The sequence below is a fragment of the Dyadobacter diqingensis genome (assembly GCF_024220585.1).
In the GTDB taxonomy this organism is placed as follows: domain Bacteria; phylum Bacteroidota; class Bacteroidia; order Cytophagales; family Spirosomataceae; genus Dyadobacter; species Dyadobacter diqingensis.
Genome location: NZ_JAMXKF010000003.1, coordinates 576,711 through 692,053, shown reverse-complemented (window position 1 = coordinate 692,053; position 115,343 = coordinate 576,711). Strand labels below are relative to the sequence as shown.

The 115,343-nt window shown below is 42.7% G+C and carries 110 protein-coding genes, 1 tRNA gene and 1 riboswitch (2 of these 112 cut by a window edge); of the genes, 73 read left to right on the top strand and 38 right to left on the bottom strand.

Annotated elements, in window-relative coordinates; all coding sequences use genetic code 11:
- The 4 genes from M1L62_RS12185 to M1L62_RS12170 all read right to left on the bottom strand — a co-directional run.
- Positions 1-336 carry the 5' portion of a hypothetical protein gene (locus M1L62_RS12185; RefSeq protein ID WP_254413312.1) on the bottom strand. Its footprint begins 30 nt before the window's first position, so 336 of the gene's 366 nt are visible here — the first part of the coding sequence; the start codon lies at positions 334-336; its stop codon lies beyond the left edge, outside the window.
- Positions 337-603: 267 nt separating this feature from the next.
- Positions 604-975, bottom strand: a complete 372-nt coding sequence (locus M1L62_RS12180) for a hypothetical protein (RefSeq protein ID WP_254413311.1) — start codon at positions 973-975, stop codon at positions 604-606.
- A 263-nt stretch (positions 976-1,238) separates the two neighbouring features.
- Entirely contained in the window at positions 1,239-1,898 is a 660-nt protein-coding gene (locus tag M1L62_RS12175; RefSeq protein ID WP_254413310.1) for a hypothetical protein, read from the bottom strand.
- A 125-nt stretch (positions 1,899-2,023) separates the two neighbouring features.
- Positions 2,024-2,593: a Crp/Fnr family transcriptional regulator gene (locus M1L62_RS12170; RefSeq protein ID WP_254413309.1), complete on the bottom strand. Its 570-nt coding sequence runs from the start codon at positions 2,591-2,593 to the stop codon at positions 2,024-2,026.
- A 1,654-nt stretch (positions 2,594-4,247) separates the two neighbouring features.
- Between M1L62_RS12170 and M1L62_RS12165 the strand changes: the two genes are divergently transcribed.
- From M1L62_RS12165 to M1L62_RS12155, 3 genes are all read left to right on the top strand, one after another.
- Positions 4,248-4,862: a hypothetical protein gene (locus M1L62_RS12165; protein ID WP_254413308.1), complete on the top strand. Its 615-nt coding sequence runs from the start codon at positions 4,248-4,250 to the stop codon at positions 4,860-4,862.
- A gap of 232 nt (positions 4,863-5,094) precedes the next feature.
- Positions 5,095-5,664 carry a hypothetical protein gene (locus tag M1L62_RS12160; RefSeq protein WP_254413307.1) on the top strand — a complete coding sequence of 190 codons (570 nt, stop codon included), beginning with the start codon at positions 5,095-5,097 and terminating at the stop codon, positions 5,662-5,664.
- 54 nt (positions 5,665-5,718) lie between these two features.
- Positions 5,719-5,991 carry a DUF4242 domain-containing protein gene (locus M1L62_RS12155; RefSeq protein ID WP_254413306.1) on the top strand — a complete coding sequence of 91 codons (273 nt, stop codon included), beginning with the start codon at positions 5,719-5,721 and terminating at the stop codon, positions 5,989-5,991.
- A 25-nt stretch (positions 5,992-6,016) separates the two neighbouring features.
- On the opposite strand, the gene M1L62_RS12150 is transcribed toward M1L62_RS12155, so the two are convergent.
- Together M1L62_RS12150 and M1L62_RS12145 are read right to left on the bottom strand one after the other, a co-directional pair.
- On the bottom strand, positions 6,017-6,862 hold the full coding sequence (locus M1L62_RS12150) for a class I SAM-dependent methyltransferase (RefSeq protein WP_254413305.1): 846 nt from the start codon (positions 6,860-6,862) through the stop codon (positions 6,017-6,019).
- Between the two features lie 159 nt (positions 6,863-7,021).
- Complete coding sequence (locus tag M1L62_RS12145) at positions 7,022-7,711, bottom strand: type 1 glutamine amidotransferase domain-containing protein (protein WP_254413304.1); 690 nt, start codon at positions 7,709-7,711, stop codon at positions 7,022-7,024.
- Between the two features lie 254 nt (positions 7,712-7,965).
- On the opposite strand from M1L62_RS12145, the gene M1L62_RS12140 reads away from it, so the two are divergent.
- Positions 7,966-8,529, top strand: coding sequence for a Crp/Fnr family transcriptional regulator (locus M1L62_RS12140; RefSeq protein WP_254413303.1), 564 nt, complete (start codon positions 7,966-7,968; stop codon positions 8,527-8,529).
- A 9-nt stretch (positions 8,530-8,538) separates the two neighbouring features.
- On the opposite strand, the gene M1L62_RS12135 is transcribed toward M1L62_RS12140, so the two are convergent.
- Positions 8,539-8,937, bottom strand: a complete 399-nt coding sequence (locus M1L62_RS12135) for an NUDIX hydrolase (protein ID WP_254413302.1) — start codon at positions 8,935-8,937, stop codon at positions 8,539-8,541.
- A 135-nt stretch (positions 8,938-9,072) separates the two neighbouring features.
- Here M1L62_RS12135 and M1L62_RS12130 point away from each other — a divergent pair, with 135 nt between their 5' ends.
- Positions 9,073-9,480, top strand: coding sequence for a hypothetical protein (locus M1L62_RS12130; protein ID WP_254413301.1), 408 nt, complete (start codon positions 9,073-9,075; stop codon positions 9,478-9,480).
- 77 nt (positions 9,481-9,557) lie between these two features.
- Here the strand turns inward: M1L62_RS12130 and M1L62_RS12125 are convergent, their stop codons facing one another.
- Both M1L62_RS12125 and M1L62_RS12120 read right to left on the bottom strand, forming a co-directional pair.
- Positions 9,558-11,390 carry a hypothetical protein gene (locus tag M1L62_RS12125; protein ID WP_310589969.1) on the bottom strand — a complete coding sequence of 611 codons (1,833 nt, stop codon included), beginning with the start codon at positions 11,388-11,390 and terminating at the stop codon, positions 9,558-9,560.
- Between the two features lie 145 nt (positions 11,391-11,535).
- On the bottom strand, positions 11,536-12,336 hold the full coding sequence (locus M1L62_RS12120; RefSeq protein ID WP_254413300.1) for a 5'-nucleotidase, lipoprotein e(P4) family: 801 nt from the start codon (positions 12,334-12,336) through the stop codon (positions 11,536-11,538).
- Positions 12,337-12,495: 159 nt separating this feature from the next.
- Here M1L62_RS12120 and M1L62_RS12115 point away from each other — a divergent pair, with 159 nt between their 5' ends.
- Genes M1L62_RS12115 through M1L62_RS12105 form a run of 3 tightly spaced genes read left to right on the top strand, consistent with a single transcriptional unit; the run spans position 12,496 to position 14,588 of the window.
- Complete coding sequence (locus tag M1L62_RS12115; protein WP_254413299.1) at positions 12,496-13,239, top strand: dioxygenase family protein; 744 nt, start codon at positions 12,496-12,498, stop codon at positions 13,237-13,239.
- A gap of 57 nt (positions 13,240-13,296) precedes the next feature.
- Positions 13,297-13,872, top strand: coding sequence for a hypothetical protein (locus tag M1L62_RS12110; RefSeq protein ID WP_254413298.1), 576 nt, complete (start codon positions 13,297-13,299; stop codon positions 13,870-13,872).
- A complete protein-coding gene (locus tag M1L62_RS12105; protein WP_254413297.1) occupies positions 13,869-14,588 on the top strand; it encodes a pirin family protein in 720 nt (239 codons plus the stop codon). Before M1L62_RS12110 ends, M1L62_RS12105 begins: the two co-directional genes overlap by 4 nt.
- Before the next feature lie 5 nt (positions 14,589-14,593).
- Here M1L62_RS12105 and M1L62_RS12100 read toward each other — a convergent pair whose 3' ends face one another.
- Complete coding sequence (locus M1L62_RS12100; RefSeq protein WP_254413296.1) at positions 14,594-14,986, bottom strand: protease inhibitor I42 family protein; 393 nt, start codon at positions 14,984-14,986, stop codon at positions 14,594-14,596.
- Between the two features lie 316 nt (positions 14,987-15,302).
- On the opposite strand from M1L62_RS12100, the gene M1L62_RS12095 reads away from it, so the two are divergent.
- Entirely contained in the window at positions 15,303-15,677 is a 375-nt protein-coding gene (locus M1L62_RS12095) for a catalase-related domain-containing protein (RefSeq protein WP_254413295.1), read from the top strand.
- Positions 15,678-15,739: 62 nt separating this feature from the next.
- Here M1L62_RS12095 and M1L62_RS12090 read toward each other — a convergent pair whose 3' ends face one another.
- Positions 15,740-17,419 carry a PQQ-dependent sugar dehydrogenase gene (locus M1L62_RS12090; protein WP_254413294.1) on the bottom strand — a complete coding sequence of 560 codons (1,680 nt, stop codon included), beginning with the start codon at positions 17,417-17,419 and terminating at the stop codon, positions 15,740-15,742.
- Between the two features lie 207 nt (positions 17,420-17,626).
- Between M1L62_RS12090 and M1L62_RS12085 the strand changes: the two genes are divergently transcribed.
- Positions 17,627-19,867 carry a M28 family metallopeptidase gene (locus M1L62_RS12085; RefSeq protein ID WP_254413293.1) on the top strand — a complete coding sequence of 747 codons (2,241 nt, stop codon included), beginning with the start codon at positions 17,627-17,629 and terminating at the stop codon, positions 19,865-19,867.
- A 162-nt stretch (positions 19,868-20,029) separates the two neighbouring features.
- On the opposite strand, the gene M1L62_RS12080 is transcribed toward M1L62_RS12085, so the two are convergent.
- Both M1L62_RS12080 and M1L62_RS12075 read right to left on the bottom strand, forming a co-directional pair.
- Complete coding sequence (locus M1L62_RS12080; RefSeq protein ID WP_254413292.1) at positions 20,030-20,473, bottom strand: hypothetical protein; 444 nt, start codon at positions 20,471-20,473, stop codon at positions 20,030-20,032.
- A gap of 57 nt (positions 20,474-20,530) precedes the next feature.
- Positions 20,531-21,613, bottom strand: coding sequence for a phosphatidylinositol-specific phospholipase C1-like protein (locus M1L62_RS12075; protein ID WP_254413291.1), 1,083 nt, complete (start codon positions 21,611-21,613; stop codon positions 20,531-20,533).
- 215 nt (positions 21,614-21,828) lie between these two features.
- Here M1L62_RS12075 and M1L62_RS12070 point away from each other — a divergent pair, with 215 nt between their 5' ends.
- The gene (locus M1L62_RS12070; RefSeq protein ID WP_254413290.1) at positions 21,829-22,662 is read left to right on the top strand and encodes a GNAT family N-acetyltransferase; all 834 of its coding nucleotides are present in this window, start codon (positions 21,829-21,831) and stop codon (positions 22,660-22,662) included.
- A 65-nt stretch (positions 22,663-22,727) separates the two neighbouring features.
- Here the strand turns inward: M1L62_RS12070 and M1L62_RS12065 are convergent, their stop codons facing one another.
- Complete coding sequence (locus M1L62_RS12065; protein ID WP_254413289.1) at positions 22,728-24,308, bottom strand: carbohydrate-binding domain-containing protein; 1,581 nt, start codon at positions 24,306-24,308, stop codon at positions 22,728-22,730.
- Positions 24,309-24,457: 149 nt separating this feature from the next.
- On the opposite strand from M1L62_RS12065, the gene M1L62_RS12060 reads away from it, so the two are divergent.
- Entirely contained in the window at positions 24,458-25,039 is a 582-nt protein-coding gene (locus tag M1L62_RS12060; RefSeq protein WP_254413288.1) for a 2'-5' RNA ligase family protein, read from the top strand.
- Positions 25,040-25,113: 74 nt separating this feature from the next.
- Positions 25,114-25,503, top strand: a complete 390-nt coding sequence (locus M1L62_RS12055) for a hypothetical protein (RefSeq protein WP_254413287.1) — start codon at positions 25,114-25,116, stop codon at positions 25,501-25,503.
- 9 nt (positions 25,504-25,512) lie between these two features.
- On the opposite strand, the gene M1L62_RS12050 is transcribed toward M1L62_RS12055, so the two are convergent.
- On the bottom strand, positions 25,513-26,361 hold the full coding sequence (locus tag M1L62_RS12050; RefSeq protein WP_254413286.1) for an AraC family transcriptional regulator: 849 nt from the start codon (positions 26,359-26,361) through the stop codon (positions 25,513-25,515).
- A 95-nt stretch (positions 26,362-26,456) separates the two neighbouring features.
- Between M1L62_RS12050 and M1L62_RS12045 the strand changes: the two genes are divergently transcribed.
- Positions 26,457-26,978: a lipocalin-like domain-containing protein gene (locus M1L62_RS12045; protein WP_254413285.1), complete on the top strand. Its 522-nt coding sequence runs from the start codon at positions 26,457-26,459 to the stop codon at positions 26,976-26,978.
- Positions 26,979-27,033: 55 nt separating this feature from the next.
- On the opposite strand, the gene M1L62_RS12040 is transcribed toward M1L62_RS12045, so the two are convergent.
- A complete protein-coding gene (locus tag M1L62_RS12040) occupies positions 27,034-27,261 on the bottom strand; it encodes a hypothetical protein (protein WP_254413284.1) in 228 nt (75 codons plus the stop codon).
- A 132-nt stretch (positions 27,262-27,393) separates the two neighbouring features.
- Here M1L62_RS12040 and M1L62_RS12035 point away from each other — a divergent pair, with 132 nt between their 5' ends.
- The 3 genes from M1L62_RS12035 (at position 27,394) to M1L62_RS12025 (ending at position 29,237) form a co-directional block, all read left to right on the top strand.
- Entirely contained in the window at positions 27,394-27,621 is a 228-nt protein-coding gene (locus M1L62_RS12035; protein ID WP_254413283.1) for a UPF0175 family protein, read from the top strand.
- Positions 27,622-27,673: 52 nt separating this feature from the next.
- Positions 27,674-27,871 (top strand): PIN domain-containing protein, encoded by a 198-nt coding sequence (locus M1L62_RS12030; RefSeq protein WP_310589972.1) that lies wholly within the window; start codon positions 27,674-27,676, stop codon positions 27,869-27,871.
- Between the two features lie 139 nt (positions 27,872-28,010).
- Entirely contained in the window at positions 28,011-29,237 is a 1,227-nt protein-coding gene (locus M1L62_RS12025; protein ID WP_254413281.1) for an RsmB/NOP family class I SAM-dependent RNA methyltransferase, read from the top strand.
- Positions 29,238-29,243: 6 nt separating this feature from the next.
- Here M1L62_RS12025 and M1L62_RS12020 read toward each other — a convergent pair whose 3' ends face one another.
- A complete protein-coding gene (locus M1L62_RS12020) occupies positions 29,244-30,923 on the bottom strand; it encodes a hypothetical protein (RefSeq protein WP_254413280.1) in 1,680 nt (559 codons plus the stop codon).
- A gap of 112 nt (positions 30,924-31,035) precedes the next feature.
- Complete coding sequence (locus tag M1L62_RS12015) at positions 31,036-32,382, bottom strand: D-arabinono-1,4-lactone oxidase (RefSeq protein ID WP_254413279.1); 1,347 nt, start codon at positions 32,380-32,382, stop codon at positions 31,036-31,038.
- A 207-nt stretch (positions 32,383-32,589) separates the two neighbouring features.
- Between M1L62_RS12015 and M1L62_RS12010 the strand changes: the two genes are divergently transcribed.
- From M1L62_RS12010 to M1L62_RS11965, 10 genes are all read left to right on the top strand, one after another.
- Positions 32,590-33,753, top strand: a complete 1,164-nt coding sequence (locus tag M1L62_RS12010; RefSeq protein WP_254413278.1) for an acetyltransferase domain-containing protein — start codon at positions 32,590-32,592, stop codon at positions 33,751-33,753.
- A gap of 143 nt (positions 33,754-33,896) precedes the next feature.
- A complete protein-coding gene (locus tag M1L62_RS12005; protein WP_254413277.1) occupies positions 33,897-35,018 on the top strand; it encodes an AI-2E family transporter in 1,122 nt (373 codons plus the stop codon).
- A gap of 138 nt (positions 35,019-35,156) precedes the next feature.
- Positions 35,157-37,097, top strand: a complete 1,941-nt coding sequence (locus tag M1L62_RS12000; RefSeq protein WP_254413276.1) for a TonB-dependent receptor plug domain-containing protein — start codon at positions 35,157-35,159, stop codon at positions 37,095-37,097.
- Positions 37,098-37,251: 154 nt separating this feature from the next.
- A complete protein-coding gene (locus M1L62_RS11995; RefSeq protein ID WP_254413275.1) occupies positions 37,252-38,004 on the top strand; it encodes an alpha/beta fold hydrolase in 753 nt (250 codons plus the stop codon).
- A 130-nt stretch (positions 38,005-38,134) separates the two neighbouring features.
- Entirely contained in the window at positions 38,135-38,887 is a 753-nt protein-coding gene (locus M1L62_RS11990; RefSeq protein WP_254413274.1) for a hypothetical protein, read from the top strand.
- 68 nt (positions 38,888-38,955) lie between these two features.
- Positions 38,956-39,489 carry an RNA polymerase sigma factor gene (locus M1L62_RS11985; RefSeq protein WP_256527675.1) on the top strand — a complete coding sequence of 178 codons (534 nt, stop codon included), beginning with the start codon at positions 38,956-38,958 and terminating at the stop codon, positions 39,487-39,489.
- Positions 39,490-39,495: 6 nt separating this feature from the next.
- Positions 39,496-41,091, top strand: coding sequence for a hypothetical protein (locus tag M1L62_RS11980; protein ID WP_254413273.1), 1,596 nt, complete (start codon positions 39,496-39,498; stop codon positions 41,089-41,091).
- Between the two features lie 162 nt (positions 41,092-41,253).
- On the top strand, positions 41,254-43,680 hold the full coding sequence (locus tag M1L62_RS11975; protein ID WP_254413272.1) for a TonB-dependent receptor: 2,427 nt from the start codon (positions 41,254-41,256) through the stop codon (positions 43,678-43,680).
- 115 nt (positions 43,681-43,795) lie between these two features.
- Positions 43,796-44,941: a PepSY-associated TM helix domain-containing protein gene (locus tag M1L62_RS11970; RefSeq protein ID WP_254413271.1), complete on the top strand. Its 1,146-nt coding sequence runs from the start codon at positions 43,796-43,798 to the stop codon at positions 44,939-44,941.
- A 138-nt stretch (positions 44,942-45,079) separates the two neighbouring features.
- Entirely contained in the window at positions 45,080-45,523 is a 444-nt protein-coding gene (locus M1L62_RS11965) for a GNAT family N-acetyltransferase (RefSeq protein WP_254413270.1), read from the top strand.
- A 52-nt stretch (positions 45,524-45,575) separates the two neighbouring features.
- On the opposite strand, the gene M1L62_RS11960 is transcribed toward M1L62_RS11965, so the two are convergent.
- Both M1L62_RS11960 and M1L62_RS11955 read right to left on the bottom strand, forming a co-directional pair.
- Positions 45,576-46,883, bottom strand: a complete 1,308-nt coding sequence (locus tag M1L62_RS11960) for an ABC1 kinase family protein (protein ID WP_254413269.1) — start codon at positions 46,881-46,883, stop codon at positions 45,576-45,578.
- Positions 46,884-46,886: 3 nt separating this feature from the next.
- Positions 46,887-47,540 carry a TetR family transcriptional regulator C-terminal domain-containing protein gene (locus M1L62_RS11955; protein ID WP_254413268.1) on the bottom strand — a complete coding sequence of 218 codons (654 nt, stop codon included), beginning with the start codon at positions 47,538-47,540 and terminating at the stop codon, positions 46,887-46,889.
- A 185-nt stretch (positions 47,541-47,725) separates the two neighbouring features.
- Between M1L62_RS11955 and M1L62_RS11950 the strand changes: the two genes are divergently transcribed.
- The gene (locus M1L62_RS11950; protein ID WP_254413267.1) at positions 47,726-48,484 is read left to right on the top strand and encodes a CPBP family intramembrane glutamic endopeptidase; all 759 of its coding nucleotides are present in this window, start codon (positions 47,726-47,728) and stop codon (positions 48,482-48,484) included.
- A 1-nt stretch (position 48,485) separates the two neighbouring features.
- On the opposite strand, the gene M1L62_RS11945 is transcribed toward M1L62_RS11950, so the two are convergent.
- Together M1L62_RS11945 and M1L62_RS11940 are read right to left on the bottom strand one after the other, a co-directional pair.
- On the bottom strand, positions 48,486-49,487 hold the full coding sequence (locus M1L62_RS11945; RefSeq protein ID WP_254413266.1) for an NAD(P)H-quinone oxidoreductase: 1,002 nt from the start codon (positions 49,485-49,487) through the stop codon (positions 48,486-48,488).
- A 105-nt stretch (positions 49,488-49,592) separates the two neighbouring features.
- A complete protein-coding gene (locus M1L62_RS11940; RefSeq protein WP_254413265.1) occupies positions 49,593-49,961 on the bottom strand; it encodes a YccF domain-containing protein in 369 nt (122 codons plus the stop codon).
- Between the two features lie 88 nt (positions 49,962-50,049).
- Here M1L62_RS11940 and M1L62_RS11935 point away from each other — a divergent pair, with 88 nt between their 5' ends.
- A complete protein-coding gene (locus tag M1L62_RS11935) occupies positions 50,050-51,939 on the top strand; it encodes a hypothetical protein (RefSeq protein ID WP_254413264.1) in 1,890 nt (629 codons plus the stop codon).
- A 31-nt stretch (positions 51,940-51,970) separates the two neighbouring features.
- Here the strand turns inward: M1L62_RS11935 and M1L62_RS11930 are convergent, their stop codons facing one another.
- The 3 genes from M1L62_RS11930 to M1L62_RS11920 form a co-directional block, all read right to left on the bottom strand.
- The gene (locus M1L62_RS11930) at positions 51,971-53,689 is read right to left on the bottom strand and encodes a GMC oxidoreductase (protein WP_254413263.1); all 1,719 of its coding nucleotides are present in this window, start codon (positions 53,687-53,689) and stop codon (positions 51,971-51,973) included.
- 6 nt (positions 53,690-53,695) lie between these two features.
- Positions 53,696-54,451 (bottom strand): 6-phosphogluconolactonase, encoded by a 756-nt coding sequence (locus tag M1L62_RS11925; protein WP_254413262.1) that lies wholly within the window; start codon positions 54,449-54,451, stop codon positions 53,696-53,698.
- A gap of 80 nt (positions 54,452-54,531) precedes the next feature.
- Positions 54,532-55,137, bottom strand: a complete 606-nt coding sequence (locus tag M1L62_RS11920) for a pseudouridine synthase (RefSeq protein WP_254413261.1) — start codon at positions 55,135-55,137, stop codon at positions 54,532-54,534.
- Between the two features lie 254 nt (positions 55,138-55,391).
- Here M1L62_RS11920 and M1L62_RS11915 point away from each other — a divergent pair, with 254 nt between their 5' ends.
- The 5 genes from M1L62_RS11915 (at position 55,392) to M1L62_RS11895 (ending at position 62,179) form a co-directional block, all read left to right on the top strand.
- Entirely contained in the window at positions 55,392-56,735 is a 1,344-nt protein-coding gene (locus M1L62_RS11915; RefSeq protein WP_254413260.1) for a deoxyguanosinetriphosphate triphosphohydrolase, read from the top strand.
- 122 nt (positions 56,736-56,857) lie between these two features.
- Entirely contained in the window at positions 56,858-57,982 is a 1,125-nt protein-coding gene (locus M1L62_RS11910) for an FIST signal transduction protein (protein ID WP_254413259.1), read from the top strand.
- A 13-nt stretch (positions 57,983-57,995) separates the two neighbouring features.
- A complete protein-coding gene (locus M1L62_RS11905) occupies positions 57,996-59,675 on the top strand; it encodes a PAS domain-containing sensor histidine kinase (RefSeq protein WP_254413258.1) in 1,680 nt (559 codons plus the stop codon).
- A gap of 62 nt (positions 59,676-59,737) precedes the next feature.
- On the top strand, positions 59,738-60,169 hold the full coding sequence (locus M1L62_RS11900) for a response regulator (RefSeq protein WP_254413257.1): 432 nt from the start codon (positions 59,738-59,740) through the stop codon (positions 60,167-60,169).
- Between the two features lie 30 nt (positions 60,170-60,199).
- Complete coding sequence (locus M1L62_RS11895) at positions 60,200-62,179, top strand: response regulator (RefSeq protein WP_254413256.1); 1,980 nt, start codon at positions 60,200-60,202, stop codon at positions 62,177-62,179.
- A gap of 40 nt (positions 62,180-62,219) precedes the next feature.
- Here the strand turns inward: M1L62_RS11895 and M1L62_RS11890 are convergent, their stop codons facing one another.
- Positions 62,220-62,618 (bottom strand): nuclear transport factor 2 family protein, encoded by a 399-nt coding sequence (locus tag M1L62_RS11890; RefSeq protein ID WP_254413255.1) that lies wholly within the window; start codon positions 62,616-62,618, stop codon positions 62,220-62,222.
- Positions 62,619-62,868: 250 nt separating this feature from the next.
- Here M1L62_RS11890 and M1L62_RS11885 point away from each other — a divergent pair, with 250 nt between their 5' ends.
- The 5 genes from M1L62_RS11885 to M1L62_RS11865 all read left to right on the top strand — a co-directional run bounded on the left by M1L62_RS11885 (position 62,869) and on the right by M1L62_RS11865 (position 67,558).
- The gene (locus tag M1L62_RS11885) at positions 62,869-63,879 is read left to right on the top strand and encodes an AraC family transcriptional regulator (protein ID WP_254413254.1); all 1,011 of its coding nucleotides are present in this window, start codon (positions 62,869-62,871) and stop codon (positions 63,877-63,879) included.
- A gap of 78 nt (positions 63,880-63,957) precedes the next feature.
- On the top strand, positions 63,958-64,182 hold the full coding sequence (locus tag M1L62_RS11880; protein ID WP_254413253.1) for a CDGSH iron-sulfur domain-containing protein: 225 nt from the start codon (positions 63,958-63,960) through the stop codon (positions 64,180-64,182).
- Between the two features lie 204 nt (positions 64,183-64,386).
- Entirely contained in the window at positions 64,387-65,280 is an 894-nt protein-coding gene (locus M1L62_RS11875) for an alpha/beta hydrolase (RefSeq protein WP_254413252.1), read from the top strand.
- 252 nt (positions 65,281-65,532) lie between these two features.
- On the top strand, positions 65,533-66,792 hold the full coding sequence (locus M1L62_RS11870; protein ID WP_254413251.1) for a putative DNA modification/repair radical SAM protein: 1,260 nt from the start codon (positions 65,533-65,535) through the stop codon (positions 66,790-66,792).
- Positions 66,761-67,558 carry a TIGR03915 family putative DNA repair protein gene (locus M1L62_RS11865; protein ID WP_254413250.1) on the top strand — a complete coding sequence of 266 codons (798 nt, stop codon included), beginning with the start codon at positions 66,761-66,763 and terminating at the stop codon, positions 67,556-67,558. The genes M1L62_RS11870 and M1L62_RS11865 overlap by 32 nt, the downstream gene beginning before the upstream one ends.
- 295 nt (positions 67,559-67,853) lie before the next feature.
- Here M1L62_RS11865 and pdeM read toward each other — a convergent pair whose 3' ends face one another.
- The 4 genes from pdeM to M1L62_RS11845 all read right to left on the bottom strand — a co-directional run bounded on the left by pdeM (position 67,854) and on the right by M1L62_RS11845 (position 73,862).
- A complete protein-coding gene (pdeM, locus tag M1L62_RS11860) occupies positions 67,854-68,495 on the bottom strand; it encodes a ligase-associated DNA damage response endonuclease PdeM (RefSeq protein WP_254413249.1) in 642 nt (213 codons plus the stop codon).
- Entirely contained in the window at positions 68,485-70,947 is a 2,463-nt protein-coding gene (locus M1L62_RS11855) for a ligase-associated DNA damage response DEXH box helicase (RefSeq protein ID WP_254413248.1), read from the bottom strand. The genes pdeM and M1L62_RS11855 overlap by 11 nt, the downstream gene beginning before the upstream one ends.
- Positions 70,948-71,135: 188 nt before the next feature.
- Positions 71,136-72,734 (bottom strand): ATP-dependent DNA ligase, encoded by a 1,599-nt coding sequence (locus M1L62_RS11850; protein WP_254413247.1) that lies wholly within the window; start codon positions 72,732-72,734, stop codon positions 71,136-71,138.
- 30 nt (positions 72,735-72,764) lie between these two features.
- Positions 72,765-73,862, bottom strand: a complete 1,098-nt coding sequence (locus tag M1L62_RS11845) for a ligase-associated DNA damage response exonuclease (RefSeq protein WP_254413246.1) — start codon at positions 73,860-73,862, stop codon at positions 72,765-72,767.
- 137 nt (positions 73,863-73,999) lie between these two features.
- Here M1L62_RS11845 and M1L62_RS11840 point away from each other — a divergent pair, with 137 nt between their 5' ends.
- Entirely contained in the window at positions 74,000-74,395 is a 396-nt protein-coding gene (locus M1L62_RS11840; protein WP_254413245.1) for a DUF5618 family protein, read from the top strand.
- On the opposite strand, the gene M1L62_RS11835 is transcribed toward M1L62_RS11840, so the two are convergent.
- A complete protein-coding gene (locus M1L62_RS11835; RefSeq protein WP_254413244.1) occupies positions 74,392-75,252 on the bottom strand; it encodes an AraC family transcriptional regulator in 861 nt (286 codons plus the stop codon). The genes M1L62_RS11840 and M1L62_RS11835 overlap by 4 nt on opposite strands.
- Before the next feature lie 92 nt (positions 75,253-75,344).
- Here M1L62_RS11835 and M1L62_RS11830 point away from each other — a divergent pair, with 92 nt between their 5' ends.
- From M1L62_RS11830 to M1L62_RS11700, 27 genes are all read left to right on the top strand, one after another.
- Positions 75,345-75,740, top strand: coding sequence for a DoxX family membrane protein (locus tag M1L62_RS11830; RefSeq protein WP_254413243.1), 396 nt, complete (start codon positions 75,345-75,347; stop codon positions 75,738-75,740).
- Positions 75,741-75,940: 200 nt separating this feature from the next.
- A complete protein-coding gene (locus M1L62_RS11825) occupies positions 75,941-76,870 on the top strand; it encodes a polysaccharide deacetylase family protein (protein ID WP_254413242.1) in 930 nt (309 codons plus the stop codon).
- Between the two features lie 77 nt (positions 76,871-76,947).
- On the top strand, positions 76,948-78,885 hold the full coding sequence (locus tag M1L62_RS11820) for a magnesium chelatase subunit D family protein (RefSeq protein WP_254413241.1): 1,938 nt from the start codon (positions 76,948-76,950) through the stop codon (positions 78,883-78,885).
- 110 nt (positions 78,886-78,995) lie between these two features.
- A complete protein-coding gene (locus M1L62_RS11815; RefSeq protein ID WP_254413240.1) occupies positions 78,996-80,474 on the top strand; it encodes a cobyric acid synthase in 1,479 nt (492 codons plus the stop codon).
- 8 nt (positions 80,475-80,482) lie between these two features.
- Positions 80,483-81,502 carry a pyridoxal phosphate-dependent aminotransferase gene (locus M1L62_RS11810; protein ID WP_254413239.1) on the top strand — a complete coding sequence of 340 codons (1,020 nt, stop codon included), beginning with the start codon at positions 80,483-80,485 and terminating at the stop codon, positions 81,500-81,502.
- Positions 81,484-82,416 (top strand): adenosylcobinamide-phosphate synthase CbiB, encoded by a 933-nt coding sequence (gene cbiB, locus M1L62_RS11805; protein WP_254413238.1) that lies wholly within the window; start codon positions 81,484-81,486, stop codon positions 82,414-82,416. Before M1L62_RS11810 ends, cbiB begins: the two co-directional genes overlap by 19 nt.
- A gap of 594 nt (positions 82,417-83,010) precedes the next feature.
- Entirely contained in the window at positions 83,011-83,541 is a 531-nt protein-coding gene (locus tag M1L62_RS11800; protein WP_254413237.1) for an AAA family ATPase, read from the top strand.
- Positions 83,542-83,608: 67 nt separating this feature from the next.
- Positions 83,609-83,896, top strand: a riboswitch (cobalamin riboswitch).
- A gap of 31 nt (positions 83,897-83,927) precedes the next feature.
- Entirely contained in the window at positions 83,928-85,169 is a 1,242-nt protein-coding gene (locus M1L62_RS11795) for an ABC transporter substrate-binding protein (RefSeq protein ID WP_254413236.1), read from the top strand.
- A gap of 73 nt (positions 85,170-85,242) precedes the next feature.
- The gene (locus M1L62_RS11790; RefSeq protein WP_254413235.1) at positions 85,243-86,307 is read left to right on the top strand and encodes an iron chelate uptake ABC transporter family permease subunit; all 1,065 of its coding nucleotides are present in this window, start codon (positions 85,243-85,245) and stop codon (positions 86,305-86,307) included.
- Entirely contained in the window at positions 86,304-87,335 is a 1,032-nt protein-coding gene (locus M1L62_RS11785) for an ABC transporter ATP-binding protein (RefSeq protein ID WP_254413234.1), read from the top strand. Before M1L62_RS11790 ends, M1L62_RS11785 begins: the two co-directional genes overlap by 4 nt.
- A gap of 11 nt (positions 87,336-87,346) precedes the next feature.
- A complete protein-coding gene (locus M1L62_RS11780; RefSeq protein ID WP_254413233.1) occupies positions 87,347-87,931 on the top strand; it encodes a cob(I)yrinic acid a,c-diamide adenosyltransferase in 585 nt (194 codons plus the stop codon).
- On the top strand, positions 87,928-88,443 hold the full coding sequence (locus tag M1L62_RS11775; RefSeq protein ID WP_254413232.1) for a bifunctional adenosylcobinamide kinase/adenosylcobinamide-phosphate guanylyltransferase: 516 nt from the start codon (positions 87,928-87,930) through the stop codon (positions 88,441-88,443). Before M1L62_RS11780 ends, M1L62_RS11775 begins: the two co-directional genes overlap by 4 nt.
- A 103-nt stretch (positions 88,444-88,546) precedes the next feature.
- Positions 88,547-89,554, top strand: coding sequence for a nicotinate-nucleotide--dimethylbenzimidazole phosphoribosyltransferase (cobT, locus tag M1L62_RS11770; RefSeq protein ID WP_254413231.1), 1,008 nt, complete (start codon positions 88,547-88,549; stop codon positions 89,552-89,554).
- A 132-nt stretch (positions 89,555-89,686) separates the two neighbouring features.
- Entirely contained in the window at positions 89,687-90,094 is a 408-nt protein-coding gene (locus M1L62_RS11765) for a hypothetical protein (RefSeq protein WP_254413230.1), read from the top strand.
- Between the two features lie 49 nt (positions 90,095-90,143).
- A complete protein-coding gene (locus tag M1L62_RS11760; RefSeq protein ID WP_254413229.1) occupies positions 90,144-90,542 on the top strand; it encodes a nuclear transport factor 2 family protein in 399 nt (132 codons plus the stop codon).
- 136 nt (positions 90,543-90,678) lie between these two features.
- Entirely contained in the window at positions 90,679-91,269 is a 591-nt protein-coding gene (locus M1L62_RS11755) for a GNAT family N-acetyltransferase (protein ID WP_254413228.1), read from the top strand.
- A gap of 85 nt (positions 91,270-91,354) precedes the next feature.
- Positions 91,355-92,248 carry a carbon-nitrogen hydrolase family protein gene (locus M1L62_RS11750; RefSeq protein WP_254413227.1) on the top strand — a complete coding sequence of 298 codons (894 nt, stop codon included), beginning with the start codon at positions 91,355-91,357 and terminating at the stop codon, positions 92,246-92,248.
- A 32-nt stretch (positions 92,249-92,280) separates the two neighbouring features.
- Complete coding sequence (locus M1L62_RS11745) at positions 92,281-93,072, top strand: adenosylcobinamide-GDP ribazoletransferase (RefSeq protein WP_254413226.1); 792 nt, start codon at positions 92,281-92,283, stop codon at positions 93,070-93,072.
- Positions 93,057-93,599 carry an alpha-ribazole phosphatase gene (gene cobC, locus M1L62_RS11740; protein ID WP_254413225.1) on the top strand — a complete coding sequence of 181 codons (543 nt, stop codon included), beginning with the start codon at positions 93,057-93,059 and terminating at the stop codon, positions 93,597-93,599. The genes M1L62_RS11745 and cobC overlap by 16 nt, the downstream gene beginning before the upstream one ends.
- An 85-nt stretch (positions 93,600-93,684) precedes the next feature.
- The gene (locus M1L62_RS11735) at positions 93,685-94,053 is read left to right on the top strand and encodes a hypothetical protein (RefSeq protein WP_254413224.1); all 369 of its coding nucleotides are present in this window, start codon (positions 93,685-93,687) and stop codon (positions 94,051-94,053) included.
- Between the two features lie 509 nt (positions 94,054-94,562).
- Positions 94,563-95,987, top strand: coding sequence for a T9SS type A sorting domain-containing protein (locus M1L62_RS11730; protein ID WP_254413223.1), 1,425 nt, complete (start codon positions 94,563-94,565; stop codon positions 95,985-95,987).
- Between the two features lie 302 nt (positions 95,988-96,289).
- The gene (locus M1L62_RS11725) at positions 96,290-97,555 is read left to right on the top strand and encodes a tyrosine-type recombinase/integrase (RefSeq protein ID WP_254413222.1); all 1,266 of its coding nucleotides are present in this window, start codon (positions 96,290-96,292) and stop codon (positions 97,553-97,555) included.
- 101 nt (positions 97,556-97,656) lie between these two features.
- Positions 97,657-98,589 carry a hypothetical protein gene (locus M1L62_RS11720; RefSeq protein WP_254413221.1) on the top strand — a complete coding sequence of 311 codons (933 nt, stop codon included), beginning with the start codon at positions 97,657-97,659 and terminating at the stop codon, positions 98,587-98,589.
- A 107-nt stretch (positions 98,590-98,696) separates the two neighbouring features.
- Positions 98,697-99,023, top strand: a complete 327-nt coding sequence (locus tag M1L62_RS11715) for a helix-turn-helix domain-containing protein (protein WP_254413220.1) — start codon at positions 98,697-98,699, stop codon at positions 99,021-99,023.
- 17 nt (positions 99,024-99,040) lie between these two features.
- Positions 99,041-100,474: a hypothetical protein gene (locus M1L62_RS11710; RefSeq protein ID WP_254413219.1), complete on the top strand. Its 1,434-nt coding sequence runs from the start codon at positions 99,041-99,043 to the stop codon at positions 100,472-100,474.
- A gap of 239 nt (positions 100,475-100,713) precedes the next feature.
- Positions 100,714-101,337, top strand: a complete 624-nt coding sequence (locus M1L62_RS11705; RefSeq protein WP_254413218.1) for a hypothetical protein — start codon at positions 100,714-100,716, stop codon at positions 101,335-101,337.
- 5 nt (positions 101,338-101,342) lie between these two features.
- Entirely contained in the window at positions 101,343-101,696 is a 354-nt protein-coding gene (locus M1L62_RS11700) for a tetratricopeptide repeat protein (protein WP_254413217.1), read from the top strand.
- Positions 101,697-102,010: 314 nt separating this feature from the next.
- On the opposite strand, the gene M1L62_RS11695 is transcribed toward M1L62_RS11700, so the two are convergent.
- Together M1L62_RS11695 and M1L62_RS11690 are read right to left on the bottom strand one after the other, a co-directional pair.
- On the bottom strand, positions 102,011-102,931 hold the full coding sequence (locus tag M1L62_RS11695) for a hypothetical protein (protein ID WP_254413216.1): 921 nt from the start codon (positions 102,929-102,931) through the stop codon (positions 102,011-102,013).
- A complete protein-coding gene (locus M1L62_RS11690; RefSeq protein WP_254413215.1) occupies positions 102,921-104,525 on the bottom strand; it encodes a type I restriction-modification system subunit M in 1,605 nt (534 codons plus the stop codon). Before M1L62_RS11690 ends, M1L62_RS11695 begins: the two co-directional genes overlap by 11 nt.
- A gap of 165 nt (positions 104,526-104,690) precedes the next feature.
- On the opposite strand from M1L62_RS11690, the gene M1L62_RS11685 reads away from it, so the two are divergent.
- Positions 104,691-106,166, top strand: coding sequence for a caspase family protein (locus tag M1L62_RS11685; protein ID WP_254413214.1), 1,476 nt, complete (start codon positions 104,691-104,693; stop codon positions 106,164-106,166).
- Between the two features lie 377 nt (positions 106,167-106,543).
- Here M1L62_RS11685 and M1L62_RS11680 read toward each other — a convergent pair whose 3' ends face one another.
- Positions 106,544-107,170, bottom strand: a complete 627-nt coding sequence (locus M1L62_RS11680) for an HNH endonuclease (protein WP_254413213.1) — start codon at positions 107,168-107,170, stop codon at positions 106,544-106,546.
- Positions 107,171-107,724: 554 nt separating this feature from the next.
- On the opposite strand from M1L62_RS11680, the gene M1L62_RS11675 reads away from it, so the two are divergent.
- Positions 107,725-108,186, top strand: a complete 462-nt coding sequence (locus tag M1L62_RS11675) for a DUF3805 domain-containing protein (protein WP_254413212.1) — start codon at positions 107,725-107,727, stop codon at positions 108,184-108,186.
- 205 nt (positions 108,187-108,391) lie between these two features.
- On the opposite strand, the gene M1L62_RS11670 is transcribed toward M1L62_RS11675, so the two are convergent.
- The 4 genes from M1L62_RS11670 to M1L62_RS11655 all read right to left on the bottom strand — a co-directional run bounded on the left by M1L62_RS11670 (position 108,392) and on the right by M1L62_RS11655 (position 110,616).
- Positions 108,392-108,465 (bottom strand) — tRNA-Asn (locus tag M1L62_RS11670).
- A gap of 85 nt (positions 108,466-108,550) precedes the next feature.
- On the bottom strand, positions 108,551-108,832 hold the full coding sequence (locus M1L62_RS11665; protein ID WP_254413211.1) for a hypothetical protein: 282 nt from the start codon (positions 108,830-108,832) through the stop codon (positions 108,551-108,553).
- Between the two features lie 42 nt (positions 108,833-108,874).
- A complete protein-coding gene (gene rsmG / locus M1L62_RS11660; RefSeq protein WP_254413210.1) occupies positions 108,875-109,495 on the bottom strand; it encodes a 16S rRNA (guanine(527)-N(7))-methyltransferase RsmG in 621 nt (206 codons plus the stop codon).
- Entirely contained in the window at positions 109,486-110,616 is a 1,131-nt protein-coding gene (locus tag M1L62_RS11655) for a glycosyltransferase (RefSeq protein WP_254413209.1), read from the bottom strand. The genes rsmG and M1L62_RS11655 overlap by 10 nt, the downstream gene beginning before the upstream one ends.
- A gap of 116 nt (positions 110,617-110,732) precedes the next feature.
- Here M1L62_RS11655 and tgt point away from each other — a divergent pair, with 116 nt between their 5' ends.
- From tgt to M1L62_RS11635, 4 genes are all read left to right on the top strand, one after another.
- Positions 110,733-111,866 carry a tRNA guanosine(34) transglycosylase Tgt gene (tgt, locus tag M1L62_RS11650; RefSeq protein WP_254413208.1) on the top strand — a complete coding sequence of 378 codons (1,134 nt, stop codon included), beginning with the start codon at positions 110,733-110,735 and terminating at the stop codon, positions 111,864-111,866.
- Between the two features lie 225 nt (positions 111,867-112,091).
- Positions 112,092-113,546, top strand: coding sequence for an OmpA family protein (locus M1L62_RS11645; protein WP_254413207.1), 1,455 nt, complete (start codon positions 112,092-112,094; stop codon positions 113,544-113,546).
- A 23-nt stretch (positions 113,547-113,569) separates the two neighbouring features.
- Entirely contained in the window at positions 113,570-114,769 is a 1,200-nt protein-coding gene (glf, locus tag M1L62_RS11640; protein ID WP_254413206.1) for a UDP-galactopyranose mutase, read from the top strand.
- A gap of 43 nt (positions 114,770-114,812) precedes the next feature.
- On the top strand, positions 114,813-115,343 hold the 5' portion of the coding sequence (locus tag M1L62_RS11635) for a polysaccharide biosynthesis/export family protein (protein ID WP_254413205.1). The gene runs 228 nt beyond the window's last position; 531 of the gene's 759 nt are visible here — the first part of the coding sequence; its start codon is at positions 114,813-114,815; its stop codon lies beyond the right edge, outside the window.

The window sequence follows — 115,343 nt, the reverse complement described above, 5'->3', positions numbered from 1 at the left end:
ATTCCCATCAACCCACCAAGCCAACCCCAGCACAATCACCTGCAAAACAACAAACAAAACCATGATATTATCTTCCGGTGGCGGGCCGAATAGGTTGTAGGCGTTGGTCAGAACGAAAAAGCCGGTCATGATCCACAATCCCCACGTACCTTGTGCGGTGATGGCTTTCGTGCTTTTTGCATAAATATAAACGCCGCCGAAAAAGATAATGCTTTCCAGCAATATGGTGATCATCTTATAATTCCATAAACCCATCCCGACTTTGAAATCACCAAAAGGTGTCAGAGGCAAATCCGGGATTTGGACTATAACGTCCAGAAACCAGTGGCTCAACACGGCTGTCAAAGGGAATTTTACGAAACGTTCCTACGGAACGAAAACCACATCGATCTCTCCCGGCTTCTACCAACGAAATGTCCCGATGGGACAATGACATTGGAATATTCAGGCGTTTTGTTTCAATAGGAACATTTCGTTGGTAGGAAATCGGTGTAAATTTCCGGGTGTCCGTTCCTTCGGAACGGCTCGTGTTTGCTTCCGTCAGGCGTGATCTGGGGATTAGATTGAACAATTGAATTCAATTAATCTAAACCAACTCAACCCTCAATCACCCCCAACCCTATTCCCATCAACCCACCAAGCCAACCCCAGCACAATCACCTGCAAAACCACAAACGACACAAACAACATCATGATGTTATCTTCCGGTGGCGGGCCGAATAGGTTGTAGGCGTTGGCCAGAAGGAAAAAGCCAGTCATGGTCCACAATCCCCAGGTACCTTGCGCGTTGATGGCTTTCGTGCTTTCTGCATAAATATAAACGCCGCCGAAAAAGATAATACTTTCCAGCAATACGGTGATCATCTTATAATTCCATAAACCCATCCCGACTTTGAAATCACCAAAAGGTGTCAGAGGCAAATCCGGGATGTGGACTATAACGTCCCGAAACCAGTGGCTCAACACGGCTGTCAAAGGGAATTTTACGAAACGTTCCTACGGAACGAAAACCACATCGATCTCTCCCGGCTTCTACCAACGAAATGTCCCGATGGGACATAGACATTGGAATATTCAGGCGTTTTGTTCCAATAGGAACATTTCGTTGGTAGGAAATCGGGGTAAATTTCCGGGTGTCCGTTGCTTCGGAACGGCTCGTGTTTGCTTCCGTCAGGCGTGATCTGGGGATTAGATTGAACAATTGAATTGAATTCAATTAATCTAAACCAACTCAACCCTCAATCAACCCCAACCCTATTCCCATCAACCCACCAAGCCAACCCCAACACAATCACCTGCAAAACAACAAACGAAACAAACAAAACCATGATATTATCTTCCGGTGGTGGGCCGAATAGGTTGTAAGCGTTGGCCAGAACGAAAAATCCGGTCATGATCCACGATCCCCAGGTACCTTGGGCGGTGATGGCTTTGGTGCTTTTTGCATAAATATAAACGCCGCCAAAGAAGATAATACTTTCCAGCAATACGGTAATCAGCTTATAATTCCATAAACCCATCCCTACTTTGAAATCACCAAAAGGCGTCAGAGGCAAATCCGGGATATGGACAACAACGTCCAGAAACCAGTGGCTCAACACCGCGAGACCGACAATAAAAGCGCTTTTGAGATCTTTTTTGAAAAACCAGTAGCCGCCTCCCACGATAAGTCCCCACACAAATCCCATAAAAAGGCTGTGCGTATAGGGATATTGTACAAATTCGAAAGGCGTCACTTCGGTAAAACCGGGGTGTATTTTCACGGTTTCAATATTGAACAGCAATAAAAACGGCCACAGGATATCCACAAATTCCACGGCTACAAAAAGCATGGTAAGCGAAACTTTGGGTGCTATTTTCTTCGCGGCAAGGGCGAGACCATAATGTCCTAAAAACATGATTTCTGACTTGGTTTGGTACGTGACAAAAGTACCGGTCGGCCAGACCAAGCTACTTGACAAAAATCAAGAAAATGGATTTCGCAGGGAAATAAGAAATTTTTGAGAAGTTTCTTTTTACGGGATCACTGCAACTGCTTTCTCCGGATACGGCTGATGGTTTCGGGCGTCATACCGAGCATGGAAGCAATGTATTGCAACGGCACCTGATTGAATAATTCGCGGTTTTTCTCAAAGAAAAACTGGTAACGCTCCTCGGCTGTCATGGAGATAAATGAAAAAATACGGTCTTCCATCATTGTGAAACAATGCGCCAGAAACAACTTTTCCGTCTCCGGCCATTTCGAAATAATTTCTCCAAGCCGGTTGTATTCCGCGCGTTCGATCACAAATATTTCCAGGTTCGTGAGTGCCTGCATATTCCAGCGCGACGGCGTTTGAAACAGCAAACTGGATAGATCTGCCACGAAATAACCTTTGGTGGATATCCACTGCGTTACTTCTTTACCATCAACATCGGCATAAACCCGCAACATCCCCGACTGGATAAAACACATCTGATTACATTGTTTACCCGCTTTCAGGAAATAATCACCTTTATTCAAAGTTTTCCTTCTGAACAGCGCTGACACTTTTACGAGGTCGGTCTGGTCGAAGGTGAAATAGGAATGGAGGTATTGTTCGAGGTCGGTCATGTTTTGGCGGTCGGCTTTCGGCTATCAGCTGTCAGATTTATGCAAGGAACAAAATTTTGGGCGATTACGGAAAGTTGATGAAGGCTCCCCGTCCCAGACTTTGTCTGGAGACTACGCCAAACAACATGAACCGAGTTCACCTGATCACGAAACGTTCCTACGGAACGAAAGCCACGTAGAGCCATTCCATTTTCTACCCACGAAATGTCCCAAAGGGACAATCACATTAGGATATTCAGGCATTTCTGTTCCGATAGGAACATTTCGTGGGTAGGAAGTAAGTTTTATTCCTGGGGGCCCGTTCCTTCGGAACGGTTCGTGTTTGCTGTTGCTGAATATAATCTGGAACCAGGTACTCAATCTCTGTTAGGCGTAGTCTGGAAACTACGCCAACAACCCAACAAAAGACCACGCTCAACAAAAGTCACGAAACGTTCCTACAAAACGAAAACCACGTAGAGCCACTCCATCTTCTACCCACGAAATGTCCCAAAGGGACAATCACATTAGGATATTCAGGCATTTCTGTTCCGATAGGAACATTTCGTGGGTAGAAAGTAAGTTTTATTCCTGGGGGCCCGTTCCTTCGGAACGGTTCGTGTTTGCTGTTGCTGAATATAATCTGGAACCAGGTACTCAATCTCTGTTAGGCGTAGTCTGGAAACTACGCCAACAACCCAACAAAAGACCACGCTCAACAAAAGTCACGAAACGTTCCTACAAAACGAAAACCACGTAGAGCCACTCCATCTTCTACCCACGAAATGTCCCAAAGGGACAATCACATTAGGATATTCAGGCATTTCTGTTCCGATAGGAACATTTCGTGGGTAGGAAGTAAGTTTTATTCCTGGGGGCCCGTTCCTTCGGAACGGTTCGTGTTTGCTGTTGCTGAATATAATCTGGAACCAGGTACTCAATCTCTGTTAGGCGTAGTCTGGAAACTACGCCAACAACCCAACAAAAGACCACGCTCAACAAAAGTCACGAAACGTTCCTACAAAACGAAAACCACGTAGAGCCACTCCATCTTCTACCCACGAAATGTCCCAAAGGGACAATCACATTAGGATATTCAGGCATTTCTGTTCCGATAGGAACATTTCGTGGGTAGAAAGTAAGTTTTATTCCTGGGGGCCCGTTCCTTCGGAACGGTTCGTGTTTGCTGTTGCTGAATGTAATCTGGAACCAGGTTTAATAATGAAAACTCAATCTCGGTTAGGTGTGGTCTCCAGACTACGTCTATGTGTCACACGGTCTCTGACCGCTGGACAGGAATAACTTCTTTTACAATAATTTCGGTCAGAAACCGATAACGTCCGGACGTAGCCTGGAGACTACGCCCAACAACCCAACAAAAGACTACGCTCAACAAAAGTCACGAAACGTTCCTACGGAACGAAAGCCACTTAAAGCCATTCCATCTTCTACCAACGAAATATCCCAAAGGGACAATCACATTGGAATACTCGGGCATTTTTGTTCCGATAGGAACATTTCGTGGGTAGGGATCTTACCATTGAAACAAAAATGATAGGATGACAAAAATTATTTACGCTCATTGTACTCGAAAGGATTATCAGATTAGGGGCAACGCAACAAACCAGCTCGTTTAAACGAATAACTTACTACAAACCAACCCATCGTGGCGTCCATGAAAAAATATATTCCGGTGTTATTCTTACTTGTTTTGGGATCTTTACCTGCCTCGTCACAGGACCGTTATGACCCGCGAAAAGCGCTAACGAGCGAAGAGTTGTTTTTCAAACAAAACGGAAACCAAAAAAGCCTGGCAAATGCCGGGCAGAAATACCTGGCTTTGGATTATTCTCCGCTCATGGGCGGATTCCGGCGTTATCGATTCTTCGAGGGCGACAAAATAAAGTTTAGGATCAGGAATGAAAAAATCCGGTTTAACGAAACCATAGCCAGCATTACCGACTCCTCCTTCACCATCGGCGTCACCAACGAAGCCGCCGGCAGAATGGATTATCAGGAAATTCTGTTTCGAAATATTAGACTTATCAAAGTTTCCAGACGGATCCCGTTTGTCACAGAAGCAGCCATTTACTTTCCTATGGCCGGTTTGATCTACATCGGCGCCGATTTTGTCAACAAGGGCGTGGACGACAAGCGGTTTACCAGCGACGCATCTGCGTTGATTGTCGGCGGAGCACTAATGGCCGCGGGTTTGGTCTGTTACAAATTATCGTTTTCAACAATCAAAATAAATGACCGGAATAAGTTAAAAGTTTTGGAAACTTATTGATATAAAGATTAATTATTACCACTTCCCTGCTCGTTGAACAGCACTTTCTACTCTAAATTCGGTTACAGAACGAATAAAATATTAACAATAAGACACAAACAATCAACCAGTTACCGGATAATAAAATTATTCCCACCGCTTCCTTTTTTAGCTTACCTTTAATAAGCACAAGGGGTTTGTACCGGTTTTTCTGCTGAAAAACTGTCTGTTTTAACCACTTATCTTTACAGGTATGGCACATTATGCGTTACCCCGGTTTGATCTGTCGAGAGAAAATGATGAGGAGATTGTCAGAAGCTTTTTGGTCTCTCTTGAATATTTCTTCAAAAATTTCGTCGAAACACCTTTTAATTTTGCCGATTGGGTGGGTCAGAAAAACATCGGTAATTTAACGAGCGATATGTTTCAATCAGCCTGGGAGGAAACCAGGACATCGCTGCGCACAACTTTAAATCTTTACGACGATAGCCAAAACGACGGCACGTTGTATCGTAAACTGGAAAGCATCGGGTTTACGCGGGCTAGTTTGCAGGCAAAAGCGAACCTGCTTAATACTTTTTCAATAAAGCTCGGGGATTTCATCACTGAATTTTTTCCCTTCGAAGTCCCGAACACGCGTGTATTCTCGATACTCTATTCTCCGGAAAATGTCAATTACAGCGCCTCTATGGCGTTTATCAATATCTTAAAAGATTTGCTGGATTATCTGAATGCCTTACTGGGAAGCCTGGCCAAGATATTTGATGTAATTGATATCATCAAAGAATTTAAGGAACTGATCGAGGGTTCTATTGAAGTCTGAGCTCTGTAATAATCTTATTTGTCCTATTATTTTCACCTTAACTATCATTCAGTCATGCCAAAATATGTCATTGAACGGGAAATTCCGGATGCCGGAAAACTCGGTCGCGAACAATTAAAAGGTATTTCGCAAACGTCCTGTGATGTGTTAAAACTCATGGGACCCGAAATCCAGTGGGTACAGAGTTATGTGACCGGCGACAAGATTTATTGCGTGTACATTGCTCCAAACAAGGAAATGATCCTCGAACATGCCAAACAAGGCGGATTTCCCGCAAATTCGGTCAGCGAGGTTTCAGCCGTTATCGATCCGACGACGGCCGAGTAAGTCGCGCACGACGCGTGCGGCGCCATTATTTCTCCGCATAAATGACCAGAGCGTTGGAATCAATAACGACGTTCCCGTCGGGATACTTTTGTGCCAGCAAATCATAAACTTCTGTTTTGATTTTTCTTTTCATCGCGTCGTCTGCCTTGCTTAACGCAGCAACAAAAGGAGCAGCCACCTCGGTCATCATGTTCCAATATACGTCAGCAGTTCGGGCGTTCATTTTTCCGGTTATTTCTTTCTCCGTAATATTTTTCAATCCCACTTCCGCAAATAAATCACCGATAAGACCTGGTTTTGCACAGCGAAACATACTGGGCGCCGAAGGAGGAGGAGGAGGCAGATCCATGTTTCTGTTAATCGTCCCCATAATGGCCGTCACCCAGAAATTCTTTTCCGGGCCGTTCCAGACTGAGGTAGCAATCCGGCCGCCTGGTTTCAGAACCCGGGCCATTTCTTTTGCCGCTAAAAGCATATCAGGAAAAAACATAAAACCGAAACGGCAGCTTATCGCATCAAACGTATGATCGTCAAAGGGCAAGGCGCAAACATCAGACACCTTGGTTTCCAGATTATCAAGCCCAAGCTTTTTTGCATTTTCACTGGTTATGGCCAGCATATCCTCCGAGATATCCGTCGCTACTACCCTCCCACCTTTGACCATCGCTGCAATGGTTAAAGCAGGTTCGCCTGTTCCGGATGCAATATCCAGTACATCATCGTTAATTCCCGGATTTATCAGCCTGACAATTTCATCACCCATCGGTTTCAGAAAATCCATCATCAGGTCATCCCATTTCTTCCAGCCCGGCGAAAACCGGTTCCATGATTCCTTTTGCTGATCGCGAATTTTTTCGAGTTCCTGGTCCATGATCGTGTTGATGTGGTTGTACCCTGAAATTACTAAAATTGCACCACAACACAGTTACAAATACTGACAACCAACCAGTTACAAATAACACTTTTTATTCAACGGCAAAAATCCAGAACCTGCGTCCTGGATTTTTATCGGAACCAATCTAAGCATTGCTTACTTTTTCAAAGCAGCTATAATCCGCTCCGCCACAAGCTCTGCGGAAGCAGGATTCTGTCCCGTGATTAACACACCGTCACTTACCGCAAATGGCTGCCAGTCGGCGCCTTTCTGATAGTCCGCACCGTTTTCTTTCAGCATATCTTCAAGCATAAACGGAACTTCCTTCGTTGACTGCCCCGCGATCTCCTCTGTGTTGGTAAACCCGGCCACTTTTTTACCTTTTACCAACGGCTCTCCGGTTTTAGCCTTGACATTTTTCAATGCCGCCGGTGCGTGACATACCAATGCAACCGGTTTATTTGCATTGTAAAAATACTCGATAATCTCAATGGATTTGGCATGTTGAGGAAGATCCCACATCGGTCCATGGCCGCCTGGATAATAGACCGCATCGAACTCTTTAGGGTTTACATCTTTAAGCGGAACTGTATGGTTCAGCCTCTCCTGTGCAACCGCATCGGCAAAAAACCGTGTCACCGAAGCCGTAGTAAAATCAGGTCTTGTACTTTTAGGGTCAATCGGTGCCTTGCCACCCTTGGGCGATGCAATGGTGAGCTCAAACCCCTGTTCCGTGAGCAGAAAATAGGGAGCGGCAAACTCTTCGATCCATATCCCGGTTTTGGTATGGGTTAACGGTACTTCATCAAAAGACGTAACTACGATCAGGACTTTTTTCGTTTTCATATGGTTTATTGTTTGTTTATTTACATTTGTGCTGCCATGCGCCAGACCGTTGATGGCAAGTAATAGAATCAATAACAGGGAAAAGAATGATGTGATTTTCATGATGTTTTTTTATGCAAAGTTGGGCATAACGGCCTACTGAGTACAAGGAAACAGATCACTGTTTTTCTGTGACAAACATCACACATCCGCTATGATCTTTTACGAAAAAAGAATCATTCCCAGCAACACATCCAATTGATATTCAAAACAGTATGAGCGTACAGTTAAGAAAACATTTCGAAGAAATAATCACACTGACGGACGAGGAATTTGATTATGTTTTGTCGCATTTTGAACCGAAAAAATTCCGGAAACACCAGTACGTCGTGCAGGAGGGTTATGACGTGGACCATGAATATTTTGTGCTGAAAGGCTTGCTGAAATCTACGTATCCAAAAGAAGATGGTAAAGATCATATCCTCCAGTTCTCGATGGAAAACTGGTGGGTAACCGACTACCAGGCGTTTTACAACCGGCAGAAAGCCACCCTCAACATCGATTGTATCGAAGATGTTACCGCACTTATGCTCACGGCCTCCAATAAAAACAAGTTATGCTCGGAGATGCACAAAATGGAACATTTTTTCAGGATCAAAACCAACGGCGGATATGTGGCTTTACAGCAGCGAATTTTATCGTTTTTGCAATACGATGCCAAAGCGCGTTATCAGCAATTGATCGGGAAATATCCCCAGCTTTATCAGCGTTTGCCCAAAACTTTGCTGGCTTCTTATCTTGGCGTTTCAAGAGAGACTTTGAGCCGTTTTACCGCCTGATTTCAATGCTCAATCCAGCAGCGCTTTTTCTTTAAGATAATCAAAAATGATCTTATCCACATCAGAGATTTTGTCCTGATCAGCATAGTTGAGCCACTTGATTTCCTCGATTTCCGACGTTGCCTCCAGGATACCGCTGTAATCGGCGGTGTAACAGGTCATTTTTACGACAATTCCGGGAGCATGTCCATGCGCCTGCGCTTCAAAAATGCCTACGAATTTTAGTGAGTCTCCTTTTAAATCCACGTTAAGCTCTTCTTTGATCTCGCGGGTTATTGCCTCTGCATCCGTTTCGCCCGCTTCCCGTTTTCCTCCCGGAATATAAAATTTATCTTTCCCATAACTTCGGGTCGAGAGAATTGATTTGTCCTTTATCTCAATCCAGGCAAGTTTGTCGATCACTAACATTTTATCAATATTTTCGGTAAGTTCATGGCCTTATTCCATTTACAAAAAATCAATAAAACCCGCGGCTCTACTCATCTGTTGAAGACAAAATCAGTTTGAAGTAGCCGGGTTTACATTTTAATAAACCTCCTACATATGGCAAAATTAAAGGTTACACTGGAACCGGAGTGGAATAAAAGAACAAAGAAAATTGACATTTTTACCAACGGACAGGAAATAGGTTCGGTTTACAATGGAGAAACCCGGGAATTCGATGTCGCAGCAGGCACTTATAAAGTGCAGGCAAAAACAGGCTGGCGCGGCAGTAAGGAGTACAAACTGACACTTGCCGACAATGAAACAAAAGCACTAAACGTTGCCTTGTTCAAGTATGGCAATTCCATTCTAACTATATTTTTATTGATTCTGGTTGTCCATTTTATCGCTTTGGGGTTATCTAATATCAAATTTATTGTCCTGTTTACCATTCCATTTGCCCTTATTCTGGCGTACTATCTGACTTTCGGGAAAGATGATTATCTGACGATCAAGGAGAAAGAATAAAACCAGTCTTCGATATGCCGGAAAATAAAATAAATCCTGCCCTATTTTAGTCAAAAGACATTATCGGGCAGGATCATTTATATAATTTCAGGCTGATAACCTCTCAAATCCATCTCAATCTTTTTCAGCTGACCAATCATTTCTTCACGGTACGCTTCTGTCTGATTAAGTAGTTTCGGGATCAGTTCTTTGTAATAGTCAATGCCAATGAAAAGCTGATCGCTGAATTTTTGAAGATATTTCTTTTTCTTTTCATTCAATTTCTGGGCATTCAGATCCATGTCTTTTTTGTAATGTTCCACATAGAGATTCAGCTCGTTGATAAACATATTGGGCCTGTTTCCCTTCGCCAGCAAGTTCACTTTTCCATAAATATGCTGCACCATTTCATCCAGCGAACAAACCCTGGAAAACCAGGCAAGATTTGGCCCCGGACAGATAGACACGGCTTTGTTCTCCCTCGACCTGAGCAAATTGTTTTTTAACAAGGTCGATGCGCTCAATCCGTCACAGAGACAAAGTTTTTCCGTGATCAGGTTCAGCTGTGCTTCGAAATCGTCGGGGCGCGGTTGAATTTCCTGCAATTGTTTGATTTTCAGATGCTGATATTGCCGGGATGCCGTACAAATCGGCTCGGTAGTAAACTCTGTGTTCGATACCAGATACTTCTTTTTACAAGGACTTCCGGGTCTTCCGGCAGCAATCCGGTCAAGACGCTGTTTTTCAGCACTGCTTCGTTTGAAATTGTTGAACAAAACCCCCAGTGGCGACGAGTTGCTGACATAATAATCGTCATGTTCAGCTTCTGTCAAATTCTTCAAAGTATCGTCATCCACATTGGTAACTTCCGGGACCAGCAAAAAAGGACTCCCCCATCCGGTGGCATCCACCTCATAATGATCCAGCAAAAAACGATCTTCTTCGGCCGTTCCAATCCCGCCCTGAACCGTAATTTTCAATACAGGCCTGCTGTTTACTGTCAAATTTCTGGCCAACAATGCAGACTGGTAAAGTGCAAAAAGCTCCTCCTGCATTTCCTGTTTCCTGATTTTGAATTCTTCAAGAATAGGTCCCAGCAGATAACCCTCCGTCGCAAAAGCATGCCCGCCGCAGTTTAGCCCCGACTCAATCCTGAACTCGGAAACCCAGATTCCTTTTTTCGCCAGAAACTTCGCTTGGATAAAGGCCGAGCGAAAATCGCTGACTTTCAAAATGATCTTTTTGGGGAGCGCACCATTTTCATCGGGATAGAAATCTTTGAAATTTTCGAGATAGTTATACAATCGGGGGTTCATTCCCGCAGACAATACGAGCGAGGAAGTAAGACTACTTTCGGCAAATCCTCTCAGCGCGGCCGAAGCATCGGAATATTCATCGGGTAACATTTCACCATGCACATCGCGGTTCAGCTTGTCTACTTTCGACATGATATTGACATCAATCGCGCCCTTTTGCATATTGTCACGCAGATATCTTTCAATCCAGCATTTCTCCTCTTCATCGTTTGACGACAACATTTTAAGATAACGCCGCTTTAAAGGCGACCGCTCAGGCAACAATTCGAAATAACGTTTGATCCCGCTGCCGTCGGTAAAAGCTTCCTGCCGCAGCATTTCAAAGTTTTTATTGACAATCCGGTCCATCAGATTCAGATATTCCGTAATCCGACGGCTTCGAAAGTCCGGCTCATTGCTGTAAATGGGGACATATACCTCGCCATTTTCCAGCGTATGCAATTTTCTCATTCGCTCGATCATCTCGTCATCAACGATCGAGGCCACGGAGGAAATGCCGAAATGAGAAACTTTGATCGGTGTATCAACAGAATATCCCAGTCCTAAAACCGGTATATGAAAAGTATGCGTTATATTTTCCTGACCCATAATGCTGCTTAGAGAAGTAAATTTCACAGCCCAAAACTATAACCTCGCGGGAAGAGAAAAATTGACCCAGGTCGTGATCGTTCATGATAAAGATCATCCTAAAAGAAAAAAAGGGATTTGCCCGACACACCGGACAAATCCCCTACACATGGATACCTGTAAAAATTGACCTCTAATAACTTTTTAAAATACTTCGGATCAGCGAATCCTTTTGAACCGGTGTCAGTTTCATGTTGTATTTATAGGCCGCACTTTCCCAGTCGCCATAAACCGGATTGGGCAAAACAATAAAACGCTTTCCAAATTCAGCCGCTGACAAATACGTATTTTTCACTCTTTCATCCTCCGGTTTTTTATCAAACAATGCGCTGAAATCAGCAAGATTATCGCCCATCAGCATGACAATGTTGTGGGTTTCAGCGATCGTCTGCCGTCTCGATTCTTTGGATGAGACCGTTTGCTTTAATATCAAATGGTCATTCGTGGCATCCGGAAAACCGAAACGCACCAGATTAACCAGCGTACCTTTCCGCTCCGCTTCTGCACGGTTGGTCAGATAAAAAATTTTTACTCCTTTGGAAGCTGCGTATTTCAAAAAAGGCAAAGCACCCGGAATGGTATCGGCCTGCGACAGGCCCGTCCACTGTTCCCAGGATTGCTGTTCGTAATCCTTTCCCTGCAACGACTGCCTGACGTCATATGGGCTGTTGTCCAAAACGGTTTCGTCGATATCCGTAACAATCGCAAGCGGTTTCGACTGCGGCGGCTGCAACGCCTGGTCAACTCTGAGATGGGCTATATTAAATGCCTGAAGGCAAAGCGCTTTATATTCCGCAGCACGCTGCTGAAACAGCGCAGCAAACAATTTCCCGTCGGCTGTCAGGCTCAGTGAGCCATTGTTACTGCCTGGTTGGTGCCTGGCAGCGGTACATCCCATAGCCAGTGCGGTGATAATAAGGAAGTATTTTTTCATACGGCAAATTAACAGGTTATGTGTTTAATCCGGCCAGGGCCCTTCATAAATACAGCAATTTACCGCAACATTTATATGCTTTACCTCAAACAATTCATTTTCAGCAACAACACTTTGCGTTCGGGCGTATTGTCTAAAAAACCAGAACTATTAAAACTTATGGAACGTAAAGAATTTTTAAGAAGAGGTTTCTTATCGGCATTGGGCACATCGTTTATTCTGCCGATGGTTGGGGCATGCAGCAGCGACAGCGTTGATCCTGACACCACGGGTACAACCACCGGAACCACAACAGGCACTACGACGGGAACAACCACAGGCACATGTACCACAACGGCTTCGGAAACCGCAGGACCATTTCCCACCAAAACACCAAGTTCGCTGGTGATGGCTGATATCACATCAGGACGTTCGGGAACGAAACTTACTGTTAAAATTACAATCCAGAATAAAAACGCCAGCTGTGCTGCGCTCGCCAATGCGATCGTCGATATCTGGCATTGCGATGCAGACGGAAACTATTCAGAATACGGCGGTACCGGCATGCAGTCGACCAACTACACCAGCGTGCATTTCCTGCGCGGCAGACAAACAACGGATACCAACGGACTCGTGACGTTCACCAGTATTTATCCGGGCTGGTATTCCGGCCGCGCTCCGCATATTCATGCGCATATTTACAACAGTTCAGGCACATCTTTACTTGTTACACAGATTGCTTTTGACCAGTCCATTTGTAATACCGTTTATGCACAAGGTGCTTACAAAAGTCATGGTTTGCAGGATACAACCAATGCCAGCGATAATGTTTTTGGCGACGGCGTGGGAACTGAACTCGCTTCTTTTACAGGCAGCGTGGCTGACGGTTATGTGCTTACGCATACGATTGTAGTTAATGGCTAATTAAATGCGTGCTGTCAGTTTTCTGTTCTGACAGCCGGAAATAAACCGGATTGAGAAATGACGAAGGGACTTATTCAATTATGCTATCGGAAAATCATTGATGCCGATGCGCAAAAGGCATGGGACAAATATGTTTTTGAAGATACCTGGATGGAATTTTTCATGCAGACGCAGAACTACAACCAGGAAGGTAAATACCGTACTTTTCAGGAAATTGCAGACAACGTGCCCGCTGCCGCCAACCTGAATTATCTGGTCAGCACGGCGGCGATCAATTACATTCGCCAGCTGAAAGATATTGTCCCGGATATCGCCAATGTTTACGGCAAATTATGCCTGCCCTTCAACCGTTTCAGGTTTGAAATTATTCATGCCGACCTGAAAGATAAGGATGGTTACAAAATTGCTGTTTACTTTTACAGTGAACCTGTCACCTGGATTGACACATTGGATGGCAAATTGCTTATTGCATACGGCGATCAGCGCGAAAACCTCCAATCCGGTGCCGAAGTGGAAACCGAAATGATCGCACTTCAACCGTACCTGAATATTTCCAGCGTGATTCTTGGTTCGAAAAAATCTGATCAGGAAAAAGATTATCTGTTATCCACAACCGAAAACGACCCGATATGATTACACAAACAGAAGGACAAATATATCTGGCGAGCCAGCGGGGCTTGTCGCAATTATCCATATTCCGTAGTTTCCACACCTTTAATTTCGGGCAATACCAGGATGAAAGCCGTGCACCATTTGGAAATTTACAGATTTTCAATGACGATACGCTCACGGGCGACAAAAGCCTGGGTATGCAGGTAGCGCACAATACGGAGGTTATCATCTTACCGGTTGTTGGTGCTTTGGAATATCGGAACAGCCTCGGTAAAACAGGTATGCTGGAAGCGGGTCAGATCCAGGTTTTTGCGGCTGCGAAAGGTATGGAGTATGAAATTACCAATCCTTACGACACGGAGCTGGTGAATTTTATCCAGATATGGTTAAAAAATGACGAGCCGGTTTTTGAGGCTAACATGCAGGAAAACAATATCGATCTCGAAACAAGAAATCAGCTGTCACCCCTCTTTGCTCCGTATGCCGAAGATTTAACGATTCAACAGGAAGCTTACGCCTATATCGGAAAATATGAAGGACGCGAAGAAGCCGTTTATCAGCTAAAAAATCCTGACAACGGAATTTTTGTTTTTATTATTGAAGGTGCTTTCGAAGTACAAAACAGGCTGATGGAGGCTCGCGACGGGCTGTCCTTACGTAACCTGGAAGAACTCGAATTTGAGGCACTTTCCAACGACGCTATTATTCTGATCATGGAAATCAGTGTCCCGGATTAACATGGCTATGGCTGAATAATCACATTCAGGGATCTGGTTTCTGACGGCGGCCCTTTTTCAAACGAGCGCGCCAGATTAAATTTCAACAGATCCTCGCCCATTGCCTTTGTCGTATGCAGGTTGAATATTTTCATCGTCCCTCCTCCCACTTTTCGTCCGTCCGTTTTTTCAACAGAAGACGAAATCTCCTCCATATGTGACTGGCCTTTGTCCAGTGTCCAGTCATACCCCGTGCCGGATTGCAGCGGAATTTTTACTTTCAGTGAGCCTCCGCTGTGAATTGCCACCGTTGTTTCTGCTTTTTCCAGTATTACCACCCGATGCCTTTTCCTGTCAGCCGCACATTCCCAGCAGATCAGCCCCAGAAACAGCCACAAAATACACCACCGTTTTTTCATCTCTTTGTTACGTTGAAGCAACTGCGACAAGCTGTAATTGCTTGCTGAAGATAACACATAATTCGCTGTAAAACAATAGTAACGGAAGGTCACAATCTGCCCGGGCAACAAGTTTTCAGGATCAGAAAAAATTCATTTGAGATAATTTATACCCCGTTTACCAGAATATGGCAATCGACTTGCTCGTAGGGGGAAGTTAACTTTGTATTGTCTATTAAATGGTATTGTACTCAACGAGGGTAAAGCCAGTCTTTGCTCTCGTTATTATAAGGCCGGAGGCAGACTTATTTATTATCTAACACAACGTTCTTTTGTTATGATGCAAAACCCGGAACGCAGCAGCCACCTTGAGCTGGAAGAAATAAGATATATTCCAAAACATGACAAAGCACCCATTGACAGTCCCGAGGTCCCTTTTCGGCAGACACCGCTGCTTATGAACCTGAATGTCGGAAGTTGGTCGGCCGAAGATGAACCTTTGTCGGGTATTTTTTATAAGGACATGTTATCCCCAGAGGAGAAAGTAACCCTGATTGGCCACATCATCAAAACCATGCAGGCCCTGGACGTCCCGGATAAAGAGGAAGTGATCCGGCAACAGCTCTTTCATTTTTTTGAAATTGACACATTGCTCGGAATGGCCGTAGCGGAAGGACTCAAAGTGAAAATCACATCCGTATTATTTTTGTAAAACCGGTTTCCCCAGACCCGCACTTCCATGATACAAGTGGGGGTCCGGGATACCGGCCCAACTTATTCTTTCACAAGTTTTATCTTTTTGACCATACCGGTTGCAGGATCTTCGATATGGATCGTGTATATCCCTTTGGCTTGTCCTTTCAAACTGAGTTCCAATACCGCCTCTGATTTTACCGGGACTGTCGCAATCAACGTTCCCGAGGCATTGTATACGTAAACTATGTTTCTCGGCTGCAGGCCATCAATCTTAAACCCGTCGGTGGTTGGGTTGGGGAAAACCTTAAACGGATCAACATCACAGGGTGTGTTCACTGATAAAATTTTGCTGTGTTCAAAAGTTTCGTCCTTATCCACCATTTTCAAACGGTAGAACGTATTTTTTTCAAACGGATGCGCGTCGGCAAAGCTGTACATATGATTTGCGCCTGACGCTGGTATCGTTGCAATGGTTTCGAAAGTTCTGGCATTGGTACTACGCTGCAATTCAAAATGAGAGAATCGGGATTCCATAACACTTTTCCATTGCAGGTTTACAACACATTCCTCTGCTTTGGCCTTAAAATATTCCAGTTCAACAGGCAGCGGGTCACCCGGCAATGTAATTTTCCCGATGGTGCCATCGAAAAATGAAACCGTGTAAAGTTCACCATCCTTGTCCTCTCCAAAAGAAACGATCGACGGATAAGACACATCCTGAAAAAAACCGCTTTTTGGCCCCTGCGTATAACCATCCGGTGTGATCATCCCGATTTTGGTAGATATGTAGTCGGCAAAGAAATAACACCCCTTAAAAGAATTGTATTTGGCACCGCGATAAACATATCCGCCAATCGCCGAAGCACTGTTACCACCGTTGTTGGTAAACCCGGGATAAGCCAGCTTCGGCGCCGTAAAACTTGTGGCAATGTCGCAGCTGCAATTTCTGTATACCGCGTTGCCCTCCATGTAATCCCAGCCAAAGTTTTTAGGACTGGTTACGTCGGCAGCTTTCAGCAAATTAATTTCCTCCCAGCCATCCTGTCCGTTATCTCCCACCCAAAAATCGCCGGTTGACCGGTCGAAACTAAACCGCCACGGATTCCGCAAACCTTTTGCCCATATCTTTTGCTGTATATTCTCGGCCGGAAACGGACTATCCACATCGATCCTGATCACCTTTCCAAAAAGTCTGTCCGCATTTTGCGCATTCAGCTCAGGATCGCCCAGTACTCCCCGGCTGCCCGGACCGTTATCTCCCGTCGTAATGTAGAGAAAATTATCTTTTCCAAAAGCCATATCTCCGCCTCTGTGCCCGGCATCGACATCCGTAAACGGAATGGTTAAAATCTTTGTCTCGGTTGAACTGGCAATATCTGAATCCGCATTTCCTATTCTTTGAAAACGGGAAACTTGCGCTTCAAACTTATCTTTCACGATGTAAAGGACATAAAAATATCCATTGACCTGATAATTCGGGTGAAAGGCCACGCTGTAAATGCCGGCCCACTCAATGTTGTTCATCTTTGCGCTTATATCCAGAAAAGCAGGATTGTGAATGGGCACGCCATTTTTCACAACCTTGATTTTCCCGCCTACCTCGGCTACAAACAATCTGGAATCATAGGCGTGGGTGACTTTCAGAGGCCGTGTAAAACCGGACAGATACGATTCTATAACGGGTTTGGGCTGTGCTATGGCAGCTATTTTCACCATGAGCAGTACAAAAACAAGGGCTGGTAAAAGTCTTTTACTCATAAGGAGAGGTTTAGGTTAGTCTCGGTAAAGAAACGCCTTTATTTTAACTAAACAATTACCGGACAATATGTTGTGCAAAAACAAACGCATGCTAAATGTTGAAACAATTTCAGCATTGATATCAATTTCCCGTGTTCAGAAAACTTGTCACCTAATTATCACTATATTAGGAATATCCTTTACCTGAATTTAATTTTCGCTCCGTTTATGAAACACATTTTCAGAAAAACAATCCCCGTTCTTCTTCTCTCCCAGGTTCTGTTAACGCCCGTTTATGCACAGTCTTTACTGGGTTTTGGTGCTGACGCCGCCAAAAAAGAATTGGAACTGGAATCATCATTTGACAAAAAATTGCAGGTAAATAACCTGCGCGACTGGATGAAAAGGATGACTGATTATCCACACCAGCTCGGCTCTGCTTACGGACTTAACAATGCTCTTTTCCTGCGCGACAAACTAACTTCCTGGGGTTTTGAAGCACATCTGGATACCGTGCATGTTTTGTTTCCTACCCCAAAAGTGAGAATACTCGAACTAACCGAACCGACAAAATTCAAAGCGTCGCTGACCGAGCGCGCGGTGAAAGAAGACGCCACGTCCGGCCAGACCAAAGATGTACTACCGCCTTATCACGCCTTTTCAGCGGATGGTGATGTGACAGCAGAACTCGTTTTTGTCAACTATGGTATTCCTGATGATTACGAAGAACTCGCCAAACTAGGCGTTGATGTCAAAGGCAAAATCGTGATTGCGAAGTATGGCAATTCCTGGAGGGGCATTAAACCGAAAGTCGCCTACGAGCACGGGGCGATCGGCTGCATTATTTACTCCGATCCGAAAGAAGACGGATTTTTCCAGGGAGAGGTGTACCCGAAAGGTCCCTTTAAAAATGATGCCGGGGCTCAGAGAGGCTCTGTCGTGGATTTGCCGCTTGCACCGGGAGACCCGCTCACCAACGGTTTTGTGGCTGACAAAGACCATAAACGGTTGACTGTGAAAGAAGCACCAAGCATGATGAAAATTCCTGTTTTGCCTATTTCCTATGGCGATGCGTTGCCGTTGCTAAAAGCGTTGGGAGGCCAGGTTGCTCCACCGTCGTGGCGGGGTGCTTTACCGATAACCTATCACATCGGTCCGGGGCCGGCGAAAGTACATCTGAAACTTGAATTTAATTTTGACATTGTTCCGGCTTACAACGTAATCGCGACTTTGAAAGGGAGTGAATTTCCGGACCAGTGGATTGTGCGTGGTAACCACCATGATGCCTGGGTCTTTGGCGCCAGTGACCCTGTGAGCGGTGCGGTTGCCGAACTGGAAGAAGCCCGGATACTTGGCGAAATGGTAAAAAGCGGATGGAAACCAAAAAGAACGATCGTTTATTGCTGGTGGGACGGCGAAGAACCCGGACTCCTGGGTTCCACCGAATGGGTCGAAAAATATCAGAAGGTACTGTCTGAAAAAACGGTGGTTTATCTGAATACGGACGGTAATGGCCGTGGATTTTTAGGTGTGGGTGGTTCGCATACCCTTGAAAAATTTGTGAATCAGGTGGGAAGAGATGTGATTGATCCTGAAAAAAATATTAGTGTGATCGATCGGCTGCGTTCAAAAATATTGGTTGAGGGAAATCCGACATCCAAACAGGATGCACGGAGCAGGACCGATGTGCGCATTGGCGCCCTGGGCTCAGGATCTGATTATACGCCCTTTATCCAGCATTTGGGTATTGCGTCGATTAACGTAGGTTATGGTGGAGAAGATGCCGGCGGAGACTATCACTCGATTTATGACTCCTACGATAACTATGTTCGTTTCAAAGACGGTGATTTCGCGTATGGAGCGACGTTGGCCAAAACCATGGGCCGCTCGGCATTGCGATTTGCCAATGCGGAGGTGCTGCCTTTCGATTTCAGCAATTTTTCAAACACGGTGCAGACGTATGCCACGGAAATAAAACGTGACCTGGAAGCGGTCAGAGGTAAATCGGATGAACATAACAAACTGGTGACCGAAAATCGTTTTGAACTTACCGCCGATCCGAAAGAGCCATTTACAAAACCTAAACCCGTGGTTTCTGTTCCGTATCTGAACTTCGCACCATTGGAAAACGCGCTTATCGTTCTGGAAAAAAGCGCTGCTGCCTATGCTCAGGCGTCTGCAAAAGCAACAACCATTCCAGCCGACAAGCTGATCCGGCTCAACCAGATTTTATACAAAACCGAACGTTTTCTGATCAGTGATGAAGGTCTGCCCAGACGTCCATGGTATAAACACCAGATTTATGCACCCGGATTTTATACGGGTTATGGTGTAAAAACCTTACCGATGATCCGGGAAGCGATAGAACAAAAAAACTGGCCGGAAGCAGAACTTGGGATACAGCGCGTCAGTGATGTACTCAAAACGTTTACGGCCGAGATCGATAAGGCTACCGCTTTGTTAAAATAGATTGGATTTAAAATCCGTGAGACGGTATAGGCTGCTATTTTTTCACTGATTAACCCGCCAGATACGATCGGTATTTGGCGGGTATTTTTATACCGTAGTTCTAATTTCAGCACGATCAGCGTTACAAACGCCGGACCACACAACACTGATTGCAAATCAGTGCTAGCGTAATTTTCTCAGATTATGTTCCTCATTACGACCGTGGACTGCAATGGTTTTACTGCTTTTTCCATGGCTTAGCTGCAATGATCCGGCATATTCCGCGGAATAATCATTCACCCGTTTAACCAGATTTACATCCAGTTTAATCTTATAATGCGGTTCTGTAAAATAGTCGGTGTAGCCATTCGGTTTCAATACCCTTTTTACGTGGTGAAGTATTATAAACTCGCCTCCACGTTCTACAAATGCTATTTTTTGAGCACTGACCACCAGAATATCCTTATCCTTTGAAAACGCCGTGGTGTCATACGTATAAAAACTGCATCCACCATCAATTTTTATAGGATAGTCGCGAATAAAATCTAGTGTAAGCGGATCTTTACGATCAGCCGGTTTTGCAAATACCGCCAAAAAGACGGTTATGAGTAAAAAGACAAGTTTCACAGCGATCGAAATTTATATCAATACTATCAAGAGCAATTCATTGGCCGGCAATCCGTGTTAACGTCCGGTACCGGAATGCACATTGGCAAAAAGCGGATTCAGTCTGAAATAGGTATTCCCGTCAAAGCGTACAACGTATTCGGACTTGAAATGCGTACTTTTCACGAAATAATCCGTGGTAATAATTTGTGCACCCGAATTGCAGGCTGCCTCAAAACTGCTCCTGTCGTTATTTCTGGCTTGCTGCGTATCTGCGTCGGCACGGGTACGGATGATATATCCTTTTTTCACAAGATCTTTTATTTCAGGTGCTTTGGAATTATTTCTGATCATAAAGGCGGCTTCCGGTGTTCCGGGATCAGCATCCGCGAATAACACGCGCCCTTTCAGTGAGGGATGCCCGGCGATATACAATGCCCTTTTGCTCTCCTTATCGTCCAGCACAAAAATAAATTTCCCTTTGGCCTCTTTCAGCGTCGGCCAGTTGTTTTGGAGCACGGCAGCTTCCAGCGTTTCAAACTTGCCTCTCACCATATCAGGTGTGATCAGATGCTCCTTTCCGAGATATTTCAGAAGGGTTTTGTCAACTTCGTCAAACGTTTTTTCCGTGAATTTTTCAGGAACAGTCAATTCCGGATTTTTCGATGGCTGATCCTTTGCTTCCAATGTAATAAATATCGGATGATGGTCAGGATGCGCCTCAGACCACTTTCTCAAATCCAGAAGATAATCCGTAAATGTTAAATAATGGCTGCGAAAATCGAGATCTACCATATGAAAAATCTTGAATCCCGGTGCTTTCATTTTCCCTTCCGGGTCATAACTTTTCTGATTGGCAGCCCAGTCCAATCCCTTGGGATGTTCATATTTACCTCCCTTTTCATCCGCGTAGATATCAATTTCCAGATTTAACAAACCCATGTTAAGCTGATCAATGATACTGATATGTTCATAGTCGATTTTACTGGCCGAAACCGAATCTTTTTGTTGAAATAACCGGAACAACGCCGGATCGATCGCCTGTTTATAACTGTTGTGCGATCCGATCACCTGGATCTTGTTCATGGGAATAGTGTCCGTTTCATTTTGCTTGATGAACGGGAGGAACAAAAGCAGGGTCAGGCAGGTCAGGATTTTCATCGGATAAAAGTTACAGATTGGGCAGCAAAAGGCTGCGTATATTAAAACAGAATATCTCAGGAAATTTACCCGGTAAAGAAAAACTTTGATTGTTAACCCAGGATCAAGCCAGCATTAATTTTAAAACTTGCTGATGGAAAAGAATATTCAGAGGAAATATTTTGAGCAGGCCCTCAAATATTTTTAAATTACTGGATATCTGAAATATATCTGCCATGGACAATCACGAAAATGATCCGCAGCCTGTTTTTGTACACGTTGAACCGGTGCTTTCCGTCAAAAGTATAACAGAAACCATCGCTTACTGGCATAATGTACTGGGTTTTCCCGGAAAATGGACCTGGGGCGATCCCCCCGATCACGGTGGGGTTTCCTGGCATGATGTGCACATTCAATTTTCCCTCAATCCAAAACTGGCCTCTGTTTCTGAAGGACATTCGATCTGGATCAAGGTGAAAAACATCCGGGCACTTTATGAATTCCACCAGAAAAAAGGCGTCCATATGGCGCTGCCGCTTGAAAATAAACCCTGGGGGATGACGCAGTATACGATCCGTGAAATCAACGGATACTATCTGAGTTTTGCCGACCAGATTTCCGACAGAGAGCCAGTCAGCAATCAGTTGCCGGAAAATATCAGGATTGTTAACCGGAAACCTACCGTAGCAGAATACAGAAGACTTATATACTCAGTGGGATGGTCAACAACCGCCAGCGAGGAAGTCCTGAACGGTCAACTGTCTGGGGTACTTTGGGCAGTCGTGGCCGAAAATACGGATACCGGGGAAGCCGTGGGATGTGTCTTGTTACTCGGAGATGATATCAGCTTTTATTATGTAAAAGATGTGATGGTCCACCCCGACTGGCAGCGACAACGCGTAGGAACTGCGATGATGCGGGCCATATCGAACTGGCTGGATAACCATGCCTCCGAGGGAGCATTGGCCGGACTCTTTACAGGGGAAGGGCTCGCCGGTTTTTATCAGCAAGCCGGTTTTTCCAAGGCCTTTGGTATGAATAAAATCGTCCGGCAACGTGACGACCAATGACCGGCGATTGTGCTGACAGCTATGAACACTTGCGAGTATCCACAGCTGTCCAATCAATACGGCTGTCACCCAGGACCGACGCTGCCACTTACTTTTGTTACCAGACTGCTTGTGGTAAAGGTCGACGACTGCGTTCCGCCGGAATAAGTGCCGCTCGTATACAAGCCATTGAAGCTGGTGCCATTGGTTACGCTTCCGCCCGTGAAAATTTTATAGGTGGTGCTCATTTTCAGCTTCGGACTGGAAAATAACATCGTCGTAAATGTCCTCGGAACCAGAAAAGTTAATGCTTCCGCTCCGTCACTTGACTGAATGCTGATCAGCTGGTTAAGCGTTGCGCCTCCTAAAATTACCGAAGCCTGGGAGCTCACATTTGCTGTCGGTGTGCTGGTTGCGCCTGCAACACCAACCAGAATCCCGCCCGTAATTTTGAACGTATTTCGGTCGCAGTCAAACCCTTCTTCCGGCGCCGACGCCCCTACCGCAATAATCTTTCCGCCGGTTACCGTAATTTTTCCGTTGGAATCAATCGCATCGTTGGAAGTGCTGTATGCATAAATATTCCCTCCGTTGATGTAGATAAAAGTTCCGGCATTCAGGCCGTCATCGGCGGTTTTGGTAGTAATCGTGCCATTGTTGATGGTCATAACACTTTTACTTTCGATCCCCTCTCCCGCCGACGAATTGACCGTGATGGTGCCTCCGTTGATGGTCAGATACGGATCGATGGTTGTATCGGTATCATAGGATGCCGCAATTCCCTTGTCAACGACATTGATATTAAATGTACCGTTGTTGATAACAATGTACCCTTCTTCACACTGAATCCCGTCTCCGGAAGTTGTCATCGTGATGGTTCCGCCATCGGCAATAAACGCATCGTTGGTGTGAATACCGTCGGATTTGGCACTGGTAATCGCAATGTTTCCGCTGATCACCCGAACATATTCATCGCTGCAAATGGCATGTTTGTAATTACCTTTTAAGTTCAGACTGCCATTTCCACTAAAAATCAGCTGCCCTTCACTGAATAATGTGGCTTTCATATCTTCCGTACCGCTTGCTGTATACGTTATACCATCGGCCAGGGTATTGGTTGTATTATCGTTCAAAACGACAAACGCCCTTTTGCCTGATTGCAGGTTAATAGCCGGGCCATCTGCATTTGTGATATTTACCCCGTTCAGCGTCAGTTTGTATTTTTTTTCGCTGTAAATTTTCACAGAACCATTGGTTGTGGTGCCGGAAAGCACGTATTCTACTTCCGACGCAGATGAGGTCACCACCACATCGCCATTGGTTTCAACAATACTCACCCCGCCGGCAGCGAGCGGATTCGTTATCGTCACCGCGTTTCCAAAGGCAATTGTTACTGTTGAAGAAAATGTTGAATTCGCGAGTACATCATCCTCATTCGCGGCGGTACCCGTATTGCCCTCCGCCGTACCTTTGGACACGGTTGTGCTATCGATCACGATCGAAGAACTGGCTTCCCCATTACCGTCGTCACCGATTATTTCATCTTCCTTTTCCTTTGAACAACCCAAGAGTACTGCCAGGAACAAAAGCATAGTCAGACCAACTCCCATACGCCTAATCGAAGGAATTATGAGGTTGAAATTTTCAAATTTAGCTGGGAAATTCATTTTTTAATTATTAGCTGGTGTCAGTGAATAGTAACCTTTTAGCTACCAATACGCACGGCAATACGATTATGCTGCGGCCTGGTTTATTTTTTACGGGAATTGGTTTATATTTCTAATTCCTAACCGGCAAAATCTTAAAATTTAAAATCATGAGCGACACTATTTTTCCTGTCCAACCAGGCCGTATGTGCGAATACCTGTTAATTCTCTCGCCCGATAAGGAGGTGAAAGACGAAACCATGCGAATCAAACGCATTTACAAGGAGAAGTACAATTGCTGGAACGCCGACCGGTCCTATCCTCATTTTACGCTGGCTTATTCATTTTTGAACGAAAACGAACAGGATGAATTTGTGGGCTATCTGGATGAAGTGGCGCGGCTAACGGATCCTTTTCTCGTGGAGCTGCATAAATTCGAAAGGTTCGCCTCTTCCACCATTTACATGGACGTTGTAAACAAAGAACCCATTACCAAAATAGCGGTTCTGGTAAAGGAAAAAGCCGGGCATCTCATGAAAACCTATCAAAAAACGAAGCCGGAATTTATCCAGAACCCTCACCTGACCATTGCCACGCGGATGAGGAAAGATCAGTTTGAACTGGCATGGAGCGAGTGGCAATCCGTTGCGATCCAATATGATTTTGAAGCCATTGATATGACACTTTTGAAAAAACCGGAAGGAGGCCGCAGATATGAGACCGTGAAAATATTTACGTTTTCGGGAAAATGAGACTGCGATAATTTCTGAGGCTTCGCTTACAACCTTTGTGGTCAAATTGCTGTCTACTCATAAAGCGCTCTGCTATGAAAAAAATCTTGTGTTTATCGTTCCTGATACTCATTTTAGCGAACTGCAATTCAAAAAAGCTATCGCCTGAGTCGGATGTCAAAACCTGGTTTGCTCCATGTTCCTCTTTTTCAAAAGACAAAGACGGATATATCTTAGGTGGATGTTGTTACGATGTTACGATCCCTTCTCTGGTGTTAAACAAAAATGAGCCTTTCCACAAAAAAGGAATGATCCGCTCACGTGATAACAAAGGGAATTATACAGAAACAGAAGTTGAAGTAAATGGTCATTTGTCCCCCGATGGGAAAAACTTGTATGTCAGCTTTGTCTACAATAATAACGTTGTTGATCATGAATTTTCTATCGAGGAATCAACAATGGTATGTGATTGTGCGTGTTTTTAAGGTAAATCACTACACTATTTCAGCCTGATTTTTCCTGTATTCGGACGGATTAATGCCCTTGTATTTTTTAAACAACCTGTTCAAATGGCTTTCGTCTGTGAAATTAAGCTCAAACGCAATTTCGTTGATACGCATATCGCTGTTCAAAAGCCGCAATTCGACCAGGCGCAATTTGTAGTTGATGATGTATTGCTGCAACGTTTCACCGGTCTGTTTTTTAAAGTATTTCCCCAGATAACTGGTCGAAATTCCCAAATGACCGCCTATCTTTTCAACCTTTAACTGATCCGGGTTGAAAATATTTTCCTGAATATAATGCAGGATATCAAGCACAGCTTCTCCGGTATTTTCCTTGATATTCTTTGGCAATTTCAGTGCAATATTTCTGGCCACCACCAGAATAATCGTGTTTACAATCATCTCTGTAATCTTCCCGTGATACAGCTGCTGGTTATCCTGCTCCTGCACAATATTCCCGATCAGTGACGCAATCAACGGTTTATCCACTTTGTTTTTCAAAATACAACCCGGCCGGTGACTGGCGTTGTTCAGGATAAAGTCCATGCGCAACACCCAATCTTTATCGCCGTTGGTATCGATGTATGACTGGTTAAAACTGAGAAAAAAGAATTTCGTGAGGCTCGAAATTTCAAAGGAATAAGTATCCAGAGGCGTGATCAGAAACAGATTACCCTTCCTGTAATTGAAATGATGGTTATTGACATACTGCACACCATTCCCGTCAACGATGTAAATCAGCACGAAATAATTGTTGCGGTAAGATTTCTTCGGAAAACTTTCCAGTTCCTTGTATTCGATCTCAAAAGGCTGATATAACAATTGGTTCGCAAGAGACATAATCATACAGAATTAGTGAGTATTTGTACAAATGTATCAATCTCCTGCCTGTATAATTTTGCCTGTCTTATAATCCAATCATAAAATCCGGAATCATGAAAAATCTTTTTCTTTTCCTCTTGCTGTTAACCTTGTCGGCAAAGCTTTACGCACAAGAAAATGAACCCCGAACAATAAAAAATGATGAAGAACTCGTAGGTCTATGGTCATTGGTAGACGTGGAAAATACCCAGGCCGACGGCTCAACATCGCTTCCTTATGGCAATGAACCGGTGGGATTGCTGGTTCTGGATAAAAGTGGGACCTATGCCATACAAATCCTGAAAGCCAGCCGTCCAAAAGTCATGGCGGGCGATAAAAATAAGGCCACGCCGGAAGAAAATGCGGCACTGGTTCAGGGAAATAATTCGCACTTTGGAACCTATACCGTAGACAAAATAAAGCGAACAATTACCTTCCGGGTAACACACGCTTTTTACCCCAACTGGGAGGGGACGGTGCAGGAACGTTTTTATACGTTGGCCAATAATGAATTAAAATACATTGTCACCAACACAACCAACGGAGGCTCCATAACCGCCGCCGTAGTCTGGAAAAAGATTGCGTCGAATCCATAATATAACGGGTGATTACCGACAAACCAGTAATCACCCGTTTCCGTTTTTTTATCTGTTAAAGAATTACCATTATATCCGAATCAAGGTTTTTATCCTTGTGCAGGTATTCCCAGTCAACGATTTTATTTTCCGGGTAAATATTGCTGATATCCTCGGGATCTTTTCCTCCTTCGGTATCAACAAAAGCCTTCAAAACGTCCCTGTAAATCCCTTCATGACGAACACCATTACGGTCCGTAAACCGAACCTGTTTATGATCCGCGGGCATACTTATATTTTCCATAACAATTTTTAATAAATGGTTAGATTTAGGTGTGTTCAAAAAGGATGCCAGAAGTTGTTCCACAACTTTGAGTACAGGGTAACAGACTGACTTTCATTCAAAAATTTTATCAATAATTTGTATATTTACTTTATGGCAACAATCACACTACAAATTCCCGATAGTCTGGATGAATATCAAAATGACACCGTCCGTTTCATCGCTGCGAAGCTTTATGAATCGGGAAAATTGTCATTGGGGCAGGCAGCAACGATGGCGGGGCTTTCTAAGCGTACGTTTGCAGAATTACCGGGAGACTATGGAGTTTTCCTGCATAATTATCCTGTATCCGAGATTTTAAGTGATGCAGAAAGAATATGAAATTGTAATCGCCGACACCAGCTGCTTTTTCTACTATTAAAAATCACTCCTTATTATTGACGATTTTAAGGGGAGAAAAGCTGCTAAGAGACTTAATCTTAAATTCACCGGTACGCTTGGAGTTTTGTTAAAGGCAAAGCAACTGGAAGTGATACCTTCAATCAAGCCTTTGCTGGAAAAAATCCAGCAAACCAACTTTCGATATTCAGAAGCAGTATTTAAGGAAATTCTATTTCTGGCAAACGAGTAAATATTTAAAGCAACCAGAGAATCGATCATCCTGGCAGTTATCTCTGATACTCTCAAAAACTTTCCCGAACTTTGTTTCCTAACACGATTGCAGTGATCTGTGTAAAATCTAATTCCGGACAAACTTGTCTGTTTGAACTTTGAAACTATATAAAGGACTTATTGAGGCTACCGTGCATGCCTTGCAACACATATTTTCGGATAAGCAACAAGCTGACCGCGTCGTTGAACGTTTGTTAAAATCCAATCCAAAATGGGGCGCCCGCGACCGGGCCTTTCTGGCTGAGAATATCTATGAAATTGTGCGCTGGTGGCGACTGATCAAGTTTTCAGCACATATGGAAAAGGTTACACAGCCTGCCAATTTCTGGAAAATTGTTGGCGTCTGGCAGATCATCAAGCCTACACACCTGCATCTGGAAACGGATAATATTCTTCCCGAATGGGCCGAATTTGAAGGAATCAATACTGAAACCGTTTTAAGCCGGTATCAGGAGGCGCTGAAAGTCCGTAAAATTTCTCAGTCCGTGCCTGACTGGATTGATGAAATCGGAGAAAAAGAGCTGGGCGAAAAGTGGGAAAAGGAACTTACAGCTTTAAATAATCAGGCTCCCTTCGTGCTTCGCGTCAATACCCTGAAATCCGATCTCAAAACCGTTATTTCTGTTTTCGGGGAAGATAAGGTTGAAACTGTTGCGGAGGTACCAACCGCTCTGGTTCTGAAAAAAAGACAGAACGTCGCCGGACAGGATAGTTATAAGAAGGGCTTTTATGAGGTTCAGGATGCAGGTTCTCAGCTGATCGCAACCTTTATGGACCTTCATCCGGGCCAGACCGTCATTGATGCCTGTGCAGGTGCGGGTGGAAAAACACTGCAGATAGCGGCCGCGCTGCAAAACAAAGGCCGTGTTATTTCTCTGGATATTGAAAACTTCAAACTGGAAGAACTTCAAAAACGGGCTACGCGTAATGGTGTTAAAATTCTTTCGACAGGACTGATCAAATCGGACAAAACGATCAAAGAGCTCATCGATACCGCAGATCGTCTTTTGCTGGACGTACCCTGTTCCGGGCTTGGCGTTTTACGCAGAAACCCTGACACGAAATGGAAACTCCAGCCAACTTTTCTCAACACGATCCGCAATACCCAATGGAATATTCTGAGCACGTATTCCAAAATGGTCAAAAGAGGCGGTAAAATGGTTTATGCCACCTGCAGCCTGTTGCCGTCAGAATCTGAAAATCAGGTGACACGGTTCGTTATGGAATTTGGCGACCGATGGAGACTGATCGATGAACGCCGTACTTCTGTTGCCGACGAAGGTTATGACGGATTTTACATGGCTTTGTTGGAGCGCATTAAGTAGCTTTCCTTAATTTTCAAGTTTAAAATTCCGGATAACAATCTTGCTGTCCGGAACATTATTGATCGTCCAGCACAAAGCAATATCGTAAAAACCACCAGGGATTTTCGAGGGAAAAGTAGCCGTAAGAGAATGCGGTGCAGATGTGCTTTTGAGTACTTTGTTGATCCATCCACTGTTTGGCGGCCTTAACGCTACCAGCACTGGTTTAAGTGAATTTTCCCGGTTGAACAACGCGAGATAAACATTTCTTCTTGGCACAAGCGATGGTAAATTACCTATTTCAAAATTGATAATCGGATAAATACTGTCTGTAAATCCTGCCGGTTTTGTTAGAATCTGGCTTTTAAAAGTAGCTTTCAACTCCTGCCCCTGATTTCTCAACGCAATGCCCCATCTGGAAACCCAGTCTTTTTTCAGATACTCGGGAAAGTCATAACACGTGTAAAATACTGCTTTCGGATCGGGCACACCGGGATACTGGTGAATGAAAAAATTATGCGCCGGATAATTAAAAGCATCCACTTTCAATTCGTCGTTATGAACAATCACAGCATCCTGATATTTCACATAGGCCAATAGATTCAGTGTTAATGTTCCAAAAAGAAAAACAAAAAACAGCATATACTGAAATCGTTCAGCTTTAAGATTGTTCAACACAAACAGGTAAAACATGATAAAAATGCTCGCCGAATAGATCTGAAACCGGATTGACAAAATGCTTTCAGGGTTATCTCCCGAGCGGCCCATGGCAATCATCAAAACACAGGCCAGCACCTTGAAAAAGCATATTTCAGTAAGACTTATCGAATAAACCCAATTGGTTTTCCTGATCAGATTAAAATATTTGATCGCGGTAAAAGCGCAATAAGTCAATAAGATGATCCCGCCAAGCGCAATGGCCATCACGTAGCCATGTGAGTCGGACAGTACTTTGACGATAGAGCCCGAAAGCGCGACAAAACCGCTGAACACGATACGTACAAACTGGGAGATATGAGGAAACTGAGAAGCAGATGAAAATCGAAAATTGACAAAAAACAGGTAGCAGTAAATCACTGAAAACACGCCAAAAATCCAGCTTTCCCTGACACGCCGCTGGGTTATCAGCCAAAACAAAGCGATGGGAATAACACTTACCCCATCCAGATTCGCAAGCGTTGCAGCCACGGCCAGCGGAATAGCCCAAAGCCAGGTTTTCCTTTTTTCAGGTTGCAAAAAGTAAAGGCAATACAGTGAAAAGGCAATAGACAAAGTCTGCTCAAAAGCAGTAATGCTCCATAGCTGCGTACAATACACGATAGGCGAAAACAGTACGATGGAGACCGGAAGAAACAAAAGCAGGTTCTTGCCGAATGATCTGTAAATTAAGTAGAATGAATGGCCTACAAGAATCAGGTTTATGTAGCCGAAAATGATCATGGTACGGAAATTAATTTTTCCGTACAAAAAATCAATCACGACGCCCGCCAGTCGCGAAAAGAAAATCCGGTGGTCGTTATGCTGCTGGATTAAACTTTTAAAAAGCCCCGAACCATGCCCGTGTATATAATTGATCGTAAAAAGCAGGGCTTCATCATCGTTATAAGGTACATTCATTGCATTCGCCCACACGTACGCGCCAAACGTAAACACGGGAATGAGCAACAAAATAATGTACAGCCAGGAACGGGAAGATAGCGAATCCATAGATAAGCAATTTTAAGTTTTGCCAAAAAAATTGCAACGCCGCTATCAAGATAGCGGCACCATTCACTCTCAATCTTTTTAAGTAGTTTGTTGATCCTAAGCGTACTTTTTACTAACTCTGATAAATGTAAGTATCCAAAAATCCGTTCCGAAGCTTTCCTTTCGGATCAAATTCTTTTGCCAGTTTTTGGAAATCCGGCAGTTTCACGTAAAGAGACTTTAACTTTTCCGGAGTCATTGTAAAGAGTTTCCCCCAATGCGGACGAGCCTGAAACGGCGCAAGTTCTTTTTCAATCACTGGCAATACCTTGCTCACGGCGGGCCAATCCTGTTTCCAGGTAAAATGTATCGCCACACTATCCTGTTTGTAACAAGGGCTCATCCACAAATCGTCAGCGGCAATGGTTCTGATTTCCGAGGTTAATAAATGCGGACCAACCTGATCCGCCAAACGTGCGATGGCCATAATTGCTTCCACGGCGTTTTTTCTTGGAACAAAGTATTCTGATTGTAATTCTTTTCCGCTGCTTGGTGTAAAACCCATTTTAAAATGCGGCATTCTTTCATACCAGGGCCCGGGCACGCCCATTTGCTCGGTACAATTCTCTGCGGATAACTCCGGAATCGGGTGCAGATTTTTCGTAGCCAGTTTTGCACCAAAAAGCGTTGATTCAGGTTTATAATTTTCACCTTTTTCAATTTTCCGCTTCACCCAAACTTCCGCAATATCCCGGCTTTGCCAGTTTGTAAAAAGACTCACACTATATCCTGTCGACTCAATTTCTTCAAAATGATCTTTCAGCTGTGCCATTTGCAAATTTTCATATACAAACTGGTTCATCAGAAATGTCGGCTGAATATCCAGCGTTATCTTCGTCACCACACCAAGCGCACCGAGGTTCACCACAGCTGCCCGGAATTTCTCGCCATCTTTTGCGCTTGTAAGTTGTACAATGTCCCCCGCCCCGGTCACCATTTCAAAACCTGAAACAGCCGTGGCAAGATTTCCACTTTTCTCTCCCGAACCGTGTGTTGCCGTAGCACAGGCTCCCGCAACAGAAATATGCGGCAATGAAGCCAGATTATGAAGTGCGAATCCTTTTTTATCCAGATACGGACTCAGCTGACCATATTTCAACCCTGCGTTAACCGTAACCGCTTTTCCATCCGCATGAATCTCGATACTTTCTTCTGCTTGTGTAACCGAAATAAACTCATCGGTGCTATCCGCTATTTTATTAAAACAGTGACGGGTCCCCAGCACTTTGAATTTATTATGCTTTTTTACAAAATCCTGAACCTGCGCCGTTGGACCAGCCTGAAATAATTTTGTGGTACTATATTCCAGATTCCCCGCCCAGTTTTTTAATTTTTCACCGGTTGCCCAGCCAGTCAGAGGAGAAAACAAAGGTGCAGTCATTAACGCAGATGATAATTTGATAAAGGTCCTTTTCTTCATATTCAACAAAATTGGAGATTAAAAAGCCAGGTGAAAGACCCTCTGAAATATGATTTTATCACAAATTAATTGAATTATCCAAAAAAGCAATTATTAACTTATTTAACGGAGATCAAATTGGGTGAATCCTTCCCTGAGCCGTATTTTTCGTCAACAGTAAACTTTATGATTTTATACTTTTGGTAATAACCAAAATCACTTTCCGGCATGAAACGCATTGATACCATTGATTTTACCCGAGGTCTGGTTATGATTATTATGGCACTGGACCATGTCCGGGACCTGACACACACGACGGCCTTATCCGAAGATCCAACGAATCTGGATACAACAACGGCCGCCCTGTTTCTCACCCGATGGATCACCCATCTTTGCGCGCCGACTTTCGTATTTTTATCTGGGGCATCGGCATTTATCTCGTTACAAAACAATACGAATATTTCAGAGGCCAGGAAATTTCTGGTCACGCGTGGGTTATGGCTGATCGTCCTGGAATTCACGGTGATTACGTTAGGGTTATGGGCCGATATCCATTTCAGGATGATGGTTTTTCAGGTCATAGCAGCCATTGGGCTTGGTTTTATTATCCTTTCGCTTCTTTTGAAAATCTCTCCTAAAACACTCGGCATTATAGGTTTACTGATTGTTTTTGGGCACAATCTGGTACAGGGCGTTAATTTCAACGATGATGTCACGCTTCGGGTCATCTGGTCGTTTTTCTTTCGGCTGGACGTTTTCCCGGTCACTTCAAATTTCACTTTCGCGGTGCTCTACCCGTTTCTTCCCTGGTTCGGGATCATGCTGACGGGATATGCTGCCGGAAAAATATTTATGCAGGAAGAGAGCAGGCGCCGCAAAACGTTGTTTCTAACCGGACTAGGTTTGCTCGTTTTTTTCGTTGTGCTTCGGTTTACCAATTTTTATGGAGATCCATCTCCATGGAAAGTGCAGAAAACGCCGCTGTTTACACTGCTGTCTTTCATAAACATATCTAAATATCCACCATCCCTTTTGTATGCCTCGCTTACTTTGGGCATCAGTTTTCTGGTGATGGCTATGGCGGATGGAGTAAAAAACAAGTTTGTCTCTATTATATCCGTCTATGGAAAAGTGCCGTTATTTTATTATCTCCTGCATTGGTACCTCGTGCATTCGCTGATGTTTGCCTTAATGTTTTATCAGGGATTTACGTGGAAGGACCTTCCTTTTGGTCCTTTCCAGTTTGGGCGGCCTGTTAATGGGTCGGGCGTTGAACTTCCGTATGTATATATGATCTGGGTGTTTGTGGTTATCGTACTTTATCCGCTCTGCAAATGGTATTCGGGTTATAAATCGGCACATCGCGAAAAACAATGGCTGCGATACATCTGAGTTGCCTTTTCCTATATCTTATTCGGGTAATTGCATTGGCTTTGGTCTGGTCTGATTTTAATAACTATTGTTTAACTTACCATTCTTCTGCTCCGGCAGACTATTTATCAAAACCCTGACTTATTGCTTTATCGTAACGTTCTATGAGCCCACTTGCTCCGCAGCCCTTTTACCATAAGCTTTCACATTCTCTGATCGCGCTGGCTCTGATTACGCTTACCATCTATCTCGGACAGGATATTATTGTGCCTTTGGCTATGGCCGGACTACTGGCTGTACTGCTCCGCCCGATCGAGAGCTGGCTGCTCCGTATGGGAATTCCAAAGGTGTTCGCCATAAGCCTGACCGTTACACTGGCCATCCTGCTTGTCGCAGGGCTGACGGTTGTACTGTCTATGCAAATCGCCGACTTTTCGGATGAATTGCCCAAATTGAAAAAGAATATCAACGATTTCTACCGGGAAATACGTCGCTGGATCCGCCGGGAATACAGCGTCAGTTATCGTCAGCAGGATCAATATCTTCAAAAAGCACAGACACAAACACTGGAAAATTTTCAGGGCGGAGATACACTGGGCGTTGTTACCGGCCCGCTTGGGACTTTGGTTTTACTGCCAATATATATCTTTTTACTGCTGTACTATCGCGCAATGCTTTTACATTTTATGGTAGAGGTTTTCACACAGAAACATAAAGCCAAAGTACATGAAGTATTAAGCGAAATTAAGTCCATTATCCAGAGTTACATGGTTGGATTACTGCTGGAAACCACCTGTGTTGCCGTCTTAAACTGCATAGGTTTATTGGTTTTAAATGTGCAGTATGCTATTCTGCTGGGCATTATGGCAGCCATTTTAAATCTTGTTCCGTACATCGGCGGGTTGGTTGCGATCGTGCTGGCTGTACTCGTTACTTTTATCAGTCACCCTGAAATCAATACCATTCTGGGGGTTGTGGGGATATTTCTGGTCGTTCAGTTTATTGATAACAACTTTCTGGTCCCGCTCGTTATTGGTTCAAAAGTTAGGATCAACGCGTTGGTATCCATCATCGGCGTGTTGGTTGGCGGTGCGATAGCCGGCATTTCCGGCATGTTTTTGTCCATCCCGGCAATAGCCATGTTAAAGGTAATTTTTGACCGTGTTGAAGGACTTGAACCTTGGGGAATACTGCTCGGCGACCAAACACCGGTTGAGGAAAGAGGTAGTATTTTCAAATTTGTAAAAAAGAAAAAGAAAGAAATCACCGACGACCCGACGGAATGACAATATTATGTAACCCTATTTAACTAAAAATCCGGGTAGCATCCAACTACCCGGACTACCATATATCTTAAAACCGGAGTAGATGAAGAGTCCGGACTGACAATACTTTTGCAGTGCATTTATCAAAAATCATTGTTCATGAATTTGTCTAAACTTTACATTTCGTTCTTTCTTTTTATTGCTGTGCCTATTGTCAAAGCACAGGAAATATCGCTTGACCCGGTTACGGTCACTTCTTCGCTCATTGAAAAAAGAGCTTCCGAGTCCGGCAGAAATATCGCGGTGATCAAGGGCGATTACTTTCAGAATCTTCCAGTTCACAGCATTGACGACTTGCTGCGTTATGTCCCGGGTGTCGAAATTCAGGCCCGCGGACCGATGGGCTCTCAGAGTGATATCGTTCTTCGCGGCGGAACCTACCAGCAGGTTCTGGTAATCATGGACGGGCTAAGACTCAACGATCCGAATACCGGCCATTTCAGCAGTTATATCCCCATAGCTCCATCGGAAATTGAACGCATTGAAGTATTGAAAGGTGCTTCCTCGGCAATATATGGTTCAGAGGCAGTTGGCGGTGTGATTTATATCGTTTCAAAAACTTTTGCTGCAAAACTCGCATCCGGACAGGATGATGCGGTTAAAAACAAAACGGCTGTTAACGCCTCGGCTTCCGGCGGTGAACATGGATACTTCGGTGCCAATGCCGGTGCCTTCATCCAGAGAAATAAGTTGGCGGCTTCCATTGGCGGTGTGACCAATAATGCAGATGGTGTACGTCAGCGTGGAACCAACGGGTATTTTCACAATAACACCTTATCCCTTTCTGCGAACTATGCGCTTTCACAGGCATGGAATGTTGCGCTCCGTTCTTCGTTTGATCACCGGGATTTTTCAGCTCAGAATTTCTACACGACTTCCAAAGCTGACACTGCCCAGGAAAAGGTTAAAACATTCTGGAACCAGATCAAGATCGGTTATAAAAAGGGCAAGTCTTCGTTTTCTTTTGACGCCGGGTATAAATTCGTACAGGATTATTACCTTTTCAATTCGGCTTCAATCCGTAATAACAGCAAATCGAAACTTTGGCAGGGATTACTTACCTGGCAGCAGATTTTGACCCCAACCACGACTGTGGTAGCCGGACTTAATTTCCAGAACAAAAACATTGTATCCAACGACCGCGGAGATCACTCCATCAACCAGCTTGCCCCGTTTGTTACTTTTTCTCAGAGAATCGGTGAATCATTTACTGTGAGCCCGTCCATCCGTTTCGACTGGCGGGAAAATATCGGAACCGAAGCCGTGCCCCAAGTCAACCTTTCTTACAAAAAAGAGCACTGGCAATTACGGGGAAGCGCCGGAAAAACAATCCGGGATGCAGATTTTACAGAACGTTATAACAACTACAACAAACCGATCGTAAGCAACGGAAGCAGCGTGGGTGATCCTTCACTGAAAGCAGAAAGTTCATTCAGTTATGAGGCCGGGGCAGACTGGTTCCTTACCAATGTGAAAATTTCCGGAACCTTCTTTCAGCGCCGTCAGAATAACCTGATCGATTATACGTCAACTCCCTATGCGCAGATGCCGCGGAAGGATAACCTTTCGCCAACCGGTACTTATGGATTGGCAAAAAATGTTGCCAGCGTTAACACAACGGGTGCCGAACTGGACTTTCAATATTCAAAGTCCCTTACAGACAACCAAAAACTATGGTTAACTACCGGATTAACCTGGCTTAACAGCGAAAGCAGTGAAGCAACGCCCTCTTTTTACATATCCTCACATGCCAAGTTCCTTGGGAATTTCTCAGCCTTATACCAGATTTCCAACCTCTCTTTCAGTGTGAACGGAATATATAAAAACCGCGCAAAACGTGAGGCAACAGCCATTGATGCCACCATTACCAGAGAGTATTTCGTCCTGAATGTGAGAGCAGAATATGCGGTGATCAAAAAAACACTCTCTGTTTTTGCACAGGCTGACAATCTTGGTGACAGAAAATACAGCGATTTGCTCGGTTCAAAAATGCCTGGAAGATGGCTAATGGGCGGTTTGAAATACACTTTCTCAAAATAATATCAATCAGCAGACTAAAACCCGCAGCCGATTTCTCTCCGAGAATATTGCTGCGGGTTTTGCTTTATATCCCGGTTAATATAAATCCATATTGAAAGTCCGTTCGTACATTTAGTAAAATAAACCGGTCCCTCGCGCCGAAATAAATTTTCCTATGTTACGTCTCCTTTTTGTGTTTTCACTACTTTCAGCCTTTATTTCCTACGGGCAATCGGACAGTGATAAGCCTGTCTCCTCAAAATCTGCTGCGATGAATGTTTATTTTATAAGTGGTTTAGGCGCAGATAAACGGGTTTTCAGCAAACTGAAACTGGACGAGCGTTTCAATGTACATTACATCGACTGGATCCCGCCCCGAAAAAAAGAATCGCTTCATGACTATGCTTCCAGGTTAACAGCGCAAATGGATACGACAAAACCTTGCCAGCTCGTTGGGCTTTCGTTCGGAGGGATCATCGCGTCCGAACTTTCCTCCATTATCCGTCCAGAGCAGATCATTCTTATTTCAAGTACGCCAACTAGCATTCCCGTTTCAAAATTCAACCGCGGACTGATCAAATTCCTTTTGCTAAGCCCGTTTGCTGCGCCGGTTCTCAAATCGGCCAATTCATTTACCTACAAATTTTTCGGAGCAGATACCCCTGAGCTCAAAACACTCTTGAAACAAATCCTGCACGACACCGACAGCAAGTTTTTGAAATGGGCACTGATCCAAATGAGTACGTGGAAACACCCCGTCAAAGTTGACCATGTATATCACATCCACGGCGTCGCTGACAAGTTAATTCCGCTCAAAATCGTGAAACCCGATGTTGTCATCGAAGGTGGCGGACATCTGATGGTTTATGCCCAGCATGAAGAAATTTCAAAAATATTGAATGCGCAATTAGCGCGTGCGGTGCGGTAAGAGCATTTCTTATAAAATATCTTAAATTAATATTACTTCCCACCCAACCTCGCTCACACTCTTTGTAGTTTATTTTATTGACAGGAAAAGCTTGTCTTTATTCTCTTCGTAAACTTTACTACAAATTGTCATGAAAGGAAAATTAGCCGTGGGAATTATTTTACTGGCGCTTATGCAGCTGGTAGCCTGTGAAAGAAATGATGTTGATATAGCAGCCGACAAAGTAAAATCTTCAAAACTGAATAGTCTGGAAGCCTCCAAGGTAACAGGGATTAAAAGAAAGGAGCCGGTAATCTTTACACTAACCGGTGATCTGGCTCTTACAAATTATCGGTGGAAGGTGACGCCCATGGAATATATCTTCATTAACAAAGGCAGCGTTAGTACGGCTATCACTTTTGATAAAGCCGGTACCTACATGGTCGTGGCACAGGATAGTATCACCCTTGATTCTGTATTTATCAATGTCGAAGTCGGGACAGATATTTATCAGGACGTACAGGAAAGCCTTACTGCTGATGAGGTGATCAGCGTCACACCCATTACTTATGCCGACTCTGCCTCGCATCTCGACTTCTCGGCTATCACAAAAAATAACTATTCGTGTTCAAATAATTCACTAACTTATTCTTTAGGTAAAAACGGCGACACCTACTTCATCAATTTCCGTGAGGTAAATATTCCGGCCGGCTGTACGGGTGACGCTTCCAAAGCTAAAAATGATATTATCTTTTATTGGCCCGTTAGTGAGAACAAGATTTACAATCTGGAAATAACACTGAACAACGTCACTTACAGCGGAACTTTTGAACGAAAAGGAACAAAATACGAATTCACCTGGCCCCATACGACAGGCGTAATCCTGACAAAAAAGTCACTGTGAAAAACCTGACAAACTGATTAACAAATCGCCGGCAGTTGCTCAACACTGCCGGCGTCTAAAGCATAAGCTTGGATAAATTAGAGGAAATATTAGCCGGTTGTAAACGCAGGGAGCGACAGAGTCAGGAAAAATTGTATCGTCAATTTTATCCTGTCCTGTTTGCGCTGTGCAAAAATTTCTTTGAGGACAAGCACGATATTGTCACCGCCATAAACAATGGCATGATGAAAGTTTTTAAAAATCTGGACCAATTTGACTCCCAAAAAGGCGAGTTTTTTAACTGGATGTACACAACCGTGAGAAACGCCGCGCTTACCATGCTGCGAGACCGCAAAACCCAGTCTTTCGATTATGATGAGATCAAAGAAAATATGTTTTTTGAAGCACGGGAAAATCCTTTTGAAAAACTGGAATACGACGATATTGAAGTTTACCTGAGCCAGTTGCCGTTGGCAACCCGTCGGGTTTGCTGCCTTTTTTATCTGGATGGGTTTTCGGTTAAGGAAATTACGGAGTCACTCGCGATCAGTGAGGGTACTGTAAAATGGCACTTGAGTGAGAGCCGCAACAGATTGAAAATTATTTTCGAAAAGTCATTGTAAAGGACTGTGAGCAAGAAAAACCTGCATATCAAAAAATACCTTAACGAGAAGTTACCTGAACCGGAAGTTCAGGCGGATGACGCGTGGGCACAAATGAACGATATGTTGGGCAACAACAGTCCGGCACCCGATTCGCAGGTTCCGGGTGATAGTCACTTCAGCTCTTTGTTAAAAGGTGGTCTTGGGCTTATAGCAATCCTTGGTATCGTCGGCTCAATCTGGTTTTTTCTTCCCGGAAATAACCAGAAAAACAAAGCAGCTCTAAAGTCAGAAAATCTGTCTCAGGATAAAAACACATCGCAATATCCTATCCGCACGGAACATGGAGAAGATACCAAAAATACCTTGACCAAGCGTGAGACTATCAAAGACAGTTCCGGCTCAATCTTCTCTCCGGATGAAAACAAGAATGGGAAAAAAACTACTGTTTCAATGAATGAGCAGCCGGACAAATTACGACCTGATAAAAATTCAGCTATTATTACAAATCCATCAATACAGCCTAAAAAAGAATATTTTACCTCAAAATCTGTAAAAAAAGGCGCTGATACGCACACGGTTCAATCAGGTCATTCTGGGTCTGAAAGCCATGTATCCTCCTCTACTAAATTTGAAAGACAGCAAAAAGTTGAAAACAATGTAACCAGGAATAACACGACTAGAAACACCCAGCCCAATGTTGTACCCTTGGAAAGAAGTAAGAGCACAGACCAAAATAACAAATCGCAGAACAGAACACCGGGAGACAGAGCAACAGGACTTGACTATAGTGACGCCCATATTCAGAAAAATACTGATAACACAGGTAAACAACCTATTTCAGGATTCATTGAAAATCAGGATGTATCAAAGAAAGTTGCATTTTCAGTTCAAAATCTAACACCCAAGTCTGTTCATTTCAATAATTTAAGCAAAAATCTGGCAAAAATTGTAAAGTATAACTCCGTTACTGCGCAGCAAAAAACGAGCTCTTCCAAGGAGAAGAAGGCATTATTTGAGACCTTGCACGTCGGTTTGGAATGGAATGCCGCCTCTGCGCTGAATAGCACAAAATACATTTTTACCGCAACAGACAGCACAAACAAACCCTATATGTTGCTGATCCCGGGAATTTGGCTAAGTAAGGATCTCACAGAAAACCAATCTTTGACATTGAGTTTTTATGCAAATCAGACCTATTTTGGGGGATTAAAACGCATACAAAGAATTGGTGCCGATTCGGCTACCTTTCACGAAAACATCAATCTGATCAAAGCAGCGGGAATCAATCTTTCACTGCAATACAATTATCATGTTATTTCGAAACTGGGAGTTTCGGCTGGTGTTTCTTACAGTCCGCTACGAAGTGCTCTGGCACAAAGCGACGTGGAAAATTATCTGGGTGAGATTCTACCTGGCCCCAAACTTCTGCTTAAAAAAGACAACATAGCTCAGTACATGAAAACGAATCTTTTCATGGTAAAAACTGGCCTGACCTTCACGCCGGGCCGCTATCAGTTGGGGATCAATCTGCTTATTCCATTCTCGAACCTTTCCGTCACACCTACTTCTTCAATGAAAACAGTAAACGGACAATTCTTCTTCCGTTTCAGAATTAAATAAAACATCCCCCTCAAAAACGGTTAACACTGCCAACCGCCACATATTACTATCTCAAAATATAATTACACTAATACAAGATCCGCTATTTTAATTTGGATTCGTTCCAATGTATCGATAGCTTTGCGGCTTATTAAGACTAATTATATTTAAGTGCATCCCAAAATGAAACGATTTTCTATTATACTATCCTTAACATTGACGGTCTGGTTAGTATCCTACAACGCCTTTTCGCAGTCAAACGGGCGTATTAGAGGTGTTATCAAAACTTCTGACGGCGTTGGTGCCGAGTTTGTCAATATTGGTCTGAAAGGCATCGCAAAGGGCTCAACAGCAAATGCAAAAGGAGAATTTGAAATCAAAAACATTGAAGCTGGAAAATATATACTGATTGCCTCGTTCATCGGGCTTGAAACAAAAGAGATTGCTGTTCAGGTAAACTCAGGCGAAACAACGACTTTGGGCGATATCACACTGGCAGAAAATGCCAAGACATTGACCGAAGTCGTGATCAGCGCGCAAGGGAAACTGCAACGCGAATCGAGCGAGTACGTTTCTAAAATCAATCTGAAAAACCTGGAAAACCCTCAGGTTTATTCAACCATCACAAAGGAATTATTACGGGAGCAACTCGTTTTCAGCATCGACGATGCATTGAAAAATGCCCCGGGGATCGGTAAAATGTGGGAAGCAACCGGGCGTAGCGGAGACGGAGGAAGTTATTACGGTTCCCGCGGATTTATCGTGCAAAGCAAATTGAGAAATGGAATTGCCGGAAACGTTTCTACCAAAATTGATGCAGCAAACCTTGAAAGCATCGAAGTGATCAAAGGCCCGTCGGCAACGTTGTTCGGAAGTTCATTAACTTCTTATGGTGGTTTGATCAATCGTGTTACTAAAAAACCATATGCCAAGTTTGGTGGAGAAATTGCCTATTCAACAGGAAGCTGGGGATTTAACCGCATCAGTGCGGATGTAAACACGCCGCTGGATTCGGCAAAAAACATTCTTCTGCGTGTCAACACGGCGTATAATTATGAAGGAAGTTTCCAGGATAACGGGTATGGTAAAATGTTTGCCTTTGCGCCGAGCCTGACTTACAAAGTCAACGAGAAGTTATCATTCAATATTGATGCTGAACTTTATAGCGGGCAAAATCAGGGCAACACAATCTTCTTTTTCCCGTATGGTCAGACCATTGCAAGCCTGGGCGTTAACAGAGCCGACCAGCTGGACATCGACTACAAACGTGCTTTTTCAAGAGGTGATCTTGCCCAGACTTCAAGGAATACCAACTTCTTTGGTCAGATGAACTACAAGATTTCTGAAAACTGGACTTCTTCAACCAATTTCACTTCCACAAACAGCTATTCCGACGGAACAAATCCCTATTTCTACCTGCTGAGTAAATCCACTGTAACAAAAAATCCGGCAGATATTGGCCATGGTTATATTTCGAGGGAGGATCAGTCCACTTCCAACAGCAGGGATCGCGTTGTTGAAATTCAGCAAAACTTTAACGGTGATTTCGAGATTGCCGGCATGAGAAACCGTTTTCTGGGTGGTCTTGACTTTTTCCGCAATAATTCAGACCAGGTTTTCAAAAGCGTAAACATTGATACTGTTGCAACGACAGGTACGATCCCGACTTATGATTATTTCAATGATAAAACACTGGAAGCTGCTTATCTAAGCGGTAGAGGTTCTGTGTATCCATACAATTATGTGACCAATACATACAGCGCTTATGTATCTGATATATTGAACATTACGGACAGACTGATCGTTTCTGCCGCGTTGCGTATCGACTATTTCGACAACAAAGGAGCTTACAATATCACAACGGGCAAAAGTTCAGGCGGTTATAACCAAACTGCTTTCTCTCCGAAATTTGGTTTGATTTATATGCCGATCAAAGATGTTGTTTCGGTGTTTGCCAACTATCAAAACGGTTTTACCAATAAGGTTGGAAGCAGCTTCGCCGGAGAAACTTTCAAACCGGAGCATGCTAACCAGACAGAAGCAGGTGTAAAACTGAACGCATTTAACGGAAAACTAAGCACGACGTTAAGTTATTACGATATTCAGGTGTCAAATCTGATCCGCAGCGACGTCGCTCATCCAAACTTTTCGGTGCAGGATGGAACGCAGCGCAGCAAGGGTGTAGAAGCAGAAATCAACGCAAACCCTTTACGCGGTTTTAATGTGATTGCCGGTTTTTCCTACAACGATTCAAAATTTGAAAAAGCGGACGAAGACGTTGTGGGCTTGCGCCCCTCAACAGCAATGTCTCCTTACATAGCCAATTTATGGCTTAGCTACCGTATCCCTTCCGGTATGGTTCGCGGACTGGGATTTGGGTTTGGCGGAAATTATGCGAGTGACAATAAAGTAGTTAACAGCAGAAGTCAGGGTGTTTTCATTTTGCCGGAATATACGATCTTGAATGCAACAGCATTTTACGAGCAATCCAAATTCAGATTTGGCGTGAAGGTGGATAACATCACAGATAAAAAATACTGGATCGGCTATACGACCGTGAATCCACAAAAATTGAGAAGCATAACAGCCAGTCTTTCGTTCAGGTTTTAAGTCTGGCCAGACCGACTTTCAGGTCAACAAGATAAATTTTACTTCCCGTATTCCGGTTTCAGCCGGGATACGGGATTCGTGTTAAAAAGTTGCATTCATTTCAAATTCATTCACCATGAAAAAGGCAATACATTTTCTCCACCTATGGCTCGGACTCGGCTCCGGACTAATCGTGTTTATTCTCGCCGTAACGGGCTGTATTTATGCCTTTCAGGAAGAAATACAGAATGCGACGCAGTCTTACCGTTACGTAGAGCCTCAAAAAAAACCTTTCCTGGCTCCGTCCCGGTTCAGGACCTTAGCTGAAAAAGCATTGCCGCACAAAAAGATTCACAGTGTCCAGTATGCCGATTCCAAAACGGCGGTGGTCATTACCTTTTTCAGTTTTGAGCCTGAATATTATTACCTGATGTATGCAAACCCATACACCGGCGAAATATTAAAAATCAAAGATATGGACAGCGATTTTTTCCGGTTCATTCTGATGGGACACTATTATTTATGGCTTCCGCCTAATATTGGACAACCCGTCGCGGCCTCTGCCACACTTATCTTTGTCTTTATGCTGATCTCTGGTTTTGTGCTGTGGTGGCCCAAAAACAAGGCTGCTTTAAAACAAAGATTTAAAGTTAAATGGGATGCGCAATGGAGAAGAAAAAATTACGATCTGCATAATGTACTCGGATTCTACGCCATCCCGATCGCCCTTATTATTGCCTGCACAGGCCTGATTATGGGTTTTCAGTGGTTTTCAAAAAGTGTGTACTGGGCGACATCCGGAGGAGATTCAATGACAGAGTTTTATGAACCCGAGTCAAAAGGAAAACCTGTTGTGGGTTCAAAAACATCAGTTGTTGATTTTCTATGGGAGAAAACGAAAGCAGAAAATCCGGCGGCAGAGACCATCGAAATGCATTTTCCGGAAACCAGTAAATCGACCATTGCAGCCGTTACCAATACTATCGCGGGCACGTACTGGAAATGTGATTATATTTATTATGACCAGTATACCCTTAAACCCGTTCCGGTCACGCATAATTTCGGACGTTATCACGACAAACTAACGCTGGCGAACAAGATTATGCGAATGAATTACGACATTCACATTGGCGCTATCATTGGTCTGCCAGGAAAAATACTGGCCTTTATCATTTCATTCATCACCGCAAGCTTACCCGTAACCGGTTTTATCATCTGGTGGGGACGAAGAAAAAAGAGCAAAAAACCAAAGGTAAGGTTGGGGCAAAAGGAGTTTGTCTAGTTTTTTTTAACGCAGAGTTTGCCGAGCGGTCGCCGCCCGGTTTAACGTAGAGTTCGCAGAAGAATATAAACACAAACTCACCGTAACTCTGCGAGAAACTCCCATTAACTCTGCGTTTAAATTTAACCTCGTTACCCAATGATTTTAAGAACAAATAGTGAGAATCCGGATTTTATTCAGTTAACTGGCAGGCTTGATGTAGAACTTTGTCGGATTTACGATACCAATCCGGAAGACTACGAGGAGTACAACCGCATTACCGATCTTCATACGGTTGTGGTTGCCTATGAAAATGACCAGGCTGTTGCTTGCGGCTGTTTCAAAATTTTCGAGGAGAACACGGTGGAAATCAAACGCATGTTTGTAGATGATAATCAGAGAGGAAAGGGCATTGCATCTGCTATGCTGGCTGAACTCGAAACCTGGGCGAGAGAGCTTGGTTATGAAAAATCAGTACTTGAAACCGGAAAAGGACAGCCAAATGCGATCAAACTTTACCAGAAATACGGTTATCAAATCACTGAAAATTACAACGAAAGTGATGATTTGAACATCAGCGTCTGCCTGGCGAAAACGCTATAAAAAAAGTGCGTAAAACCGGATGATTTCACGCACTCAATATGATCCTGTTTCCCTAAGCTAAATTTGCAAACTGGTTAATACTAACCGTCGCTTTTAAGTCATGCAAAAGGCTGAACAATCCGAAAAAGGTACGGTTGATATAAATAAAATGTTTGGAACCACGGTTCACATTCATCTTTCTCAACTGTTTGTCATTGGCATATTTCTCACCCAGTTCCACCAATTTTCCAAAAAATACCTCATCCGAAAAATCAAATGTTTCGGCCTGAAACGGCTGCGTGAACAACGTCAGGATTTCGTGAAAAAGTTTCCCAAAATAGGCAGTTTCTTCCGGCGTATCTTTGTCCGTCAGAATTTCCAGTTCGAATAACCTGCTACGGAAAAACTCAGGATTGTTGATATTTTCCTTTTCGGCCAACTCAAAATAAGGCGTATAAAACGCCTCCGGAATTTCCTTCATACAGCCGAAGTCGATTGCAATCAGATTCTGGTCCTTATCCACCAGAAAATTCCCCGGATGCGGATCGGCATGCACCTTTCTCAACTGATGCACCTGGAACATATAAAAATCCCAAAGTGCCTGTCCGATCTTGTTCAAAGCTTCCTGTGAAGGGTTGCTTTTCACAAATTCAGATAAGTGAATGCCCGTCATCCAGTCCATCGTGATCACCCGCTCGCAGGAGAATTCTTCGTAATATTTCGGAAAAACAAGATTTGGAATATGCGCACACGCATCCCCTATCTCCTGGCTTTGGGCAATTTCAAGGATATAATTGGTTTCTTCGGTCAGTTTATTTTCAACTTCCTTAAAATACTTGTCAGAATCCTTACTCTGGATGTTGAACATCTTCATCGCAATCGGTTTCACCAAAGCCAGATCAGAAGTAATACTTTCTGCAACGCCAGGATACTGGATTTTAACAGCCAGTTCCCTCCCATTGGACGTCGCCTTATGCACCTGTCCGATACTCGCGGCGTTAATCGCATTGGGATTAAATGAATCGAATAAATCCAGCGGCGATTTCCCGAAATATCTTCTGAACGTTTTGATCACCAGCGGAGCCGACAAAGGCGGAACTGAAAACTGCGACAGCGAGAACTTTTCCACATAAGCCTGCGGCATAAAACTTTTTTCCATGCTAAGCATCTGAGCCAGTTTCAATGCGCTGCCTTTCAGATTTTTTAAGCCATCATAGATATCTTCCGCATTGTTGGAATTCAGATTATCCCGCGCAGATTCAGGATTCGTTATTTTCTCACCGTAATATTTCAGATAATTCCCCCCGATTTTTACGCCGGTGGTAATCAATTTGGATGCACGCTGAATTTTTGAAGTAGGTATGCTATCTATTGTTTCCATTAACTACCTCAATTTTTCTTTAATTAAAAATTTGCCAAAGTCGATCACACTTTCCAGCGGTGTGGTATCAATCAGATCAAAAGTGGCACGGATTGATTTCTCGATGAAAAGATCCGTTTTCTCAAACGCAACCGATTCATCGTCCAGCCAAAATTTAAGCGTTACCAAAAGTTGTATCCATGCTCCTTCTTCCAGGCTGTCCTGCTGCACTTTATGGATACGTTCGCTTTTCACTTTCAGATATCCCTGACTGATCCCGGCTATAAACTCTTTGAAATGTGTCCTTAATTCTTTGAGTTTCAACAACCCGTTCAGTTTGCTGCGATCACTTTTCAAAGCAAAAACAACATAACTCCGGTTGGCCGTCAGTATTTCGAAAAACGTGTAATAATAAGTCAGTAATTTATCCTTAAAACCAAGCGCATCCACTTCGGTGCTTTTGTTAATAAGTTCAACGGTCATTCTGTGGAAATTCACGAAAACCGATTTTTCAATCGCCTCAATGGATGAGAAAAAGGCATAAAAATCCTTCTCGACAATTCCGTTTTTCTTACAGAATAAATAAACTGATTGAGGCTTTTCGTTATTTTCCAGACAGTAATGAATGTACATCCCTGTGATACCGGCGGCTGTAATTTCTTTAATTTTTGTTGCCATCTTTTTTTGAATTAGCACATCAACACGATGATTTCCACTAAATTTAAACGAAAAAAGGATATTATTCTTATTGTTTGGTCCTGATACCGCGTAGAATTCCTGATTTAAATACAACCAATCGTAATTATTTGAAACAGTAAAATTCTGCTTCACCCACTTACGCTAACAGCTTCTGAACCATACCTATGCGATTTAAAGATCTCGTAAGAATACTTTTAATATGCTGCCTATTTGCTAACACCATCGGGTTGATTTTCATTACAGAATGGGTCCAAAAAGTTTTTGCAAACTGGCAGCAGGCCATCCTTCTGGGCCTTTTTATTTTTGGTATGGAGTGCCTGCTTTTTGTAAGATTACTTAAACCTTATCGGTCAGAGTTGTCTTATCATACTCTATTTTCCTGGACAAAACTCGCTGCTGCCCTCGTCATGGGGCTGATCGTATGGGCAGCCGTGCAACTATGGACCTCGCGCGTCTTCGGCACCGCTCCCGAACTTCCTCCGACAGCACGAGTCGTCAAGTATGCGCTTATCTTCCTTTTCAACACATTACCCAACGCACTTATTGAAGAATTCATCTTTCGGTTTTTACCGGCACATTATGCTGATAAAAAGGGGATTTCCCGACAAAAACTTATTGGACTGGGAATAGCCTCCGCGATCATTTTCAGCCTTTGCCATGTGTCTGTATATATCCTTCGCGACCATACGGCATGGGCCGATTTATATTCTACCTTATTAAATGCGTTCTTCTACGGAATGGTCTATTTCTTCATTTACATCCTTACCGACAATTTGTTTTTCACTGCACTGATTCACGCTTTTGGCAACAACCAGTTACTCCTGGTCAACACACCCGGGTTTGAGCCGTTCTATTTTTATACATTTATTTTCATAACGCTGGTCTGGTTCGCCGGGAAAACGTTCAGCAAAGGGCTCAGATAAGTTACCAGGCATTAGTCAAAATGATTTTGCCGATATGGTCGCTGCTTTCCATCAGCTCGTGTGCTTTTGCCGCCTCAGGCAGTGGAAACTCACGAAAAATAACCGGCTTAAACTTGCCTTCATTCATTAAGGGCCAAACATTTTCCAAAATCTCGCGCGTCAAAGCGGCTTTAAACCCGACATCCCGATTTCGAAGCGTGCTTCCCGTAATAGTGAGTCTGTTTTTCATGATCAGCCCAAAATCAACCTCATCCAAGGGCTGCCCCTCCACCTGCCTCACCTTGTTCCCCTTCATGGTATTGATAAAAACCAGCCGGCCATCAATGCGCAACAGCCTTATATTTTTTGGAATGTAATCTCCGCCGATCATATCAAGAATCACATCTGCTCCCTGGGATTTTAGAACTTCTTCAAAATTTTCGTTTTTATAGTTAACACAAAGATCGGCGCCAAGCGAAATACAGGCCTCGCATTTATCGTCAGATCCCGCCGTAGCGAAGACCTTTGCTCCCAATGCTTTGGCCAGTTGAATAGCCGTGATCCCAATTCCACTGCTTCCACCATGCACCAGAAAGTGCTCTCCGTTTTTGAGAGCTCCTCTCTGGAAAACATTATGCCAAACTGTAAACACCGTTTCCGGCAGCGAAGCCGCCTCAGCAAAACTGAAATGAACAGGAACCGGCAAACAATGATGCGCATGCACAACCGCATACTCCGCATAACCACCACCGGCAAGCAACGCGCATACAGCATCTCCCGGCTTCCAGTTTTCTACCGAAGCGCCACATGTTTCGATAATACCGGCCACTTCCAGTCCCGGGATATCCTGCGGCGCACCCGGTGGTGGCGGATAGTTGCCCTTACGCTGAAAAACATCCGGACGATTTACCCCAGCCGCATAAACCCGGATTAAAACCTCGTCATCCTGGACAACGGGTACCGACCGCTCATCAACAACCAAAACCTCCGGCCTCCCCGGTTTTGTAATCACCACTGCCTTCATAAAAATTGTATTTTACCACCGACATAGGAGACAACCCAAGACTCATCTATTGGCAATCTTAGGTTACCTCATATGCCTAAGGTGGTAGAAAAAATAAAATAGTATCTAAAAGATGTCCTTTCCGAATGGAGCAAATGACAGGCTCATCAGCTTGAAATGTTGCTTTGCGAAAGGTAAACCGATGATGGTTATGGCGAGTAAGATACCGAAGACAAGATGCGTCAATGCAATCCAGATACCTCCCAGGAAAATCCAGACGATATTAAAAATCGTTGATAAACAGCCACTTTCCCCCGGTACTTCACGCACCTCACGACCAAAAGGCATGAGCGTAAGAATACCAATTTTGAAACACTGGATACCAAACGGAATACCGATGATGGTCGCACAGAGGATCAAACCTGATAGAAAATATTCGAAAGCCACGATTAATCCGCCGAATATCAGCCAGATAATATTTCCAATTAGACTCATAAGTTACCATTAGATAAGTTAGACAAAGCATTCTTTTTTTTCGTATTTAAATAATGTATTCTTGCAAATTGAATAACCCAAGCCTACAATGTCTGTGCCCCAACTCTACGAACGTGTAATAGAAAAAATCACACCGTTCAGGATATTAATTTTCTTCTCAATCGTATTATTTCTACCAAAAGCACTGATTGAAAATCCAAGCGGAGGTGTTGATCCATCCTGGAAGATCAGTATCAACATGGCTTTACATCAGGGCCTTGTTTTTGGCAAAGACTGGGTCTTTACGTATGGTCCCCTGGGTTTCCTGAGCACACGCGTACCGACTTACATCGGGATCATGCCGATACTAATCTATGATATTTTTGTGATAGGTGTACTGTTTTATATTCTCAAATACACCTTCAAATCACTGAATAATACCGTCAAATGGCTTGCGGTGCCTTATTTTATTATGATGATTTCTCATAATTCCGAGGCGACGTTTCAGCTTTTTACCCTGTTCATATTCCTGGTTTTTCATCACTACCGAACCCAAACCATTATTTCTCTGGCACTTGCCACCACGATTTCGGTGCTGATTTTTTTCATAAAGTTAAATCTGGGAATTGTAGCTTCCGTTATTTTGTATGCTTATTTCGTGCTGGCAATAGTCTCGGATACCAAATCTTTTCTTAAAATTGTCGCTTTCTGGGGTTATCACCTGGGATTGGTTTTAATACTGGGACAAATCTTTCATGTTGATCTTGTCAACTACGTCAAAGGCGCGCTCAGTATTATCAACAATTACAACGATGCCATGTTCAGCGTCGATTTCGTAAATCTGACAGCCCGATATGCGTATTTCAATATCGCCCTGGCTGTCATCGTTGTGCTTAGCTTCGCTGTCTTTTTTATTTATTCCTTGCCCCTGATTCTCAAAAGCCGTTCGGATATATTTATTCTGCTCGTGATGCTATTTGCCTGGTATCTTGGATTCAAGCAAGGATTTACACGGTTCGGTTTTGCCGGTATGTCGTATCCGTTTTTTTACGGCGCACTTTTCGTGGGGATATCCTATCTCTTCATTGAAAACACGACTTTAAAAAGCAGGCTTGGTGATGTATTCATGGTTTTCCTGCTTATTTCACCATTTGTAAGCACCGGAATAGGATTTGCATTTAATAAATTGACACTGCCTTATCAGGATGTAATCTTTTCAAACCTTCCGTTCCAGCAGCAGGTAAGCAACGAAAAAAATCGGGTTGAGTACCATATCGACTCCAAAATCAGCCAGAATTTCAAAGGAAAAACAGTTGACTTTGTGCCTTATGAAATTTCATATGCGTTTTTTAACGATTTGCATTATAATCCACGACCGGCCATTCAGTCGTATCAGGCCTATAACAATTACCTGACGAGCCTGAATTATGCAAAATACCTTTCGCCGACAGCACCCGATTATGTACTTTATACCGTACCGGGCCCAACGGATGTGCAGCGATATAATTTTTGGAGCGATTCGAAAACAACGCTGGCTATGCTTCAAAACTATAACTACGATACCACAACCATCAGCAAGGATACGCTTCAGGTGGTAAAAAAACGCAGCCGGCATTTTCAATTGGTCAAGTCCAACATTAAGGATCTGGCATTTAAAATCGGGGAAGAAGTACCGGTTTCGCAGGCCAATAAATTAACCTGGATTGAGATCAAGGTTAAATATTCCCTTTGGGGAAAGATCATGCGCGTGCTGGTGCAGCCTCCTGTTTTGCGTGTGAAAGCTACCTTCGAAGATGGAAAAACGGAAGTTTTTAAAGCGATTATCTCTGAAATTGACGGCGGAGTATTTTTAAAGAAACTTCAAACCAACATCGAAGCAGAGCATTTTTTCAGAACAAGGGGACAAAATAAATCCATAACCCGGCTGCAATTTCTTCAAAACCATGCAGGTTTTGAAGATGACATCACGGCCCATCTCTACGATGTTTCCTTTCGTTAATCCGTTTCCAAAACCTCGTTTTTAGTTAATTTTACAAATTCCCTTTTTTAATTTCCTTCGCCGCAAAGTCAACAGCTCTTGCCGTAAGTGCCATGTACAACAGCGAAGGACTTTGATTACCTGTGCTCGTCATACAGGCGCCGTCCGTTACAAAAACATTTTTACAGTGATGAAGCTGGTTCCATTGGTTAAGCATGGAAGTTTGAGGATCTTTCCCCATCCGACAGCCTCCCATTTCGTGAATATCCAGTCCGGGAGCCTGTTTGTTATCATGCTGACTGATGTTTTTGCACCCTGACTTTTCCAGCATTTCGGCACTTTCTTTGAGGAAATCTTTGATCATTTTTTCATCGTTGTCGTCGTAACCAACCGAGGTTATCAGCAACGGAATCCCCCATTCATCCTTTTGATCTTTACTCAACGATACCTGATTTGACGCTTTGGGAATGGTTTCCCCCTGCATGTACATATATACTTTCCAGCCACCGGGCTTGGTCATAACATCTTTAAAACCTTTGCCAAAAGTCTGTTCCCCGGCTCCGGTTCCTCTCGTGCGGTAAGCGCCCATGAATGTCGTAAAGCCGCCGACATAATCGGTATCCTGTTTATGCAGGTTCCGATAATTAGCCAGGATAGGCTCTGTCGGGTTTCTTCCAAAATAATATTTATCCTCAAAACCATCCATATCTGCCGCCACGGATGCCCGGTAATTGTGAAAAGCAACGTATTGGCCAAGTACGCCCGAATCATTTCCAAGGCCGTTTGGAAAACGCTCTGATTTTGAATTAAGTAAAATAAGATTGCTGTTCAGCGCAGAAGCGTTCAGGAAGATCACTTTGGCAGTGTACTCAATAACCTCCTTCGTTTTGGCGTCGATGATTTTAACACCGCTTGCTTTGCCTGTTTTGGGATCATAAATAATGGAGTGAACCACCGAATGCGGTCGCACAGTGAGATTTCCGGTTTTCTGTGCCCATGGTAATGTTGAACTTACGGAGCTGAAATAGCCGCCATACGGGCATCCCCGCATGCAGAGGTTTCTCGCCTGACAGGAGCCTCTGCCCTGTTGCAAATGCACTTCTTTCGGTTTGGTCAAATGCGCCCATCTTGCATGTACCAGAAACCGGTCCTTATAATTTTCCTTAATCTTGTCCCTGACCAGCGTCTGTACACAGTTCAGTTCGAAAGGTGGTAAATATTCACCATCCGGCATGGCTTCAAGTCCATCCTTGTTGCCGCATACGCCAATAAATTCCTCTACATGACTATACCAGGGCGCTACATCCTGATAACCGATCGGCCAGCCAATACCATATTTAAAACGCTCGGGAGCGGTAAATTCAAACGCACTCCACCGCTGGCAAGCCCTGCCCCAGGTCAGCGATTTGCCTCCAACCTGATAACCGCGGATCCAGTCGAAAGGTTTTTCCTGGATGTAGGGATGATCCTTATCCTGCACAAAAAAATGTTTGGTATCGTCTCCAAAACCAGCCGCCTTGCTGATCAGCGGGTTTTCATCCAAAAACTTTTTCGTCAGATTGCCACGATGTTCAAACTCCCAGGGATTCAGATGCGCCGTCGGATAATCCTTGTTGTGCTCCACATTTCGTCCCCGCTCCAAAACGAGCGTTTTTAGTCCTTTTTCACAAAGTTCTTTCGCTGCCCATCCACCGCTGATGCCTGACCCGATCACGATCGCATCAAAACCATTGCCCGAAATGCTCCCGGATGTTTCTTCCTTTACCGTCATAACCTTTTATTTTTGATCGAAAATGATTGAAGCCGACGTTGTCAGTTTTGAAGCAGCATCCTGATCAGAAAAAACAACTGCGTTGGCATGCGACTGAATGATGGTGCCCGGAATCTCACGGGTTATTCTCTCTTCCAAAACCTTGGCCAGAATAGTTGCCTTTTTCTGGCCTGATATGATTAGAACAGCCGTTTTTGCTTCGGTAAAATGTTGCAGACCCAACGTGAGCCCGTCTGTTAGCTGGGTGTTTTTTTGGAAATATTTCTGAGCTACTGTCACCGTGAGCGGGTCCAGTTCGGTGCGGTGGGCATAAAGGTTAAAATCTGTCCCGGGTTCATTCAGGCCAATGTGCCCATTCATGCCCAAACCGACCATCATGAGGTCGATCGGGCCGTTTTCACGGATGTAATCATCCATTCTTGCACATTCACCTTCGGGATCATCGGTCAGACCATTAAAGAAAACAACCTGCCCGGAACGGATGTTTAACGGGATAAAAAAATGGAAATTCAGATAATGTTTGCAGCTTCCTTCATCGTTTTCATCCATGCCTATCCACTCATCCAGTCCCACAAAACGGCATTGAGCGAAATTTACCGTGCCTTGTAAACCATATTCTACCAGATATTTCAGCACCAGCGTCGGGGAATCTCCCGAAGGAAAACATAATAACGAATCCGGTTTTAAACGGATCTGTTCGGCAATCAGATCGGCTGCTGCTTTCGAGCTCGTTTCCTTATCAGGATATATATTCAGTTTCATGAAGTTCTTTTTCTAAACAAAGAACAAAATGAAATTTTATTACTAATTATTCACAATAAAAGTCAAATTCAAGATACTTCTTATCGCCAATTATCAATTTTAAGTTTTTGAAAAAACTCTTCTTCTTCCAGCTCGCGGACTTCTCCCGGATTCAGACCGTCAAGTACCATATCTTCAATGGAGATTCGGATAAGTCGTTTGCAGCGGTGACCGGCCGTTTGCACCATTTTTCGTACCTGATGATATTTACCTTCGGTCAGTGTAATTTTCAGCCAGCTGTGCGGAATGTCTTCCCTTTCAGGGGAGCGTTTGATCAGCCCTTCCGGCTTTTCTACAATTTCAACTTCGCAAGGTGTGGTAGTCCAGAATACATTTCCTTTAATCAGGATCGGAATACCGGTTCTGAGCAAATGCAGCGTTTCTTCGCTCACAACGTTCTTTACGTGCGCAATGTAAGTTCTCTTGTGCGGTACTTCTCCCTGAAACAACAACCGTGTCACCTTTTTATTGGTGGTCAGCAAGAGCAAGCCTTCCGAATGGCTGTCAAGCCGGCCAATCGCATGGGTTCCCTCCGGAAAATCATAGGACAAATCACCAAGCAAACCCACACTGTCGGGGCTGATAAATTGCGAAACCATATTGGCAGGCTTATTCAGAATAAAATAACGATGTTTCGGCTGGGTCATGAATAGAGTACTTCGGCAGATATTTTGCTCAAAGATTGTTCATTTTTATAAGAAAATACGACAGGAATATTATCTCAGTTGTTTCAATAGATGTCGATGCGGGTTTTGTACACCTTACTACGATGGAGCAAAACGGGTATTTTTCTCCCGAATCTGACTTAATTCCTTAACCTCCCGTTCACTACTGAATACCAGTTCTAATTTGTATTATTGTGAATGACAGGCCGCATTTTCATCGCGTTATTTATTGTAAAATGAATTGGGAAAAATTACTCTCGGCAAAACGCTGGGGAAGCGAAGACAAAAACATCGAAGACCAGGCAGAAGCCAGGTCTGAATTTCAGCGTGATTACGATCGGTTAATATTTTCGTCCCCGTTTAGGAGGCTTCAAAACAAAACACAGGTATTTCCGTTACCCGGCAGTATTTTTGTCCATAACCGGTTAACACACAGCCTTGAAGTGGCCAGTGTAGGCCGTTCATTAGGCCGCATTTTTTATAACCGGCTGAAAAAGAGCCGGCCCGATTTGGATGAAGAACTTCCGCTGATCAGTGAAGTTGGGAATATTGTGGCAGCAGCTTGTCTGGCCCATGACCTGGGAAACCCGGCTTTCGGACACTCCGGTGAGGCGGCCATCTCGTACTATTTCACCAACGGAGCCGGATCAGTTTACAAGGATAAAGTAACCGAAGCGCAGTGGGAAGATCTTACCAATTTTGAAGGAAATGCCAACGCATTCCGTATTCTCACCCATCCGTACGCGGGAAAAGGTTATGGCAGTTTTGCGTTAACCTATTCCACACTGGCATCCATTGCAAAATATCCCTGCGAATCACTGGCAGGGCACGATAAGTCAAAGATTTACAGAAAAAAATATGGCTTTTTTCAATCTGAACAGGCAGGTTTTGTAAAAATTGCAACAGAGCTGGGTTTAACAAAAGTCGAAAATGAACGGCTGATTTATAAGCGGCACCCGATCGTCTATCTGGTGGAAGCTGCGGATGATATTTGTTACAATATTATTGACCTCGAAGATGCCCACCGGCTGAAAATCCTGTCTTACAATGACGTCGCGGCGCTGCTTTTACCGCTATCCAATGATGCAAAAATAGAAGAACGGCTGGCGGATATTGATGATGACGATGCCAAAATCAGTTTGCTGCGTGCCAAAGCAATCAATACGCTGATCGGCGCCTGCTCTGAGCTTTTTTATACAGAACAGGAATCCATTCTGGCAGGAGATTTCAACAATAGTCTGATTGACCGGATTAATGAGCCTTTGCGCTCGGTTATGAAAAACATTGAGACGATTTCAATTAAGAAGATCTACAACTATTCGTCCGTGGTGCAGATCGAAGTCGCAGGTTACAAGGTTATGGGCGGACTTTTGGAAGAATTCATCCCGGCTTATCTGAATAACAACTCACATTATTCAAAAAAACTGGTCGAGCTGATCCCTAAACAATTTATCACAAACGCAACCGATGAATATTCAAAAATCCAGACCGTTTTAGATTTTGTTTCCGGGATGACGGACCTTTACGCGGTGGAATTATTCCGAAAAATCAAAGGGATTTCGTTCCCTTCCATCAGCTAAAAAACAACACAAATTATGTAACCAAAAGTGAGAAAAATAGCTGTATTCTAATTTCTTAACAGCTCAAAAACTTTCATTATCTTGTATCCCTATTCCGGTTTTTCAAACGATTTTTACTCAACATGAAAATAGAACAGCTCGTCTATACCGGTGAACATTCCGTTGACCGGTTTACAATAAATCCCAGCCTGATTTTCGCTTTCGGAGACCGAGAAATTCTGGAAAATCAGCTTTTGGTACAAGACCTTATCCAAAACTATCCGAACGCCATTTTCTCTGGCTGCTCCACAGCGGGCGAAATTATCGGAGAAACCGTGACAGACGGAAAAGTGATCGTTACCGCGATTGAATTCGAAAGCGTTACGATGCAATCAGCGAAAGTTTCTTTGCAGGATATCGAATTCAATAGTTTTGAAGCGGGTAAAAAGCTGGTATCTCAGTTTTCGCCCGATGGTCTTAAACATGTTTTTGTGGTTTCCGACGGTCTCAAAGTTAACGGAACCGATCTTGTCAAAGGCATAGCCGATGAGTTGCCGGAAAACGTTACACTCACGGGCGGACTGGCAGGCGATGGAGCCAATTTTTCAAAAACGGTGATTATAGAACCCGATGGCGTCGTAGCTACCGAAACTGTTGCCGCTATCGGCTTCTACGGTGATGCTTTGCAGATCGGTTTTGGTTCCCGCGGTGGCTGGGACAGCTTCGGTCTCGACAGGCTCGTTACCAAATCCAAAGAAAACGTTTTGTTCGAAATCGACGGCCAGCCTGCTTTGGACCTCTATAAATCTTTTCTGGGTGATAAGGCAAAGGAACTTCCGTCATCCGGGCTTTTATTCCCGCTCAGCATGCGCGACAGCGAAGATCGGGCTCCTGTGGTCCGGACAATCCTTGGCATTAATGAAGAGGAGAAAAGCCTCACATTCGCCGGCGATATCCCCGAAGGCTCCTTTGTGAGGTTGATGAAAGCCAATACCGACAGGCTTATTAATGGAGCGGAAGAAGCGGCGGTGGCAGCCAAAAACGGAAAAAGAGAATCTCCCGAATTTGCATTGCTGGTAAGTTGTGTCGGCCGGAAGCTGGTGTTAAAACAGATTGTGGAAGAAGAAGTTGAGTGTGTTTCCGAAGTTCTGGATAAGCCTGTGATTACAGGATTTTATTCTTACGGTGAAATCGCCCCTTTTGACCAGGATACGCTGTGTGAGCTCCACAACCAGACAATGACCATCACAACTTTCCGGGAATTATAAAATTTTGATCATATTGGAAACAACGGAAATAACTTATCACCGCCTCTTAAAACGTCAGATCCGGAAATCGCTTCCACCCGAACTGGAAGAACATCCGGGAATTCAGGAATTCCTTGCCTCCGTTAACCAGGCTTATGTGGAGTTTCAGGATGATATCGGCCGTGTTGAGCGGATTCTGGAACAAAGTTCCACCGAACTATTTAAAGCAAACCGGGAATTAATAAGAATCGCAGACGAAAAAACAGAAGAAGCCGCTTCTACCAACAGAAGGCTGGAAGAAGTCGCCAACAGTATTTCGGAAGTGCTCATTCAGCTGGATAAAGAAGGCAATATTATTTACCTTAACAATGCCTGGGAGCAGGTTACAGGTTATCAGATTCAGGATAGTCTGGACAAAAACTGGACAGAATTCCAGATAAATCCTAACGGACAAAGGAAACTGGGCTCATTGTTTGGCGGACAGACACAATCCGTCCACGATACTTTCAAACTGACAACGGCTGACGGTAATGAAAAATGGCTGGAAGTTTCCATGTCGGCACAGTTAAATAACGACCAAAAGATTATCGGTTTCATCGGCACGGTCAGCGATATCACCTCGCGCAAAAAACAGGAAGAACAGATAAACCGGATGGTCGAATGGTTCAACGAGTCGAGCGAGGCTGTGCAGGTTTCTGACGACAAAGGGAAATTGCTTTTTATCAATCACGAAGCAGCCCGACGTCTTGGCAAAAGCCAGAACGAAATCATCGGCACCCATATCAGTTCCATTGAAAAACTGTTTGAGAATGAAAGCACCTGGCAGGAGCATGTAGAAACCCTCAAAGGAACTTCAAAGATGATCGTCAACGGCGTTCATAAACGAGAAGACGGAACAACTTTCCCGGTGGAAGCCAGTGTCAAATATTACGAAACGGACGGTCAGGGATATGTTTTGGCATTTATCCGCGACATTTCCGAACGTGTGGAAGCGGAAACCAAGCTGAAATCTTACATGCGCGATCTGGAACGGATCAACGCTGAACTGGATCAGTTTGCTTATGTCGTAAGCCATGACCTGAAAGCGCCGCTGCGGGCGATCAATAATTTGTCAGAATGGATCGAAGAAGATATCACCGATCTTCTGGAAGGTGATACCAAAGAACAGTTCCGTCTGTTACGGGGCCGTGTGCACAGAATGGAAAGTCTGATCAACGGGATTCTGTCCTATTCAAGAGCCGGAAGGATTAAAACCAACAAGGAAAAATTCCTTATAAAATCGGTCGTTGACGACCTTTGTGAAACATTCAGCGCTAAGAAACCGATCGAATTCAAACTCGAAGGAGATGCCGGCCTGGAACTCGTTTCTGAAAAAATCACATTAACCCAAATTCTGCAAAACCTGATTTCAAACGGGATAAAATACAATGATAAACCCGATGTGAAAATCACGATCGGCTGGCAGGAAAATGCATCTGGTCTTGAATTCTTTGTGCGGGATAACGGTCCGGGTATAAGTCCGGAGTTTCACGACAAGATTTTTGTAATTTTTCAGACACTTCAGTCCCGTGATGAGTTTGAAAGCACGGGTGTCGGTTTGGCCATTGTGAAAAAGATTATGGATGAAAAAGGAGGGAAAATCCGCATTGAATCGACGATGAAGGAAGGCACAACCTTTTACTTCACCTGGCCAAACGAAAAATCAGAAGCATAAGATCATCAACAAGTTAAACCCATCTACATTAAAAAAGTTACCAATTATAACAATCTTTACAAATGTCCATTTCAAATCCTATCCCCATGACAATCCTACTGGTTGAAGATGACGAAGTAGATATCATGAATGTGAAGCGAGCTTTTAAGAAAAATAATATCTCGAATCCACTCGTGGTTGCACATAACGGCCTGGAGGCGCTGGAAGTCCTGCGATCGCCGGCAACAGACGCACCAAAACCAAGAATTATCCTGCTGGATCTTAACATGCCCAAAATGGGAGGTATCGAATTTTTAAAGGAAATCCGTCAGGATCCTGAGCTGAGCTCCCTGTCCGTTTTTGTGATGACAACCTCGAATGAGGACGGTGACAAAATCGACGCATTCAATCTGAATGTGGCCGGTTATATCCTGAAACCGCTTTCGATGGACCGTTTTATTGCAGCAGTATCAACCCTGAACAGCTACTGGACGCTTTGCGAATACCCTGAATAACAAGTCAGCCCTCTTCTTTCAAAAATACGTATGACACCATTAAATATTCTGTTGGTAGAGGATGATGAGATTGATGCCATGGAATTCCGGCGTGCGATCAGTAAATCTAACGTTGAAATTCAGGAAATAAGGGTCTGTAAATATGCCGAGGAAGCGATCATGACGTTAGAAGTCTGGTTGCCAACCTGCATATTTATTGATTATCAGCTGCCCAAAACCAACGGTCTCCAACTTCTGAAAAAGATAAAAAAGACGGTTCCGAAACTCCCTGTTATCGTACTGACATCGCAGGGAGACGAGCGGATTGCCGTAGAAATGATGAAGGCCGGGGCGATGGAATATTTCCCAAAATCAGAAGTTAATGCGGAGAAACTGACGAAGACTTTCCATACCATGAGCCAGATGTTCGAGGTGGAAAGTCAGCGCGAAGCTGCACAAAAGGAGTTAATTGAAAAGGAAGAATTTATTCAAAAAGTAGCTCAGCTTTCTCCGAACATCATCTATGTAATCGATATTGAAAAGTGGACGAACATTTTTCATAACCATCAGATCGGGGAAATTCTTGGATATGACCCGGCTGACACCGATGCTGACAAAGCTTTTGTGTTCGCGCAGGTGGTTGACGATCAGGATCTGCTTGCATTCAGAAGGCACTACGACCATGTGCGGCATAACCTGAAAGACGGCGAGGTTATTGAAAAAGAATTCCGTCTGAAACATAAAAATGGCTCGGATGTCTGGATCATTACGCGGGAAGTGCCTTTTAAACGCAATGAAGCAGGTGAAATTCAGGAAGTTTTGGGCACTGCCATTGATATCACGGGTCGAAAACTGGTTGAAAAAGAACTGATTCAGGCTAAGAAAGACGCCGAAGAGGCTGCCCGTATCAAATCGGATTTCCTGTCGACGATGAGCCATGAGATACGGACGCCGATGAACGCGATCATTGGATTTACGGATTTGTTACTGACCAGTGATTTTTCAGAACAGGATCTTCAATATCTAAATACGATCAAATATTCAGCTGATAATCTGATGGTTATCCTGAATGATATCCTCGACTTCTCAAAAATTGAAGCCGGGAAATTCAGTCTTGAAAATTTCGAATTTGACCTGCGCGAAAAACTCCAGTATCTCTTCCAGACATTTGAGTTTAAAGCACTTGACAAAGGGCTGCAACTGACCTTCGAAATTGATGATAAAATCCCGCCTATTCTTATCGGTGACGCGTATCGTTTGAACCAGATATTGGTCAATCTGATCGGCAATGCGTTAAAATTCACTTCGGAGGGTTATGTAAAATTACAGATTGAAATCCTGAAAGAAGACAAAGGACAGGTCGATCTGAAAATTCAGGTCTCCGACTCCGGCATTGGCATTGCTCCCGATAAACTCAGCATGATTTTCGATAGCTTTTCACAGGCGCATAACAATAACGCGAGCAAGTATTTTGGCGGTACCGGGCTTGGTCTTAGTATCACCCGTAAAATCACTGAGCTGATGCAGGGTGAAATTACGGCCGAAAGTAAGCCTGGTATGGGCAGCAGATTTTGCGTAAAACTGACTTTCAAAAAAGGAGAAAGTATTCCCGTTAAAGATCAGCTGCATCAGGAGGCGCCGTTTTCTTTGAAAGGTTACAGCGTTATTGTCGCCGAGGATATTCTTGCCAATCAGCTCCTGCTCAAACATTTGCTGAATAAATGGGAAGCTGAATTCGAAATTTGCAACAATGGTCAGGAAGTGTTGTCAACGCTGGAACACCGTACTTTTGACCTCATTCTCATGGATTTGCAGATGCCGGTTATGGATGGTATGACGACTTTAAAAATTATCCGTCATTCATTTCCGCACCTGAGTTCAATACCGATCGTGGCGTTTACTGCCGATACTTTTGCACAAGCATCGCAGGATAACCTTGATTGTAAATTTGATGATTTTGTGACAAAACCATTCAAAATCGATGAACTGACACGCGTTATCCGAAAACAGTTATCGATCATAACCAGTTAATAGTGCGCCGGATTTTGGCGCACTATATTTCATATCCGGCTTATTTCCCCCAGAAATCATCCTCCTGGTTCAGATCGGAAGAATATATTTTTGCCTCCACAATTTTGCCATTTTCCACGGTGTAAACATCGATGTTATCTACGTCCAGCGTTTTGCCGGTTGGTTGGGTAGCTTTCCAGTGAATCAGGCACGCCACACTGTTTCCGTGAGCCGTGACCGATTTTATTTCTGTCAAAGTCAGCGTATTGGCAGAAGCCGCAAACATGGTTCCGACCATTTGAAAAACCTCTCCGCCCGACTTCTTCATACCCGAAACACGGCTGTCGCCAGGCTGGGTCCATTGAATATCCGGGTGCAGGATAGCAGCCAACTTTTCATTATTTCCTGTTTGTACTGCATTTAAAAATTCTTTCACTAAGGCCATTGATTGCGTTTCCATACGATTTAATTTTAATTGGTTAACAGATTGTTTATTAAGATTTTGACTCCTTTTGTCTGCGGTTTGCGCATTTGAAAAATGACTCAGAACGGCGAGCAGAATGATGGTGAATTGTGCTGTTTTCATGTCGTTTATTTTTTCTACAAAACTATATTTAGGCTCCCGTCAAACGCTTACCATCAGGCGACAACTCATTGTCATTTCGCGACAACCGTTATTATCCTGATTTTCCAGACTGTATATTTACGCTATGGAAAATCATCAGAAACAATTCGTACTAAGCCTGTTGGCCTATGCCGTGCAACGGGATATCCCGGCGGAAAAGTTATGCCGGCTTGCAGGATTTGAGTTAAGTGATCTGAGAAATCAGGAAGACATTAAGTTTTCGCACAAGCAGCTTAGTGACCTGTGGCTGAACGCGGCACATTTAAGCAACGACATGTTTTTTGGTTTGCATTTTGGAGAATCGCTGCAATTAACTGCGCTGGGGATTGTGGGCGAAATCGTGAAAAGCAGCACTACCGTTGGCGGAGCCATAACCATAGCAGCGTCTTTAACACCTCTGCTTACGGATTTTTTTGTGATGGAAGTTACCCGGGCAACGAAACAATTTACGATACGCCTGATCCCGGATCCGAAAAAGCGAAAGGAATTCCCCTTCGCTTTTCAGCAGACACTGGACTTTTTTATCGTTTTCATCATCCATGAACTCGACGGGCTGCTGCTCACTAAAATCCAGCCTAAAACCGTGAAATTTCCTGACAACATTACCAATTTAAAGGAATACGAGAGAATACTCCGGTGCCGTCCTGACAGGAAACCAAATGAATATTCCCTTTCTTTTGACAGCAAATACTGGGATGAGCCCATCCTGACGGCCAATTATGCGTTGCAAAAAAGTCTGCTGGAAAAGGTCAACACCAAAAAGTCCGAACAAATTACGAATAACACATTTCAGTCCAGAATTTATAATCACTTGCTTTCAAACGCATACCTCGGCCTGGTTTCATTGGAAGAAATAGCGGCTAATTTTAATATCAGCCCGAGAACGCTGCAACGTAAATTGAAAGAAGAAGGAATTTCTTATCAGGAACTGGCGGACGATGTCAGAAAATCGTTGGCACTCCATTATCTGAGTTCCGGAAATTATTACGTCAAAGAAATCTCGTACATGCTTGGATACAATGAATTAAGCGCATTTTCCAGGGCATTTAAAAGATGGACGGGTACCACACCGGGGCTGTATCCGAAGCCAAATTAGATTTGTACTCATGCTAAATTAGCCTGCCGGTATTTCTGCAACCGATGGGATTGCTACCTTTGGGCAAAATTATTCACCATGACAAAAGTAAAGCTTACCGTTAACAACAACGGCTCTCTGAAAGTTGACGGAGATTTTGAAATCGTAGATGCGCAGGGAAATGCATACGGATTGGAAGGAAGAACAGTGCTTTCGATCTGCCGCTGCGGACTTTCTGCCAACAAACCATTCTGCGACGGTTCTCACAAGGGACATTTTGAGCACAATGCGGTTGCATTTGACCTGCCTCCGAAAAAGGTTTAGATATTAAGACCCGGCCATGAGAAAGGTTCGGGCTCAGGAAAAGTTTCCTGAGAAGTACCGGGAGAAGTCAACACAGGGCGTGCCCTTTTGAAAAGTTGGCTTCTCCTTTTTTTCTTCCCTCTCACAATCCCTCCTCACGTCACCGCAATCCACAGAGTATATTTTCACGTATGTCTTTCAGTATCTTCATCAAAGACATTTATCGTGAATTCAGAAACCCGGGTATCCCTTATTATTCTTTTTATCCTGTTTGGAGCCGCGCTTCTTACCCTTTCCGGTTGTGCATGGACAGGCAGCAAAGCGCACAAAAATATTACATATGCCCCGGCTTCCGGGAAAATTCAGGAGCAGCAACTTAATGTTTTCGAGCCCCGGAGACCAAAATCACCCAAAGACGTTTTGATTTTCATCCACGGCGGGAACTGGAATTCCGGTAAGAAATCTCAATACAATTTGCTCGGCAGAAACTGGTCCAGGAAAGATATCGTAACCGTTATTCCTGATTATCCATTAAGCCCAACCGCGACGTACAAAGAAATGGCTGAGTACATGGCAAGATCCGTAAAATGGGTAAAAGAAAATATTCGGGAATATGGTGGAAACCCCGACAGAATTTTTATTTCAGGCCATTCCGCAGGTGGACACCTGGCCGCACTCGTAGGAATTGACGAAGAATATTTCAGGAAACTTAACATGGAAAATCCAATTAAAGGCATTATTCTTATCGATGCGGCTGGGCTGGATATGTATGGTTATCTGCTGGATGAAAAATTTCCGAGCGATCATACGTATCTGAAAACCTTTACCACCGGACAAAAGATCTGGAAAGAAGCGTCACCGCTTTATCATCTGCATCAAAACATGCCTCCGATAACTATTTTTCTGGGTGGGAAAACATATCCTTCGATTGCATCCAGCAATGAAAAATTCATTAAAGCCTTGCAGGAATTTGCTCCGGGGACACCTTTTGAAATCCTGAAAAACAAAAAACACATTCCCATGATCACGCAATTCTTCAATCCCTGGAATAAGCGTTACGGTCAAATTCACACGTTCATGAAAAATGTGGATAGCAAAACCGAAATTGTGAAACACTGATCCCAGCTGATTTCCATACCGTAAAGATCAGTTTGCACTATATCTCATTCAATTATTTATTCCGATTTAATTTACACAGCTACTTTGGAGTTCCCTGTTTATAGCGCCAAAATAAAAACCTCCATCCCGGGCTCCGTAGGAGCTTCCCCACCATTTCTCTAAAATTTCATTGTGTAAATTATTATAAGTATCAAATTATTAGTATATTTGTGATACTATTAGTATCATCAACAAACGTTATAGAATACGGATATGTCGGAAAGACTTCATGAGAAGCTTCAGATTCTCGCTGATGCGGCCAAGTACGACGTATCCTGTTCTTCCAGTGGAAGCAAGCGAACGAATCATAACAAAGGTTTAGGAGAAGCAACCGGCAGCGGGATTTGCCATACCTATACCGAAGACGGTCGCTGCGTTTCTCTTCTCAAAATTTTGCTCACCAATCATTGCATTTTCGACTGTGCCTATTGCGTAACGCGTAAAAGCAACGACATCAAAAGAGCAGCCTTTACCGTTCAGGAAGTGGTCGACCTGACCATGAACTTCTACCGCAGAAATTATATTGAAGGCCTTTTTCTGAGTTCAGGTATTTTTAAAAATGCCGATTACACAATGGAAAGACTTGTTTCTGTCGCAAAAAAATTACGCACCGAGAATAAGTTCAATGGATATATCCATCTCAAAACCATTCCCGGCGCCAGCGACGAGCTTATGCACGAGGCTGGTTTGTATGCAGACAGGCTAAGCGTCAATATCGAGATCCCGACTGAAAGCGGGCTAAAACTCCTGGCTCCGGATAAGAATATAAAAGACATGATAGACCCGATGAATTATCTTAAAAAAGAGATCATCAGGACTACTGAGGAGTCGAAAATATTTAAATCTGCGCCACTTTTTGCACCGGCCGGACAAAGTACGCAGATGATCATCGGCGCCAGTGGTGAGTCAGACAAGGATATCATGCATACGGCAAATAAATTCTATAAGGGCTTTAACCTGAAACGTGTTTATTATTCAGGATATGTGCCGATCAGCAATGATAACCGCTTACCCGGCCTGGGAAGTGCAGTGCCCGTTCTACGTGAAAGCCGGCTCTACCAGACAGACTGGCTCATGCGGTTTTACGGTTTTCATGTTCAGGAATTGTTGAATGACCAGTTCCCGAATCTTGATCCTGAAATAGATCCGAAACTGAGCTGGGCATTACGAAATATGCATTTTTTCCCGATTGATATCAACACGGCCGACTTGCAGCTTATCCTGAGAGTACCCGGCATTGGCGTACAATCGGCGCAGAAGATCGTGGGTGCCCGACGGTTTAACAAATTGGGTTGGGAGCATCTTAAAAAAATCGGAATTGCCGTTAACCGGGCAAAATATTTCATAACCTGTAACAGCCCGGTTACCGACCGCAAGGATTATACGGAGGCTAAAATCCGTCAGTTTATTCTCAATGAATCCAGAAGTAAATTCCTTTCTCATGGAGGGCAGCAATACAATCTTTTCGGATAAACCCGTAACAATTTCCTACGACGGAACCTGGTACGGATTGCTGACAGCGGTTTTTGATGCTTATGCAAGAAAATGGCAGATATCTGGTTTTTCAGTAGCCGGCCGCGAAAGCCAATCTGATTTTTTTGCCGAGACGATCACAGTAACGACAGACGATGAAAAGGCTCAGCGTGTCTGGCTTGGATTACAAAAGAAGGTCCCGAAAGAAAATTGTATTCAGTTGTACCGCTGCTATTTGTCCGAAATTCCGGGAATAGAACTTAGTATTTTTTCATGTATCAAATTTTATTTTTCCGGTTTCGAATCACCACATCTGGCTTACGGAAATGCTGATGTTTTGAAAGTAAATCAGACTTCCAAAATGGTTTATCGCGAAAAACACCGAATGGAGGCTTTTGTAAGATTTCAGCGCACTTCGGACGACTTATATTATGCTGGTATTGAGCCGGATTTTAATGTTATTCCGCTTCTCACCAAACATTTCGAAGAACGTTATGCAGATCAAAACTGGCTGATTTACGATATCCGGCGTAAGTACGGAATTTATTATGACCAGGAAAAAGTAGAAGAAATAACGCTAAATTTTTCAGATGATACACGTTCCGGGACTGCTGTTAAGGAAGTTTTTCATGATTCTGAGACTTTGTATCAGGAGTTGTGGAAAGATTATTTCAAACATGTGAATATTCCGTCGCGCAGGAATATCAAACTGCATTTACAGCACGTACCAAAACGGTATTGGAAACATCTGATTGAGAAAAAGTAAAAATTCGATCAAAGTTCCCTGAGATATGATGTCACCCTTTCAGGGTTTGCGTAGCTCGTCAGCAGCTTGTTTCTATAATACTTTCAACCCTTCGGGTTTGTATCCGGAAGCAGTTTTCGAGACAAAATTTGTGGCAACTTTTTAAGCATTATCCAAAACAATCCCGAAGCACGTGTCATGCGAAAATTCTCTTCACTTCAATAAAACAATCCCGAAGGGATGACAGTATTATAGCAGCTTAACAATCTGTCACTTGCATAACCCCAACGGGGTGACACTACTTATATCATTTAATTCACCCCACTGCAAAAACCCGCTGTTCCGTTAACATATATATTTTCCGTCCGGCAATCAAATCCACACCAAATCCTCCCGTAAAAACGCCAAAACTGGGCAAAATGGCCTGACATTTATCCACCACAAAACATGGCAGTCTGAAACGCTGTCTCCCCTTTCCATACGACGTAAAAACGGGGTGCACATGCCCGGCAAAAACAAATTTCAGCGGGTCCGGTTCTACTCTTGGATGATGTGTAAAGATGAAATCATCTTCTTCAAAATCATTTTTATACACTTCAATATTATTTTCCAAAAACAGACTTACGGGTAAAATATCATGGTTTCCGATCACGATAATCATTTCAATAAAATGATATTTGGCCCGCCATGCCGAAAATGTTTCCCATTCTGAGTTGTACTTGCTGTGAAAAAGGTCACCCAAAAAAATAATTCGCGATGCCTTTGTATTTTCAACCAATTCGTCCAGTCGCTCAAAATTGTCCTCTGCTGCAATCTGCGGAACAGCTATTCCCTCTTTCCGGAAATGTGTGATTTTGCCAAGGTGTAAGTCGCCAATGAGTAGGGTTTGTTTTTCCTGCCAGAAAATGGCTTTTTGAATCAATAAATCAAAATGGTTATCTCTTATTTCAATCTGCATCACTATACTGTTTGAGCATTTTCTGGATCCGGTCTTCCAGCTTTTCAGAAGTAAGCTGTTCACGGAGCCGGTCTACCATGATAGGGAACGAAAAAGGTGTCGGCTTTTTCGTTTTTTTTATCACTATTTTTTGCGTTGCAATCCGGTCAAGCGCTTTCCGCATCCTGACTTCTTCCAACTGATAAGTCAGAACCTCCTGATAGGCCTGATTTACAAGCAAATTATTGTTTTCATATTTTGTCATCACTGTAAACAACAATGAACTTGATGCCTGCACCTGCTTGGTTTTCATATATTTTCCGGGATAACCCTGAAACATCAACCCCGCAATCGCTGCTATTTCACGAAATTTTCGTTTCGCCATTTCCGTCGCATTCACACTCTGGTAAATATCGTCAACCAGATGATTCGTTGAAAACAAATCTACGTCTTTCATTATTTTTTCAAGATCGACATACTGATCGCTCAACAATTCAAAACCGTAATCATTCATAGCGACGGAAAAACTGATCGGACTTAATTTGCTGATTCGGTATGCCAGAATAATCGACATCCCTTCGTGAACCAGTCGTCCTTCAAACGGAAAAATGAAAATGTGATGCCCCTCTCTCGTCTCACATTGTTCGATTAATAACTCAGAAGTTTGTGGAATGATAGATCTTTCCTGTTGGAGTTCCAGCAAGGGTTTTAATTTAGACAATTCCTTTTCCTTGTGCGGATTATCGATCGCATCCGACAACCTGTCGCGGATAAAGGCCGATAACTGAGATGATAACGGCATTCTTCCACCCGCCCACCTAACCAGAAAACCTCTTTTTCCTTCCGCTTTTTTAACGGTGACTGTCATTTCATGAATTCTGACAAACTCAACACTCATTCCGGCAAAGACGAAAACATCACCGGCTTTCATGCGCGTCACAAAAGATTCTTCAACAGAACCAAGATATTTTCCATGCTGGAATTTAACTTTCAACGACGTCTCGGAAACAATGGTCCCCATGCTCAGCATGTGGCGGTGTGCAACCCGACGGCTCGTCACCACATAGCGGCCGTCAATTCGCTCAACCTTTTTGTATTCATCATAAACCACCAGCGACGAACTGCCGGTAGTGATATAACCCAGCAGCCACTCCCATTCCTCACGGTTAATAAACTGGTAACCATAGCAATTACGAATTTCTTCAAAAAGCTGCTGTTCGTCAAAACCTCCACCCACAGCCAGCGTGATCATCCACTGTGCCAGCACATCAAATGCGTGGATAACAGGCGGACGGTCTTCGATAATATTTTTTTCAACCCCGTCGCGAAGAGAAACGGCTTCAATTAATTCAAGGGCGTTTGTTGGGCAAAAATAGATTTTGCTCGCTACACCGGGCTGATGCCCGCTCCGTCCGGCACGCTGGATAAACCGCGCAATGCTTTTGGGGCTCCCCACCTGAATAACCGTATCAACAGGACGAAAATCCACACCCAGATCAAGACTTGCCGTACAGATAACCAGTTTCAATTTCTCTTCATGCAGCGCCTCTTCCACCCAGTCGCGGATTTCCCGGTCGAGAGAAGCATGATGCAAAGCCATAATCCCTGCGAATTCGGGGTACTTTTCAATAATAATCCGGTACCAGATTTCCGTTTGCGAACGGGTATTGGTAAAAAGTAGTGTTGTTTTACTCTTCCGTACAATTTCAACAACATAATCAATAAGTCGCGTTCCCATGTAGCCTGCCCAGGGAAGTGTCTCCACCTTCTCCGGGAGAATGCTCTCAACCAGGATTTTCTTCTGCGTTTTTGCTTTGATAATTACGGTGTCCTCCTCGGCAGAATCCATCCCGACTAGCACCTGCTTTGCCTCTTCCAGATTTCCAATGGTCGCCGATATGCCCCAGGTTTGTAAATGCGGGTTGATCGTTCTCAGCCGGGCCAGGGCAAGTTCGGTTTGAGTTCCGCGTTTGCTGCCCATAAGCTCATGCCATTCGTCTACTACAACGGTATGGAGGTTTTTGAAAATTTCTGCACTGTTTTTTTGGGCAAATAAAATATGAAGACTTTCAGGTGTAATCAGCAGCGCTTCCGGCATTTGCTTTTTCTGACTTGCTCGTTCCTTCGTACTGGTATCACCTGAACGCACACCCACATGCAAGCTCAGATTCATTTCCAGCGCAGCCATTTCCATATTTCTGAACAAGTCTTTGGAAAGCGCCCGAAGCGGCGTGATCCATAAAACCTGTAATCCCTTGCTCCTTTTTGCAGGTTGTTTGGGTAAAGAATTGATGTATCGGATCAGGATCGGGATCCACAAAGAGTAAGTTTTCCCACTACCCGTAGGCGCATTCACCAGACCGCTTTTCCCTGAAAGGTAAGCAGCCGCAGCTTCTTTTTGAAAAGCCGCCCATTTCCAGTTTTTATATTTAAACCACTGCTCAACAGCGATATGTCCGCGGGATTTTGTCAAAGGTTAAGTAGGATTGAAATTTGCGCTAAAAAGTAATATCAATTTACAAATTTCATTCCAGACCAGTTAGAAATAATATATCGATATCTGTAATCAGATTATCCTTATTGAGAATCATCAGAATCCTTTTGATAACTATGCAAATTTTACATTAGATGTTAGATTAACATAGTTCAACGCCTGCCAAACTATTTATACTTCTCCAAAATCCCCTTCAAACTCTCCAATGTATCCGCTTCATGAGCCTTCTTGTCCTTTCTCCACCGCAATATCCTTGGAAAACGGACTGCAATGCCAGACTTATGCCGGGTAGATTCATTAATTCCTTCAAATCCGATTTCAAAAACCAGTTCAGGTTTTACCGTTCTTACCGGACCGAATTTTTCGAGCACATTGCGTTTGATGAAATAGTCAACCTGCCCGATCTCAACATCCGTCAATCCGGAATAAGCTTTTGCAAACGGGATCAGTTTTCCATCTTCTCCCCACACGGCAAAAGTATAATCTGTAAAAAGCTCGGCCCGACGCCCCGAACCTTTTTGGGCATAAATCAAAACCGCATCCACACTCAGCGGGTCTATTTTCCATTTCCACCAATCACCCTTTTTCCTGCCAACCTGGTAGGTACTGCTCTTCCGTTTGATCATAAAACCCTCGGCAATATTCTCACGGGAGGTCGGGTGCAGGTGATGCAGTGTACTCCATTCTTTAAATTCAACCAGCGGCGAAAGGTTAAACACAGCTTGCACAGGCATATTTTCATGAATTTCTTCAAGCTGAGTCCTCCTTTGCAGCTGCGTAAGATTCCGGATGTCCACACCATTGGCTTCCATAATATCGTAAGCAATAAATGCGACCGGTGCCTCTTCCAATACTTTTTTGGAAAGATTTTTCCGCCCGATCCTGGTCTGTAAAACATTGAAAGGCATCGGCTTGTTATCCTGATAACTTACGATTTCGCCATCCAAAACAGTCCCGTTCGGAAGGACACTGCTTAAAAAGTGGAGCTCCGGAAACTTATCAGTCGATAGTTCCTCACCTCTGGTCCAGATAAACAGCTCATTATTTCTGTAAATAATCTGTGAACGGATACCGTCCCACTTCCATTCCACAAACCAGTCTTCCGGATTGCCCAGACCTGCAACGTCGCCCTCAATCGGATAAGCGAGGAAAAACGGATAAGGTCTCGAAGCATTGTCATTTTCGCCCTCATCCAGGATCAGCTTTTCAAAAGTAGTGCCCAACGGGTCCCACTGCCCCATAACCCTGTGCGCAATAACGTTTGCATCGGTGGAAGTGGCCTCAGCGAGAGCCCGCACCACCAGCGTCTGCGAAACACCAATCCGGAAGCTCCCCATCAATAACTTATTGAAAACAAAGGTTTCATGCTGAGATAATTGAGCCCATGCCTGAAGAATATGGGCATGTTTTTCTTCATCTGTCATTCCCGGCAGCAAGCTCAGGTAATAAAACCAATCTGTAAGGGACTTATCCGAATCATCCGATCCATTCCCGGGCAGAATAAGTGAAATGGTCTCGCCCAAATCGCCTACACTGTGATAACTTTCCTGAAACAACCACATCGGGATGTCGGCCTCTGCCGCAGCCCACTCCTTCACCTGTGTTCTGTTTACTTTAAACGACGGCCTACGGCCAGTGAACAAGGTTAGCGCCCACATTTTATCCTCGTCGGGAGCCGTCAAAAAGTAATTTCGCATCAACTCCACCTTTGCATTGGTTTTGTTGGTGCGATCCAGATTCATGAAAAGTTCAGCAAATTGTTTCATCGGGATCTGTAACTTTTTAGCAAGTAAAAACTAGGTTAATTTGAGATCAGGATCATCCGGAATGGGTGATAAATCCGTTCTATTTTCAATACCTTCGGCCTCCGGGCCTACGCCTTCCGCTCTGTCCTCCGTTTCTTCCTCATTTCCATACATGGTAGAAACCTCTCCCGCTTCGATGCCTTTTTCGTTCAGCCAACGTGAAAAAATGCTTGTATAACCATGCGTCACATATACCTTCTCCGCCCCTGATTCAATCACAGCCGTGTTCAGGTCGGGCCAGTCCACATGGTCGCTCAATACAAAACCCTGATCGACCGCGCGACGGTTTTTCGCCCCCCGCAACGCCATCCACCCCGAGCAATAACCAAGCGAATAAGGATTAAATTTTCGGATCCAAGTGCTGCTGTCGACGGATGGAGGCGCAAGCACCAATGCACCGCGAAACAGTTTTTTATCCGTATCCTTGGTTACAAGCGTGAGCTCCGGCAAGTCAAAACCTGCCTGCCTTAATCTTTCATTGAGCATGTAAATTGCGCCGTGTGCATAAATCACCGGATCTTTCAGCTCAATTCCTTTCAAAATCCGCTGCATTTTCCCCAGTGAATATCCCATCAGAATACTCGCCTTTTCCTGCTCTTTGTTCTGCGCCCACCAGTTATTAATTTCTGAAAATATCTTTTGTTGCGGCTGCCACTTATAAATCGGCAGACCAAAGGTTGATTCCGTTATAAACACATTACATTTTACTGGTTCAAAAGGCGTGGAAAAATGATCATTTTCCAGTTTATAATCGCCGCTGGCCACCCAAACCTCTCCCTTATACTCAACCCGCACCTGAGCCGATCCAATGATATGTCCGGCCGGATGCAGGGAAAATGTCACACCATTGATGACAAACTTCTCGCCATATTCCACGGTTTGTAATGAAATATCGGGACCCAGCCTCAAACGTAAAATGGCCTCACTATCCTTGTGCGCCAGATAATGACGGCTTCCCCATCGCGCATGGTCACTGTGCGCATGCGTGATGATCGCGCGGTCCACAGGTATCCATGGATCGATATGTGCGTCTGCCTGGGCGCAGTAGATACTTTTTCCGGTGAATTGTAAGAGCGATTGTTTAGCCATAATTCATTTTTAATAAAAGTATGCCAATATTAAGCCACCCCAACGGACACCATAAGGCAGGAAATTATGTTATTTTTGGGATGACTTTTTTCAAAACCGGAGTCAAATCAATAAATATCTTATAATCTTCTATTGATATGGCTAGCGAAAATCAGGGCACTAAACTTTCACCTTCCGAAGAAGCTGCGAGATACCTGCAAAATGCGAAAGAAATACTTCGCGAAAAAGCAGGTAAAAAAGATGGTTTATATGCTGATGTAAAATATGTCAAGATGGCTGCCGGAACCGCATACTCAGCAGCACTTTTAATTCTTGATGAATACCTGAAACAAAAAGAGGGCATCAAGTTTGCCAAACCGAAAAGTATTGAAGACTATACCAACCGTATTCGCAAGCACGACAAAAGACTTCTCCGTCTGCTTGTCAATGTGTATGATGAGCTGCATTTAGCGGGATATTATCACGGAACGAAATCCGTTGATACAATTCAGACCGGCCTGAATAACGTTACACAAATGCTGACTTATATTTAAGCAGATAATAAGCCCGCTTCTTTTCTGTTGGACTGCTTCCGAAAATCGGAGGGACTCATACCTTTTTGTTTTTTGAAAGTCTTGGTCAGATGGCTTTCGTCTGAAAAACCAAGCTCAAATGCAATTTCATTTATCCGTAGATTACTGTATTGCAGCCGCGTTTCTACCAACTTGATTTTGTAATTGATAATATATTGCTGCAAACTTTCACCGGTCAGTTTCCTAAAATATTCACTGATATACGTGGGTGAAATATTGAACTGAGAAGCAATTTTTTCCGCTTTCAATTGCTCGGGAGCATAAATATGCTGATGAATATAAGTCAGCATTTCAAAGGAAGCATTTTCGGTATTCCTGCTGATATCCTTTTGTGTTGCAGTCAGGGCGATGTTCCGGGCCACTATCGTGATCAGCGTATTGACAATCTGCATAACCAGTTCGCGATTATACATCTGCAAATTAATATGTTCACGGATCAGCGCTTCAACCATTGATTTTACAAATGGCTTATCCGTTCTGTTTGCCAGAATGCAGCCCGGTAAATGTGTATTATTCTGGAAAATAAATTCCAGCTTTTCTATCCAGTCCCGGTTCTGTTTTTTTAAATAAACATCATTAAACCGGATAAAGAAAAACTTGGTCGTTGTTTTCACCTCGAAAGAATGACAGTCCTGCGGCATTAACAAAAATAGCTTTTCAGCAGCATAGGGCATTTTATTTTTATTAATACATTGCACACCCGTCCCTTCGATAATGTAAACGAGCTCGAAAAAATTATGCTTATGAGCCACCACCGGACACTCGTTCAACTCTACATATTCAATCTCAAACGGTTCGAACAAATTCTCAATTTTCATCCCTTTCATTTTACAAGACAACCCAATGATTATACAAGTAAACACAAGGTATAGTTTCTGAATTTTGCATCAAATAAAAACGATACAAGATCATGATAAATAATCCGACAGCATTCCTGCTTCTTCGATTGGCCATAGCGGCCAGCATGTTCACTCACGGACTGGTCAGACTTCCAAAACTTGATAAATTCAGCGCATGGATGATCGGTAACTTCGAAAAATCTATGATACCGAAGTTTATGGTTTTACCTTTTAGTTACGCGTTACCTATCGCCGAATTTTTAATAGGCCTGTTACTGATTCTTGGAATATTCACAAAACCTGCTTTAATAGCGGGCAGTGTCGTCATGATAATGCTTTTATCCGGAACGGGCATGATTGAAAACTGGGAAGCTATTCCGTCACAATTAATCCACATAGCCTTCTTCGCCATTCTGCTTTCCAATATCGAATACAATTCATATTCCATCGATAACTTCTTAAAATGAGTTAAACGCACAGTAAGGGAGTTATTACGCAGAGGTCGCGGAGGTTTTTTGTGTTTACATATATAATTCGGCTAGCTGTATTTTGATAATGTTAAGGGAAGTACAAATTGGAAAGTAAATTAAAGTACAAGTTATACACTAGACTCTCTGCGTAACTCCGCGTAATAACTCCCTAACTCTGCGTTTAACCACAAATCACCATGACAACAAGAAAAGATTTTTTGAAGCAATCCGGTTTGCTGGGACTTGCCAGCATTTTAAGTCCTGATATACAAAAACAGCCATCCACCCCTCCAACCTCCAAATGGGCAGATGGCTCCCGTCTGGTCATTTCCGTTTCTATGCAATTTGAAGCAGGGGGCCAGCCCGATAATGCAGAAAGTCCTTTTCCACAAAACATGCAAAAAGGATTTAAAGACTTGCCGGGCGAAACCTGGTATCAATACGGCTATAAGGAAGGTATACCGCGCATGCTGGACTTATGGGATAAATACAATATCAAAGTCACCTCGCACATGGTCGGCTCTGCGGTTTTGAAAAATCCGAAACTCGCTAAGGAAATTGTTGGGCGTGGCCACGAAGCGGCTGCACACGGCATGAACTGGGCAACCCAATATACCATGTCGTATGAGGAAGAAAAGAAATTTATCAAAGACGGAGTTGATGCAGTGAAGCAGGTTACCGGTTTTACACCCGTCGGCTATAACGCCAACTGGCTCAGACGTGGCGAAAATACGTTGAAGATTTTGCAGGAACTTGGGTTCACTTATCACATCGATGATCTCAGTCGCGATGAACCGTTTATCATTCAGGTCAATAACAAAGATTTTGCCGTCGTTCCTTATACCCTGCGCTGTAACGACATTGTTTTAATTGAAGGAAAAAACTTCTCGGCAGATCAGTTTTTGAATCAGCTAAAACTTGAATTCACCCAGCTTTATGACGAATCGGCTGTCAGGCGCAGACAAATGTCCATCAGTTTTCACGACCGGATCGGGGGTAGTCCGCAGATTGTACAAGCTGCCAAAGAGTTTTTCGAATTCGCTTCCCGGCAAAAGGGAGTCGTCTTCAAACGCAAGGATGAAATCGCGAAAATGACGCTGCTGGACCAAACCAGCATCAGGGAATAACAAAGTTTCCTTAATTTTACCTTTCCTTCACGCAATCATCGGTTTGAAGTGAAGGTAATTTTAATTTGGTCTTCTCTATGAAATACCCGTTTGCAGCCCTTGTAGGACAGGAAAAATTAAAGCGCGCGCTTATGTTGTGCGCCATCAATCCTTCCATCGGAGGTTTATTGATCAGAGGAGAAAAAGGCACGGCAAAAAGTACCGCCGCCAGAGGATTGGCTGAAATCATGCCGCTTATTCCCAAAAATGAAGTTTTAAAAACTATTCAGGAAAATGATTCGGCGGATATCTGCGGAGAATGTCCTGTTGATATCGATGAAATTCCCGTGCCATTTGTGAATCTTCCACTGGGCGCGACCGAAGACCGCGTTTTAGGCAGTCTGGATCTGGAAGGGATTTTATCAGAAAAAAAGAAAAGATTACAACCCGGATTACTGGCTGCGGCACACCGTGGTATTTTGTACATCGATGAAGTAAATCTGCTGCCAGACCATCTGGTGGACGTTTTACTGGACGTCGCGGCGATGGGCGTAAATACTGTTCAGCGTGACGGACTTTCAGAAAGTCATCCTGCAAAATTTACCTTAATCGGCACCATGAACCCGGAAGAGGGCAACCTTCGTCCGCAATTTCTGGATCGGTTCGGACTGATGGTTGATGTGGAGGCACCCCGCGATGTAGTTGAAAGAACCGAGGTCGTTCGGAGACGAATTACCTTTGAAGCTAACCCGGAAGCATTTTCATTGCAGTGGCTTAACAACCAGAAAAATTTACAAAATCAGATTAAAACTGCTCAGCAATTATTGTCGGAGGTCGTTTTACCGGACGGCTTACTAACCCTGATCAGTCAGCTTTGTACAGAGTTAAACGTAACAAGTTTGCGGGCAGATATCGTGATGTACAAAACAGCAATAACCCTGGCAGCGCTGGACAAACGTACTGTGGTAACTGCCGAGGACGTGCGACAGGCCGCGGAACTTGCATTGGTACACCGTCAAAGGAAAAAACCGTTTGAGCGAAATAACAAAGGGGATAACCGGCTTGACGAACTCATGCAACAAGAGCAGCCGGAAGCGCCCAACAAGCCTCAACCCCAAAATCAGCCGGAGTCAAAACCAGAGGAAGACCCACAGATTGAGAGTCTGTTGCCTCAGGATGGTGAGGACGAAAATCAGGAAAAGCCCGCACCGAAACAAGAACAGGTTTTTGGTATACCAACCGGAATTGAGACACCTAATTTCAAACTTGATATTGCTCCTGTCACGCACCAAATGCCGGAAGGCCGGCGCAGTCAGGCGATCAACACCAATCGCGGCCCGGAACTCAGGGCTGTACCCGATCAGTCACCGAGCGATATTGCTGTAATAGCGACTGTACAATCGGCCATCATCCGGAATCAGGACGATTTCCAGATTACCAGAAATGATCTGCATCAGAAAATTCGTAAAGGAAAAACCGGCAATTTGATTCTCTTTGTCGTGGACGCCTCCGGATCCATGGCCGCCAGCAGCCGGATGGAAGCTGTGAAAGGAAGTGTTTTAAGCCTTTTGACCGATGCCTACCAACGCCGCGACATGGTGGGTGTCATTGCATTCCGTGGTGTGGAAGCGCAGCTGCTTTTAGAACCGACTTACAGCGTTGAACAAGCTGAACAGGCCATGCAACATTTGCCTACCGGCGGCCGGACGCCTTTACCGCATGCCTTGCAGCTGGCGTCTCAGGTAATCAGCCAGCTAAACCCGGATAGGGATCTGAAACCGCTTTTAGTCGTTTTAAGTGACGGAAAGGCAAATGTTCCGCTTCCCGGAGGTGGTGATGCCTGGCAGCAAACGCTTCATTTATCGGGGCAATTGTTTCAGGCAAACATTCCTGCTTTGGTACTGGATACCGAAAATGAATACCTTCGTTTCGGAAGAGCGGCCGAAATGGCGAAAGTCATGGGCGCCGAATGTTTATCACTTGAAGAATTGTCTTCTGAAAATATTACCGTTACCGTGTCCGGGAGAATTGCTTAAACTTTCAAATGTCACGCAAAGCAAAAAAGACAAAAAAGCAAAGCGCGCTAAGATTCTTTGTGTTCTTGGCGAAATCCTTATTTGCTTTGCGTGAAACAATAAATTAACATATGTCAAAACCCCGCATCCTCACAAAACCAATTATGTTCGTTGGCACCGCCTCTGATGTCGGGAAAAGTGTTATTTGCGCAGGATTTTGCAGGATTTTCAAACAGGATGGTTATCATCCGGCTCCGTTTAAAGCACAGAATATGTCTTTGAACAGTTATGTCACGCCGGAAGGTCTGGAGTTGGGAAGAGCACAGGCTGTTCAGGCAGAAGCTGCCGGCATTCCCTGCCATACGGATATGAACCCTGTTTTATTAAAACCGACAAACGACCAGTCGTCGCAGGTTATTCTTAACGGAAAACCTGTTGGTAATCAATCAGCGTTTGAATATTTTAAAACAAATGACAGAAAAGAACTATTTCAGGCGGTAACGCAGGCTTACGACAGATTATCGGCAAGATATGCACCGGTCGTCATGGAAGGTGCGGGCAGTATTTCCGAGCTGAATCTAAAAAAAAGAGACATTACAAATTTGCGTATGGCACTTCACGCCGGCGCGGCCACCTATCTGATTGGCGACATCGACCGGGGTGGTATTTTCGGTAGTGTATATGGAACCATCGCCTTGTTAACACCGGAAGAGCGCCAGTGTATCAAGGGGATTATTGTCAATAAATTCCGGGGCGATGCCAGACTTTTCGAAGATGGAAAAAAAATGCTCGAAGAATTAACCGGTGTTCCGGTCGTTGGCGTACTGCCTTTTTTTAAAAATATTCATATCGAAGAAGAGGATTCTGTTTCGCTTCAAAATAAATTTAACACAACCACGGAAGGTAAGATTAATGTGGCCGTGATCTTGTTGAAACGGCTTTCCAATTTCACCGATTTTGACAGACTTGAAAAAGATCCGCGGGTTCACCTGTTCTACACACAACAGCCCGAAGAAGTTGCCAAAGCGGATATTATTATCATTCCGGGTAGTAAAAATACGTTGGACGATTTGTTAACCATCAAAAATAACGGTGTCGCGACGGCAATTATTACCGCCAGTAAAAACGGTAAACGGGTGATCGGTATTTGCGGCGGGTATCAGATGATGGGCGAAATGATTGCAGATCCTGACCAGGTGGAAGGATCTTTGGAATCCATGCCGGGACTTGGTTTGCTACCGGTAAAAACAGTTTTAAAACCGGTAAAAACAACTTTACAGCAGGAATTCACCTACCGAAACCAGCCTAAAATGTGTACCGGTTATGAAATTCACATGGGCGAAACAACTTCTGACACAAACGCGCCGGTGGCTATTTTGGCAAACGGAAAACCCGATGGTTATTATCTGAGCGAAAACTGTTGGGGGACTTACCTGCATGGGATTCTGGATAATGAGCTTGTGATTGATGATTTGCTTGCCGGATTTTTGACAGAAACCCAAAGTCAGGCTTTTGACTATGCACAATTTAAAGAATTACAATATGACCGTCTGGCAGATCACATCCGTGCCCATGTGGATATGGAAATGATTTACAGCAGTCTGGAATAAAAGAAACTATGCTACAAGGCCACGGCGACGATGCTTACCGTTATCCAAATCAAATAATCGCAGATTTCAGTACCAATGTATGGTACGGCGGCGAGCCGTTGGGTTTGAAAGATTATATCTTTGACCAGTGGGCAACAATTAACCGTTACCCCGAAGTAATGGCTGAAAGTCTGACTGAAATGGTCGCGGCTCATCATCAGCTAAGTTCCGGACAGGTTTTAATCAACAACGGTACAACCGAGACCATCTATTTGATTGCCCAGACCTTTGCGGGTAAAAAAACGACAATCGTAACACCGGCTTTTGCTGAGTACGAAGACGCCTGCACATTGTACCAGCATCAATTGACTTTTCTGCCATGGACGGCTATTGCAGAGCAGCCGGCTCTGTCGACAGATCTGATTTTTATCTGTAACCCTAATAATCCAACGGGCGAAGTTTTTCCCGATCTTGAAAACTGGGTTAAAAACAATCCGCAAACGCTGTTTGTTGTGGACGAAGCCTTTATCGATTTTACGTATCAAATGGGTTCTTCGATTTCACTGATAAACCGCTACCCCAATCTCATGATCATGCACTCGCTCACCAAGGCATATGCCATTCCGGGTTTACGGCTGGGTTATCTTGTTGCGTCTGAGTCTTTGATTGCCGAGTTCAGAACAAAAAAACAACCCTGGACAGTTAACACCATTGCTTTGCAGGCAGGGAAATTTATTTTCGAAAATTATGAACAGATTCAGATACCGTTGCAGCAATTATTAACGGACAAAAAGATATTTACTGAAACGCTCAGCCAAAATACCGCACTAAAAATTCACCAAAGCGCAACGCACTTTTTCCTTGTCGAAACCCTGAAACAGGATGCTGCGAAACTTAAACAGTTTCTAATTGAAAAACATGGCCTACTGATTCGCGACGCGAGCAATTTCAGAGACTTAACTCCAAGGCATTTTCGCATCGCTACGCTTTCTCCTGAAAAAAATCATTTACTCATCGACGCGCTCACGGAATGGAAAAATCTTTGCTGATCATCATTCCTTTGGTTATGGGATATATCCTGGACCTGATCATTGGTGACCCGGATAACTGGCCTCACCCGGTCAGAGTTTTTGGAAATGCCATTGCCGCAGGTGATAAATGGCTGAATAAAAGTACGCATCGATTTTTAAAAGGGTTGCTCCTTGCTGTAACATTATGCCTGGCAACTTATCTGTTTTTTCACTTCCTTAACGATGCACTCCTCTCCATTAATTCGTGGTTATTTATCGCGGTCAACAGCATTTGGGTATGGTATGGACTGGCGAACAATGCACTGATCACGGAAGGCCGTAATGTATTTCGGGTACTGGAAAAAGATGGGCTGGAAGCTGGAAGAAAGCAATTGTCCCGAATTGTAGGAAGAGATACCGCTCAGTTAACTGCGCAGCAAATCAGGATTGCCGTGTTGGAAACCATGTCGGAAAACCTGAGCGACGGTGTCATTGCGCCACTGTTTTTCTACGCCTTGGGAGGAATTCCTGCGATGATGACGTACAAGATGATCAACACGATGGATTCGATGATTGGTTACAGGAGCGAAAAATATGAACAATTCGGAAAGTTTGCTGCCAGACTGGACGATGTTGCCAATTTCATTCCCGCCCGTATTACGGCCGTTATTATGGTTCTCGTAACTGGCAGTTATCATGGTTTTCAATTCATTTTAAAATATGGCAACCTGCATAAAAGTCCTAATGCGGGTTACCCGGAATCAGCACTCGCTGGCATTATGGATTGCCGTTTTGGTGGTCCTAATATCTATCACGGTGTGTTGGTCGAAAAACCATTTATCGGAAAAAATGACAGAATTATTGACGCAAAGGAAATTGAGAAAGTAGTCTGGATTAACCACAAAACCTGTTTTTTGATGATCCTGGTGATTATTGTTTGTTATTGTCTTTGACAATTAATTTTTTCGATTATTGGGTTTATCTCTTGTGGGACAAAGCAAATCTTAACAACAATGAACCGCTACCAAAAGAACACCAGGCGTTCCTATGGAACGCTTTCCCGGTAAATATCATCTTTGCTACCTACCAAATGTGCCGATGGCACATGTAAAAGCTCCCGTCTTAGACGGAAAACTTTTGATAAAATCATCATCATGGCCGTAAATCAAATGCGCTTATTCATGAAAAATCCACCGCTGCCTGACAAAAAATAACACCTATCTTAAACAATTCAATCACACCACAATCCCTATGCCGTAGGCAGATTTCGTGGGTAGAAATGATTGGATAACCGACAATTTCCTCGTTCCGAGAGGAACATTTCGTAAAAATATACCGTCACGATCGTCATACAATAACACCAATCTTAAAAAATTCAATTATACCACAATCCTATGCCGTAGGCAGATTTCGTAGGTAGAAATGATCGGATAACCGACAATTTTCTCGTTCCGATAGGAACGTTTCGTGAAAACACTCACCATTTCGATCCCGACAAATCATCGGTATTGCCAAAAACACAATTCATTTGGTAATTTTGCCCTTCTATGAACGCAATTATTATCTCCGGCGGGCCGGGATCTGGAAAAACTACCTTGCTTGAAGCTTTAAAAGAAAAAGGATTTAATTGTTCCGATGAAATTTCACGTCAGCTGATTCGGGAACAGGTGGCGCTGGATACCGATAGTCTTCCCTGGAAAAACCTCGCTTCTTTTGCCGATCTCGCGCTCGAACGCATGATCTTTGAATTTAAAAAGGCCGCCCTATCCAGCCAATATACCTTCTTCGACCGGGGAATTCCCGATATCGTTGCCTACCTGAAAGTGGGGAAGCTCGAAATAAGTGACCGACAACAAAGAGCGCTCGAAACCTATCCTTACCATCCTTACGTTTTCATGGCTCCGCCCTGGGAAAATATTTACGTCAATGATGCCGAACGTTGGCAAACTTTCGAGGAGGCTTCAAAACTTTATCATGCGCTTGCTGAAACCTATCTTTCGGCAGGTTATCAACTCATAGAACTCCCGCTTTTTCCCGTAGAAAACAGAGTAGAATTTATTCTGGAAAAGTTAAAATAAGCGATTCCACTTCAAACCCAACACTAGATTTATTTCGGCAAATCGTCAACGCCGACACAAATCTTAGTAGTTTTGCAGTCATCAGGTAGTAACCGGGGTTAAAATTAGCCGTTTACTTTAAAAGGGAATACCGGTGTAAGTCCGGAACAGTCTCCGCTGCTGTAAGTTCATCCAAACATTCATGACAATTGCCACTGGGCAGAACAATGTTTGAATTGTTGAATGACAAAATGCGTGAATGACGGCCGCAAAGCCAGCTATTCAATCATTCCTTCATTCTATCATTCAAAATTGCCCCCGGGAAGGCGTCAGATATGGAACGAGTCAGAAGACCTGCCTTATTCACTTAATACTCACGGCTTTCGGAAGAAAGGCTAGTAGCACAAATGACAAAAAAACAGAAAACCTCCATCCAGGAAGTTCGCAATGCCTTTGCGTGTCCTTCCCGTTTATCCATTGCTGCCCGTTTTGCGGCCTTATTTCTTATCCCCGTATTGTTTTTAACAGGATGCGGAAGTTCCTCCAATCTCACTGAAAGTGCGGAAACAGCCTCATCCGGCAAGGATTATTTCTCTGAAAAAATCCAGATTCGTCACGCCAAAGGTTTTACGATTGAATACCATGAAAATTACAAGGTTATCAACATTTTAAGTCCTTTTGAAAAAAGCACCGACACCGCCAAGTATGTTTTGCTTCAACGCGGCACCAAAAAGCCGAAAGGTTATCCAAACAGCCAGTTTATTGAAATCCCCATCCGAAGTCTGGTTGCGATGTCCTCCATGCACATTGGCCTGGTTGGCGTTTTGGGAGAAGAAAAAATTGTGACTGGTTTAGGTAACCTGAAATATGTCTCAAATCCCGAGATTATCAGGCAAATTGATGCCGGTAAAATAGTGGAAGTGGGAAAAGATCAGGGATTAAATGAAGAGAAGCTGATCACAATGCATCCTGATCTGGTCATGACTACCGGCAGTCCTGTTTCTAAAATGGAACGTTACACAACATTGAATGCCGCCGGAATCCCTGTACTTATCAATTCCGAATGGGTAGAAACGACACCGTTGGGTCGTGCCGAATGGGTTAAGCTTTTGGCTGCGCTCCTGAACCGTGAAGATTTTGTCTACAAGAAATTTGCAAAGATGGAGGATGAATACAAAAGGCTTGCTGCGCTGTCCCAAAAAGTTAAAACGAAACCAAGCATAATCACCGGCATGAATTCCAAAGATTCCTGGTTTGTGCCAAATGGGAATAGTTACATGGCCCAGTTTTTTCGTGACGCGGGTGCGGCTTATCATTGGAATAATACCAAGGCTACGGGAAGTCTGCCACTGAACTTTGAGGCAGTTTATCCGGTGGCGCTTACGGCAGATTTTTGGCTGAATGTCGGGATCAGCAACTATGATAACAAAAAGGAGATACTGGCGAAAGATCCGCGTTACACTGATTTCAAAGCCTATAAATCGGGGCAGATTTACAGTTATAATAAACGTGTAAACAGTCGTGGCTCCAATGATTACTGGGAATCCGGTGCTGTAAACCCTCAGATTGTGTTATCCGATCTGATCAAGATACTACATCCGGAATTGCTGCCCGAACATGAACTGGTATATTACAAGCAGGTGAAATAGTAATTGTCGGCCGCCGCCCCGGCTTTGACGTTTAAAGTTTTAATCGTAACTACCTTTTGTAATTTATTTGTCCATGCCTCTTTTCACCCCATCTTCTTCAAATTCCCGTCAGCTGATTGTTATCGGCCTGGTGATTCTGGCTGTACTTTTTTTTCTGCTGGATATCATGCTGGGATCCGTTCGGATTCCTTTTGATGAGGTGGCAAGAATCGTGTTTTTGGGAGAATCCGATACGACCGCATGGCTGTTCATTGTTGAAAAGATCCGTCTGCCGAAAGCAATTACAGCAGTTATTGTTGGCTGCGGTTTATCCGTTAGCGGCCTCCAAATGCAGACTTTATTCCGAAACCCCCTGGCTGGACCATCAGAATTGGGGATAACCGCAGGGGCCGCACTGGGCGTTGCGGCGGTTATGCTAACAGGCGGAAGCAGCGCAAGTATCTACGCAATCCGACAGCTGGGTATTTCGGGAAGCTGGCTGATCGTAGTGATGGCATCCCTCGGTGCAGCACTTGTTTTGTCCATGGTTTTGCTGATTGCCGGCCGCATCAAAGACAATGTTATTTTGCTGATTGTGGGCGTTATGGTGGGAACAATCACGGTTTCCGTAATCAGCATCTGGCAATATTTCAGCCAGCCTGAGCAGTTGCAGGAATACATCCTCTGGACTTTCGGTTCGCTTGGCGGTATTGTTCAATACCATTTGTACGTACTTTCCGGCGTAGTCGCTGTTGGCCTGCTCATTGCTTTTTCGTCTTCCAAAGCGTTAAATGCCATGTTGCTGGGCGAAAATTATGCGCGCAGCATGGGCCTGACTGTCGGTAAAACCCGCCTTATTATCATGGCAAGTACAAGTTTGCTGACAGGCAGCATCACGGCATTTTGCGGACCGATTGGTTTTGTAGGCATTGCCATTCCACATATCACCCGTTCATTATTGGGCACTTCTGATCACCGTATTTTAATTCCCTGCACTTGTCTGGTAGGAACTGTGCTTATGTTAATTTGCGATATTATTGCGCAAATGCCGGGCTCACAAACGGTTTTACCCATTAATGTGGTCACCTCTTTACTGGGCGCGCCAGTCGTGATTTGGGTAATCGTTAGTCGTAATAATTTACGTTCTTCCTTCTCATGAACGCACAACCGTTACTCACAGCCCGCGATCTGACCATTGGTTATAAGACAGGAAAGACCGAAAGTAAATCCATCTCGACATCTCTGAATCTTGATTTATGGCCAGGACAGCTGGTTTGTTTGTTAGGTCCGAATGGTGCAGGAAAATCTACTTTGATGCGCACGCTTTCCGGACTGCAACCAGCCTTATCCGGTGCAGTTATTCTGGATGGCAAATCGCTTTCTGACCTTAAACCGGTTGATCTTGCCCAAAAATTGAGTCTGGTATTAACCGAGAGAATCGAAGCAGGAAATTTAACCGTCAACGAACTGGTAGCACTCGGCCGCACGCCTTACACAGGCTGGCTTGGAACGCTGGCGGATTTGGACAAAGCCAAAATCAGTTGGGCGATGGAAGCAACCGACACGGTTCGATACGCCGGTCGTCGCATGAATGAGCTGAGTGATGGAGAAAGGCAAAAGGTAATGTTAGCCCGCGCACTGGCCCAGGACACCAAACTGATTTTGCTTGACGAACCGACGGCGCATCTGGATTTACCAAACCGTGTGGAAATGATGCGGCTTCTCCATAATCTATCGAGGCAAACCAATAAAGCGATTTTACTTTCCACTCACGAACTCGATCTGGCTTTGCAGGCAGCCGATAAGCTGTGGCTTATGAAACCCGATGGAAAAATGATCACGGGTGCACCCGAAGATCTTGTTCTAAACGGAAGCTTCGAGGCTGCTTTCATCAAAAACGGCTTCCATTTTGACAGAAATACAGGCACGTTCACCATTCACAAAGAAGCCTCCTCAACAGCCATCCATCTGACGGGAGACGCCAATCTTGTTTTCTGGACCAAACGAGCCTTACAGCGTGAAGATTTTGTCGTAGCCGATAACCGTGCACTACCTTATACCATTGAAGTGTCGGAGCAGACAGGAATTCCGGTCTGGACATTTGACAGTAATGCTACAACAACGCAATATTCCAATATCAGCGACCTCCTTACGGCGCTGCAAACCATCAAAATCAATAAAATTTAACATTTCTTACAGTGAAAATATATACCAAAAAGGGCGATAAGGGGACAACAGGGTTATTTGGCGGAAGCCGCGTTTCCAAAGATGATGTACGGATCGAATGCATCGGCACACTCGACGAAGCCAATTCCACCATTGGATTACTTCGCGTTAAATTGGGCAACGACCATGCATGGCAGCCAAACCTGCATAAGATCCAAAAAGACCTTATGGACATGATGTCACATTTGGCACGTCCTTCGGATGCTAAAAAAGAAAACAAAAATCCGATGCCCGAAGACGGAGCGGAGTTTTGTGAAATCTGGATTGACACGCTTGAATCGGAAATGACTTCACCATCAGATTATTTTCTGTTACCTGGCGGAAATGAGGTTTCGGCTTTGTGCCATCTGGCCCGTACGCAAATGCGCAGAGGAGAGCGCCGGCTTGTTTCCCTGATCAAAACGGACACGGTTCATGAAGCGATTCCGGCATATATCAACCGCTTATCCGACCTGTTTTTTACATTGGCAAGAGCTGAAATGGACAAAGCCGGCGTAGCGGAAGAAAAATGGCAGCTATTCCTTTACAAACGTTTCAAAACACCGGAAGAAAAATGATCATTTACATCACCGGAGGCGCACGTAGCGGAAAAAGTCGCTTTGCACAGGAAAAAGCGCAACAACTGACCAACACCCCGGTTTATGTTGCCACTGCCCACATCTGGGACGACAACTTCGCGGAGCGTGTGCAGCTGCACAAAAACGAGCGTGGCCCCGAGTGGACAACCTACGAATCCGAAACCAATATCCATAAACTCCCGATCGAGAATAAAGTTGTCGTGATAGACTGCGTAACACTTTGGCTTACCAATCTGTTCGTCGCCTTTGAGAATAATATTGACGATTCTTTGACCGCTTTCAAAGAGGAAATTGACGCGTTAACAGAGCTTTCAGGCACATTCATCATCATTTCCAACGAAATCGGAATGGGTGTGCACGCCGATACCGAAATTGGCAGAAAGTTTACAGATTTACAAGGCTGGGCAAATCAATATGTGGCGAGTAAAGCCGAAGAAGCCATCTTGATGGTATCCGGGCTTGCACTAAATTTAAAAAATAGGTTACACTGAGAACCCGCGGAGGAAAAAAGAGCTTCACAGAGTTTTTTATAAATATTTAATCTCTGTTCCCCCGCGCGGCGTCCGCTCTGTGTAACCTTAGCAAATAGACAATATGACATTACGAGAACAGATACAGAATAAAATCAATACCAAAACAAAGCCGCTTGGAGCGCTTGGGAAACTTGAAGAAGTGGCTTTGCAAATAGCCCTCATCCAGGAAACATTGACACCGGTTTTAGAAAAACCACACATTGTCGTTTTTGCGGCGAGTCACGGAATTGCCGGCGAAGGCGTCAGTGCCTACCCATCCGAAGTTACCTTTCAGATGGTATTGAATTTCCTCAACGGCGGCGCAGCGATTAACGTTTTCACGAGACAAAACGGCATTGAGCTCGCTTTGGTAGATGCAGGTGTGGATCACGATTTTGAACCAAATAAAAAACTGATCGACGCCAAGATCAGCCACGGTACCAAAAGTTTCCTGCATCAACCGGCAATGACGGAGGAAGAGTGCCATGCTGCGATTGAAAAAGGAAAACAGATTGTGCGAGAAATCCGTAATACCGGTTCCAATATTATCGGTTTTGGTGAAATGGGCATTGGAAATACCTCTTCGGCAGCGGTCATCATGAGCAAACTCCTGCAAATTCCCCTCGCCGATTGCGTAGGAAAAGGAACGGGCGTTAACCCTGATCAGTATCGAAAGAAGATCGATATTCTTCACCAGGCGATTGCCAATCATTCAGCAGTAAATACGGATCCGTTACAGGTTTTACAAACTTTTGGCGGTTTTGAAATTGCCATGATGTGTGGCGCATTTTTGGCCGCCGCCGAAGAAAAAATGGCTTTGATGGTCGATGGATTTATTGCATCGGCTGCATTTTTGTGTGCCTTCAGGATAAACCCCTCGATAAAAAATTTCGCAGTTTTTTGCCATCAGTCGGAAGAAAAAGGACATGCACTTCTGTTGGAACATTTGCAGGTAAAAGCTTTGTTAAACCTGGACATGCGCCTCGGAGAAGGAACAGGCTGCGCTGTGGCCTATCCATTGCTGCAAAGTGCTGTTGCATTTTTAAACGAAATGGCAAGTTTCGAAAGCGCAGGCGTGTCGGATAAATGAGTTTGATTTTAAATTGTATAGATTACACAGAGGTACACGGAGGTACAAAGAGATTACACAGAGACAATTAAAAAAGTCTGTGTATCTCTTTGTACCGCTGGGATCCACTGTCTAATTCACAAACGAGGTACCATGAACGAAAAACAGGTTAAGTATATCATCGCAGCTGCTATTGCTGTGCTGATTGGTTATATTATCTATGATTCGAGCTCACAGCCCACCGTGAACGATCTGAAGGGTAATTTCAAAGAGGTTGCGCTATACCGAAACCCCAATAATACAGGCCCGATTGTACGGATTTATGCCGTCACGGTACAGGGAGACCCCTGGGAGGAAATGCAGAAATACGGCGATCTGATGCCTTACACGAAATATGGGACCACGAAAGTTTTCTTCTTTCAGGAAGGAAAACCAGCCCCGGTTTCACTGGTTCCGGGAGACGATAATTTCGATGCGCAATTCCAGAAAAACTGCCTCGCCAAATATGAAAAAGATGGCAACGGACAAGTTTCTTTGGTTAAAAATCCTTTTAATCAATAACCCAAAACTTATCTTTGTGAAAACGTTTTGATCCACTGATTTTACTAAAATGACTGCATTAGACACCGTAAAGCAATATTACAATTCCTTTAATGAGAAAAACTGGGAAGGGATGCTTGCCTTGCTTCACCCGGAAGTTCGTCATGAACCTAACCAGGGCGAAGTAAGAGTCGGCATTGAAAAATTTACAGAATTCATGCGGATGATGGATGATTCTTATGAAGAAACTTTAACCGACATGGTGTTTTTCACGGAACCAACCGATACACGTGTGTCTGCCGAGTTTGTCGTGAACGGGATATATAAAAAGGGCGACGAAGGTTTCCCGGAAGCACACGGGCAAAAATACGTATTACCTGCCGCAGCATTTTTAGAAGTGACCGGTGGAAAAATAAGCAGGGTAACTACGTATTATAATCTTGAACTTTGGATCAAATTGGTTTCATGAAAGGGCGGTCGGCTTTCAGCTTTCGGCTGCCAGATATCCGATGATAGCAACAATTTGCCGAAATCTGCCACTACCCGTTGACCATTTAACCAACCTGATTCAAAATCAAAAGCCGACCGCCGATAGCCCAAAAACTATGTCTCTTTCATTTCTTACCAAACAAGGCCGCGGAATTGAATCCGTTTTCGAGGATCTGGCTAAATTGCGGATTGCAGTTTTCCGGGACTATCCCTATTTGTATGAGGGTTCTCTGGCATATGAAATGGAATATCTGAAGACATACGCATATTCTGACCGCTCTTTTTTATTTGCCATTTATGATGGTGAAAAAATGGTGGGTGCAACTACCTGTATTCCGTTGCGAGACGAAACAGCAGATATTCGTGGGCCATTTGAAAAAGCGGGTTTTAATATTGACAGCATTTTTTATTTCGGAGAAAGCATCCTGTTAAGCAGCTATCGCGGACTGGGACTAGGCCATCGTTTTTTTGATGCACGAGAGGAATATGCAAGCAGTTTTGGCACCTTCAAAACGGCTTGTTTTTGCTCGGTGGAAAGAGTTAATCATCCCGAACAACCAGCAGATTACAGGCCCAATGATGTATTCTGGATCAAGAGGGGTTATAAAAAAGTACCGGATTTGAAAGCAACCATGGAATGGCCCGATCTCGGCGAAACCATTTCAACACCCAAAACCATGATTTTTTGGATGAAAGAAATTGAATAGGCATTTCCAAGGTGTAACGCACGTAATCCTTAAAAGCACCGCATCCATCTCCCTGATTTAATCATTTCCACACAATTTTTTAAATATGATCATTGCCTCCGCCAGTTATCCGATTACCGAACATGCTGATTTTGACACATGGCGTGCACACGTTGAACAATGGGTAACTGACGCAGTACGGCAAAAATCCGGGCTTTTACTTTTCCCAGAATATGGGGCAATGGAGCTCGTGAGTATTTTTTCTGATAAGATCAGAAGCGACATTCGCCGTCAGGTGGTTGAACTGGATTCCTTGAAAGATCAGTTTTGTACGGTCTTTTCTGACCTTGCAAAAAAGTATAAAGTCATTATTGTAGCGCCGAGTATTCCGGTCATCGAAGATGGGAAAAATGTGAACCGTGTGTATGTTTTCTCGCCAAAAGGCCTGGCGGGTTTTCAGGATAAATTTTTCATGACCCGTTTTGAAAATGAAGAATGGGGAATCCAAAGCGGTGTAAAAAATCTTACACTTTTCGAAGCTTCCTGGGGCACTTTTGGTATTCAGATTTGCTATGACGTCGAATTTGCACTGGGTTCCCATCTCTTAAGTTCAAATGGTGCCTCGCTGATATTAGCGCCAAGCTGTACAGAAACCATCCGAGGTGCAACGCGTGTACACATCGGAGCAAGGGCCCGTGCCATGGAAAATCAGGCCTATACCGTTGTTTCCCAGACAGTAGGCAACGCGCTGTGGTCACCGGCAGTGGATATAAACTACGGTTTTGCAGCCTACTATTCAACACCCGACAAAGACATGCCGGAAGAGGGCATTATTGCAACCGTGCCGCCACAAAAAGAAGGCTGGCTTATTCAGGAACTCGATTTTGCAAAAATAAAAACGGTCCGTGATTCCGGCCAGGTTTTTAACTTTCACGACCATCAGCATTTGAATATCGGCTTTAAAAACGAAGAAATTAATATCATCCGCCAGTCGGTATAATCTGATCGTAACCAGGCAACAAACCAAAATCTATGAAGCAGGAATTACGATTATTTTTCACCGCATTGCAATTCTACACCCGGCTCCCCGCTCCTGCCTGGGTCGGTTATAACCCCGACGATATGAACAAAGCCACACGTTACCTGCCCTTGATCGGGTGGATTGTTGGCTCAATTTCCTCCATTTTTCTGATGCTTGGGATATATTGCATCAATATTTCGACCGGTGTTATTCTTTCCATGATTTCTACCATTCTCCTTACCGGCGCCTTCCATGAAGATGGCTTTGCCGATGCCTGCGACGGCTTTGGCGGTGGCTGGACAAAAGAAAAAATCCTGGAAATTATGAAGGACAGCCGCGTTGGCACATATGCCGTTGTAGGTCTCATACTGCTCTTGGGATTGAAGTTTTCACTGCTTAATGCATTGACCGAAATCAAACAAAACCAATTCCCGGTACTTATACTGCTTTTAATAAATGCACATACACTGAGCAGGTTTATGGCCGTGACCATGATTTTCTCACATTCATACGTTCGTTTTACCCACGACAGCAAGGCCAAACCGGTAGCCGAGGTTGGTAGCAAAAACACGTTATGGATCGCTGCCATTTTTGCGCTTGTTCCGTTAACCGGCCTGATACTTCTACTCAATCAACCCTGGCTGATCGTTTCTCTGCCCATACTTTATCTGATCAAAATGATGCTGGCGCGCTATTTCACAAAGTGGATTGGCGGTTATACGGGCGATTGCCTCGGCACGACGCAGCAGGTCTGTGAAATCGGATTTTACCTGTTTACTGCTGTTTTATGCAAATTTATTTAATCCGCCATACCACTCCTTCTCTATCTCCCGGTCTGATTTACGGACGTTTTGAGGTGCCGTTAACGGATACTTTTTCTCAGGAACTTGAAGCCATAAAAAACCGGCTCCCCGAAAATTTCGATTCTGTTTATTCCAGTCCCTCCACACGTTGTACCTTATTAGCGCAACAAATTACCCTTGATTTCATCACAGACAAACGGCTTACCGAGCTCGATTTCGGAGATTGGGAAGGTGAAACCTGGGATACCGTCAATGAAGCCGACTTGCAATTATGGATGGACGATTTTGTCAATGTCGTCGTCCCGGGTGGAGAAAGTATGATACAAATGAACACCCGTGTGCTTTCATTTTGGGACGATTTATTGTCGTCATCAGCTCAAAAAATAGCGATTGTGACGCATGGAGGCGTTATTCGATTAATTCTTGCTCACTTACGAAATGTGGCACTTGCTGACGCTTTTGAAATCAAAATCGGCTATGGAGAAGTGATTAAGTTATCCATAGCCGCCAACTCTGATATTAACTAATTGCGATCTTTTCGGGATTCTGCCACCTCAGGTACGCCTTTTTAAGGTTAAAGTGTAAAACAGACATTTGCCTTAAACACTTCATATGGATACGACTGAAATTTTGGGAGATCAGGAAGAAACACTGGGAACGGCTGAGGATTTGAGAGAAGAGATTTCTGTTGAGGTTATTCAACAGGAAGTTGTGGGCAGCCAGGTTAAAATTGAATTTGAAACCTCACAAGGCTTATGCACGGGGTATTATTTCGTCAATGAACTTGGTCACGAAGAACTCTCGATGGAACCTGATTCCGTCATTACTCTTACCGCTTTATATCCCGATTATTATGGAACCTACATTAACGCGCTAAACCGGGACTGGGTAGACATCGACCTTTCTGAAAAATACAATGGCTGCCCTGAGTATAAAATTTATAACCGGGAGATCCTGCTGTCATCATTCCGGATAGGGTAATTCCTGTCATATTTTATTCAAAAATGTGCGGTTGTTCAGAAGACAACGGAGAGAAACTTATGAAGTTTCATCAGTAAATTCTTGTCTGTATAATACCCAATACTACGGGTGCACAAGTTAATTAGCTTCCAGGTCTCAACGCACTTCGCCTCTCCCAAAAAATATAACTTTAACAAGAAAACAAAACGAACAACCCACACCATTAATTCACCAACCCAAGTGAATGTAATTCCATCTTTGTGTCAAATTAATTATCTATCAATAGATCAAATAAAAACAAAATATTCACTGATAATCAGACAGATAAAACTAATTCAACAACAAAATTCGATATATTTCTAATAGCATTTAGTATTAGTTATATTTATATTCTACAAATAAAATGTATAATTATTTCAATTTAACCACTGCGTAATTTTTTGAAACTTTTTCATTAAAAATTTAAACTATTTCTATATATACATAGTATCTTGAGTTGACAATCTGACCCAGTTCTAAACTTATGTACTATGAAAACATCCTACCTCTTGAGCATGGTTTGCATTACATGCCTGGCTCAATTCAATCAGCTAAGTGCGCAGTGTTCATTTGTAAATCCCGGAGTTGAACTAAACAGTGTTACAACCAACGGAGCGAATTGCATAGTCAACGTGAATCTGTCTTTTACGATAGATAAAAACAATGGGAACAAGTACACCTACGTCCACCTCTGGACACCCAGCCAATATCCGAACATTGATTATAAGAAGGCACCAACAGCCACTGAACTCGGGGCTGTGCTTGCGACACTGGCTATCAATACAGACGGTGTTGCGTCATTGTTATCAACATACAGTCCCGATGCTAATGTTCACCCTCTTTTCACCGGAGTAACCATAATAGAACAGAATATCAGCGGAGACCTTTACAAAATCACAATTGGTAACATTCAATTTCCGATACCAGGGGCCTGCTCCTCAATTCCTGTTCTCAAAGGAGATGTCTGGTCTACCCAATCAGCCAGCGACAAACCTCCCGTACACTGTTATTCGCAAAATTTCAACCTTACAATCAACGATCCTGTTGTAAGCGGACTTATTAACTGCAATCCACCAGCAGGCCCCAGAACCTATGATCTTGACATTACAACCACCAATCCCTCGGCCTTTAATATCACCTACAAACTTTATCTTGATGACGGTGTATTAATATTGGGACAAACCGTTTTTGGCCCTGGTGACAATCTGATTTACACCAGTCCCATTACCAGCCTGTCTTCGTCACTTCCTGTTGACCTCAGTGCTGTTCCTTACACATATGCCGCCGGAGAAGACGTCCGATCAATATGGGCTGAAATTTCAAGCCCAAGCCTGCCAAATGCCATTATCGCTGAGCTAAAAAATAACTGTACTCCGCTCCCCGTAAAACTCACAAAATTCAAAGGAGATTTACTGGACGACGTCATTACACTTTCGTGGTCTACCACAGAAGAATCAGGAAGCAGCCATTTCGATATTCAGCGCAGCGGTGATCTGGCAGAATTTATGACCATTGGAACGGTGACGGCAAAAGGGAATTCAGGAGTAAAGTTAAATTACAACTTCCTGGACGCCTCGCCTGTAAAGGGAAACAACTATTACCGGTTAAAACAAGTCGATAGAGACGGCAGCTTTGAAAACTCCCGGATTATCTCTGTTTCCAACAATGCGAACAGCGTTTCTTTTGAAATTCTGGGGAATCCTGTCGCCAACCGTGAGTTAAAATTCCTGCTAAAAGGAGACAATCAGCAAAACATCCGTTTGTTTGATATCAGTGGCCGAACCATTCCGTTCAGTCTGATTAATACTGGAAATATCTACACGGTGAAACCGGCAAATAATCTTTCATCCGGCCTGTATATTTTGTCGTTGCAAAATCAGGGCAGTGTAAGATCAAAGAAAGTTCTGGTACCCTAAACATTGAGCCACCACCGGTTTCATCACGAATTTCCGGGTAATAGTAAAAGGAAAAAGCACTTAACGATTTCTCGTTAAGTGCTTCTCATTCAGGGCTCCCGAAGTTGGGCTCGAACCAACGACCCTCTGATTAACAGTCGTGCGATCTCTACTAATCGATTGTTATTGATACTTGTCTTTTCTAATACAACTATCTCTACACCAATTATTTAATAAAATTTTTATCATCCTTTGTATCCGGTATTTATCGGTGTTCACAAAGTTTGTTTGTGAAATTGTTTGCAAATTAAATCTTAAAATTTATGAGTTTATCCAAAGCAACAGCGAAAATTGTCCTCGACAAACGTAGAATTAAGCAAGACGGAAAATATCCGTTAAAATTACGAGTTACATATCTTAGGGAATACAAAGATTACATTATTGCTATCGATTTATCTATGGAAGATTATGAGCGTATAACAACCTCAAAAAAATTGCCTGATTTATTAAGAGATGTTAAAATTCGTATTCAATTTGAGGAGTCCAAAGCAAATCAAATAATAAGAGCTCTTCCAGAATTTGGATTTAAAATCTTTGAATCTCATTATTTCGGTAACACTCCCAAAGCCCATTCGGGAGACATTTATGCCCTAATGGAAAAATATATAGCATTTCTAACGGATTCAGGCCGCATTTCCACAGCGCAATCGTATCAATCTGCATTAAATTCATTGAAGGCTTTTCAAAAACGACTTCGATTTGATGATATAACAGTTGATTTTTTAAAAAAATATGAACGTGAGGCGAAAAATAAAGGAACGAAGGATACTACTGTCGGCATATACCTTCGAAGCTTTAGGACAATTGTCAATCAGGCTATTGAATCGGGATATATGCGTAGAGAGGATTACCCGTTCAAAAAAGGAAAATATGTGATCCCTGCTAGTCAGAATATAAAAAAAGCTCTTACCCAAAATCAAATAGACAGTATAATAGAATTTAAAAGAGTTGGTGGAAGCAATGAAGATATGGCAATCGATATTTGGTTATTTTCTTATTTCTGCAATGGTTTAAATATTAAGGATATTTGCCGACTTCGATATTCAAATATCGAAAACAAAACAATGAGAGTGGTTCGGGCAAAGACTGAATTAACTTCCAGAAATAACCAGAAACAAATTACAATTCCCCTACATGATTTTGCTAAACTGACGATTGATAAATGGGGCAATAAGAATACCGCTCCGGAAAATCACATATTCCCTTTTTTACCTTTGAATGCATCCCCTTTAAGGGAAAGAATGAGTGTCCAGAATGTCACTAAACTGGTAAATAAATATATGAAAAAAGTGGGTAAAACGCTTGACATCAAAATCCCATTGACAACTTATGTAGCTAGACACAGTTTTAGTACCATCATGATGCAAAACGATGCACCGCTAGTATTGATTTCAAGAAGTCTAGGACACAATAGTATTAAAACCACTGAAAATTACTTAGGAAGCCACGAAAATGATGTAATGACCAAATATTCAGACCTCCTTACAAAAGTTAACGTAAGCGAAAAATTCAAATTGCCAACAGAATAACATTCAATAGTCGACCTGACAGTTAACTTTCAAAATTCTTCAAAAAATTCAAAAGAACATGCTAAGTTTAGTCAAAACTTAACATGTTCTTTTTTTCAACAATGGATTTACACAAAAGCTCCTCTATTCCGTTAAATGAGATTGATACATTACTTCACGACACCTTCTTTATTGACTGGATTGAAAAATTCAACGATGGCTTTTTTCAACAGCATCTTCAATATGAAGATTATATAGGTGCATGTCTTCACCAAGAGCTATACGTATTAACAGAGCAATCAATATCTCAGCTTTGGATTGAAATTACGAGCTCTTATTGGGATGAAAAAACAAACTCGGCAAGAGCTAAATTTTACGGACACCGTATGTTAGTAATTTTAGAGAGGGTTAACCTATCTTATATACTTTACTCATATTTTGAGATAGTAAAGAGCTTTTTTTTGGATTTCGAATTTCGTATTAAACACCACCTCAATTGCGATTTGCAGTTTTCATCTGGACTTCAAAATAATCCATACTTTAAAATGGAGCCGAGTCAAAGAAGCTTTCAACAAGAAACCTCCAGTATAAGCAAGCTTCAGCCATTAATAAGAATTTCCAAGGATTTTCTAGAAGCTGAAATTATTGAAGTCCCTAAAAATAATGTAAAGGCTCTAAATGATAAATCTAATTTTTATTCAATAGATCACAGAGCTGCACTACATGACTGCTTAAAATTTCTTGATCCTACAAGAGATAACCGTTCTACTTTGTCTTTTTTAGAATATACGAACTTGTATCTTATACTAACAGAAGTACTAGAAACACGCAACGATACAACTTCAGACAAAAGGTTCACTCATGCTTTGACTACAAAAAATAACAAAACGAATTTAATCAAACATTTCGCAAAATTATCGCAAAAATTAACCCCTGGTACTAGGCCTGACTATCTTATTAGATCCATAAGAATTCTATTTGAATTTAAAGACCAATACCTCACAACCTACAAACATTGGTCAAAAGACACAGATCTGCTCAATAATCGAGTGTGAGTAATGTGATCAAAGATGTGATAAAAGAGATTATTGTGATCACATTTTTATTCAAATTTAAGAGAGGTTCTTTTGCATAAGTTAAACAATTACAAATCAAAACGCTTATGCAAGTACCACAAAATTTTATCGAATCTATTGACACTTCGATGTCAGGAATGAAGGACTTACTAAAACAAATTATTGAAAATCTACCAACTATTACCAACGATTCCACTACCTACCTAACAGTTGAAGAAGCAGCAGATTTATTGTGTATTGCAAAACCAACGCTATATGCCAAGGTTTCAAAACGAGAAGTTCCACATTTTAAGAGAGGAAAAAAGCTCCTTTTTAAAAAGTCTGACCTAGTGAATATAATTGAAGGTAGCAAACGTAAGACCTATCAAGAAATCCGTGAAGAAAGTGAACAACGTAGAGCTAAACTTAAATAATCATAAACATGAAGTCTATGATCACCGAAGAGTTGAAGCTTGATTCCTCTTACGATAAAAAAGTTGAAGAGATAAAATATTTTCAAGAAGTTTATGTACCATGTAACTTTAATATTGATTATCACCTTAGAGTTCACAAGCCCAGGCAATTTAAACCATCAAAAGATCGCCTCCTGTACATTCTAAATCTTTTAATGGAAATACCCTTAAGGGATAAAAGTTTGCTTGATCAGATCAGAGTTAATAGGCAAATTCCTTTTGTAAAATTATCCTCCCAAGTATTGAAAGCCAAAATTCATAATTACCAATTGTATTTAAATTATTTGATCGAAAGTGGAGTATTAGAAACTGATAACCACTATTCCGTTGGGAAATTTTCGAAAGGATATAGATTTACGAGAAGATATCGCCAGATCGCTACGACAAAACGTATCACCGATGTTAAATTAGATAATTCTGAAAAATATCATCGGGATCTGGAAGAAGCAAAAAAAATCTATCCATATCTTATTTCTTGGTTTGATAATTTAGATTTCGATAAAGCCTCCGCTTTGAAATATTTAAAAATTAAGTTTTTAATCGAGGTGAGAGTTTTAAGAAATAAGGATGTCACAACTATGAAGCATAACATCTATCAATGTTCGGTAGCAAGATTTTCAAAAGAAAATTACTATTTCAAGGTTGATCATTATTCTAATAGGCTTCATACGAATTTAAGTAATTTAAAAAGTGAGTTGAGAAATTTCATTACGTTTAAAGGTGAGAAACTTACCAGTATTGATTTAAGTGGTTCTCAACCATTTTTAATATTAAATCTATTGAACCCTCAGTTTTACAATTCTGAAAATGACTGGTTTAGTTTAAAAAAAATTAATTATAATTTATCTATCTTAATCTCCCCTCCCGTCCTGTGCGCCCCTATTAAATCTATTATGTGCGGGACTTTTGAAGAAAATTGGATAATAGAAGAAATTGAAACTTATAAGCAATTGGTCAAGCATAATCAATTTTATGAGCATTGTATTAACATGTTTTCTAAAATTGAAAGAAAAAGAGTCTCCCGTGGGGAGGTGAAGGAGATTATCTTTTCGGTACTATTTTCGTCTAACATCGACACCAATCCGTTTTTAGTGAATAATAAAAGAATATTTAGAGCAGTTTTTCCATTTATTTCGTCTGTACTAGATGCATGGAAAGCAGAAGAAACTAATAACCTCGCAAAGGTCTTACAAAAAATGGAATCCTACTTATTTCTAGAATGCATTACAAGAAGAATAAACGATCAAAGACCAGATATTCCGTTATTTACAATTCATGATTCTATCGCGACTACGGAAAAACATGTAGCTCATGTAACAGATATAATGTTTGAAGAAATAAGTACTAAAACTGGCTATAATCCACATTTTAAAACTGAGGGCTGGACACCAAACAATTTATTTGCAAATTAGGACAAAGATGAATATTCTTGCGTTCATAAACAGAAATCACAAATGACATAATCTTGCTTTAAATATTCGCTTTTAGCTAAAAATCCTGTTCAACGAAATCTGGTAAATTTTAAACACGACAGGGAGCACTAGTTAAACGCCTACGATTTACGTGGGCGTTGCTTTGCTTTTGTCGTGTAGGCTTACCAGAGCCGCGTTGGACTAAGTAAATGTAACGTTCCACGTTTTTTTATTTATTTATGAATAGTTTATTCCCAACTTCTCCAGAAACTGACGGAAGTCGTACAATTCAAAAAGCATATCGTCTTTGGCTCCTTACAGAACAAATTTCAGAATTAATGAATTTTGAGGACAATAAGATACCATATTCTGCTGATGAGATTCGAGTCCTCAGTTCGATGATCGTCCTAAGAGAATTTCGTAAAATTGATTCTGATATTGAGGACTCTGAAAACATTATCCAGCATTTCTTAAAATTTCCAACTTTTCAAATTTCTACAGTCCGCAAAAACTTTTGGCTCAGTGTAGGAGGCAATGATCGTCTCAGCTCAAGGCAAGACATGGCAAAGTTGAAAAGGGAGGAGCGTATAAAGATTGGAGTTGATAACCCTGATAAATTTATTTCAGATCGTCATAGCTTTTACACGAAACTTTTAGATGATTTTTATGGACCACGGAGAATTACTCCTTTCAAAGCGACATATATGCTTTTTTATGAACCACTTATACATTTAGGCCACTTAGACTCTGTGAGCGATTACAGTGAAAAAGTGGATACTGAATTAATGAATATAATAAATTTAAAATTAGAATATATAAGGGATAATATTTTTGAATTTTTTATACCCATTTTACTTATCTAAATATTATGATTTGGTTCATTTTACTGCTAGTTCTAGGCATAATTATATATCTTTATTATAACCATCTTGATAACTCCACCAAGGATCTTGAACGAGATTTCGCAATAGCTAATGAATATCATACTCAGGGAAAATATATTGAGGCTATTGTCATATGGACTCAATATATTGAGAAATACCCTACATATTATCAATTGTGGAATAATCGAGGAGAAGCCAAATATCAGTTAGGTGATTTAAAAGAAGCTTTGAAAGATTTTCAAAAATCTGTTGAACTTAAACCCTTTGGCAACATAAGAGCATATAGAAACTTAGAAAAAACTCAATTTGAAATTGGTAGAGGTCGGAGTAATTTCTAAAATGCGGAATCGAATATTAACTCTTCTTGATCCAAATTAATCAGATTTAATTAATTGTAATTGAATCTGATTAATTAAAATAAAAATTAGTCAGATTTCATTACCTATGGTTCGGTAGAGCATTTAAGTAAAAGTTTTAATTTCTGAAAAGATTGTAGTTCAGATGCAAGGTACACATTATTAACACGGACACATTATACCAATAAATGATATATTGATTTTGAACAACAAGCCAGAATGAATAAAACTAGACAACTCCAAGGTTTCAATCGAGTAGTTTGCAACTTTGGAATTGTCAAATTTTATTCACAATGTTAAACTGATTCGCCCAAATGAATATGATGACTAAATTCTGAATCTGACAATGAGGAAATGAAGGCCGCCCTTGCATTCTCCAAAGACTCATAATATCTCTTAAATGGCTCTGCTACACGTTCAGCTGTTTCGTTACTTAGCGGAAATGGAATCATTATTTCAAGTAATCTATTTCCGACATCTTCTCTATTTGTTTGCATAAATACTATTCGCTCCCACTGTCTCCTTACGGCGGACAAAGACAACGCCCACATTAAGTAAAACTGAGAGAATGATGCTAATTCAGTAGCACGAATGACAATAACTTCCTTAGTCAAAACAACCTTTTGTTGACCTGGCATTAACACACAAAATTCTCCTATATTTTTAGATGCTCGTTCCGGCGAAATTAAGTCATACGGTTTTAATCCAGACTCTTCCCCCCGCCAAAACTGCTTTGCTAGCGAACTTGGAATCATATTGGTTGGATTTATATTCACCGAACCTGCTCGCAAATCAGAAACCTTTATATATGGAATTTCTCCAATTCGTTGATCAGAGCTAGGACTACCGTGACCATTTGAAACAGTAATGATACCAGAAGCTTTCAGCTCGCCTAATGTTTTCAACTCAAAGATATTTCGATCAGAAATTAAGTGTTGTATCTCCTCATTTAGACCTTTATCATGGTACTTAGGAACATAAATATCTTTTTCAAGCGCATCGGACTCTGGAAAATATCCAATATCACTCCTATTAAACATTCCAATTCTGATCATATCACAAGCCTCCGCCAAACTGTCATTAATATCACTATTAGACCTTATTCCAGTTTCAGGATTTACAATGTATTGTTCGTGGCCATCTTTATTAATTCCACAAGTATTGGCATTAATAATTAATATTTCATTATCTCGAAACCAATCAGGCTTATGCGACATTTTCAAAAGGTTTTTTTTCCAAAATATAAAAATTAGTCTTTGCTCTACAGAACCCTTGAAAAGCTTCCATTGGTATATTTACAATCGCTCTGAAAATAAATCTTTCATTTATCCATTGCCTTAACCAAGCGTATGATGGTGAAAACATATAAGTTTCTGGTAAAATAATTCCTAGCCTACCTCCATAAGTAAGCAATTCATGACACCGCTCCATGAATAAAATACCAAGCTCTCTATCCTCGAACTTTGTGCTGTGAAATGTATAGTTCCCATTTGAATCCTTGATGTTTTTTCTTGCAATGAGAAGCCCAGCAGCCTTTGCATCTACATTGCTCATTCTAAGATTCTGGCCAAAGGGCGGGTTTGTTACAATACATGTGAATGACATCGGGATAAGACTTGATTGCAAGTCCTGAAAAGTTGTACTCCATAGATGTTTTCGTAAAGAATCTCCCAAAAATGTATGAGTAGAACCATCTCCAATGGTTAACATAATTGCTTTTGTCAACTTTACGTTTATGCGATCTTTATCAACACCAAATAAATGTCTTTGCGCCCAACCTTTTGCATCTCCATCATCCATTGCTGGAAAAGATTCTCTTAATTGCCGATAACTTTCAAGCAAAAATCCACCTGTACCACACGCAGGATCGAGAACTTTATCGCTAGGATGTATCTGCATTAATTTTACAACGCTTCTTATTACTGGGTAGGGTGTATAATACTGTCCTTCTGCAGATTTAAGACTCGCAGTTCGAAATACTTGAAAAGCCTCCGATACGGCATTTAGAGACGCTTCTCTAAGTTTGAATTTTGCTAATTCATATGCGGCAAGACTTATTGTATGGTCGTCAAAGTTTATATCATTATCTGAGTCAGTTAAAAATATGTCACTATGAGCAATCCTCATGCCTTGAAAAAGCTGCCTTATTTTAGATGCTGTTTCGTGTTCAGTGTCCCAGACCTGAAACGGAACAGATGCTTCAGGATTGAATTTTGCTATCTTATCTCCTTCTAATTTAGCAAGAATTACATTACAAAGGTTATTTAATTGATCATCTCTCCTTGTACTTCTGCTGTCCTGCGAAACAATGACATTCAAAAGCCTAGTAAAGGTTTTTTTCAAATCGGAAGTTAAAGGATCAACTAAGTCTCTCCATTTCATCTTGGAGAGTCCTGATCTCAATAGAGATTCTCCGGGACGAGGTAAAGTGCCATTGTTAACAACAGAATATCCCCCTTCAGGTGTTTTATATACTAGGCAAATATTACTTCCATTACTCCAAATACCCAACAATACGTGGGGCTCCAAGCCCATATAAATTTTAAGTTGATTTACACCTTCCTGAACATTAGGGGCCTTAGTTTCGATGATAATCTGAATATGTTCATAATTACCCAAGTTGGAGGCGTTGTCAAATATTGCAATATCTACAGGAAAACCTTGAAAGTTCTGCCCCGCTTCCCTTTTGCTCGCTTCGCTAGGAAACTTAGGCACCTTCCATTCTGGCTCAAATTGAATTTGATTTCTGTCCCAACCCAAATTGTTTAATAGAGATAGTAAGGGTAATCTTGTTTCGGTATGCTCACTCATTCTTTATACTTTATTTTAACCACAATTTTCCTTTTATTGCGAATACTTGCAAACTAATCAAAATTACCTATTTTCCCGGATTAAAATCCGTCCAGAAATAGTTGAATTTATAAATGTGTAATTCTCACATTGTAGCGACCAAAATAAGTATTAAATCTCGCATAGATGTATAATAAGACAATAGCGTTAGTTATAGGAAATGATGACTATCCAGATCACAGTTTAAACAATGCAGTAAATGATGCTAACAGTATTTCCTTAATTTTTCAACGATTGGGATATGATTTGATACTAGAAACAAACGCAGGATACATATCTCAAAATGAAGCATTTGTAAAATTTAGAGAAGAAATAAAAAATTATGACATAGCAATTTTTTATTTTGCAGGGCATGCAATTCAAATTAATGATACAAATTATTTGACATCGGTTCAAACAGATTTCGCAAGTGAAGGTAGAGCCATTTATACTTCTCTATCTTTAAACGAAGTTATTTCTGTAATGGATAGGTCAGGGACGAAAGTCAACATAATAATTTTAGATGCATGTCGCGATGACCCTTTCAAAGCGTCCCGATCAAGGGGTATTTCCCAGAACGTTTTGGCGCCAGTTTTTGCTCCGAGAGGAACCCTAATAGCATTCTCTACATCTCCAGGGCAGCGAGCAAAAGATGGCCAAGGTGCAAATGGCTTATATACAAGTGCACTACTTGAACATATACTTGAACCTCACCTAAAAATAGAAGAGTTATTTAAAAGAGTCCGAGGTACAGTGTTTACTTTTTCGAAAGGAAGTCAGGTAAGTTGGGAACACACCTCTTTAATTGGAAATTTTTGCTTTAACAATGGGCAATTAGTTCACAGTTTAAATCTTCCCTATTCATTAAATGTTATCAAGGACAACCAGTATGTTATTGGCGATTCTGCGATTGATGAAATAATCAGCGACTTAAAATCTGGTAACTTTTATTCGCAAAACAATGCAGTTGACTCTTTTTGCGCCATTAACTTAAACAATATAGATAAGAACCAATTATTTATTTGCGGGCGATTAATTTTAAGAGCGGCTCATCAGGGCTCTTTTAATTGTATTAATTTTGTACGGCAGTTAGAAAAGCAAATTTCTAACTTAAGTGCCCACTTACAAATTCACGTCATAAACGGAATCTGCTACGACTTATACTTTAATTCAGAAGGAAGTTTTAGACAAAACCAAATTAATTCAACATTTTTCAATGAAATTTTAAATTTAATTGAATTACCTAAATTTTCAGCAACCTTAGAATTTTTAAGAGATATTTTAGTTCCATATCGGCAAAGCTTATTTTACATCCCAGATATTGATAGGGATGGGGTTGTTATCAATATTTTCGCAATTGAAACAAAAGCAAAGGATCACATAAACGAACAAGAGGTTACTATATCTTCTGTTACACTAAATGGTAATGATATATATAACGAAAAAACAAAAGATTCATCGTCAGAATACTATTTCGACGACATAATTAGATATCATGTTGTCGATAAATACTTATCTGACAAATTGTTAATTCCATTAAGCAAATTTAAGAAGACCATAAATATTTCAGTTGAAGATTACACATTCGTTAACTTTCCTGACTCTAAAATATTTTTAAAATAAACAACAATTAAATTTACTTCTTTCTGGTAGTCCTTAACTTCTGTCCAATAAATCGGAAAAATAGAGATGAAAATCAAACTAGAGTAGTGCACTTAATATCTGGCAAAGAAGTGGTAATAGGAAAAACCTGTGATAGTGTAGCAGCGTAACACGTTATTTCGTAGAAACGAAGAGACCCTATTTCAATTACATCCGCAACTATCGAAGATGGTAAGATAAAGGATACAAACAAAAAAGGCTACTTATTACGGTAGTATTTTTTCGGAAAATGAACCTCGTTATTTGAATTTGGTTCACAAATATCGGGTATAAAGTTCTCATTGCAGCTTTTTTAATAGCTAAGGTAAGCTTAAAACCACGCTACTGTTTGTATCATATTATTGCGGCACTTTGAATATTCTGAGATTATGATAATCGATAAATTCTTGCCCAACTCCTTGCTTATTGTTGGCAATTTTCTTCCTATCAAGCCAGACCAATCCGTTATCGCACCTTACATGACAATTAGGACATAAAATAATTATGTTATGTTTAACGTCAGGGCCATTATGAGGCTGCCCCAAGGGACGCAAATGGTGCCCTTCGGAATACAGCTTACCATTGGGAAATTCAATATTTTCTTGACATAGTTGACAGGTACTTTTTACCATCCTCTTAATTTCCTGAACAAGTAGGGTATCTCGCTTAATTCTATTGTAAACAGCTATATGCCGTTCTGGCGTTTCATTACCAACTCGAAAGCTTGTATAATTCTCGTTTCGAATGTTAAAAACTTCAAAGTTTCTTAAACCCCAGATACCTTTACCCAAACCTTCTACTGAAAAAAATAGGTCTTCTTTATTTGAATAAGACTTAGTATCCGATGAATGTTGCTGCAACGTTCTCCTCACAGTTGACATAATAGGATTTCTATTTAGTTTACTATACTCCCTGAAAATCTCTTTTAATGAACCTTTACCATTTAGATTAATCAAGGCTTGTTTTAAATCATTTAGTACAACCATATCAATTATTAAATAGTCAAATCTAGCCAGCTATTTTTATGTATAAAAAATAAGAGGCGTAATAACCCAATAATTCTTTAGAAAACAGTAATCATCACGATATGATAATTCTTTCTTGTTTATAGCAAAATTTATTAAAGAGCTCCTTTTACCTAAGCAACAATATATGGACTTTGCTGCTATGTTACTACGGCAACTTTTTTTTAATATGTAGTTTTGATATACGAATTGATGGCTACCCCTTATTGAACAACCCCCCACTAGTGTTTTAGTAGTTGGATACACCCCCTGTCCTTTAAACTTAATTTGTGAACGTTAATGTTAGGTAGCGGATCTATGGCTAAATATTGTATAATAAAAGAGGCCCGAATTTAAGAAAACCAATACATTTATAGCATATTAATGTTACACTCTCTTTAAGTGTATTTTTTAGCACCTCAGAGAGATCCAAACTCCATCACAGACTTATCTCATATCACAAGCAATTCCATTCTCTAAGACTATATTTACGTTGTTTTTCATTATTCACTGTAAGCATCCGTAAAAAAGACGTTATGAGTAGTAAGCATTTTATTTCTAGAAATGGTTGGTTTTCTCTTTCCCTGCCCGATGGATGGGAAGAATATAATGATGGAGATGATTCTGATAATTATGCATTTTTTAATGCAGCAGCAAAATCATGGACAGGTAATTTTAGAATAACATCTTTTCGATGGACAGACCTTATAGATTCTTCTGAGGATAAAGCCAGTCAGTATATTGAGGAAGAACTTGCTAAGGAAGGTGTTCAAAATATAAGATTGGGATCATTTAATTGTGCGCACTACAAGGAAGAATCGATTCAAGATGATGATGAACAAGTTGTCTATTATTGGATTACTGGAAAGACAAGTGATTTGTACATCTGCTCCTTCGTTATAGATAAAAAGCAAGAAAATACCTCGATCAATTTACAAGAACTAGATTCTGTACAAAATATGATTGGGAGCATTCAACCTAACTATGCTACGAAATGAAAATGCTCCAAAAGGGACTGTCAAAAAAAACCTACTTACAACCTTAATACTTATGAGCATTTTAATTCTTCCGACTTTTCAGATTGTTTACCGATCCTTCATTAATTAACGTAGTCAGATATTAAGATAAAAGATGTTTGTGAAATTGTTTGCAAATAAAAAAAGCACTTACAAGTTTTATCTCGTAAGTGCTTCTAATTCAGGGCTCCCGAAGTTGGGCTCGAACCAACGACCCTCTGATTAACAGTCAGATGCTCTAACCGGCTGAGCTATTCAGGAATTTCAAATCCGATTGTGTATCTGAATTATGGTGCAAATATAGGGATTCGATAAATATGACGCAAGTCTCAGGCAAAAATATTTTTTAACTTTGAACCTGCTGAAGGATTAACTCCTTGACTTTCTTGGCATCTCCCTTCGAAAAATTATTGATAATTATTTCAGGACGCATGCGAGGGATCACCCGAATGGTTGAAAAAAAGATACTATTTTCAATTTCGACTCCTGAAATATCCGAATAGAAAACAAAGTTGTCCGTACTTCTGAAAAGTTTCTTCACTTTAAAAGTCACTCCTTTTTCTCCAAATGTTACTTCGTCCGGAAAAAGGGGATTCATTAGCCCACTGGCCTTAAAACGCTCATTCATATTATTATCGTTAGAAAAAGTTTACGCTGATCAAAAAAATGGTCACAAAGGTACGTATACTACCTTTTTTGTTTCAAAAAATTCTTCCTCAAAATAGTCCGACAGATCATAACTCCGTGTTTTCATTTTAAGCTCGGCAAGTTCTTCGGTAAGATCACCGCCTTTTAGATATAAAATACCGTTCCTAAGCGTATGAAATGAATTGCGGCTGATATTCTTGCGCACCCACCCCACAAAAGGCGTGATACGTGTCACAGCGCGGCTCACAACAAACTCATAGGTATCATCCAGCTTTTCAGCCCTGATCTGCTCTGCTTTCACATTTTTCAGATCAAGCGCCGTTGCGATCTCCTGAACCACCCTGATTTTTTTACCAATGCTGTCCACCAGATGAAACTGGGTATCCGGGAACATAATCGCAAGGGGGATGCCGGGAAATCCGCCTCCGGTTCCCACATCCAGCACCGATGTACCCGATTTAAACTGCATCACTTTCGCAATGCCCAGAGAATGTAAGACGTGCCTTTCATATAAAGTATCGATATCCTGGCGGGAAATTACGTTCACTTTTGAATTCCAGTCCTGATACAATTCTTCCAGACGTGCAAATTTCTCACGCTGCGTATCAGTTAAATCCGGAAAGTATTTTAAGATTAATTCCATGAGGTTCGTGGTTTTCTTCTTGTCATCACAAAAAAGCCGAAGAAGACATAATAAATAAAAAATGCAAAATCCATCAACAAAAAGCTGAACCACTCAACGGTATTATCCAGTTTTCTATTGATGATAAAAAAGAGTACCCACTGGATTATCCAGCGTACTCCAACAACGATCCCCAGCTCCTGAAGCAAAAGAATATCTTTACTAACCAATGCGTAGGTCAGTGTAAGCAGGCCCAAAAGCCAGACTGCCACATGCGATGCCGAAAGAATTCCCAGCATGACCTTATTCCGTTTCCGGTAAAACTGGCTAACCGCCAGATGTCTTCTTTTTTGCCGCAGCCACCCCGACCAGGTAGATTTAGGCTTGGAGTAAACAAAAGATTCAGGTTCGATGGATATGGCCGTATTGGAACTGGTTGACACTTCATTTAAAAAAATATCATCATCCCCTCCCATAATATGGCGGTGCCGGTAAAAACCTTTGTTGGCAAAAAACACCTGCGTTTTGTACATGATATTCCGTCCTACGCCCATATAGGTCAGCCCCGACAGTGAGAAGGAAAGATATTGAACAGCGGCGTAAAAAGTCTCACACCTGATAAACCAGTTTAACAAGCCCGATTCCTTTTCATACGGCGAAAAACCGATTACGATATTTTTCTCTTCATTAATCTGAGAAGTCATCGCGGTAATCCAGTGTAATGAATTTGGGCGGCAATCTGCGTCGGTCATCAATGCCACCGGAAACTTTGCCTGCTTCATCCCCACGGTTAAAGCATATTTCTTAGGCGTCACGTGCGCAAATTCGTCGTTGATACGGATGTAACGGATATTTTTCCAGCTGTGAATATTTTCACGCATAAAATCCTCACTTCCGTCGTCAGAACGGTCGTCCAGCAGAATTACTTCGAATTCCGGATATTCCTGCGCGTCCAAAAGTGGCAATAACTCTGTAAGATTTTCCTTTTCATTCCAGGCACAAACCAATACAGTCACACCAGGGGCTTCATTTCCGTAATTTGTACTTCTCCCGTAAAATGCCAGGCGTGTAAAAACAAAAAGGTAATAAAACAGCTGAATCAGAACAAATGCGCCAAGCGCATAAAGTAGAGAATCTGTCACGATATCGGGGGGTTGTAAATTTTTTCTATATCTAATCCCACAAATATACAGTCATTGTCAGGAATGTTAGTTGCCTACCGCCTATTTTTGCAGACTCATATTTATTAATACCATTAATGAAGTTCACGTTACAAACTCAGGATCCGCAATCAAAAGCACGCGCTGGTGTTGTGGAAACCGACCATGGAACAATTCAAACGCCGATTTTCATGCCCGTCGGTACTGCCGGTACAGTAAAGGCGGTTCACCAGCGGGAGCTGAAAGAGGATATCAAGGCACAAATTATATTAGGCAATACATACCACCTGTATCTCCGCCCGGGACTGGACATTCTCCAGAAAGCAGGCGGACTCCATAAATTTAATGGCTGGGACAAACCGATCCTTACCGATAGCGGCGGATATCAGGTTTATTCCCTGGCTGGAACTGGGAGGAAAATTAACGAACAAGGTGTGGTATTTAAGTCACACATTGATGGTGGGATACACACTTTCACGCCCGAAGGCGTTATGGACATCCAGCGTACCATTGGTGCCGATATTATCATGGCATTTGATGAGTGTACACCCTACCCCTGCGACTTTACCTATGCACGAAATTCCATGGAAATGACGCATCGCTGGCTGGGACGCTGCTGCACCCGCTTTGACGAGACGCAGCCATTATACGGACATAGCCAGACATTGTTCCCGATTGTGCAAGGAAGTGTGTATAAAGACCTTAGAAAACAATCGGCCGAGGTGATTGCCTCTTACGAACGCGAGGGAAATGCCATTGGCGGATTATCCGTAGGCGAGCCGGCCGAAATAATGTACGAACTTACGGAGGTCGTTTGCGACATTTTGCCAAAAGATAAACCACGTTATCTGATGGGCGTCGGCACACCTGCCAACATTCTTGAATGCATCGCGTTGGGTGTAGATATGTTCGATTGTGTAATGCCGACCCGTAATGCCCGTAATGGCATGATTTTTACTACCGAAGGCATAATAAACATAAAAAATGAAAAGTGGAAAGATGATTTATCTCCAATAGACAAAAATCTCGGGGGTTATGTCAGTACATTCTATTCTAAAGCGTACCTTCGTCATCTGGTGAAATCAGAGGAGATGTTGGGTGCGCAGATCGCAAGTGTACACAATCTGACTTTCTATTTGTGGCTTGTAAATACAGCAAGAGAGAAAATAATCGAAGGCACATTTACAACCTGGAAAAAAGAAATCGAAAAAAAATTAATGCAACGCCTTTGAAAGTTAGAAAAAGAACATTTCTTTCGGGAAGAATTTGTTTTAATTGCAGTTTTATTGAGGTATTTCAAAAATAGAAGTTGATAAAATGACATTGTTAATCTAATTTTGTGCCCACTAGGCATTTGATAATAGAATATCTGGCCACGAAAAAATATATTGTTTTTATTATAAATTGATTATTAAAGATCAATCCTAGTTAATCTTAATAACGCTAACTTGAATAGTATGAAAAAAGTATCCCAGTTGATTTGTTCGCTTGCCTTGGGGTCATTGATGGCTTTGCCTTCAGTAGCACAACCCTTAGAGCAACCGAATTCTCCGGATTACAATCCAAAAGCTACGTACGACGGCCCTTACAAATTGAATACATGGTCAATTGCGATTCATGGAGGTCCATCTATGTTTTTCGGTGATTTGAGAGAATACGATTTCTGGCCTGTTAATAAAGATAGCGACGACAGCCGCAAAGAATCAGGAACTTTTCAAGGAGGCATTACAATCAACAAACAACTTTCATATTTGTTTGGTGCTCGTTTGGACGGATCTATCGGTACATTGAAAGGTATGAAACGTCGTAATTACAGCCGTTTCTTCCAGGCTAACTACCAGGACGTTTCTTTGTCAGGAACTGTTAACCTTAAAGGTCTTTTGATGGGCCCTAATAAAATGAAGCGTTGGAAAGTTGACGCTTACGTTGGGTTTGGTCAAATTTTCTATGATTCCAAAGCTTATGACTTGTCTCCAAGCGAACCAAAAGTGCGTGAAACTGGCAAGAAAAATGACTGGATCATTCCAACAGGTCTTAACGTGAGCTACGAATTGACTCCACGTCTTGACCTTGGACTTGACTTCCGTCTGAACTATACAAATTCTGATTATCTGGATGCTACCTGGGGTGGTGACTACGACAGAAATGCAAACCTTACTGCTATCAAAGATGCCAAAACTTCCCGCAAAGGAAATTCTGAATTGGATAGCTACGGATACGGTTCTGTTGTTTTGACTTACAAACTTGGTAAGAAACCACTTAAAGTTAAGAAAGAAGACGGAAAATGGGCTTACAAACCAGAAGATGGATACTACCACCTTCGTTACACAGACCCAAAAGTATTGTTGAAGCCTGTTAAGATCCTTACACTTGAAGAAATGGACTCAGTTGCAAAAGCAAACCGTCCAAAGGATATCGATCCAAGATTGCTTCTTGATACTGACGGTGACGGTGTTTCTGACTTCTTCGATAAAGAACCAAATTCTCCAGCCGGAAGCATTGTTGACGGTAGCGGTCGTGTACTTGACTTTGATACTTACGTTAAAAATGCACTTGCAACAGGAGCAGCTTGTAGCGAAATCTTTGCAAACGTTCAGTTCGATACGGACAAAAACGTTCTTAAACCTGAATTCCAGGATATGTTGAAAAACGTTGCAATGTTGATGAACAAAAACGGATGTCGTCTGCAATTGGCTGGTCACGCTGACCGTCGTGCCACGGATCGTTACAACATGGCACTTTCTCGCCGTCGTGTGGATGCAGTTAAAAACTTCCTTATCAACGAAGCTGGCTTGAAAGATCCTAGCAAAGTAATCGTAGACTACTTCGGTTCATTCAAACCAATCGCTGACAGTGCAACACGTGATGGTCTATTGAAAAACCGTCGTGTAGAATTGAAACTTCTTCCATAAGTAAGAATATAAATTCTATTGAAATGAGAAAGGCTCCCGATGGGAGCCTTTCTCATTTCAATTCATTAGCTTTGCCTTATCATCACACCGTTAAAAATATTCACACAAAATCAAACATGGCTCAATACGATTATTTAATAGTAGGTGCAGGACTGTGGGGTTCTGTTTTTGCGCATGAAGCTACAAAAAGAGGTAAAAAATGTCTGGTTATCGACCGACGCACACATACGGGAGGCAATACCTACTGCGAAAACGTAGAAGGTATCAATGTTCACAAATACGGTGCGCATATTTTCCATACCAACGATAAAGAGATCTGGGACTATGTAAACTCTTTTGTGGAGTTCAACCGCTACACCAATTCGCCGGTTGCTAACTATAACGGTGAACTTTACAACCTTCCTTTTAACATGAATACCTTTTACCAGTTGTGGAAGGTGCGCACACCGGCGGAAGCGAAAGCGAAAATCCAGGAGCAGGTAAAAGAAGCAGGCATTACCAACCCAAAAAACCTGGAAGAGCAGGCTATTTCTCTGGTTGGCGTTGATATTTATGAAAAGCTGATCAAAGGATATACCGAAAAACAGTGGGGCAGAAAAGCAACCGAACTTCCTGATTTTATCATCAAAAGACTTCCGGTGCGTTTTACATATGATAACAACTACTTCAACGACAAATATCAGGGTATTCCGATCGGCGGCTACAACAAGTTAACCGAAGGTTTACTGGAAGGTATTGAAGTAAGACTTGACACGGACTTTTTCCAAAACCGCGAGGAATTAAGCGCACTGGCGGAAACGATTGTTTATACAGGCCAGATTGACGAATATTTCAATTTCAGCCACGGCTCGCTGGAATACCGCAGTCTAAAATTTGACAATCAGCTGCTGGACCAGGAAAACTACCAGGGGAATGCCGTAATCAATTACACGGATGCCGAAACGCCTTTTACCCGTATCATTGAGCACAAGCATTTCGAATTCGGTACGCAGCCTAAAACGGTTATTACACATGAATATCCGTCAGAGTGGACAACGGGTGCAGAGCCTTACTATCCTGTGAATGACGATAAGAATACGGCCGTGTTCAGCCAATATAAAGATTTAGCCGCTAATGAAGGCAACGTCATATTTGGCGGTCGTCTGGCGGAATATCGTTACTATGATATGCACCAGGTTATCGGCTCGGCATTAAAAAAAGTACGTGTTCATTTCGGTGAATAAGTAAAAATAACACACACTATAACGCCTTCGGGTGCTTTTAAATATGAAATCTCAGGCCGCTACCAGCGCAGCTTTGCTGTTGCTGGTAATCATGTCCGGTTGTAAATCTCAAAGAAATTTACCTGAAATCAGATCAGAAAATTTCACTGACAATCCGGTACAGCAATTCAAAAGTGCTTACCTGATTAAATCAGGGGATAAGTTATTGGTTAACAACCTGAACTGGTTTTCAGCTTTATTCCCCGATCCGGCCAAAACATCCGGGGCTTCGGGTACTGATACCGGCGGTTATCAAACAGGCGTACACGAAGACGGTACAATTAATATGCCCGAAATCGGCAAGATTCATGTAGCGGGGCTGACCCGGGCAGGACTTGCCGATTCACTGGCGCTTCGTTACAAAGATATTGTACGCGATCCCATCTTTGAAGTAACAATTACCAATTTACGGGTGAAAGTCCTCGGTGCCTGTAACATTCAGGGGGTTATTGCGTTGGATAAAGAGACGCAATCGCTTGGCGAAGTATTGGCAAAAGCAGGCGGAATAAAATTCAATGAAGCAGGAGAAAAAATT

Coding starts and splice junctions, on each gene's coding strand:
- M1L62_RS12175 (WP_254413310.1), bottom strand. CDS start 1,898: ATGTTTTTAGGACATTATGGTCTCGCCCTTGCCGCGAAGAAAATAGCA.
- M1L62_RS12170 (WP_254413309.1), bottom strand. CDS start 2,593: ATGACCGACCTCGAACAATACCTCCATTCCTATTTCACCTTCGACCAG.
- M1L62_RS12165 (WP_254413308.1), top strand. CDS start 4,248: ATGAAAAAATATATTCCGGTGTTATTCTTACTTGTTTTGGGATCTTTA.
- M1L62_RS12160 (WP_254413307.1), top strand. CDS start 5,095: ATGGCACATTATGCGTTACCCCGGTTTGATCTGTCGAGAGAAAATGAT.
- M1L62_RS12155 (WP_254413306.1), top strand. CDS start 5,719: ATGCCAAAATATGTCATTGAACGGGAAATTCCGGATGCCGGAAAACTC.
- M1L62_RS12150 (WP_254413305.1), bottom strand. CDS start 6,862: ATGGACCAGGAACTCGAAAAAATTCGCGATCAGCAAAAGGAATCATGG.
- M1L62_RS12145 (WP_254413304.1), bottom strand. CDS start 7,711: ATGAAAACGAAAAAAGTCCTGATCGTAGTTACGTCTTTTGATGAAGTA.
- M1L62_RS12140 (WP_254413303.1), top strand. CDS start 7,966: ATGAGCGTACAGTTAAGAAAACATTTCGAAGAAATAATCACACTGACG.
- M1L62_RS12135 (WP_254413302.1), bottom strand. CDS start 8,937: ATGTTAGTGATCGACAAACTTGCCTGGATTGAGATAAAGGACAAATCA.
- M1L62_RS12130 (WP_254413301.1), top strand. CDS start 9,073: ATGGCAAAATTAAAGGTTACACTGGAACCGGAGTGGAATAAAAGAACA.
- M1L62_RS12120 (WP_254413300.1), bottom strand. CDS start 12,336: ATGAAAAAATACTTCCTTATTATCACCGCACTGGCTATGGGATGTACC.
- M1L62_RS12115 (WP_254413299.1), top strand. CDS start 12,496: ATGGAACGTAAAGAATTTTTAAGAAGAGGTTTCTTATCGGCATTGGGC.
- M1L62_RS12110 (WP_254413298.1), top strand. CDS start 13,297: ATGACGAAGGGACTTATTCAATTATGCTATCGGAAAATCATTGATGCC.
- M1L62_RS12105 (WP_254413297.1), top strand. CDS start 13,869: ATGATTACACAAACAGAAGGACAAATATATCTGGCGAGCCAGCGGGGC.
- M1L62_RS12100 (WP_254413296.1), bottom strand. CDS start 14,986: ATGAAAAAACGGTGGTGTATTTTGTGGCTGTTTCTGGGGCTGATCTGC.
- M1L62_RS12095 (WP_254413295.1), top strand. CDS start 15,303: ATGATGCAAAACCCGGAACGCAGCAGCCACCTTGAGCTGGAAGAAATA.
- M1L62_RS12090 (WP_254413294.1), bottom strand. CDS start 17,419: ATGAGTAAAAGACTTTTACCAGCCCTTGTTTTTGTACTGCTCATGGTG.
- M1L62_RS12085 (WP_254413293.1), top strand. CDS start 17,627: ATGAAACACATTTTCAGAAAAACAATCCCCGTTCTTCTTCTCTCCCAG.
- M1L62_RS12075 (WP_254413291.1), bottom strand. CDS start 21,613: ATGAAAATCCTGACCTGCCTGACCCTGCTTTTGTTCCTCCCGTTCATC.
- M1L62_RS12070 (WP_254413290.1), top strand. CDS start 21,829: ATGGACAATCACGAAAATGATCCGCAGCCTGTTTTTGTACACGTTGAA.
- M1L62_RS12065 (WP_254413289.1), bottom strand. CDS start 24,308: ATGAATTTCCCAGCTAAATTTGAAAATTTCAACCTCATAATTCCTTCG.
- M1L62_RS12060 (WP_254413288.1), top strand. CDS start 24,458: ATGAGCGACACTATTTTTCCTGTCCAACCAGGCCGTATGTGCGAATAC.
- M1L62_RS12055 (WP_254413287.1), top strand. CDS start 25,114: ATGAAAAAAATCTTGTGTTTATCGTTCCTGATACTCATTTTAGCGAAC.
- M1L62_RS12050 (WP_254413286.1), bottom strand. CDS start 26,361: ATGTCTCTTGCGAACCAATTGTTATATCAGCCTTTTGAGATCGAATAC.
- M1L62_RS12045 (WP_254413285.1), top strand. CDS start 26,457: ATGAAAAATCTTTTTCTTTTCCTCTTGCTGTTAACCTTGTCGGCAAAG.
- M1L62_RS12040 (WP_254413284.1), bottom strand. CDS start 27,261: ATGGAAAATATAAGTATGCCCGCGGATCATAAACAGGTTCGGTTTACG.
- M1L62_RS12035 (WP_254413283.1), top strand. CDS start 27,394: ATGGCAACAATCACACTACAAATTCCCGATAGTCTGGATGAATATCAA.
- M1L62_RS12020 (WP_254413280.1), bottom strand. CDS start 30,923: ATGGATTCGCTATCTTCCCGTTCCTGGCTGTACATTATTTTGTTGCTC.
- M1L62_RS12015 (WP_254413279.1), bottom strand. CDS start 32,382: ATGAAGAAAAGGACCTTTATCAAATTATCATCTGCGTTAATGACTGCA.
- M1L62_RS12010 (WP_254413278.1), top strand. CDS start 32,590: ATGAAACGCATTGATACCATTGATTTTACCCGAGGTCTGGTTATGATT.
- M1L62_RS12005 (WP_254413277.1), top strand. CDS start 33,897: ATGAGCCCACTTGCTCCGCAGCCCTTTTACCATAAGCTTTCACATTCT.
- M1L62_RS12000 (WP_254413276.1), top strand. CDS start 35,157: ATGAATTTGTCTAAACTTTACATTTCGTTCTTTCTTTTTATTGCTGTG.
- M1L62_RS11995 (WP_254413275.1), top strand. CDS start 37,252: ATGTTACGTCTCCTTTTTGTGTTTTCACTACTTTCAGCCTTTATTTCC.
- M1L62_RS11990 (WP_254413274.1), top strand. CDS start 38,135: ATGAAAGGAAAATTAGCCGTGGGAATTATTTTACTGGCGCTTATGCAG.
- M1L62_RS11975 (WP_254413272.1), top strand. CDS start 41,254: ATGAAACGATTTTCTATTATACTATCCTTAACATTGACGGTCTGGTTA.
- M1L62_RS11970 (WP_254413271.1), top strand. CDS start 43,796: ATGAAAAAGGCAATACATTTTCTCCACCTATGGCTCGGACTCGGCTCC.
- M1L62_RS11965 (WP_254413270.1), top strand. CDS start 45,080: ATGATTTTAAGAACAAATAGTGAGAATCCGGATTTTATTCAGTTAACT.
- M1L62_RS11960 (WP_254413269.1), bottom strand. CDS start 46,883: ATGGAAACAATAGATAGCATACCTACTTCAAAAATTCAGCGTGCATCC.
- M1L62_RS11955 (WP_254413268.1), bottom strand. CDS start 47,540: ATGGCAACAAAAATTAAAGAAATTACAGCCGCCGGTATCACAGGGATG.
- M1L62_RS11950 (WP_254413267.1), top strand. CDS start 47,726: ATGCGATTTAAAGATCTCGTAAGAATACTTTTAATATGCTGCCTATTT.
- M1L62_RS11945 (WP_254413266.1), bottom strand. CDS start 49,487: ATGAAGGCAGTGGTGATTACAAAACCGGGGAGGCCGGAGGTTTTGGTT.
- M1L62_RS11940 (WP_254413265.1), bottom strand. CDS start 49,961: ATGAGTCTAATTGGAAATATTATCTGGCTGATATTCGGCGGATTAATC.
- M1L62_RS11935 (WP_254413264.1), top strand. CDS start 50,050: ATGTCTGTGCCCCAACTCTACGAACGTGTAATAGAAAAAATCACACCG.
- M1L62_RS11930 (WP_254413263.1), bottom strand. CDS start 53,689: ATGACGGTAAAGGAAGAAACATCCGGGAGCATTTCGGGCAATGGTTTT.
- M1L62_RS11925 (WP_254413262.1), bottom strand. CDS start 54,451: ATGAAACTGAATATATATCCTGATAAGGAAACGAGCTCGAAAGCAGCA.
- M1L62_RS11920 (WP_254413261.1), bottom strand. CDS start 55,137: ATGACCCAGCCGAAACATCGTTATTTTATTCTGAATAAGCCTGCCAAT.
- M1L62_RS11915 (WP_254413260.1), top strand. CDS start 55,392: ATGAATTGGGAAAAATTACTCTCGGCAAAACGCTGGGGAAGCGAAGAC.
- M1L62_RS11910 (WP_254413259.1), top strand. CDS start 56,858: ATGAAAATAGAACAGCTCGTCTATACCGGTGAACATTCCGTTGACCGG.
- M1L62_RS11900 (WP_254413257.1), top strand. CDS start 59,738: ATGTCCATTTCAAATCCTATCCCCATGACAATCCTACTGGTTGAAGAT.
- M1L62_RS11895 (WP_254413256.1), top strand. CDS start 60,200: ATGACACCATTAAATATTCTGTTGGTAGAGGATGATGAGATTGATGCC.
- M1L62_RS11890 (WP_254413255.1), bottom strand. CDS start 62,618: ATGGAAACGCAATCAATGGCCTTAGTGAAAGAATTTTTAAATGCAGTA.
- M1L62_RS11885 (WP_254413254.1), top strand. CDS start 62,869: ATGGAAAATCATCAGAAACAATTCGTACTAAGCCTGTTGGCCTATGCC.
- M1L62_RS11880 (WP_254413253.1), top strand. CDS start 63,958: ATGACAAAAGTAAAGCTTACCGTTAACAACAACGGCTCTCTGAAAGTT.
- M1L62_RS11870 (WP_254413251.1), top strand. CDS start 65,533: ATGTCGGAAAGACTTCATGAGAAGCTTCAGATTCTCGCTGATGCGGCC.
- M1L62_RS11865 (WP_254413250.1), top strand. CDS start 66,761: ATGGAGGGCAGCAATACAATCTTTTCGGATAAACCCGTAACAATTTCC.
- pdeM (WP_254413249.1), bottom strand. CDS start 68,495: ATGCAGATTGAAATAAGAGATAACCATTTTGATTTATTGATTCAAAAA.
- M1L62_RS11850 (WP_254413247.1), bottom strand. CDS start 72,734: ATGAAACAATTTGCTGAACTTTTCATGAATCTGGATCGCACCAACAAA.
- M1L62_RS11845 (WP_254413246.1), bottom strand. CDS start 73,862: ATGGCTAAACAATCGCTCTTACAATTCACCGGAAAAAGTATCTACTGC.
- M1L62_RS11840 (WP_254413245.1), top strand. CDS start 74,000: ATGGCTAGCGAAAATCAGGGCACTAAACTTTCACCTTCCGAAGAAGCT.
- M1L62_RS11835 (WP_254413244.1), bottom strand. CDS start 75,252: ATGAAAATTGAGAATTTGTTCGAACCGTTTGAGATTGAATATGTAGAG.
- M1L62_RS11830 (WP_254413243.1), top strand. CDS start 75,345: ATGATAAATAATCCGACAGCATTCCTGCTTCTTCGATTGGCCATAGCG.
- M1L62_RS11825 (WP_254413242.1), top strand. CDS start 75,941: ATGACAACAAGAAAAGATTTTTTGAAGCAATCCGGTTTGCTGGGACTT.
- M1L62_RS11820 (WP_254413241.1), top strand. CDS start 76,948: ATGAAATACCCGTTTGCAGCCCTTGTAGGACAGGAAAAATTAAAGCGC.
- M1L62_RS11815 (WP_254413240.1), top strand. CDS start 78,996: ATGTCAAAACCCCGCATCCTCACAAAACCAATTATGTTCGTTGGCACC.
- M1L62_RS11810 (WP_254413239.1), top strand. CDS start 80,483: ATGCTACAAGGCCACGGCGACGATGCTTACCGTTATCCAAATCAAATA.
- cbiB (WP_254413238.1), top strand. CDS start 81,484: ATGGAAAAATCTTTGCTGATCATCATTCCTTTGGTTATGGGATATATC.
- M1L62_RS11800 (WP_254413237.1), top strand. CDS start 83,011: ATGAACGCAATTATTATCTCCGGCGGGCCGGGATCTGGAAAAACTACC.
- M1L62_RS11795 (WP_254413236.1), top strand. CDS start 83,928: ATGACAAAAAAACAGAAAACCTCCATCCAGGAAGTTCGCAATGCCTTT.
- M1L62_RS11790 (WP_254413235.1), top strand. CDS start 85,243: ATGCCTCTTTTCACCCCATCTTCTTCAAATTCCCGTCAGCTGATTGTT.
- M1L62_RS11785 (WP_254413234.1), top strand. CDS start 86,304: ATGAACGCACAACCGTTACTCACAGCCCGCGATCTGACCATTGGTTAT.
- M1L62_RS11775 (WP_254413232.1), top strand. CDS start 87,928: ATGATCATTTACATCACCGGAGGCGCACGTAGCGGAAAAAGTCGCTTT.
- cobT (WP_254413231.1), top strand. CDS start 88,547: ATGACATTACGAGAACAGATACAGAATAAAATCAATACCAAAACAAAG.
- M1L62_RS11765 (WP_254413230.1), top strand. CDS start 89,687: ATGAACGAAAAACAGGTTAAGTATATCATCGCAGCTGCTATTGCTGTG.
- M1L62_RS11760 (WP_254413229.1), top strand. CDS start 90,144: ATGACTGCATTAGACACCGTAAAGCAATATTACAATTCCTTTAATGAG.
- M1L62_RS11755 (WP_254413228.1), top strand. CDS start 90,679: ATGTCTCTTTCATTTCTTACCAAACAAGGCCGCGGAATTGAATCCGTT.
- M1L62_RS11750 (WP_254413227.1), top strand. CDS start 91,355: ATGATCATTGCCTCCGCCAGTTATCCGATTACCGAACATGCTGATTTT.
- M1L62_RS11745 (WP_254413226.1), top strand. CDS start 92,281: ATGAAGCAGGAATTACGATTATTTTTCACCGCATTGCAATTCTACACC.
- cobC (WP_254413225.1), top strand. CDS start 93,057: ATGCAAATTTATTTAATCCGCCATACCACTCCTTCTCTATCTCCCGGT.
- M1L62_RS11735 (WP_254413224.1), top strand. CDS start 93,685: ATGGATACGACTGAAATTTTGGGAGATCAGGAAGAAACACTGGGAACG.
- M1L62_RS11730 (WP_254413223.1), top strand. CDS start 94,563: ATGAAAACATCCTACCTCTTGAGCATGGTTTGCATTACATGCCTGGCT.
- M1L62_RS11725 (WP_254413222.1), top strand. CDS start 96,290: ATGAGTTTATCCAAAGCAACAGCGAAAATTGTCCTCGACAAACGTAGA.
- M1L62_RS11720 (WP_254413221.1), top strand. CDS start 97,657: ATGGATTTACACAAAAGCTCCTCTATTCCGTTAAATGAGATTGATACA.
- M1L62_RS11715 (WP_254413220.1), top strand. CDS start 98,697: ATGCAAGTACCACAAAATTTTATCGAATCTATTGACACTTCGATGTCA.
- M1L62_RS11710 (WP_254413219.1), top strand. CDS start 99,041: ATGATCACCGAAGAGTTGAAGCTTGATTCCTCTTACGATAAAAAAGTT.
- M1L62_RS11705 (WP_254413218.1), top strand. CDS start 100,714: ATGAATAGTTTATTCCCAACTTCTCCAGAAACTGACGGAAGTCGTACA.
- M1L62_RS11700 (WP_254413217.1), top strand. CDS start 101,343: ATGATTTGGTTCATTTTACTGCTAGTTCTAGGCATAATTATATATCTT.
- M1L62_RS11695 (WP_254413216.1), bottom strand. CDS start 102,931: ATGTCGCATAAGCCTGATTGGTTTCGAGATAATGAAATATTAATTATT.
- M1L62_RS11690 (WP_254413215.1), bottom strand. CDS start 104,525: ATGAGTGAGCATACCGAAACAAGATTACCCTTACTATCTCTATTAAAC.
- M1L62_RS11685 (WP_254413214.1), top strand. CDS start 104,691: ATGTATAATAAGACAATAGCGTTAGTTATAGGAAATGATGACTATCCA.
- M1L62_RS11680 (WP_254413213.1), bottom strand. CDS start 107,170: ATGGTTGTACTAAATGATTTAAAACAAGCCTTGATTAATCTAAATGGT.
- M1L62_RS11675 (WP_254413212.1), top strand. CDS start 107,725: ATGAGTAGTAAGCATTTTATTTCTAGAAATGGTTGGTTTTCTCTTTCC.
- M1L62_RS11665 (WP_254413211.1), bottom strand. CDS start 108,832: ATGAATGAGCGTTTTAAGGCCAGTGGGCTAATGAATCCCCTTTTTCCG.
- rsmG (WP_254413210.1), bottom strand. CDS start 109,495: ATGGAATTAATCTTAAAATACTTTCCGGATTTAACTGATACGCAGCGT.
- tgt (WP_254413208.1), top strand. CDS start 110,733: ATGAAGTTCACGTTACAAACTCAGGATCCGCAATCAAAAGCACGCGCT.
- M1L62_RS11645 (WP_254413207.1), top strand. CDS start 112,092: ATGAAAAAAGTATCCCAGTTGATTTGTTCGCTTGCCTTGGGGTCATTG.
- glf (WP_254413206.1), top strand. CDS start 113,570: ATGAGAAAGGCTCCCGATGGGAGCCTTTCTCATTTCAATTCATTAGCT.